This is a genomic window from Paracoccus versutus, from assembly GCF_000763885.1.
GTDB classification, from domain to species: domain Bacteria; phylum Pseudomonadota; class Alphaproteobacteria; order Rhodobacterales; family Rhodobacteraceae; genus Paracoccus; species Paracoccus versutus.
Window position 1 is genome coordinate 1 of the sequence record NZ_JRKO01000024.1, and the last position, 83,724, is coordinate 83,724.

General features: G+C 69.2%; 78 protein-coding genes. 25 read left to right on the forward strand and 53 right to left on the reverse strand.

What is annotated here, in order from left to right; genetic code table 11:
• Positions 1-38 precede the first annotated feature (38 nt).
• On the reverse strand, positions 39-956 hold the full coding sequence (locus tag IT40_RS12170; RefSeq protein WP_036755253.1) for a dihydrodipicolinate synthase family protein: 918 nt from the start codon (positions 954-956) through the stop codon (positions 39-41).
• 328 nt (positions 957-1,284) lie between these two features.
• Positions 1,285-2,640, reverse strand: a complete 1,356-nt coding sequence (locus IT40_RS12175; protein ID WP_036755256.1) for an esterase-like activity of phytase family protein — start codon at positions 2,638-2,640, stop codon at positions 1,285-1,287.
• Between the two features lie 249 nt (positions 2,641-2,889).
• Between IT40_RS12175 and IT40_RS12180 the strand changes: the two genes are divergently transcribed.
• Complete coding sequence (locus IT40_RS12180; RefSeq protein WP_244274013.1) at positions 2,890-11,178, forward strand: GH36-type glycosyl hydrolase domain-containing protein; 8,289 nt, start codon at positions 2,890-2,892, stop codon at positions 11,176-11,178.
• Between the two features lie 66 nt (positions 11,179-11,244).
• Here the strand turns inward: IT40_RS12180 and IT40_RS12185 are convergent, their stop codons facing one another.
• Complete coding sequence (locus IT40_RS12185; RefSeq protein ID WP_036755259.1) at positions 11,245-11,742, reverse strand: Lrp/AsnC family transcriptional regulator; 498 nt, start codon at positions 11,740-11,742, stop codon at positions 11,245-11,247.
• Positions 11,743-11,941: 199 nt separating this feature from the next.
• Between IT40_RS12185 and IT40_RS12190 the strand changes: the two genes are divergently transcribed.
• The 6 genes from IT40_RS12190 to IT40_RS12215 all read left to right on the forward strand — a co-directional run bounded on the left by IT40_RS12190 (position 11,942) and on the right by IT40_RS12215 (position 18,791).
• Positions 11,942-13,195 (forward strand): 3-methyl-2-oxobutanoate dehydrogenase (2-methylpropanoyl-transferring) subunit alpha, encoded by a 1,254-nt coding sequence (locus IT40_RS12190; RefSeq protein WP_036755262.1) that lies wholly within the window; start codon positions 11,942-11,944, stop codon positions 13,193-13,195.
• A 1-nt stretch (position 13,196) separates the two neighbouring features.
• A complete protein-coding gene (locus tag IT40_RS12195) occupies positions 13,197-14,213 on the forward strand; it encodes an alpha-ketoacid dehydrogenase subunit beta (RefSeq protein WP_036755264.1) in 1,017 nt (338 codons plus the stop codon).
• Between the two features lies 1 nt (position 14,214).
• Entirely contained in the window at positions 14,215-15,519 is a 1,305-nt protein-coding gene (locus IT40_RS12200) for a dihydrolipoamide acetyltransferase family protein (RefSeq protein ID WP_036755266.1), read from the forward strand.
• A 3-nt stretch (positions 15,520-15,522) separates the two neighbouring features.
• Positions 15,523-16,911: a dihydrolipoyl dehydrogenase gene (gene lpdA / locus IT40_RS12205; RefSeq protein WP_036755268.1), complete on the forward strand. Its 1,389-nt coding sequence runs from the start codon at positions 15,523-15,525 to the stop codon at positions 16,909-16,911.
• Positions 16,912-16,975: 64 nt separating this feature from the next.
• Entirely contained in the window at positions 16,976-17,662 is a 687-nt protein-coding gene (locus IT40_RS12210; protein ID WP_036755270.1) for an adenosylcobinamide amidohydrolase, read from the forward strand.
• 112 nt (positions 17,663-17,774) lie between these two features.
• Positions 17,775-18,791, forward strand: a complete 1,017-nt coding sequence (locus tag IT40_RS12215) for a nucleotidyltransferase family protein (RefSeq protein ID WP_036755272.1) — start codon at positions 17,775-17,777, stop codon at positions 18,789-18,791.
• Here IT40_RS12215 and IT40_RS12220 read toward each other — a convergent pair.
• Positions 18,788-20,119, reverse strand: a complete 1,332-nt coding sequence (locus IT40_RS12220) for a sigma-54-dependent transcriptional regulator (RefSeq protein WP_036755274.1) — start codon at positions 20,117-20,119, stop codon at positions 18,788-18,790. The two genes, IT40_RS12215 and IT40_RS12220, sit on opposite strands and share 4 nt — an antisense overlap.
• Entirely contained in the window at positions 20,116-21,825 is a 1,710-nt protein-coding gene (locus IT40_RS12225; protein WP_084197084.1) for a sensor histidine kinase, read from the reverse strand. Before IT40_RS12225 ends, IT40_RS12220 begins: the two co-directional genes overlap by 4 nt.
• A 206-nt stretch (positions 21,826-22,031) precedes the next feature.
• On the opposite strand from IT40_RS12225, the gene IT40_RS12230 reads away from it, so the two are divergent.
• Positions 22,032-23,399: a dicarboxylate/amino acid:cation symporter gene (locus tag IT40_RS12230; protein ID WP_036755278.1), complete on the forward strand. Its 1,368-nt coding sequence runs from the start codon at positions 22,032-22,034 to the stop codon at positions 23,397-23,399.
• A 51-nt stretch (positions 23,400-23,450) separates the two neighbouring features.
• On the opposite strand, the gene IT40_RS12235 is transcribed toward IT40_RS12230, so the two are convergent.
• Complete coding sequence (locus tag IT40_RS12235) at positions 23,451-24,461, reverse strand: LacI family DNA-binding transcriptional regulator (protein WP_036755280.1); 1,011 nt, start codon at positions 24,459-24,461, stop codon at positions 23,451-23,453.
• Between the two features lie 96 nt (positions 24,462-24,557).
• Here IT40_RS12235 and IT40_RS12240 point away from each other — a divergent pair, with 96 nt between their 5' ends.
• Genes IT40_RS12240 through IT40_RS12260 form a run of 5 tightly spaced genes read left to right on the forward strand, consistent with a single transcriptional unit; the run spans position 24,558 to position 30,125 of the window.
• Complete coding sequence (locus tag IT40_RS12240) at positions 24,558-25,610, forward strand: sugar phosphate isomerase/epimerase family protein (protein ID WP_036755282.1); 1,053 nt, start codon at positions 24,558-24,560, stop codon at positions 25,608-25,610.
• Positions 25,607-26,701, forward strand: a complete 1,095-nt coding sequence (locus IT40_RS12245; RefSeq protein ID WP_036755285.1) for a Gfo/Idh/MocA family protein — start codon at positions 25,607-25,609, stop codon at positions 26,699-26,701. Before IT40_RS12240 ends, IT40_RS12245 begins: the two co-directional genes overlap by 4 nt.
• Positions 26,698-28,182 (forward strand): sugar ABC transporter ATP-binding protein, encoded by a 1,485-nt coding sequence (locus IT40_RS12250; RefSeq protein WP_036755288.1) that lies wholly within the window; start codon positions 26,698-26,700, stop codon positions 28,180-28,182. The genes IT40_RS12245 and IT40_RS12250 overlap by 4 nt, the downstream gene beginning before the upstream one ends.
• Positions 28,179-29,147 carry an ABC transporter permease gene (locus IT40_RS12255; protein WP_036755291.1) on the forward strand — a complete coding sequence of 323 codons (969 nt, stop codon included), beginning with the start codon at positions 28,179-28,181 and terminating at the stop codon, positions 29,145-29,147. The genes IT40_RS12250 and IT40_RS12255 overlap by 4 nt, the downstream gene beginning before the upstream one ends.
• A gap of 18 nt (positions 29,148-29,165) precedes the next feature.
• Complete coding sequence (locus IT40_RS12260; RefSeq protein ID WP_036755294.1) at positions 29,166-30,125, forward strand: ABC transporter substrate-binding protein; 960 nt, start codon at positions 29,166-29,168, stop codon at positions 30,123-30,125.
• Between the two features lie 54 nt (positions 30,126-30,179).
• Here the strand turns inward: IT40_RS12260 and IT40_RS12265 are convergent, their stop codons facing one another.
• Positions 30,180-31,322 carry an alpha-D-ribose 1-methylphosphonate 5-triphosphate diphosphatase gene (locus tag IT40_RS12265; RefSeq protein ID WP_036755297.1) on the reverse strand — a complete coding sequence of 381 codons (1,143 nt, stop codon included), beginning with the start codon at positions 31,320-31,322 and terminating at the stop codon, positions 30,180-30,182.
• A 95-nt stretch (positions 31,323-31,417) separates the two neighbouring features.
• Here IT40_RS12265 and IT40_RS12270 point away from each other — a divergent pair, with 95 nt between their 5' ends.
• Entirely contained in the window at positions 31,418-32,098 is a 681-nt protein-coding gene (locus IT40_RS12270) for a DUF1045 domain-containing protein (protein ID WP_036755300.1), read from the forward strand.
• Here IT40_RS12270 and phnN read toward each other — a convergent pair.
• Genes phnN through phnG form a run of 7 tightly spaced genes read right to left on the reverse strand, consistent with a single transcriptional unit; the run spans position 32,080 to position 37,042 of the window.
• On the reverse strand, positions 32,080-32,613 hold the full coding sequence (gene phnN, locus IT40_RS12275) for a phosphonate metabolism protein/1,5-bisphosphokinase (PRPP-forming) PhnN (protein WP_036755302.1): 534 nt from the start codon (positions 32,611-32,613) through the stop codon (positions 32,080-32,082). The two genes, IT40_RS12270 and phnN, sit on opposite strands and share 19 nt — an antisense overlap.
• Entirely contained in the window at positions 32,610-33,293 is a 684-nt protein-coding gene (gene phnL / locus IT40_RS12280) for a phosphonate C-P lyase system protein PhnL (protein ID WP_036755305.1), read from the reverse strand. The genes phnN and phnL overlap by 4 nt, the downstream gene beginning before the upstream one ends.
• A gap of 3 nt (positions 33,294-33,296) precedes the next feature.
• Positions 33,297-34,079, reverse strand: coding sequence for a phosphonate C-P lyase system protein PhnK (phnK, locus tag IT40_RS12285; protein ID WP_036755308.1), 783 nt, complete (start codon positions 34,077-34,079; stop codon positions 33,297-33,299).
• On the reverse strand, positions 34,076-34,948 hold the full coding sequence (locus IT40_RS12290; protein WP_036755311.1) for an alpha-D-ribose 1-methylphosphonate 5-phosphate C-P-lyase PhnJ: 873 nt from the start codon (positions 34,946-34,948) through the stop codon (positions 34,076-34,078). Before IT40_RS12290 ends, phnK begins: the two co-directional genes overlap by 4 nt.
• A complete protein-coding gene (locus IT40_RS12295) occupies positions 34,945-36,027 on the reverse strand; it encodes a carbon-phosphorus lyase complex subunit (RefSeq protein WP_036755314.1) in 1,083 nt (360 codons plus the stop codon). The genes IT40_RS12290 and IT40_RS12295 overlap by 4 nt, the downstream gene beginning before the upstream one ends.
• Positions 36,027-36,593, reverse strand: coding sequence for a phosphonate C-P lyase system protein PhnH (gene phnH, locus IT40_RS12300; RefSeq protein WP_036755317.1), 567 nt, complete (start codon positions 36,591-36,593; stop codon positions 36,027-36,029). Before phnH ends, IT40_RS12295 begins: the two co-directional genes overlap by 1 nt.
• Positions 36,590-37,042 (reverse strand): phosphonate C-P lyase system protein PhnG, encoded by a 453-nt coding sequence (phnG, locus tag IT40_RS12305; protein ID WP_036755320.1) that lies wholly within the window; start codon positions 37,040-37,042, stop codon positions 36,590-36,592. Before phnG ends, phnH begins: the two co-directional genes overlap by 4 nt.
• 118 nt (positions 37,043-37,160) lie before the next feature.
• Between phnG and phnF the strand changes: the two genes are divergently transcribed.
• Positions 37,161-37,928 (forward strand): phosphonate metabolism transcriptional regulator PhnF, encoded by a 768-nt coding sequence (gene phnF / locus IT40_RS12310; RefSeq protein WP_052095893.1) that lies wholly within the window; start codon positions 37,161-37,163, stop codon positions 37,926-37,928.
• Positions 37,929-38,044: 116 nt separating this feature from the next.
• Here phnF and IT40_RS12315 read toward each other — a convergent pair whose 3' ends face one another.
• The 10 genes from IT40_RS12315 to IT40_RS12360 all read right to left on the reverse strand — a co-directional run bounded on the left by IT40_RS12315 (position 38,045) and on the right by IT40_RS12360 (position 47,857).
• Entirely contained in the window at positions 38,045-38,902 is an 858-nt protein-coding gene (locus tag IT40_RS12315; protein WP_036755323.1) for a DUF2189 domain-containing protein, read from the reverse strand.
• 377 nt (positions 38,903-39,279) lie between these two features.
• The gene (gene pcaD, locus IT40_RS12320; RefSeq protein WP_036755326.1) at positions 39,280-40,077 is read right to left on the reverse strand and encodes a 3-oxoadipate enol-lactonase; all 798 of its coding nucleotides are present in this window, start codon (positions 40,075-40,077) and stop codon (positions 39,280-39,282) included.
• A gap of 62 nt (positions 40,078-40,139) precedes the next feature.
• Positions 40,140-41,471: an MFS transporter gene (locus tag IT40_RS12325; protein WP_036755329.1), complete on the reverse strand. Its 1,332-nt coding sequence runs from the start codon at positions 41,469-41,471 to the stop codon at positions 40,140-40,142.
• 37 nt (positions 41,472-41,508) lie between these two features.
• Entirely contained in the window at positions 41,509-42,294 is a 786-nt protein-coding gene (gene benD / locus IT40_RS12330; RefSeq protein WP_036755332.1) for a benzoate diol dehydrogenase BenD, read from the reverse strand.
• A complete protein-coding gene (gene benC, locus IT40_RS12335; RefSeq protein ID WP_036755334.1) occupies positions 42,291-43,319 on the reverse strand; it encodes a benzoate 1,2-dioxygenase electron transfer component BenC in 1,029 nt (342 codons plus the stop codon). Before benC ends, benD begins: the two co-directional genes overlap by 4 nt.
• 34 nt (positions 43,320-43,353) lie before the next feature.
• Complete coding sequence (benB, locus tag IT40_RS12340) at positions 43,354-43,863, reverse strand: benzoate 1,2-dioxygenase small subunit (protein WP_036755337.1); 510 nt, start codon at positions 43,861-43,863, stop codon at positions 43,354-43,356.
• Positions 43,860-45,218: an SRPBCC family protein gene (locus IT40_RS12345; protein WP_036755340.1), complete on the reverse strand. Its 1,359-nt coding sequence runs from the start codon at positions 45,216-45,218 to the stop codon at positions 43,860-43,862. The genes benB and IT40_RS12345 overlap by 4 nt, the downstream gene beginning before the upstream one ends.
• A 119-nt stretch (positions 45,219-45,337) precedes the next feature.
• The gene (catA, locus tag IT40_RS12350) at positions 45,338-46,276 is read right to left on the reverse strand and encodes a catechol 1,2-dioxygenase (protein WP_036755343.1); all 939 of its coding nucleotides are present in this window, start codon (positions 46,274-46,276) and stop codon (positions 45,338-45,340) included.
• 73 nt (positions 46,277-46,349) lie between these two features.
• Positions 46,350-46,640 carry a muconolactone Delta-isomerase gene (gene catC, locus IT40_RS12355; protein ID WP_036755346.1) on the reverse strand — a complete coding sequence of 97 codons (291 nt, stop codon included), beginning with the start codon at positions 46,638-46,640 and terminating at the stop codon, positions 46,350-46,352.
• A 2-nt stretch (positions 46,641-46,642) separates the two neighbouring features.
• On the reverse strand, positions 46,643-47,857 hold the full coding sequence (locus tag IT40_RS12360) for a muconate/chloromuconate family cycloisomerase (protein ID WP_279432831.1): 1,215 nt from the start codon (positions 47,855-47,857) through the stop codon (positions 46,643-46,645).
• Between the two features lie 143 nt (positions 47,858-48,000).
• Here IT40_RS12360 and IT40_RS12365 point away from each other — a divergent pair, with 143 nt between their 5' ends.
• A complete protein-coding gene (locus IT40_RS12365) occupies positions 48,001-48,954 on the forward strand; it encodes a LysR family transcriptional regulator (RefSeq protein ID WP_036755349.1) in 954 nt (317 codons plus the stop codon).
• Between the two features lie 125 nt (positions 48,955-49,079).
• On the opposite strand, the gene phnE (IT40_RS12370) is transcribed toward IT40_RS12365, so the two are convergent.
• Genes phnE (IT40_RS12370) through phnC form a run of 4 tightly spaced genes read right to left on the reverse strand, consistent with a single transcriptional unit; the run spans position 49,080 to position 53,076 of the window.
• Positions 49,080-50,402, reverse strand: coding sequence for a phosphonate ABC transporter, permease protein PhnE (gene phnE, locus IT40_RS12370; RefSeq protein WP_036755351.1), 1,323 nt, complete (start codon positions 50,400-50,402; stop codon positions 49,080-49,082).
• Positions 50,403-50,405: 3 nt separating this feature from the next.
• The gene (gene phnE, locus IT40_RS12375) at positions 50,406-51,251 is read right to left on the reverse strand and encodes a phosphonate ABC transporter, permease protein PhnE (RefSeq protein WP_036755353.1); all 846 of its coding nucleotides are present in this window, start codon (positions 51,249-51,251) and stop codon (positions 50,406-50,408) included.
• A 60-nt stretch (positions 51,252-51,311) separates the two neighbouring features.
• On the reverse strand, positions 51,312-52,223 hold the full coding sequence (phnD, locus tag IT40_RS12380; protein ID WP_036755356.1) for a phosphonate ABC transporter substrate-binding protein: 912 nt from the start codon (positions 52,221-52,223) through the stop codon (positions 51,312-51,314).
• Positions 52,224-52,257: 34 nt separating this feature from the next.
• On the reverse strand, positions 52,258-53,076 hold the full coding sequence (gene phnC / locus IT40_RS12385; RefSeq protein ID WP_036755360.1) for a phosphonate ABC transporter ATP-binding protein: 819 nt from the start codon (positions 53,074-53,076) through the stop codon (positions 52,258-52,260).
• Between the two features lie 301 nt (positions 53,077-53,377).
• Here phnC and IT40_RS12390 point away from each other — a divergent pair, with 301 nt between their 5' ends.
• Entirely contained in the window at positions 53,378-53,575 is a 198-nt protein-coding gene (locus IT40_RS12390) for a hypothetical protein (RefSeq protein WP_036755362.1), read from the forward strand.
• A 65-nt stretch (positions 53,576-53,640) separates the two neighbouring features.
• Here IT40_RS12390 and IT40_RS12395 read toward each other — a convergent pair whose 3' ends face one another.
• Together IT40_RS12395 and IT40_RS12400 are read right to left on the reverse strand one after the other, a co-directional pair.
• Positions 53,641-54,183, reverse strand: coding sequence for an NADPH-dependent FMN reductase (locus tag IT40_RS12395; RefSeq protein WP_036755364.1), 543 nt, complete (start codon positions 54,181-54,183; stop codon positions 53,641-53,643).
• A gap of 100 nt (positions 54,184-54,283) precedes the next feature.
• Positions 54,284-54,997 (reverse strand): 5-formyltetrahydrofolate cyclo-ligase, encoded by a 714-nt coding sequence (locus tag IT40_RS12400; protein ID WP_243700222.1) that lies wholly within the window; start codon positions 54,995-54,997, stop codon positions 54,284-54,286.
• 268 nt (positions 54,998-55,265) lie between these two features.
• Here IT40_RS12400 and IT40_RS12405 point away from each other — a divergent pair, with 268 nt between their 5' ends.
• Positions 55,266-56,330, forward strand: a complete 1,065-nt coding sequence (locus IT40_RS12405; RefSeq protein ID WP_036755368.1) for a 3-deoxy-7-phosphoheptulonate synthase — start codon at positions 55,266-55,268, stop codon at positions 56,328-56,330.
• 160 nt (positions 56,331-56,490) lie between these two features.
• On the opposite strand, the gene IT40_RS12410 is transcribed toward IT40_RS12405, so the two are convergent.
• From IT40_RS12410 to paaN, 7 genes are all read right to left on the reverse strand, one after another.
• Positions 56,491-58,431, reverse strand: coding sequence for a 3-hydroxyacyl-CoA dehydrogenase NAD-binding domain-containing protein (locus tag IT40_RS12410; protein ID WP_036755369.1), 1,941 nt, complete (start codon positions 58,429-58,431; stop codon positions 56,491-56,493).
• A gap of 4 nt (positions 58,432-58,435) precedes the next feature.
• Positions 58,436-59,137 (reverse strand): ABC transporter ATP-binding protein, encoded by a 702-nt coding sequence (locus tag IT40_RS12415; RefSeq protein ID WP_036755370.1) that lies wholly within the window; start codon positions 59,135-59,137, stop codon positions 58,436-58,438.
• Positions 59,124-59,903: an ABC transporter ATP-binding protein gene (locus tag IT40_RS12420; protein WP_036755371.1), complete on the reverse strand. Its 780-nt coding sequence runs from the start codon at positions 59,901-59,903 to the stop codon at positions 59,124-59,126. Before IT40_RS12420 ends, IT40_RS12415 begins: the two co-directional genes overlap by 14 nt.
• The gene (locus IT40_RS12425) at positions 59,900-60,859 is read right to left on the reverse strand and encodes a branched-chain amino acid ABC transporter permease (RefSeq protein WP_036755373.1); all 960 of its coding nucleotides are present in this window, start codon (positions 60,857-60,859) and stop codon (positions 59,900-59,902) included. Before IT40_RS12425 ends, IT40_RS12420 begins: the two co-directional genes overlap by 4 nt.
• The gene (locus tag IT40_RS12430) at positions 60,859-61,731 is read right to left on the reverse strand and encodes a branched-chain amino acid ABC transporter permease (protein WP_036755374.1); all 873 of its coding nucleotides are present in this window, start codon (positions 61,729-61,731) and stop codon (positions 60,859-60,861) included. The genes IT40_RS12425 and IT40_RS12430 overlap by 1 nt, the downstream gene beginning before the upstream one ends.
• 68 nt (positions 61,732-61,799) lie before the next feature.
• Complete coding sequence (locus tag IT40_RS12435) at positions 61,800-62,945, reverse strand: ABC transporter substrate-binding protein (RefSeq protein WP_036755375.1); 1,146 nt, start codon at positions 62,943-62,945, stop codon at positions 61,800-61,802.
• 34 nt (positions 62,946-62,979) lie between these two features.
• Positions 62,980-64,629 (reverse strand): phenylacetic acid degradation protein PaaN, encoded by a 1,650-nt coding sequence (gene paaN, locus IT40_RS12440; RefSeq protein WP_116171189.1) that lies wholly within the window; start codon positions 64,627-64,629, stop codon positions 62,980-62,982.
• Between the two features lie 102 nt (positions 64,630-64,731).
• Here paaN and paaG point away from each other — a divergent pair, with 102 nt between their 5' ends.
• The 4 genes from paaG to IT40_RS12460 all read left to right on the forward strand — a co-directional run bounded on the left by paaG (position 64,732) and on the right by IT40_RS12460 (position 68,045).
• Positions 64,732-65,520, forward strand: coding sequence for a 2-(1,2-epoxy-1,2-dihydrophenyl)acetyl-CoA isomerase PaaG (paaG, locus tag IT40_RS12445; protein ID WP_036755379.1), 789 nt, complete (start codon positions 64,732-64,734; stop codon positions 65,518-65,520).
• Positions 65,521-65,549: 29 nt separating this feature from the next.
• Positions 65,550-65,981 carry a hydroxyphenylacetyl-CoA thioesterase PaaI gene (paaI, locus tag IT40_RS12450; protein WP_208021362.1) on the forward strand — a complete coding sequence of 144 codons (432 nt, stop codon included), beginning with the start codon at positions 65,550-65,552 and terminating at the stop codon, positions 65,979-65,981.
• A gap of 28 nt (positions 65,982-66,009) precedes the next feature.
• Positions 66,010-67,320 (forward strand): phenylacetate--CoA ligase PaaK, encoded by a 1,311-nt coding sequence (paaK, locus tag IT40_RS12455; protein ID WP_036755382.1) that lies wholly within the window; start codon positions 66,010-66,012, stop codon positions 67,318-67,320.
• A gap of 125 nt (positions 67,321-67,445) precedes the next feature.
• A complete protein-coding gene (locus IT40_RS12460) occupies positions 67,446-68,045 on the forward strand; it encodes a TetR/AcrR family transcriptional regulator (RefSeq protein ID WP_036755443.1) in 600 nt (199 codons plus the stop codon).
• A gap of 357 nt (positions 68,046-68,402) precedes the next feature.
• On the opposite strand, the gene IT40_RS12465 is transcribed toward IT40_RS12460, so the two are convergent.
• The 6 genes from IT40_RS12465 to IT40_RS12490 form a co-directional block, all read right to left on the reverse strand.
• On the reverse strand, positions 68,403-68,876 hold the full coding sequence (locus IT40_RS12465) for a YbaK/EbsC family protein (protein ID WP_036755384.1): 474 nt from the start codon (positions 68,874-68,876) through the stop codon (positions 68,403-68,405).
• Entirely contained in the window at positions 68,873-69,259 is a 387-nt protein-coding gene (locus IT40_RS12470; RefSeq protein ID WP_036755386.1) for a DUF4186 domain-containing protein, read from the reverse strand. The genes IT40_RS12465 and IT40_RS12470 overlap by 4 nt, the downstream gene beginning before the upstream one ends.
• Before the next feature lie 42 nt (positions 69,260-69,301).
• On the reverse strand, positions 69,302-69,919 hold the full coding sequence (locus IT40_RS12475; RefSeq protein WP_036755388.1) for a class I SAM-dependent methyltransferase: 618 nt from the start codon (positions 69,917-69,919) through the stop codon (positions 69,302-69,304).
• A gap of 8 nt (positions 69,920-69,927) precedes the next feature.
• On the reverse strand, positions 69,928-70,671 hold the full coding sequence (gene pssA, locus IT40_RS12480) for a CDP-diacylglycerol--serine O-phosphatidyltransferase (protein ID WP_036755390.1): 744 nt from the start codon (positions 70,669-70,671) through the stop codon (positions 69,928-69,930).
• Positions 70,671-71,351, reverse strand: a complete 681-nt coding sequence (locus IT40_RS12485; protein ID WP_036755446.1) for a phosphatidylserine decarboxylase — start codon at positions 71,349-71,351, stop codon at positions 70,671-70,673. The genes pssA and IT40_RS12485 overlap by 1 nt, the downstream gene beginning before the upstream one ends.
• Positions 71,352-71,517: 166 nt before the next feature.
• Positions 71,518-72,795, reverse strand: a complete 1,278-nt coding sequence (locus tag IT40_RS12490) for a solute carrier family 23 protein (RefSeq protein WP_036755393.1) — start codon at positions 72,793-72,795, stop codon at positions 71,518-71,520.
• Between the two features lie 402 nt (positions 72,796-73,197).
• Between IT40_RS12490 and IT40_RS12495 the strand changes: the two genes are divergently transcribed.
• Both IT40_RS12495 and IT40_RS12500 read left to right on the forward strand, forming a co-directional pair.
• Positions 73,198-74,508, forward strand: a complete 1,311-nt coding sequence (locus IT40_RS12495; RefSeq protein ID WP_243700224.1) for an NAD(P)/FAD-dependent oxidoreductase — start codon at positions 73,198-73,200, stop codon at positions 74,506-74,508.
• A gap of 16 nt (positions 74,509-74,524) precedes the next feature.
• Complete coding sequence (locus IT40_RS12500; RefSeq protein ID WP_036755399.1) at positions 74,525-74,887, forward strand: DUF5368 domain-containing protein; 363 nt, start codon at positions 74,525-74,527, stop codon at positions 74,885-74,887.
• A 62-nt stretch (positions 74,888-74,949) separates the two neighbouring features.
• On the opposite strand, the gene IT40_RS12505 is transcribed toward IT40_RS12500, so the two are convergent.
• The 8 genes from IT40_RS12505 to IT40_RS12540 all read right to left on the reverse strand — a co-directional run bounded on the left by IT40_RS12505 (position 74,950) and on the right by IT40_RS12540 (position 82,506).
• Entirely contained in the window at positions 74,950-75,549 is a 600-nt protein-coding gene (locus IT40_RS12505) for a LysE family translocator (protein WP_036755403.1), read from the reverse strand.
• Between the two features lie 2 nt (positions 75,550-75,551).
• Positions 75,552-75,953 carry a DUF2000 domain-containing protein gene (locus tag IT40_RS12510; protein ID WP_036755406.1) on the reverse strand — a complete coding sequence of 134 codons (402 nt, stop codon included), beginning with the start codon at positions 75,951-75,953 and terminating at the stop codon, positions 75,552-75,554.
• Between the two features lie 66 nt (positions 75,954-76,019).
• Positions 76,020-76,826 carry an AraC family transcriptional regulator gene (locus IT40_RS30475; protein ID WP_036755408.1) on the reverse strand — a complete coding sequence of 269 codons (807 nt, stop codon included), beginning with the start codon at positions 76,824-76,826 and terminating at the stop codon, positions 76,020-76,022.
• An 87-nt stretch (positions 76,827-76,913) separates the two neighbouring features.
• Complete coding sequence (locus IT40_RS12520; protein ID WP_036755411.1) at positions 76,914-80,105, reverse strand: efflux RND transporter permease subunit; 3,192 nt, start codon at positions 80,103-80,105, stop codon at positions 76,914-76,916.
• Positions 80,102-81,061, reverse strand: coding sequence for an efflux RND transporter periplasmic adaptor subunit (locus tag IT40_RS12525; protein WP_036755413.1), 960 nt, complete (start codon positions 81,059-81,061; stop codon positions 80,102-80,104). The genes IT40_RS12520 and IT40_RS12525 overlap by 4 nt, the downstream gene beginning before the upstream one ends.
• Before the next feature lie 11 nt (positions 81,062-81,072).
• Positions 81,073-81,273 carry a YgaP family membrane protein gene (locus IT40_RS12530; protein WP_036755416.1) on the reverse strand — a complete coding sequence of 67 codons (201 nt, stop codon included), beginning with the start codon at positions 81,271-81,273 and terminating at the stop codon, positions 81,073-81,075.
• Positions 81,274-81,446: 173 nt separating this feature from the next.
• On the reverse strand, positions 81,447-82,049 hold the full coding sequence (locus IT40_RS12535; RefSeq protein ID WP_036755419.1) for a cytochrome b/b6 domain-containing protein: 603 nt from the start codon (positions 82,047-82,049) through the stop codon (positions 81,447-81,449).
• A 1-nt stretch (position 82,050) separates the two neighbouring features.
• Positions 82,051-82,506, reverse strand: a complete 456-nt coding sequence (locus IT40_RS12540) for a c-type cytochrome (protein WP_036755422.1) — start codon at positions 82,504-82,506, stop codon at positions 82,051-82,053.
• A gap of 183 nt (positions 82,507-82,689) precedes the next feature.
• On the opposite strand from IT40_RS12540, the gene IT40_RS12545 reads away from it, so the two are divergent.
• On the forward strand, positions 82,690-83,010 hold the full coding sequence (locus IT40_RS12545) for an ArsR/SmtB family transcription factor (RefSeq protein ID WP_036755424.1): 321 nt from the start codon (positions 82,690-82,692) through the stop codon (positions 83,008-83,010).
• Between the two features lie 167 nt (positions 83,011-83,177).
• Here the strand turns inward: IT40_RS12545 and IT40_RS12550 are convergent, their stop codons facing one another.
• Both IT40_RS12550 and IT40_RS30635 read right to left on the reverse strand, forming a co-directional pair.
• Positions 83,178-83,552, reverse strand: a complete 375-nt coding sequence (locus tag IT40_RS12550; protein ID WP_036755426.1) for a protein tyrosine phosphatase family protein — start codon at positions 83,550-83,552, stop codon at positions 83,178-83,180.
• Complete coding sequence (locus tag IT40_RS30635; RefSeq protein WP_341860333.1) at positions 83,553-83,723, reverse strand: DUF6691 family protein; 171 nt, start codon at positions 83,721-83,723, stop codon at positions 83,553-83,555.
• Between the last annotated feature and the right edge of the window lies 1 nt (position 83,724).

An 83,724-nucleotide genomic window follows, 5' to 3' on the forward strand; every position in this document is an offset into this window, starting at 1 on the left:
TGGCCCTGTAATCCTCGGTGCTCAGCAGATCGGTCATCTCACTTCCCTTCCACGATGGCCTGGACGGCGGTCTTCAGCGTGGCGATGACGCCTTCCAGCTCGGCCTTTTCGCCGTCGTTCAGCCCCTGCAGCGGCGGGCGCATCGGCCCGGCGCGCAGGCCGGTGGTCTCGACCCCGTGCTTGACGCATTGGATGAACTTGCCGCCCTGTTCCAGCACCGCCATCAGCGGCATCATCGCCGTCATGATGCGCCGGCCCTGGGCGAAATCGCCGCGCACGGCGCAGGCTTCGTAAAGCGCCACATGCTCCTCGGGCAGGAAGTTCGAGCCGGCGCAGATCCAGCTGCGCGCCCCCCAGGCGAAGAATTCCAGCGCCTGGTCGTCCATGCCGCAGCTCAGCTGGATCTGCGGATAGTCGCAGGCCAGCGTGTGGATGCGGTTCACGTCGCCCGAGCTTTCCTTGATGCCGATGACGTTCGGCGACTGGCCGACGATATCCAGGAACGCGCGCCCCATGCTGACGCCCATGCGGCCGGGGTAGTTGTAGAGGATCACCGGCAGGCCGGCGGCGCGGTCGATTTCCAGCGCGTTGGCGGCGTTCTCGGCCTCGGTCGGCACCGAATAGGGCGGCGTGCCGAGCAGGATCGCATCCGCCCCCATCTCGCGCGCGCCCTGGGCCAGCGCGATGGAATCGGGGGTGCGCATGGCGCCGGTGCCGACGATGACCGGCAGCCGGCCGTCGGCGCGCTCGGTGATGAAGCGGGCCAGCTCCAGCCGCTCATCGACCGTCTCGGCATAGTTCTCGCCGGTCGAGCCGCCCGAGATCAACCCGTGCACCCCCGCAGCCACCAACCGCTCGACCAGATCGCCCAAAGCGTCGAAATCAATCGAGCCATCCCCCTGGAACGGCGTGATCACAGGCGTGTAAATGCCTTCAAGAACCAGGCGGGGTGTCATGTCGCGGCCTCCTCTGCGCGGGCTTTTGTCCACCTAGTGGTAGGGCAGCCGGCCGTCCCGCCGCAAAGGAGAATGTTCAGGCGTGAGGCATTAGAAAAACTACGTCATCCGCCGCCCCGCCGCGCTATCGGATTCCCGCCATCGACAGATAAAGAGCGCCGCGGCCAAGAGGCCGATAAGATAACAGCCGAATGCATGGCCATGGTCCCTGCCCGCCCGTTCAGGATCGGCGGCCGGCATCCCGGCACGCGATCGCCTGGTCCTGCTGCGCCCGAACGGCTGCAAGGCTTCCCGGCGTGAACCTGTCCAAGCCGCCGGCGCGGCGCGGCTATTTCGCCGCCAGCAGTTCCGGCACCGACAGCAGGATGAATTCGTTATCCGCCGCCGCGCCGATCCGCCGCCCGCCCGAGAAGGGCAGGTTGTTGTCGTTGGCCAGCATGATGTGGTCGTCATCGACCCGCGCCACGTCCTCGACGGTGAAGAAGGGGAAGGTGAAACGCCCCTCCCCGGCCGCAAGGCCCGGCAGCGCCTTGCCGTCCGGGTCGGCGATGTCCAGCAGGTCGACATGGCCGATGCGGCGCAGATAGCCCTCGGCATCCTGGCTGGCGGTATCGACCAGCACCACCCGCTTGACCCGCGCGGGCAGCGGATAGCAGGCCGACAGGTCCGCCGCGCCCTCGGGGCAGGCGCGGGCGGCGTCGCCTTCGCCATTGTCGCGCTCGATCACCAGGGCGCGGGTCTCGTCGATGAAGTTGAAGTCGCCGATCGCCGTCGCGCCCTCGGACAGCCTGAAGCGATGGCTGTCGCCGGTCCAGTCGGCCTTGCCGGTGTCGAAGCTCATCACCCGCAGGAAATCGCCCTCGGGCTGGCCGTCGTCGCCCAGCAGCGGCTTTTCCAGCATCGCCCAAAGCAGGCCGGTGCCCGGTTGCAGCGCCATGCCCTCGTAGCCGCCCGAGCGCTGGACGCGGAAATCCTTGCCGGGCTGGGCGGGCACGGTGACGCCGGGCGTGTCGGGGCCGGCCAGCGCCTTGCCCTCCAGCAGGGTCCGGTGGACGGACAGCACCCGCCCGTCCATGGCCACGCGCAGGATCGAGGGACCGAACTCGTCGCCGATCCAGATCTCGCCGTCCAGATACTGGATGCTTTCGGGGTCGAAATCGGCGCCGGTCAGATAGCGGCCCTCGGTCGTCTCGTTGGCGATGCGGAAGGGCACCTTGCGGTCGGGGTCGCGCAGGAACACGGTCTCCAGCCGCTCGACCGTGCCGGCGGCGAAATCCGGCTGCATGCGGTGAAAGAACAGCATGGCATCGGGGCTGTTGGCCTTGGTGCCGAAGCCGTTGTCGGTCAGGGAAAACCAGCTGCCGTCCGGGGCCCGGTTCATGGCGAAACCCGACATGCCCTGCACCGGCTGGCCCAGGAAGGGCAGCGCGATGCCGGTCTTGTGGCTGCCATAGGTCGGGCCGGTATCGCCCTCGACCGACATCGGCGCGTCGTTGCGCGCCGCGCCGGTAAAGCGGCCCGACAGCCACAGCTCGCGCGGGGCATCCGCCGGCGGCGGGACCATGGTCAGGGCGGGCAGGACCGCATGGCCCGCCAGCCGGGCCGGAAAGACCTCTTCGGCCAGGGCGGCGGGGGCAAGGGGGGCGGCGATGGTGCAGGCAAGCAGGGCAAGGCCAAGGCGCATGGTTCGAAATCCTTTGTCGTCGCGATGTGGTGGCTTTAGGCTGGGCAGGTGACAGCGATGCGGCAGCTCGGTGTCAGATCCGTGATGCCGCCCTGCCCGGATGGCGGGCAATGCCGTGTCGCGGGGCGATGCGTGCAGGTTTTTGGGAACCCTGCCGCCGCCCAGGCCCTTCCTTAGCGGGAAGCGACGGGACGGAGACGGAACATGCAGGCAGACGGGGCCGGTGTCGGAAACCCGGAGGGCGGCGGAATGGGGGCCACCGCGGCCTCGGTCTTCGAGGCGGCCGGGCGCGCGGTCCTGGAGCAGCAGCGGCTGCAAATCCCCGGCTTCGACCCCCGCGCCGCGCGCTTCGAGCTGGGGCAGGCGGCGCGGGACCAGCGCCTGCTGTATCAGGCCGCGCTGAGGGCCGATGCCGAAAGCGAACATATCACCACCGCGACGCGCTGGCTGCTGGACAACTACCACACCATCGCCGAGACCTATCGCCACCTGACCCGCGACCTCAGCCCGGCCTTCCTGCGCTCGCTGCCGCGCGGGCCGTTCCAGCCGGTGGCCGAGCCGATCCCGCGGGTGCTGGCCCTGGCCTGGGACTATGCCGCGATGACCGACGGCGACCTGCGCGAGCGCAGCTTTGCCGATTTCATCGCCGGGGCGCAGCAGGTGGACTGGCTGACCATCGGCGAGCTGTGGTCGCTGCCCTCGATGCTGCGCTATGCGCTTTTGCTGCGCATGCTGCGGCTGAGCGACGAGACCGAGCGCGCGCGCCGCGGCCGGCGCGAGGCCAATGCCGCCATGGACCGGCTGATGGCCATGGACGAGCCGGGCCCGGCGGATTTCGACCAGGCGGTGCCCGGCCCGGCCTTGCAGAACGCGGCCTTCGTGGCGCAGGTGATCTATCGCGTCCATGCCGGCCTGGACCGCACCCATGCCATCACAGAACAGCTTGCCCGCCGGCTTGCCGCGCAGGGCCGCACCGCCGAGCAGGTGATGGCCGGCGAGCAGACCCGCCAGACCGCGAACAACGTCACCGCCGCCCATATCATCCGCGCGCTGAAGCGCCTGGACGAAATCAACTGGCGCGAATGGTTCGAGGCCACCAGCCGCACCGAGGCGATCCTGCGCGAGGATCCCGACCACCAGCGCCTCGCCCCCCAGACCCGCAACGCGATCCGCAACCGCATCGAGATGATCGCCCGCCATTCCGCCCTGGCCGAGCCCGAGGTGGCCGAGCGCGCGCTGGCGGCGGCCGGGCGGCGGGACATCCCGGTCTCGGTCGTGCTGCTGGGCGACGACGCGCCGCGCTTCGAGGCAGATTGCGGCTATCGCCCGGTCTGGCGCGAGCGGCTGGCGCGGCTGGCACGCCGCCACGGCATCCTCAGCCTGATCCTGCCGCTGGCGGCCCTGATGCTGCTGGCCGTGGCGCTGTGCCTGACCTATGTGCCGGCGCAGACCGGCGGCTTCCTGGCCGCCACGCTGATCGTGCTGTCGCTGGCGGCCTTCCTCGATGCGGGGCTGGCGCTCCTGCGCTTCGTCGCCAGCCGGCTGATCGCGCCGGCGCAGCTGCCCGCCTATGGGTTCAAGGACGGGATCCCGCCCGACCATGCCACGCTGGTCGCGATCCCCTGCCTGCTGACCAGTCTCGACACCATCGACGACCTGCTGAGCAATCTCGAGGTGCATTACCTTGCGAATCCCGACCCGGCGCTCAGCTTCGCGCTGCTCACGGATTTCACCGACGCGGCCGAGGAGACGACGCCGCGCGACGCCGAGCTGCTGGCCTATGCCCGCCAGGGCATCGCCGCGCTGGCCGAGAAATATGCCCATACCGGGCGGCGCTTCTACCTGCTGCACCGGCGCCGGCAATGGAACGAGGCCGAGGGCGTCTGGATGGGCTGGGAGCGCAAGCGCGGCAAGCTGGTCGAGCTGAACGCGCTCTTGCGCGGCAGCCCCGACACCAGCTTCGTCGATACCGGCCCGCGCCCGCCCGAGGGCATCCGCTATGTGGTGACGCTGGACGCCGACACGCGGATGCCGCGCGACACGGTGCGGATGCTGGTCGGCATGATGGCGCATCCGGTCAACCGCCCGGTCTACGACCCGGCGCGGCAGCGCATCGTGCGCGGCCACGGGCTGATCCAGCCGCGCGTCACCTCGCTCTTGAAGCACGGCAGCCAGACCTCGCCCTTCCAGCGCATCCTGTCGCAGGACAAGGGGCTCGACCCCTATGTCTTCACCGTCTCGGACCTTTACCAGGATCTGTTCGGCCAGGGCACCTATACCGGCAAGGGCATCTACGACGTCGATGCCTTCGCCACCGCCGCCCAGGACGGCATCCGCGAGAACTCGGTCCTCAGCCACGACCTGATCGAGGGCGCCTGGCTGCGCGCGGCCCTGGCGACCGACGTGAACTTCATCGAGGAATATCCCAAGCGCTTCGACGTGGACCTGGCGCGCCAGCACCGCTGGGCGCGCGGGGACTGGCAGTTGCTGCCCTATCTGCTGGACCTGCGCAACGGGCTGGATGCGCTGGCGCGGTTCCGCATCGTGGACAACCTGCGCCGCAGCCTCTTGCCGGTCTCGCTGATGCTGGCGGGGCTGGTGGCGGTGATCGGCCTGCCCCATGCCGATGCGCTGTTCTGGCTGGGCCTGCTGGGCGTCTCGGTCGGGCTGTCGCAGCTGCTGGGCTGGCTGATGGGGCTGATGCCGCGCCAGTCCGGCGTGGCGCGGCTGCGGCACATGCTGGTCATCGGCAACGAGCTGATGGACCAGATCACCGCCTTCATGATGCGGCTGACGCTTTTGCCGCAGATGGCCTTCAGCATGGTCGATGCGATAGTGCGCAGCCTGTGCCGGGTCTATGTATCGCGGCGGCACCTGCTGGAATGGACCACCGCCGACGCCGTGGCCCGCCGCGCGCACGAGACGCTGCCCGGCCATTTCCTGCTGATGCGCGGCGGGCTGGCGCTGGCACTTGGCTTCGTCGCGCTGGCGGCGCTGCTGCGCCCCGAGAACCTGGCGCCGGCGCTGGTGCTGGGCGTGCTGTGGCTGGGCGCGCCGCTGATCGCCTGGGTCAGCGCCCGCCCGATCGAGCATGAGGGCGCCCGCCCCCTGACCGCCGAGGAGCGGCTGGAATGGCGGGCCGAGGCGCGGCTGGTCTGGCGCTTTTTCGAAACCTTCGTCGATGCCCGCACCAACCACCTGCCGCCCGACAATTACCAGGACCAGCCGCAGCCCAAGCTGGCCGAGCGCACCTCGCCCACCAATATCGGGCTTTACCTGCTTTCGACCGTTACCGCGCACGAGTTCCGCTGGATCACCCTGGGCGAGGCGCTGGACCGGATCGAGGCCACGCTGACCACCATCGAGCGGCTGGAGCGGCATCGCGGCCATCTCTACAACTGGTATGCGACCGACAGCCTGCAACCCCTGGGCACGCGCTATGTCTCGGCGGTGGACAGCGGCAACCTGGCCGGGCATCTGATCACCCTGTCCTCGACGCTCAAGGAATGGGCGCGCAACCCGGCGCTCTACCTGTTGCCGGAACTGTCGGGGGCGGTGGACATCCTGTCGCTGATGCGCCGCCTGCATGCGGCCATCCCGCGCGAGCGGCGCAGCCTCAACCCGCTGCGCGACCGCATCGAGGAACGCATCACCGCCCTGTGGCACAGCATGGCCAGCGCCCAGGCGCCGCACCTGGCGCCCCTGCATGTGCAAAGCCACGCCCGCGCCGCCGCCAACCTGCAGGTGCTGATCCAGGGCCTCGTCACCGAGATCCCCACCGCCGCCGCGCGCGAGCTGGACTGGTGGACGAGCCGGCTGGTCTCGACCTGCGACAAGATGGAGGGGCTGGGCCGCATCGACCCCGAGGAGGTCGCCGTCGCGGCCCGGCGCATGGCGGCTCTGGCCGAACGCGCCCGCGCCTTCGCCTTCGAGATGGATTTCGCCTTCCTGCTGGACCCCGAGCGCCAGCTGCTCGCCATCGGCTACAATTGCGTCGAGGGCGCGCCGGACCAGTCCTTCTACGACCTGCTGGCCTCCGAGGCGCGGCTCGCCTCGCTTTTCGCCATCGCCAAGGGCGACCTGCCGACCGAGCACTGGAACCGGCTCGGCCGGCCGATGACAGTGATGCCCTATGGCTCGACGCTGGTCAGCTGGTCGGGCTCGATGTTCGAATACCTGATGGCGCCCCTGGTGATGGACGAGCCACCCGGCTCGATCCTGCACAGTTCCTGCGACGTGGCGGTCGAGGCGCAGATCCGCGACGGCTGGCGCGCAGGCCGGCCCTGGGGCGTGTCGGAAAGCGCCTATAACGCCCGCGACGCGCAGATGAACTATCAGTATTACGCCTTCGGGGTGTCGGAGCTGGCGCTGCGGCGCTGGCTGCGCGACGACCAGGTGGTCGCGCCCTATGCCAGCTTCATCGCCGCCGGCTTCCGCCCGCGCAGCGCGCTGAAGAACCTGCGCCGGCTGGCGGACCTGGGCGCGCGCGGCGAATACGGCTTTTTCGACGCGGTGGACTTCACCCCCTCGCGGCTGCCGCAGGGGCACCGATGCGCCGTGGTGCGCAGCGTGATGGCGCATCACCAGGGCATGAGCCTGATCGCCATCGCCAATTGCTTGATGGACGGGCTGCACCGCAACCGCTTCAATGCCGACCCGGTGATCGAAAGCGTCTCGACGCTCTTGCAGCAAAAGACCCCGCGCGAGGTCTCGCCGCTGTTGCGCGAGACGGTGCGCCGCCGCCTGCCCGGCCCGTCCGAACTGGGCCAGACCGAGATCGTCGAGGTGGCCGATGCCGCCGCCGCGCCCCATACCGTCGCGGTCATGTCGAACGGGCGGCTGTCGATGCTGCTCGATGCCAGCGGCGCGGGACGGCTGCGCATGGACGGCACCGCCATCACCCGCTGGCGGCCCGACCCGGCGGCCGATGTCTGGGGCGAGTTCCTGTTCATCCGCGACCTCGCCTCGGGGCGCTGGTGGTCGGCCACCGCCGCGCCCGGCTTCGACCCCGAGATCGGCTATGCGACGCGGCTGTTCGACTACAAGGCGAATTTCGCCGCCCTGGGCGAGGGCATCCATTGCGAGACCGAGGTGATCCTGTCCGACGACCTGGACGCGCGCGGCGCGCGGGTCAAGCTGCGCAACCTGTCGGACCGGCCGCGCCAGCTGGCGCTGACCAGCTATGGCGAGATCGTGCTGGACCAGAACGACGCCGACCGCGCCCATAGCGCCTTCTCGCGCATGTTCGTCGCGACCGAGGCCCAGCCGGATCGCGGCCGCATCTTCGCCCGCCGCAACAAGCGCAACCCGCACGACCCCGACCGCCACCTGATGCACCTGAGCGCCGGGGCCGGCGTGCCCGACGGCGCGGCCACCGACCGGCGGCTGTTCATCGGCCGCGGCCGTTCGATCCGCGCGCCGCAGGCGCTGGACGATCCCGGCCTGCTGGCCGATGTCGTGCCGGGCGAAAGCTATACGCTGGACCCGATCTTCTCGCTCAGCCGGCGGCTGACCCTGGATCCGGGGAAAGAGGCGGTCGTGACCTTCTGGACCGTCGCCGCCGCCAGCCGCGAGGCCCTGGAAGAGGCGCATCTGCACTTGGCCGACGAGGCCGCCTATGACAACGAACACCAGATGGCCTGGACCCGCAGCCAGGTGCAGCTGCACCATGCCAGCATCACCCCCGAGGAAGCGGCGCTGTTCCGCCGCTATGCCGCGCTGCTAGTCTATCCCAACCAGATGCTGGCCTCGCAGGTGCGCCATGTCATGGGGCAGCAATCGGCGCTGTGGCCGATGTCGGTCTCGGGCGACAATCCGATCATGGTGCTGCGCATCAACGACCCCGACCTGATGCCGGTGGCGCGCCAGGCGATCCGCATGCAGGAATACCTGCGGATGCGCGGCCTCGAATGCGACCTGGTGATCCTGAACGAACAGCGCGTAAGCTATGCCGCCCACCTGCACGAGGCACTGAACAACCTGTGCCACAGCATGCAGCTGCTGCATTCGCGCCCCTCGGTCTTTGCCGTCGATGCCAACGGGCTTTCGGCCGAGACGCGCGACACGCTGCTGGCCGTGGCGCGCGTGGTGATCCACGCCCAGAACGGCAGCCTGGCCGGGCAGATCCAGCGGCTGGAGGCGGCCGAGCTGCGCCGCGGCATCGCCCGCGCGCCGTCCCGGCCCTTGCAGCGCCCCGCGCTGCGCAGCGACTTCCCGCCCGAGGATCTGCATTTCTGGAACGGCACCGGCGGCTTCGACGCGCAGGGCAATTACGTCATCCGCCTGCGCCATGGCGAGGCGACGCCGAACCCCTGGATCAACGTCGTCGCCCGCAGCGATTTCGGCTTTCACATCTCGGCCGAGGGCGCGGGCTTTACCTGGTCGGCCAATTCGCGCGACCACCAGCTGACGCCCTGGTCGAACGATGCGGTCAGCAACCCGCCGGGCGAGGGCATCCTGATCCGCGACCTGGGCACCGGCGCGATCCACACCCCCTATGCGGCGCTGTCGAGCCAGCGCGAGGCGCTTTACCAATGCCGCCACGGCGCCGGCTTCTCCGAGTTCACCGCCTGGTCGGGCGAGCTGGAGATCACCGCGCTGCACAGCCTGACCCCGGACGCGCCGCTGCGGGTGATCGGGCTGCGGCTGACCAACCACGGCACGCGGCGGCTGACGCTGGACGTGGCGCAGTTCCTGGAGCCGGTGATGGGCGGCGCCCGCGCCAAGACCGCGCCCTATCTGCAGATGCGCTACCTGCCCGAGGCGCGGGCGGTGGAATGCGAGAACCCCTATTCCATCGACTATGCCGGCCAGCGCATGATCCTGTCGGTGGACCGCGAGGTGACGGGGCTTTGCCTGTCGCGGCTGATCTGGCAGGGCCGCAACCGCGACGCCTGCCTGCCGGCCTGGTTCGACGCCACGCTGAGCCGCCGCTTCGTGCATCGCCATGACGGCGACCCGGTGATGATGCTGGAAACCCGCATCGAGATCGAGCCGGGCGAAAGCCAGAACGTGACCTTCCGCCTGGCCGCCGCGCCCGGCGCCGCAGCGCCGCCGCTGCTGGAGCGCACCGAGACCGCCCGGCAGGCCGCCACCGCCCAGACCGAGCATTGGCAGCATATCTTCGGCCGCTTGCAGGTGCAGACCCCCGACCCGGCCTTCGACCTGATGGTGAACCGCTGGCTGCCCTATCAGGCCATCGCCTGCCGGATCCGGGCGCGCTCGGCCTTCTACCAGGCCTCGGGGGCCTATGGCTTCCGCGACCAGTTGCAGGACACCTCGGCCATGCTGGTCTATGACCCGGCGCTGGCCCGCGCCCAGTTGCTGGAAGCCGGCTCGCGCCAGTTCCCGGAAGGCGACGTGCAGCATTGGTGGCTGCCCGGCACCGGCGCGGGCGTGCGCACCCTGATCGCCGACGACGTGGTCTGGCTGGGCCATGCGCTGGCGCGCTATGTCGAGGTGACGGGCGACCGCAGCATCCTGGACGAGCCCCGGCCCTTCATCCTGGGCCGCGTGCTGGAGCCGGGCGAGCACGACGCCTTCTACCGGCCCGAGACCAGCGACCGCATGGCGCCGCTCTACGACCATGCCGCGCTGGCGCTGGAAATGGCCATCGCCCGCACCGGGGCCGAGGGCCTGCCGCTGTTCCTGGGCGGCGACTGGAACGACGGCATGAACCGCGTCGGCGCCGCCGGGCGCGGCCAGTCGGTCTGGATGGGCTGGTTCCTGGCCCAGACCATCGCCATGATGGCCCCCCTGGCCGAGGCGCGGGGCGAGGACGAGCGGGCAAAGCGCTGGCGCGCCCATGCCGCCAAGCTGTCGCGCGCGCTGGACCGGCACGGCTGGGACGGCGGCTGGTATCTGCGCGGTATCTATGACGACGGCACGCCGCTGGGCTCGGCCCAGTCCGAGGAATGCCGCATCGACTCCATCGCGCAAAGCTGGTCGGTCATCTCGGGCGCAGGCCGCAAGGACCGCCGCGACCCGGCGCTGGACGCGGCGCTGGAGCATCTGCTGGACGAGGACGGCATGCTGCTGCGGCTGTTCACCCCGCCCTTTGCCGATGCGCCGCAGGATCCCGGCTATATCAAGGGCTATCCGCCCGGCGTGCGCGAGAACGGCGGGCAATATACCCATGCCGCGATCTGGATGGTGCAGGCGCTGTGCATGGCGGGCCGCGCCGACGACGCCTGGCAGGTGTTCCGGCTGCTCAACCCGATCAGCCATGCCAGCGACGCCGCCACGCTTCAGGTCTATCGCGGCGAGCCCTATGTCGTCGCCGCCGACGTCTATGGCGCCGAGGAAAAGATCGGCCGCGCCGGTTGGACCTGGTATACCGGCTCGGCCGGCTGGCTGCACCGCGTCGCGGTCGAGCATATCCTGGGCCTGCGCATCAAGGACGGCGAAAGGCTGGAGGTGGCCCCCGCCCTGCCCTCGCATTGGCCGGGCTTCCGCGCCAGCGTGATGATCGGCGACCGCCGCCACGAGGTCGAAGTGACGCGCGACCAGACCGGCACGCCCCGCATCCGCATCGGCTGAGAGAGGGAGGGGGACGGCATGGCCATGGCGCGTCGAGGCGGTGATCCAGCAACCGGGACGGCCGCGTCAGTCCGCCTCGGCCAGCAGCGGCAGGATGCTGCCGCGTTCCTTCAGGCAGCGCAGGGTGAAGATCGAGCGGGCGTTGCGGATCCCCGGCACCCGGTAAAGCTTGCGACGCAGGAATTCCTCGTATCCGCGGGTGCCGCTGACCGCGACCTTCAGCAGGTAGTCGTATTCGCCGGTGGTCAGCCAGACCTCCTGCACCTCGGGGATGGCGGCCATGGCGCGGCCGAACTCCTCCAGCACCTTGTCGTCGTGCCGTTCCAGCGTGATCTCGATGATGACGGTTTCGGCGGCGCCCAGGCGGGACTGGTCCAGGAGGGCGCTGTAGCCCTTGATGACGCCCTCGGCCTCCAGCCGGCGGGTGCGCTGCCAGCAGGGGCTGGGCGACAGGCCGACCTTTTCGGCAAGCTGGCTGTTGGACAGCCGCCCGTCGCGACTCAGCGCCCGCAAGATCCTGAGGTCGATCGCGTCAAGCTGGCGCGTTGCAGAAGATCCGCTCATGTCTTACCGTTATTATCAGAAGAATCTTTTGCATTTTGGCTGATAGCTGAAAACAAAGAAAGAAGATTTTGCGGCGATCTGTGGCATCATCCCCTTGGGAGGAATGGGGTGGAACGCCAGCGCCGCATCGCCCGGATGCCCGTCATCCGCGGCGGCAGGGCCGGAACCCGGCCCGTTCCCCAAGGCAAAGGAGGTGCCGATGCAAAGGCCAGACCCGAATGACTATCCGCCGCTTGGCCTTGTGGTGCCCGAGCCAGAGGTGCGGCCCGGCGGCCAGCCGGATTTCTCGCATGTCGCGATCCCGCGCGCGGGCACGGTGCGCCGCCCGCCGGTCGACGTCGACCCCGAGGAGATCCGCGACCTGGCATTCACCATCATCCGCGTCCTGAACCGCGAGGGCCAGGCCGTCGGGCCTTGGGCCGAGGCGCTGGAGATCACCCCCGACGACCTGCTGATCGGACTGCGCCACATGATGACGCTGCGCATCTATGACGCGCGGATGCTGAACGCGCAGCGCCAGCAAAAGACCAGCTTCTACATGCAGCACCTGGGCGAAGAGGCGATTTCCTGTGGCTTCCAGCGCGCGCTTGCGCCGGGCGACATGAACTTTCCGACCTATCGCCAGGCCGGACTGCTGATCGCCGCCGGCTATCCGCTCAGCGCGATGATGAACCAGATCTTCTCGAACGCCGAGGATCCGATGCGCGGCCGGCAATTGCCGGTCTGCTATTCCTCGCGCGAGCATGGCTTCTTCACCATCTCGGGCAACCTGGCCACGCAGTTCATCCAGGCGGTGGGCTGGGCCATGGCCTCGGCCATCTCGGGCGACCGCAAGATCTCGGCGGCCTGGATCGGCGACGGCTCGACGGCGGAAAGCGATTTCCACGCCGCGCTGGTCTTTGCCTCGACCTACAAGGCGCCGGTGATCCTGAACATCGTGAACAACCAATGGGCGATCTCGACATTCCAGGGGATTGCACGCGGAGGTTCAGGCACTTTCGCAGCGCGCGGGCATGGCTTCGGCATCCCCTCGCTGCGGGTGGACGGCAACGACTACCTTGCGGTGCTGGCGGTGGCGAAATGGGCGGCGGAACGCGCCCGGCGCAACCTGGGCCCGACGCTGATCGAATACGTCACCTATCGCGCCGGCGGGCATTCGACCTCGGACGATCCCTCGGCCTATCGCCCGGCCGAGGAAAGCACGGCCTGGCCGCTGGGCGACCCGGTCCTGCGGTTGAAAAACCACCTGATCGCGCTTGGCCATTGGAGCGACGAGCGCCACGCCCAGGCCGAGGCCGAGATCCTGGCCGAGATCACCGAACAGCAGAAGCGCGCCGAGGCCATCGGCACGCTGCATCACGGCCAGCACCCCAGCCCCGCCGACATGTTCGAGGATGTCTATGCCGAGATGCCGCCGCATCTTCTGAAGCAACGTCACGAGGCGGGGTTCTGACATGGCACGCATGACGATGATCGAGGCGATCCGCGACGCGCTGGACGTGGCGATGGGCGCCGACCCTTCCGTCGTGGTCTTCGGCGAGGACGTGGGCTATTTCGGCGGCGTCTTCCGCTGCACCGCCGGCTTGCAGGCGAAATACGGCAAGACCCGCTGCTTCGACACGCCGATCAACGAATCCGGCATCGTCGGCGCCGGGATCGGCATGGCGGCCTACGGGCTGAAGCCGGTGGTCGAGATCCAGTTCGCCGACTACATGTATCCCGCCTATGACCAGATCGTGTCCGAGGCGGCGCGGCTGCGCTATCGCTCGGCCGGGCAGTTCACCTGCCCGATGGTGGTGCGCATGCCCACCGGCGGCGGCATCTTCGGCGGCCAGACCCACAGCCAGTCGCCCGAGGCGCTGTTTACCCATGTCACCGGGCTGAAGACCGTGGTGCCTTCGAACCCGCGGGACGCCAAGGGGCTGCTGCTGGCCGCTATCGAAGACCCCGACCCGGTGATCTTCATGGAGCCGAAGCGGCTTTACAACGGCCCCTTCGACGGCCATCACGACCGTCCGGTCACGGCCTGGAAAAGCCACGAGCTGGGCGAGGTGCCCGAGGGGCATTACACCGTCCCCCTGGGCAAGGCGGTGCTGCGCCGCCAGGGCCGGGCGGCCACCGTGCTGACCTATGGCACCATGGTCCATGTCGCGCTGGCCGCGGTCGAGGAATCCGGCGTCGATGCCGAGGTGATCGACCTGCGCACCCTGCTGCCGCTGGACATGGAAACCATCGTGGCCTCGGTCAACAAGACCGGCCGCTGCCTGGTGCTGCACGAGGCGACGCTGACCTCGGGCTATGGCGCGGAACTGGCGGCGCTGGTGCAGGCCGAGTGCTTCTGGCACCTGGAGGCGCCGATCCGGCGGGTGGCGGGCTGGGACACGCCCTATCCGCATACGCATGAATGGAGCTATTTCCCCGGCCCCGCACGGGTGGCCGAGGCATTGCGTCAACTGGTCGAGGTGGCCTGAGATGGGTATTCACGCAATCCGTATGCCGGACATCGGCGAAGGCATCGCCGAGGCCGAGATCTCCGAATGGCTGGTCAAGCCCGGCGATGTCCTGCGCGAGGACGACCCGATGGTCGCGGTCATGACCGACAAGGCGACGGTGGAAATCCCCTCGCCCGTCACCGGCACGGTGGTCTGGCAGGCGGGCCAGCCCGGCGACGTGATCGCCGTCGGCGCCGAGCTGATCCGGCTGGAGGTGGACGGCCCCGGCAATGTCGCGGCCGAGGCGGGCGCCGCAGCGCCGGCTGCGGGATCGTCGCGGCAGGCCGAGACCGCGCCCCCCGATCCCGAACCCGCAGAGCCCAAGGCCGAGGCGCCGCCCAAGCCCGAACCCGAGCCCGAGGCGGAGCCGCCGACCCCGAAACCGGCGGCGAAAACCCTCGCGGCCGCGCCCTTGCGCCCCGAGGGCGAAAGGCCCATCGCCTCGCCCGCCGTGCGGGCACGGGCGCGCGAGGCGGGCGTTGACCTGCGGCTGGTGCGCGGCTCGGGTCCGGCCGGCCGGATCGGGCACGAGGACCTGGACGCCTTCATCGCCTCGGGCGGCATCCCGGCGCCCTCGGGCCCGCAACCCGACAGCGCGGTCGAGGAGATCCGCGTCATCGGGCTGCGCCGCAAGATCGCCGAGCGGATGGAGGCCGCGAACAGCATCCCCCAGATCACCATCGTCGAAGAGGTGGACGCCACCGCGCTGGAGGATCTGCGCGGCCGGATGAATGCGCAAGGCAAGGGGACGCGGCTGACGCTGCTGCCCTTCATCGCCCGCGCCATCGTGCGCGCCGTGCATGAACAGCCGCTGCTGAACGCGCATTACGACGCCCAGGCCGGGCTGATCCGCCGCTTCGGCGGGGTGCATCTGGGCATCGCGGCGCAGACGCCCCACGGCCTGATGGTGCCGGTGGTCCGCCATGCCGAGGCGCTGGACCTGCGCGCGACCGCCGCCGAGATCGCGCGGCTGGGCACGGCCGCCAAGGAGGGCACGGCAAAGCGCGACGAGCTTGCCGGCTCGACCATCACCATCACCTCGCTGGGGCCCCTGGGCGCCATCGCCTCGACCCCGATCCTGAACGTGCCCGAGGTCGCCATCGTCGGCGTCAACCGCCTGGCGGTGCGGCCGTTCTGGAACGGCGCCGCCTTCGAGCCGCGCAAGATGATGAACCTGTCGTGCAGCTTCGACCACCGGGTGATCGACGGCTGGGATGCCGCCGTCTTCGTGGCGCGGCTGAAAGAGCTGCTGGAAACCCCGGCGCTGATCTTCGTGGAGGGCTGAGCGATGCGCGAGATCCAATGCAGGCTGCTGGTGATCGGCGCCGGCCCCGGCGGCTATGTCTGCGCCATCCGCGCCGGGCAGCTGGGCGTCGACACGGTGGTGGTCGATGCCGAGCCGCCGGGGGGAACCTGCCTGAACGTGGGCTGCATCCCCTCGAAGGCGCTGATCCACGCGGCCGAGGAATTTCATCGGCTTGAACAGCTTTCCTCGACCCCTTCGATGGGGATCTCGGCCGGTCCGGCGCGGCTGGACCTGGGCGCGACGATGGCCTGGAAGAACGGCATCGTCGAGCGGCTGACCGGCGGCGTCGCCACGCTGCTGCGCAAGGCCAGGGTGCGGCTGGTGACGGGCCGGGCCAATATTCGCGACGGCAAGACCGTGCTGGTCGAGACGCCCGAGGGCCCGGTGCAGATCCGCACCGAGGTTCTGGTGATCGCCACCGGCTCGGAACCGATCGAGCTGCCCGCCCTGCCCTTTGGCGGCAAGGTCATCTCCTCGACCGACGCGCTGGCGCTGACCGAGGTGCCGGGGCGGCTGGCCGTGGTCGGCGGCGGCTATATCGGGCTGGAGCTGGGCATCGCCTATGCCAAGCTGGGCGCCGAGGTGACTGTGGTCGAGGCCGCGCCGCGCATCCTGCCGCAATACGATGCCGAACTGACCCGCCCGGTGGCGCAGCGCCTGACCCAGCTGGGCATCCGGCTGCTGACCGGGGCGCGGGCCGGCGGGCTGTCGGATAGCGGCGCGCTGCGCGTCGCCGGGGTGGACGGGGCCGAGGACATCCAGGCCGACAAGGTGCTGGTGACGGTGGGCCGCCGCCCGCGCGCGACCGCGGCAGGGGTGGCGGGGCTGCGGCTGGAGATGGCCGGCCCCTTCATCCGCATCGACGAGCGCTGCCGCACCTCGATGACCGGCGTGCTGGCCATCGGCGACGTGACCGGCGAGCCGATGCTGGCCCATCGCGCCATGGCCCAGGGCGAGATGGTGGCCGAGCTGGTCGCCGGCCAGCGCCGCGCCTGGGACAAGCGGGCGATCCCGGCGGTCTGCTTTACCGACCCCGAGATCGTCAGCGTCGGCATCTCCCCCGAGGAGGCCGCGGCCGAGGGGCGCGAGGTCGTGACCGGCCTGTTCCCCTTTGCCGCCAACGGCCGGGCGATGACGGCGGGCGACGAGGCGGGCTTCGTCCGCGTCACCGCCCGCCCCGACACGCATGAGGTGCTGGGCATCCAGGCGGTCGGCGCCGGCGTGGCCGAGATGGCCGGCGGCTTTGCCCTGGCGCTGGAGATGGGCGCGCGGCTGGAGGACATTGCCGGCACCATCCACGCCCACCCGACCCGCGGCGAGGCGCTGCACGAAGCCTGCCTGCGCGCGCTTGGCCACGCGCTGCATATCTGAAAGGGGCATTGATCGCCGCCCCGCGATGACGCAAACCCGGCCCGCGCGGGGCAAGGGGCGGGGGATGGCTGTGGCAGGGACGGATTTGCGGGTCAGACTGGCCCCGCCCTGGCTGGTGGCGGATCTGGGACGGGTGCGGCGCGTGCTGTCCTTTGCCCCGCATCGCCCCGGCTTTCGCAGCGCGCGGCATATCCTGATCCGCCAGGTCCGCGATGCCGACCTGACCCCGGACCTAGACGCTGTGAACTGGCTGGGGGCCGAGATGGCGCGGATCGGCCATGCCGGCGACGTGGGCATGATGACCTCGCGCGGGTTGCACCATCACCGGCTGGCCCAGGCCGGGCCGGTGGCCTGCCTGGCCACCGTCGGCCTGGGCAATGCCGAGCGGGTCGGCCGGCGCCGCATGGTTCCGTCCAGCAGCTATGGCACGATCAACATCGCCCTGCTGGTCGAGGACGGGCTGACCGATGCCGCCATGATCGAGGCGCTGAGCATCGTGGCCCAGGCCCGCACCGCCGCCGTCATCGCTGCCGGGATCGAGCTGCCGACCGGGCGCGCCACCGGCACCGGCACCGATTGCATCGCCCTGGCCTGCGATGCGGGCGGCACCGCCTTTGCCGGGCTGCACACCGCCCTGGGCGAGGCGATCGGCGCCGCAGTCCATGACGCGGTGCTGGCAGGCGCCCTGGCCTGGGTTGCCGAGCATGGCAGAGAGCCGGCCCGCGCAGCGCCGAGTTGCACGGGAGCATGAGTATTTGAAGAACGAAGAAGATGGGGCGACCTTACCCCACGAATTTTTTCTTGTGGGGTAGGTGCGGGGCGACTATCCTTGCCCCACAAGGAAGAAACTGTGGGGTAGTCTCGTGGCGCAGCATCTTTCGCCGGTGGCGGTGGCGGCCTGGACCGATCTGCTGCGGCATCTGAAGGATGCGGCGGTCAGCGAGCTGCGCGGCGTGCCGCGGCTGAAGAAGGTCGGGCAAAGGGCCTATTGGTATGACCATTTCCGCATCGGCGACCGCACCCTGGACCGCTATATCGGCGAGGATGGCGAGGAGCTGCGCGCGCGCCTGGACCGGCTGGAGGCCCTGCGCGAGGCCGAGAAGCAGAGCCAGCGCGAACGCTCGCGGCTGATGCGCATCCTGCGGGCCGAGGGTTGCCTGATGACCGACCGCGGCTCGGGGCAGGTGATCTCGGCCATGGCGCGGGCCGGGGTGTTCCGCCTGGGCGGCACGCTGGTCGGCACCCAGGCCTTCCGCTGCTACGAGGGCGAGCTGGGCGTGCGCATCGGCTTCGACCAGGCGGCGATGACCGACGACATCGACATCGCCAGTTTCGAGCGGCTGTCCTTGGTGCTGGGCGACCAGGTGATCGAGCCGCTGGCCGAGGTGTTTCGCGAGTTGCGCTTTGCCCCCCTGCCCTCGGTCGAGGGGCAGCGGGTCTGGCGCTGGCGCCAGGGCGAGCAGCAGACGCTGGTCGAGTTCCTGACCCCCTGTTTCGACGGCACCGAGGGGTTGCGCGACCTGCCGGCGCTTGGCGTCTCGGCGCAGAGCCTGCATTACCTGAACTTCCTGATCGCCCAGCCGATCCGGGTGCCGCTGCTTTACCGCGCCGGCTTCCTGATCCAGGTGCCGCGCCCCGAACGCTATGCCATCCACAAGCTGATCGTCGCCGACCGGCGGCGCGACGGGCCCGATACGCTGAAGGCGCGCAAGGACCGGGCGCAGGCCGAGTTCCTGATCGAGGTGCTGGCCGAAGAGCGCCCCGACGAGCTGCGCGACGCCTATGAGACGGCGATGGCGCAGGGCCCGTCCTGGCGCGGGCGGCTGGCCGCGACGCTGGCGCGGATGCCGGATCTGCGCAAGCGGCTGGCGGCGCTTTAGCCGGGGCGGAAATCGGCGGGCTTGATGCCGTGGCGCGCCAGCTTGTCGTAGAAGGTCTTGCGCGGCAGGCGCAGCCGCGCCATCGCCTGGGTGGCGTTGCCCTGCGCCAGCCGCAGCGCCTCACGGATCAGTTCGGCCTCGTATTCGGCGACCAGCTCCGACAGGCCCGGCGCCTCGCCGCCTTCGGCCGGCGGATCGAAGGGGGTCAGCCCCAGCGCATGGCTTTCGGCGAATTGCCGCAATTCGCGCAGGTTGCCGGGCCAGCCATGGCCGGCCAGCCGGGCCTTGACCGCGCCGGTGACCGGCGCCACCGGCAGGTCCAGCCGCGCCGCCGCCGCGAGCAGGAAATGCCGGAACAATTCGGGGATGTCCTCGCGCCGCTCGGCCAGCGGCGGCAGGGTCAGGACTGCGCCCGACAGCCGATAGTAAAGGTCGCTGCGAAAGCGTCCCTCGCGCATCAGCCGTTCCAGGTCGGCGCGGCTGGAGGCGATGACGCGCAGGTCCAGCGGGCGCGGCGCGGCGCTGCCGGGGGGCTGGATCTCGCGCGCCTCGATCAGCGCCAGCAGGCGGGCCTGCAGCGTGGGCGCGAGCGCGTCGATCTCGTCGAGGTAGAGCGTGCCGCGATGGGCAGCCTCGAGCCGGCCCGGCGCGCGCGGGCCGCGGCCCTGCGGCTCGGCGCCCAGCATCTCGACCTCGAAGCGCGGCTCGTCCAGCGCGGCGCAGGCGACAGGAACGAAGGCGCGGGCGCGGCGCGGGCTCTGGCGGTGGATGGCGCGGGCCACGGTCTCCTTGCCCGAGCCGCCGGGGCCCAGGACCAGCACGTCGCCCCCCGCCTCGGCCAGCCGCGCCACGGTCTCGCGCAGGTGCTGCATGACCGGGCTTTGCCCGATCAGCCGGGTCTCGCGCGCGGCGCTGTCCTGCTGCCGGCGGCGCAGGGCGCGGTTTTCCAGCACCAGGGCCCGGCTGGAGGCCGCCCGCGCCAGCGCCGCCGCCAGCGTGCCGCCTCCGACCGGCTTGGTCAGGAAATCGTAGACCCCCTGCTTCAGCGCCGCGACCGCCATCGGCACGTCGCCATGCCCGGTCAGCAGGATCACCGGCAGGTCGGGATCGAGCGCATGGATGCGCTGGAACAGCTGGAACCCGTCCATGCCGGGCATGCGCACGTCCGACAGCACCACGCCGGGCCAGTCGGGGCCAAGGCCGGCCAGCGCCTCGGCCGCATCGGTGAAGGCTTCGGCGCGAAAACCCGCCAGGTGCAGCGCCTGCAGCTGCGCCTCGAGCAGGTCGGGGTCGTCATCGACAAGGCGGACAAGGGGCGCGTCGGTCATGCGGCCTTCGGCAGGTCGAGGTGAAAGATGGCGCCCTGCCCTTCACGCTGCGGCCCGGCCGTGAGGCTGCCGCCGAAATCCCGCGCGATCTCTTGCGAGATCACCAGGCCCAGGCCCAGCCCCTCGGGCTTGCTGGTGGCGAAGGGGGTGAAAAGCTGGGCGGCGATCTGCGGCGACAGCCCCGGCCCGTTGTCCGAGATGCTGAGCCGCAGCACCGGCCCGTCGTCCTGCAGCACGATGCGGATTTCCGGGTCGGGCCGGCCCTCCAGCGCCTCTTGCGCGTTCTGGATCAGGTTGACCAGCACCTGTTCCAGCCGCACGGTCTCGGCCATGACCCGCAGGCCGGGCGGGATCTGGGGCAGGACCAGGCGGATGTCCTGCGCCCGCCGCCGGCTGGCGGTCAGCAGCAGCGCCGCATCCAGCGCATCCTTGAGCGCAACCGGACCCAGCTCGCCCGTGGCCTTGCGGGCAAAGCCGCGCAGCTCGGTGGTGATCTGGGCGATGCGGTCGGTCATGCGCGAGATCTGCGACAGGTTGCGATCCAGGTCGGCGGCCAGGTCGGGGGCCAGGTCGGGCGCGTCCCGCGGCAGCATCTGCCGGCCGTTCTCGGCCAAAAGGCGGATGGTGGCCAGCGGCGTGTTCACCTCATGCGCGACGCCGGCGGTGATCTGGCCCAGCGTCGCCAGCTTGTTGGCCTGCACCATCTCGCCCTGCAACTGCGCCAGCCGCTGTTCGGCCGCGCGGCGTTCGCGCATCTCGGCGGTCAGGTCGCGGGTGCGCTCCTCGACCGCGCGTTCCAGGTCGGCGCGATAGCGGCGCTCGGCCTCGGCGCGGCGGGCGGCGCGGGTGCGGGCGCGCGCGGCGGAAACCCCGCCGGCCAGCAGCAGCGTGAACAGGAAGCCGACGGTGCCCGCCGCCAGCAGCGCCGCCCGCACCGCCTCGGCCGAGGGCGCACGGACCCACAGCACCCAGCCCGCGCCCGGCACCGCGCGCCGGGCCGAGACCTGCCCGGCCGGGATCGGCGGCAGCGGCGCAAAGCGCAACTGCGGCGCGCTGGACAGGATCACCTGCCCGGCCGCGTCCGTGACCAGCGTGGTCTCGGCCGCCTGCGCCCAGCCCTGCTCCATCGCGTCGAATTCCACCTTCACCACGATGACGCCCAGGGGCTCGCCCATCTGCGGCACGTCGTGGGACAGGTAGAGCCCCGGCCGCCGGCTGACGGTGCCAAGCGCGAATTGCGTCGCCTCGCCGCGAAGCAGCGCCTCGCTGAAATAGCTGCGAAAGCTGTAGTCCGAGCCCACGAAGCTGTCGGGATCGTGCCAGTTCGAGGCGGCGATGGCGACGCCGTCGCGATCGAGCAGATAGATCACCGCGCTGCTGGTCTGCTCCTGCAACCGTTCCAGCTTTTGCGACACGCGCGAGACATTGGCCGGCGACGGCTCGGCCAGCGCCTGCAGCACGGCGGCATCGTCGGACAGGACCGTGGCCACGGCGCGCTGCTTGGCCAGCACGCTTTCCAGCGTCTGCACCCGGCTTTGCGCGCTGATCTCCAGCCGCTCGGTCAGGGCGCGGGCGGCATTGCCATGGGCCAGCCGAAAGGCCAGCGCCAAGGCCGCCAGCATGGCCAGCGCCACGGTCGCCGCGACCAGCAGCCGCCACAGCATCGGGCCGGGCCTTGCGCCTTGCGAATCGGTTGTGGCGGCCATGCTTCCCCTGGCGGACGGATGTTGTGCGGGTTTCCACACTAGCAGATCCGCCCTGTGTGGAAAACCACACGGATTTGCCCGGCCGCTGGCGACAAAAAGCCATGATTACAACGCATTGCTGTCATGCGCCCGGTTTTTTGGCGCCAGGGCCCGCGAATTTATCATGGCGGTCACATCACCGTCATACGCAGGTTGGAGGAGGCCCCATGCACATCGACACCACGGCCGCGCCGGTCGCTCACGCACCGCGGCCCTTTTACAGACATCTCTATTTCCAGGTTCTGTGCGCCATCGCCGCCGGCGCGCTGATCGGGCATTTCTATCCCGAAACGGGCGAAGCGCTGAAGCCCCTGGGCGACGCCTTCATCAAGCTGGTCAAGATGATCATCGCCCCGGTCATCTTCCTGACCATCGTCACCGGCCTTGCCGGCATGGGCACGCTGAAGGGCGTGGGCTCGGTCGTCGGCAAGGCCTTCGGCTATTTCCTGACCTTCTCGACCCTGGCGCTGATCGTCGGGCTGATCACCGCCAATGTCATCCGCCCCGGCGCCGGCATGAACATCGACCCGGCGACGCTGGATGCCAGCAAGGTCGCGGACTATGCCGCCAAGGCGCATGACTCCTCGCTGACCGGCTTTGTCATGGACATCATCCCGTCCACGATGACCTCGGCCTTCGTCGAGGGCAACATCCTGCAGGTCCTGTTCATCGCCATCCTGTTCGGCATCGGCCTGATCCTGATCGGCGACAAGGGCAAGCCGGTCGTGGCGCTGTTCGAGGCGATCAGCCACGCCGTCTTCCGCATGGTGGACATCCTGATGAAGGCCGCGCCCATTGGTGCCTTCGGCGCCTTCGCCTTTACCATCGGCAAATACGGCATCGCCTCGGTGGTGAACCTGGCGACGCTGGTCGGCACCTTCTACCTGACCTCGGCGCTGTTCGTCGTCGTGATCCTGGGCACGGTCTGCATGCTCAACGGCTTTTCCATCTTCCGGCTGATCTCCTATCTCAAGGCCGAGATCCTGCTGGTGCTGGGCACCTCCTCCTCGGAATCGGCGCTGCCCTCGCTGATGGAGAAGATGGAGAGGGCCGGCTGCAAGCGCTCCGTCGTCGGGCTGGTCGTGCCCACCGGCTACAGCTTCAACCTGGACGGGACGAACATCTACATGACGCTGGCGGCGCTGTTCATCGCCCAGGCGACGAATACCGACCTGACGCTGCAACAGCAGATCCTGCTGCTGCTGGTCGCCATGCTGTCGTCGAAGGGCGCGGCGGGCGTCACCGGGGCCGGCTTCATCACCCTGGCCGCGACGCTGTCGGTGGTGCCGACCGTGCCGGTCGCCGGCATGGCGCTGATCCTGGGCGTGGACCGCTTCATGTCGGAATGCCGCTCGATCACCAATTTCATCGGCAATGCGGTGGCCACCGTGGTCGTCAGCCGCTGGGAAGGCGCGCTGGACCGCGAACAGTTCGACCGCGTGCTGGCCGGCGAGGCGGGGGGCCAGGTCGCCCCGATCCACGACCTGCACGGCGCCCCCGCCGGGCTGCGCCTGAACGAGGCCAGCGCCGACTGACCCGCCGCGACTGCAACAAGGGGCGCCCCGCCGCGGGCGCCCTTTTTCCGTTCAGGGCGGCGGCGCCGTCGTCTCGCGCAGCATCAGCCGCGGCGCCAGCAGGGTCACGGGGGGGATCTCGCGCCCGGCGATGCGGTCCAGGATGATCCGCGCCGCCTTGCGGCCGATCTCGCGCTTGGGCTGGCGGATGGTGGTCAGCGCCGGCGACAGGTGCGAGACCAGCTCGATGTCGTCGAAGCCGACGATGGACAGGTCGCGCGGCACATGATGCCCGGCGCGCTGAAGCCCGGACATGAAGGTGCAGGCCATCTCGTCGGAAAAGGCAAAGATCCCGGTCGGCCGGTCGGCCGGTGCCAGCGCCTGCCAGGCCAGCGCCGCCTGCTGCCCGGATTGCATGGTGAAGTCGCCGGGAAACTCGGTGATCCGCGCCCCGCCCGCGGCCTCATGCGCGCCTTGCCGGCGCGCCTTGTGCAGCACGTTGCCGGGCGGGCCGCCGATCACGCCGATATGGTCGTGGCCAAGCGCGCGCAGATGCGCCACGGCCAGCCGCCCGCCCTCGCGATTGTCCAGCATCACGCGGGGCAGGTCAGCGCCCTCGATCCATTCGCAGGCGGTGACGACCGGCGGCAGGTCCGCCCGCCCCGCCAGGTCGCCAAAGGGCGCCAGCCCGTCCAGCAGGATGATCCCGTCCGCGCGCGAGGGGTCCAGGAAACGGTCCAGCCGGGTATGGCGGCCGCTGTCCTCCAGCGTGTCGGCGACCAGCAGGTCATAGCCGGCGGCGGCCAGTTCGCGCCCCATCCCGTCCAGGATCTTGGCAAAGAAGGGATTGCCCAGGTTCGGCACCAGCGCCACCACGCAGCCGGTCCGCTGCTTGCGCAGATTCCGCGCGGCGTGGTTCATGCGATAGCCGGTCTCGGCCACGGCCTGCATCACCGCCTCGCGCGTGGCCTTGGCCACCACCGCCGGATTGGACAGCACCCGGCTGACGGTCGAGGCCGACACGCCCGCGCGCCTTGCGACATCCGACAATCTGGCCCGTCCGGGCGGGATCTGGCTTTCCATCGCCAAAGGTTACGCGCCCGGCGCGATGCGGTGCAAGAAAATGTTTGCAATCGATTGCAGAGCGGTGCAGCCTGACCCTTGGGGAGAGAGGGGATCATGCGGACCATCAAGGGACCGGCGCTGTTTCTGGCGCAGTTCATCGGCGATACGGCGCCTTTCGACAGCTGGGACGGCATCACCCGCTGGGCGGCCGATTGCGGCTATCTGGGCGTGCAGGTGCCGACCAGCGACCCGCGCATGCTGGACCTGGCGCGGGCCGGGGAGTCGCAGGACTACCGCGACGAATTCCTGGGCATCGCCCGGCAGAACGGCGTCGAAGTGACCGAGCTTTCGACGCATCTGCAAGGCCAGCTCGTCGCCGTGCATCCGGCCTATGACGCCGGTTTCGACGCCTTCGCGCCGCCGGCCCTGCGCGGCAATCCCCCCGCGCGGCAGGAATGGGCGGTCGATCAGGTCGCCCGCGCCATCCGGGTCAGCCGGCTGCTGGGCCTGGACCGGATGGCGACGTTCTCGGGCGCCCTGGCCTGGCCCTACCTCTACCCCTGGCCGCAGCGCGCGCCGGGGCTTGTCGAGGCGGCGTTCGACACGCTGGCCGCGCGCTGGCGCCCGCTGCTGGACCTGGCCGAGGATCACGGCATCGACCTTTGCTATGAGATCCATCCGGGCGAGGATCTGCATGACGGCGCGACCTTCGAGATGTTCCTGGACCGGATCGGCGGCCACGCGCGGGCGAACATGCTTTACGATCCCTCGCATTATGTCCTGCAACAGCTTGATTACCTTCAGAACATCGACCTCTATCACGACCGCATCCGCATGTTCCACGTCAAGGATGCCGAGTTCCGCCCGACCGGCCGGCAGGGCGTCTATGGCGGCTATCAGCCCTGGGCGGATCGCGCCGGCCGCTTCCGCAGCCCCGGCGACGGGCAGGTCGATTTCCGCAGCGTGTTTTCCAAGCTGACGCAATACGGTTTCGACGGCTGGGCGGTGGTCGAATGGGAATGCGCGCTGAAACACCCCGAGGACGGAGCACGGGAAGGCGCGCGTTTCGTGCGCGACCATGTCATCCGCGTGACACCCCATGCCTTCGACGATTTCGCCGCCAGCCGCGTGGACCGCGCGGCCATCGACAGGGCGCTGGGGCTATGAGGCCGGTTCGCCTGGGCATGGTCGGCGGCGGCAGCGGCGCCTTTATCGGCGCCATCCACCGCATCGCCGCGCGCATGGACGGGCGCTTCGCGCTGGTCGCGGGCGCGCTGTCCTCGGACCCTGCCCGCGCGGCGGCCAGCGCGGCCGAGCTGGGCATCCGCAGCTATGGCGATTTCGCCGAGATGGCGCGGGCCGAGGCGGCGCGCGAGGACGGGATCGAGGCGGTCAGCATCGTCACCCCGAACCACCTGCATGCCGCCCCCGCCGCAGCCTTCCTGCGCGCCGGCATCCATGTGATCTGCGACAAGCCGCTGGCGGCCACGCCCGAACAGGCGCACGAGATCGCCGAGGCCGCGCAGGCCAGCGGTGCGCGGTTTTTCCTGACCCACAACTACTGCGCCATGCCCATGGTGCGCGAGGCCCGCGCGCTGGTGGCCGAGGGCGCGTTGGGCGACATCCGGGTGGTGCAGGCCGAATATCTGCAAGGCTGGCTGGCCGACCCGGCCAAGGGCAAGCAGGCCGAATGGCGCACCGATCCCGCCCGCGCCGGGGCCGGCGCCATCGGCGACATCGGCACCCATGCCTGGCAGCTTGCGCAATTCGTCACCGGCCAGACGCCCGCGTCCCTGTCGGCGGAACTCTCCAGCATGGTGCCGGGCCGCGCGGTCGACGACGATGCCCGCATCGCGCTGCGCTACGGCTCGGGCACGCGGGGCGGCATCTGGGTCAGCCAGGTCGCCGTCGGCCAGGAAAACGGGCTGTCGCTGCGGGTCTTTGGCACCAAGGCGGCGCTGGAATGGCGCCTGCCCGACCCCGAGCGGCTGATCCTGTCGCCCAAGGACGGCCCGGCCCGCGTCCTGACGCGGGCGCAGGACCGCAGCGCCTCATATCGCACCCCGCCCGGCCACCCCGAGGGCTACCTGGAAGGTTTCGCCAATCTATACCGTGATATAGCGTCGATCATTCAAGGAGATTCCAGCTTTGCAGACCGCGTGCCGGGGCTGGATGCCGGGCTGTCGGGCATGGGTTTCATCGCCGCCGCACAGGCGTCCTCGGCACGGGGCGGCGCATGGGTCGAGGTCGGACCATGACCGTTCTGGCGCTCGACAACGTCTCGAAACGCTTCGGCCCGATCAAGGTCCTGCACGGCGTCGACCTGGCGCTGGAGCCGGGCGAGGTCCATGCCCTGATCGGCGAGAACGGCGCCGGCAAATCCACCATCATGAAGATCCTGGGCGGTTTCCTGGACCCGACCTCGGGCCAGGTGCTGCTGGACGGCCAGCCCGTCCGCTTCGCCAGCGGCCCCGAGGCCGAGGCGCAGGGCATCGTCGTCATCCACCAGGAGTTCAACCTTGCCCCCGACCTGACCGTGGCGGCGAACGTGTTCCTGGGGCGCGAACCCGGCGGCTGGCGGCTGGACCATGCCGCCATGCGGGACGCCACCGCCGCGCTGCTCAAGCGGCTGGACACCCGCATCGACCCCGATGCGCGCATCCGCGACCTGTCCGTGCCCGACCGCCAGATGGTCGAGATCGCCAAGGCCCTGTCGCGCAAGGCCCGCGTGCTGATCATGGACGAACCCAGCGCCGTGCTGACCCATCGCGAGGTCGGCTCGCTTTACCAGCAGATCGACCGGCTTCGGGCCGAGGGGGTGGCGATCCTTTACTGCTCGCACCGGCTGGAGGAGGTGGCGCATCTGGCCGACCGCATCACCGTGCTGCGCGACGGCCGCGTGGTGCGCCAGGCGCTGCGCGGGGAGCTGACCGAGGACGGCATGGCCACCGCCATGGTCGGGCGCGAGTTGCAGGATTTCTACCCGCCCAAGGGCCAGCCGGGCGACGCGCCCGCGCTGGAGGTGCGGGGCCTTTCGGTGCCCGGTCGGGTCCGCGACGTCAGCTTTACCCTGCGTCGCGGCGAGGTGCTGGGCATCGCCGGCCTCGTCGGCTCGGGGCGCACCGAACTGGCCGAGGGGCTGGTCGGCCTGCGCCCCTCGCAGGGCGAGATCCGGGTCGAGGGCCGGCCGGTCGCCATCCGCAGCCTGCGCGACGCCTTTGCCGCCGGCCTCGCCTATCTGACCGAGGACCGCAAGGAAGCCGGCCTGCTGCTCGACAAGGGGCTGCGCGAGAACCTGACGCTGGCCACGCTGGAGCGCTTCGGCACCTGGCGGCTGGACACCAGGGCCGAGGACGCCGCGCTGGACAGCGCCACGCGCGAATTCGACATCCGCGCCCCGCGCCGCGACATGCCGGCCGGCAAACTTTCCGGCGGAAACCAGCAGAAACTGTTGCTGGCCAAGGTTATGCTTCCAGATCCTCGAATCATTCTTATCGACGAGCCGACGCGCGGCATCGACGTGGGCACCAAGCGCCAGATCTATGCCTTCATCCGCAAGCTCGCCGCCGAGGGCCGCAGCCTGATCGTCATCAGCAGCGAGATGACCGAGGTGATCGGCCTTGCCGACCGCGTGCTGGTCATGCGCGAGGGGCGGCTGGCCGGCGAACTCGACGGCGAGGACATGACCGAAGACCGCATCGTCCGCCTGGCCATGGGCGTGACCGGAGAAGCCGCATGAAACTCGACCTGCATACCCTTGGCCCGCTTGTCGCCCTGGTCGCCCTGGTGATCCTGGGCGCGGTCCTGAACAGCGCCTTCCTGGCGCCGGCGAACATCACCAACGTGCTGGCGCGCTCGGCCTTCATCGGGCTGATCGCGGTCGGCATGACCTTCGTCATCACCGCGGGCGGGCTGGACCTGTCGGTGGGGTCCATGGCCGCCTTTCTGGCCGGGATCGCCATCATCGCCATGAACGCCGCCCTGCCCGGCCTGGGCAGCAACTGGGGCACGATCCTGCTGGGCATGGGCGTCGCGGTCCTGGGCGGCATCGCCGCGGGCTACCTGAACGGCGCGCTTGTCACCAAGGCGCGGATCGAGCCCTTCATCGTCACGCTGGGCACCATGGGCATCTTCCGCTCGCTGGTGACATGGCTGGCCGACGGCGGCACGCTGAGCCTCGACTACGGGCTGCGCACGCTCTACCGGCCGGTCTATTACGGCGGCATCGGCTGGATCACCTGGCCGATCATCGTCTTTGCCATCGTCGCGGTCCTGGGCGAATGGACCATGCGCCATTCCCGCTTTGGCCGGCATGTCGAGGCCATCGGCTCGAACGACCGCGTCGCGCGCTATTCGGCCATCGACGTGAACCGGATGCGGCTTCTGACCTATGTGCTGCTGGGCGTGCTGGTCGGGCTGGCGGTGGTGCTTTACGTGCCGCGCCTCGGCTCGGCCTCGGGCTCGACCGGGGTTCTGTGGGAGCTTGAGGCCATCGCCGCGGTCATCATCGGCGGCACGGCGCTGAAAGGCGGGCGCGGCCGGGTCTGGGGCACGGTGGTCGGCGTGCTGATCCTGTCGCTGATCGACAACATCCTGAATCTGGCCGACCTGGTCAGCCCCTATCTGAACGGGGCGATCCAGGGGGTCATCATCGTTCTTGCTGTCGTCTTGCAGCGGGAGAAACGCACCGTCGAGGAGCGGTGACTGGGGAGGAAGCAACAGATGAAACGCAGAAGCCTGATGAAAGCCGCCGCGCTGATGGCCGCGATGGGGATCGCCGCCCCCGCCGTCGCGCAGGAGGCCGAGAAGAAGATCATCGGCGTGTCGATCCCGTCGGCCACGCATGGGTTCATGGGCGGGCTGAACTGGCACGCGCAGGACACGATCAAGCGGCTGGGCGCGACCTATCCCAACCTTGAATTCGTGCTGTCCACCGCCGGCGATCCGGCCAAGCAGGTCAACGACATCGAGGACATGATGGCCACGCGCAACATCGACGCGCTGGTGGTGCTGCCCTTCGAATCCGAGCCGCTGACCGCCCCGGTCAAGGCGGTCAAGGATGCGGGCAAGTTCGTGACCGTGGTGGACCGCGGGCTGAGCCAGGAAGGGATCGAGGATCTATACGTGGCCGGCGACAACACCGCCTTCGGCCGCGTGGCGGGGGAATATTTCAAGGGAAACCTTGAGCCCGGCGCCAAGATCGTGGTGCTGCGCGGCATCCCGACCACGCTGGACAACGAGCGCGTCGATGCCTTCCGCGCCGCGCTGGAGGGCTCCGAGGTCGAGATCCTGGACATGCAGCACGGCAACTGGAACCGCGACGACGCCTTTGCGGTGATGCAGGACTACCTGGCGAAATACCCGCAGATCGACGCGGTCTGGGCCGCCGACGACGACATGGCCATCGGCGTGCTCGAGGCGATCTCGGCCGCGAACCGCCAGGACGAGATGTGGGTGATCGGCGGCGCCGGCATGAAGGAGATCGTCAAGCGCATCATGGATGGCGACAAGCAGCTGCCGGTGAACGTGACCTATCCGCCGGCGCTGATTTCCTCGGCCATCGAGATGACGGCGCTGAACTTCGTGTCGAACGCGCCGATGACCGGGCGCTTCATCATCGGCAGCCAGTTGATCACGCCCGAGAACGCCGAGCAGTTCTATTATCCCGACAGCCCGTTCTGAACGGGCCGCCCGCGCAGCCCCCTTGCCTCGGCGGGGCTGCGTCCGGCGATGCGATCAGGCCACGCGGACCCCCTGCACCCAGGCGCCGCGCAGCGCGGCGCCGCGGCCGATGCGGGCGACGCGGATCACGTCGGCCCGCGTGCCGGGGGCCAGCCGGCCGCGGTCGGCCAGCCCGGTCGCCTGGGCCGGGCCCTGGGTCACGGTGGCGATGCCGCGCGCCATGTCCCCCCACAGATCGCCCAGCAGCAGCGCCGCCGACAGCAGCGACGAAGGCACGTAGTCCGAGGACAGGATGTCCAGAAGCCCCGCCTCGGCCAGGTCCGCCGCCGCGACATTGCCCGAATGGCTGCCGCCGCGGATCAGGTTCGGCGCCCCCATCATCACCCGGATGCCGTGGTCGCGGCAGGCGCGCGCGGCCTCGGCCGTGGTCGGGAACTCGGCGAAATGCGCGCCATGCCCGGCCGAGACCGCGACCTGCGCCGCCGTGGTGTCGTCATGGCTGGCCAGCACCGCGCCATAGCGCCGCGCCTCGGCCACCGCCGTTTCCTCGTGCAGCGCGCCCAGCCGTTCGCGCAGGGCGCGCTGGCTGGCGACATGGTCGGCAAAGCCCTCGTCCGACAGGCCATGCTTGCCGCAGACGTAATCCTTGAGCTTGGAGATGTCGCGGAACTGCCGCTCTCCGGGCGTGTGGTCCATCAGGCTGACGATGCCGATGCGGTCCTGGGGACCGAACTTGGCCATCTCGGCCACCAGGGTTTCGGAACAGACCTCGGCCCGCAGGTGCAGGTAATGGCTGATCTTCAGCGCGCCCATGGACCGCAGCTCCAGGATCTCGTCGGCTAGGGCGCGGGCATATTCGCCGTAATTCGCCTTGCCGTCCGACACGACCGACCCCACGCGCAACGCGTCGAAAACCGTGGTGATGCCTACGCTGGCCAGTTCGCCGTCATGGGCCAGGATCGCCGCCTGATGCGGCCAGTGCACGCGGGGGCGGGGCTGGATGTGGCGCTCCAGATTGTCGGTATGCAGCTCGATCAGCCCCGGCATCACCAGATCGCCGCCGCAATCCACCGCGCCTTGGGGCACGGTCGCGCCATGGTCGATGGCGCTGATGCGGCCATCGGCCATGCGCAGCGCCCCGCGGATCACCTCGCGGGGCAGGACAAGCGTGGCGTTTGCAAGGATCGTCTCGGTCATCTTCTGTCGTCCTGTCTTGCGTCCGGGTCCATGGACGGGCTGAATGCCAGCGCCGTGTCACAAGCCTGTGACACGCCAGCGATAAGAGCCTGCGCATGGACATGATGAAGCGTTACGCCGTCTATTACGCCCCGCCCGAGGGCGCATTCGCCAGCCGCGCCAGCGCCTGGCTGGGCTGGGATGCCGCCGCGGGCCAGCCGCTGGACCCGCCCGACCTGGGCCTGCCGGCCGCCGAGATCACCCGCGACCCGCGCAAATACGGCTTTCATGGCACGCTGAAGCCGCCCTTCCGGCTGGCCGAGGGCCGGGATGCCGACGAATTGCACCGCGCCGTGGCGGGGCTGGCCCGGCGGCTTTCGCCCGTCACCCTGCCTGGCCTGCGGCTCGCCAGCCTGGGAGGTTTCCTGGCGCTGGTGCCGGAGGGCGACGCGGCACGGCTGCAAGCCCTGGCCGCGACGGTGGTGGCGGCGCTCGACGGCCTGCGCGCGCCCCTGACCGAGGCCGAGATCGCCCGCCGCCGCCCCGATCGCCTGACCCCACGCCAGCGCGAATTGCTGCGGCTTTGGGGCTATCCCTATGTCATGGAGGAATTCCGTTTCCACCTGACCCTGACCGACCGGCTGGAGGAACCGCTGGCCACCCAGGCGGCGCAGATCCTGGATGCGCATTTCGCCCCGGTCCTGCCCCGGCCCTTTCGCATCGCCGACCTGTGCCTGTTCGGCGAGGCCGAGGACGGGCGCTTTCGCCTGCTGCATCGCTATACCCTTTCCGGCTGAAGCGCGGCCAGAAAGCGCGCGAGCCCCTGTTCGGGCGTGCCGTCGTTCACCACCACCCGCGGCACGATGCCGGGCGGCAGCGGAAAGCCCGCCCGCGCCAGCCGCGCCGCCTGGTCCGCGCCGCTTTCGCGCCCGCGCCCGGCCAGCCGCTGCGCCAGCACCTCGGGCGGTGCCGTCACCAGCAGCACCGTCAGGCCGGGGAACCGCTCCTGCGCCTCGGCCAGCACGGCGCGGCTGGCGTTGATGAGCAGCGTGCCCTGTCCGGCCAAGGCTTCGGCCGGGATGCCGTAGCCCAGCCCATGCGCGCGCCAATGCAGGGCGAATGCGCCGGCCTGCCGGCGGGCGGCGAACTCGGCCTCGCTGACGCCCTCGAAATCCTCGCCGCCGGCCTCGGCCGGGCGGGTTACGACGCGGCGGGCGGCGCGGATGTCGGGCCGCGCGGCGCAGGCCAGCGCCATCAGCGTGTCCTTGCCCGCGCCCGAGGGGCCGACCACGGCGACCAGCCGCCGGCTCATGCCGCCAGCCCCGGCGTGAAGCCGGTCACGTCGACCAGCCGGTCGCAGACCCGGTCCCGCGCGCTCTCGTCGTGGAAGATGCCCAGGATCGCCGCGCCGCGGGCCTTGGCCTCTTCGATCAGGCACAGCACCACCTCGCGGTTCTGCGCATCCAGGCTGGCGGTCGGCTCGTCCAGCAGCAGGGCCGGATAGTCATGGGCAAAGCCGCGGGCGATGTTCACGCGCTGCTGCTCGCCGCCCGAGAAGGTGGTGGGCGACAGCCGCCACAGCCGCTCGGGGATGTTCAGCCGCGCCAGCAGATCGGCGGCGCGCGCCCGCGCCGCCTGGGGGGCGATGCCCAGCCGCAACAGCGGCTCGGCCACAACCTCCAGCGTGGGCACGCGCGGCACGACGCGCAGGAACTGGCTGACATGGCCCAGGACCGCGCGGCGCAGCGCCAGGATCTGGCGCGGCTCGGCCGTGACCACGTCGACCCCGCCGATGCGGATCGACCCGCCCCCGGCCAGGTAGTTGCCATAGACCATGCGCATCAGCGTCGATTTCCCGGCGCCCGAGCGGCCGACCAGCCCGACGCATTCGCCAGGGGCCACGCGCAGATGCGCCCCGGCCATCACCGGGATCGCCACCCCGCCCTGGTTGTGCAGGGTAAAGCTTTTCGTAAGGTTCTGGATCTCGATCATCGGCTACACCTGAAGGACAGAGGACACGAGCAGCTGGGTATAGGCGTGCTGGGGATCGTCCAGCACCTGGTCGGTCAGGCCGGTTTCCACCACCCTGCCCGACTTCATCACCATCAGCCGGTCGGCGAGCAGCCGCACCACCGCCAGGTCATGGGTGACGATCACCACCGACAGGCCAAGGTCGCGCACCAGCCCGCGCAGCAGGTCCAGCAGCCGCGCCTGCACGCTGACGTCAAGCCCGCCGGTGGGTTCGTCCATGAACACCAGCCGCGGTCCCGTCACCAGGTTGCGCGCGATCTGCAAGCGCTGCTGCATGCCCCCGGAAAAGGCCGAGGGGCGGTCGTCGATGCGGTCCGCCGCGATCTCGACCCGGCCCAGCCAGTCGGTGGCGCTGTCGCGGATGGCGGCATAGTTGCGCGCGCCCACGGCCATCAGCCGCTCGCCGACATTGCCGCCGGCCGACACGCCCATGCGCAGCCCGTCGCGCGGGTTCTGGTGGACATACGCCCAGTCGCCGCGCAACAGCCGGCGCCGCTCGGCCTCGGAGAATGCCAGCACATCGGCACCGTCGAACAGGATCCGCCCCTGGTCCGGGCGCTGGTGCCCGGCCAGGCAGGACAGCAGCGTCGATTTCCCCGAGCCGCTTTCGCCGACGATGCCCAGCACTTCGCCGGGGTAAAGGTCGAAGCCGACATCGGCGCAGCCGATCCGCGGGCCGTAGCGTTTCGTCAAGCCCTGCACCGACAGCAGCGGTGCGGCGGTGATGGCGTTCTGCATCAGGGTCATGGCGCGTCTCCTTGCGGCGACAGGCGGCCGCAATGCCCCTGCGCCTGGCGCGCGGCGCAGAAATCGGTGTCGGAACAGACGAACATGCGCGTGCCGCGGTCGTCGGTGATGACCTCGTCCAGATAGCTGCTGCCCGAGCCGCACAGGTCGCATGCGTGATCGGCCTTGGAGGCCGTGAAGGGGTGGTCCTCGAAATCCAGGCTGACCACGTCGGAATAGGGCGGCAGGGCATAGATCCGCGCCTCGCGCCCGGCGCCGAACAGCTGGATCGCCGGATTGCCGGCCAGCTTCGGGTTGTCGAACTTCGGGATCGGCGAAGGGTCCATGACATAGCGCCCCTCGACCCTGACCGGATAGGCATAGGCGGTCGCGATCTCGCCATGCCGGGCGATGTCCTCGTAAAGCTTGACGTGCATCAGCCCGTATTCCTCAAGCTCGTGCATCTTGCGCGTCTCGGTCTCGCGCGGTTCCAAGAAGCGCAGGGGTTCGGGGATCGGCACCTGGTAGACCAGGATCTGCCCCTCGGCCAGCGGCTGCTCGGGGATGCGGTGGCGGGTCTGGATCACCGTGGCGTCAGTGGTGCGCTCGGTGGTTGCGACCCCCGCCGTGCGCTGGAAGAAGCGGCGGATCGACACCGCGTTGGTGGTGTCGTCGGCGCCCTGGTCGATGACCTTCAGCCGGTCGTCCGGGGTCAGGCAGGCCGCCGTCACCTGCACGCCGCCGGTGCCCCAGCCATAGGGCATCGGCATCTCGCGGCTGGCGAAGGGCACCTGGTAGCCGGGGATCGCCAGCGCCTTCAACAGCGCGCGGCGGATCATCCGCTTGGTCTGTTCGTCCAGATAGGCGAAATTATAGGCTTGGTCGGTCATTCCGCCGCCTCCTGCATCTGCATCGCCTCGCGCCGCATGCGCCGGACCAGTTCCAGCTCGGCCTGGAAATCGACGTAATGCGGCAGCTTGATATGTTCGAGGAAACCCGTCGACTGGATGTTGTCGCAATGGCTTAGCACGAATTCCTCATCCTGCGCCGGGGCGCCGGTGAAATCCTCGCCCAGTTCCTGCCAGCGCAGGGCGCGGTCCACCAGCGACATGGAAATCGCCTTGCGCTCGGACTGGCCCATGACCAGGCCATAGCCGCGGGTGAATTGCGGCGGCTCGGTGCGGGAGCCCTTGAACTGGTTCACCGTGTCGCATTCGGTCAGCTCGACCTCGCCGATCTCGACGGCAAAGCCCAGCTCGGGCAGGTCGACCTGAACCGCGACGCGGCCGATGCGCAATTCGCCGACGAAGGCATGGGTGCGGCCGTAGCCGCGCTGCGTGGAATAGGCCAGCGACAGGGTGAACCCCTCGTCCGCCCGCGCCAGCGCCTGCAGGCGCAGCGCGCGCGAAGCCGGCAGTTCCAGCGGCTGGCGCGTCAGGTCGGGGGCGGGCGTGTCGTCCGCCGGCTGCCCCTCGATCAGCCCGTCGCGGTCCAGCAGGCCGGTGACATGCGGCACCGGCTCGTCCCGCGCAGGCGCCTGGGGCGCGGGCGGCGCCTCGCCCTCGGCGGCCAGCGCGAAATCCAGCAGGCGGTGGGTATAGTCGAAGGTGGGCCCCAGCACCTGCCCACCCGGCAGATCCTTGAAGGTGGCCGAGACGCGGCGATCGACCGCCATCGCCGCCGTGTCGACCGGGCGCGAGGTGCCGAAACGCGGCAAGGTGGTGCGATAGGCGCGGATCAGGAACACCGCCTCGATCAGGTCGCCGCGCGCCTGCTTGATCGCGAGCGCGGCCAGGTCGGGATCGTAGAGCGAGCCCTCGGCCATGACCCGGTTCACCGCCAGCGCCATCTGCTCGCGGATCTGGGCCACGGTCAGCTCGGGGATGGCGGGGTCGCCGCGGCGTTCCTCGGCCAGCCAGGCATGGGCGGCGTCGATGGCGCGCTCGCCCCCTTTGACGGCGACATACATCAGGCGTCCTCCACGATGGTGCTGCGCGGCAGGGCGGCAAGGCGCGCGCCGCAGGTCAGGATGCAATCGAAGCCCAGCGGGAACAGCGCCCGGTTGGCGCGGAAGGCGGCGGTCTCGGGCAGGGACAGCCGCGCCTCGGTTTCGATGCCGGGGCCGGTCAGGCGGGCGCCCTCGGGCTCCAGCCGGTCCACCTCGACGATCAGCGTTGCCGAGCGGTCGGGATAGGACGGCTCGCCGATGCGGAAGCGGCCGAGGGGGTGCAGAGCGTCCCAGGTGCCAATCGCGAATTGCGCCTGTTCGGCCGCGACCAGCGGCGCGCCGGTGTGAAAGCCGATCCAGCCCCGCAGCGCCTCGCAATCCGCCGCACCCGCCAGATGCAGCGGCGTGGTGGCATCGGTCAGGGTCAAGAGCGCCACCCCGGCCGCGACCGAGAGGGGCGCGGGCGGCCGGGCGCCCTCGACGGCAAGGATGCGGCCGGGCCGCGCCATGGCCTCCAGGAGAGCGCGGAAGGCATGGGCGGATTGGGTCGAAGGGTCGGCGAAACCGCCGGTCAGGATGGCGTTCATGCGTCCTCTCCGCGCAGCATGGTGAAGAATTCGACGCGGGTGGCGGCGGCCCTGGCGGCGCGGCTGGCGCGGGCCCCGGCGGCCTCGGCCCGCAGGGGGGCCAGCACCTGCGCCTCGATCCGCGGCGCGGCCGCGGTCTGCATCAGCGCATCGGCCAGGGCGGCGCGAGCGGCATGGGCCTTGTCGCGGCCCTGCACGCAGGCATGGCCCACCGCGCCCTCGGCCAGCCGGACCGAGCAGCGGGTCACGGTCATCTCGCCCAGGTTGAAGGGCGCGCCGGTGCCGCCGATGCGGCCTTGCACCATGACGGTGCCGATTTCGGGCGCGCGCAGCATCTCATGCGCAGGCAGGTCGGGCAGCAGCGCCGCCAGCCGCCCTGGCGGCGCCTTGGCCAGGGCCGAGATCCAGTCGCGGCGCAGGGCGGTTTCGGATGGGGATGGTTGGGACATTCCGGGCCTCGACAAGCTTGCGGGTTTGTCTAGATTACTATACAACTAGACAAGTGATAGCCCGCCCGCCGATTCTGCTCAAGGGGCGGCATCGTGAATTTTTGGTGACGGAGGCGACATGGCCCGCAGTCCGATCTGGAAATCCATCGCCGACACGCTGGCGGCCGAGATCGCCGAGGGGCATTACCGCCCCGGCGACAAGCTGCCCTCCGAGGCGGTGCTGGCCGCACGGTTCGGCGTCAACCGCCATACCGTGCGCCATGCGCTGGCGGCACTGGCCGAGGCGGGGACGCTACGCTCGCGCCGTGGCGCCGGGGTCTTCGTCGCGGCGCGACCCACGGATTACCCGCTGGGCCTGCGGGTGCGGTTTCACCAGAACATCACCGCCTCGGGACGCACGCCCTCGCGCCGGCTGACGCTGGCCGAGACGCGCGCCGCCAATGCCGAAGAGGCCGAGGCGCTGCACCTTGCCCCCGGCAGCCCGGTGCATGTGGTCGAGGGCGTGTCGCTGGTCGATGGCCAGCCGGTGGCGGCGTTCCGCTCGGTCTTCGATGCCGGGCGTTTCCCGGAACTGCTGCGGCATGTGGCGGCGATCCCTTCGGTCACGGCGGCGCTGGCGGAATGCGGGCTCAAGGACTACACCCGCGCCTCGACCCGGCTGACGGCAGAGCTTGCGCCCGCGGTGATGGCGCTGGCGCTGGAGGTGCCCGAGGGCGCCCCGATGCTGCGCTCGGTCGCGGTGAACGTGGATGCGGGCGGCGTGCCGGTCGAATACGGCACCACCTGGTTCGCCGGCGACCGGGTGACGCTGACCCTGCGCCCCGAGGACGGCGGCCAGGGCGTCGGCACCTTGCCGTCCACCGGAAAGGCCGCGCGCAACTCATAACCGCCCGCCAGCCCATGCGATGGGCAGGCCGCCGCGAACGCAGTCCCCGGCGGCGGAGATTTGCAGCGGCTGCGCCAGCCCTGCGCTTGCTCTGCAACGAGCTCGGTCGATTGCCCCTAGCCCACGGCCCGGCGGTAAAGGTGCCATGTCGCGTGGCCGAGGATGGGCAGCACGATGATCAGCCCGGCAAAAAGCGGGATCATCCCCAGCACCAGCGCGCCGGCGACGATCAGCCCCCAAAGCGCCGTCGCGCCAGGGTTGCGGCGCGCGACGGCGAGCGAGGTCGCCAGCGCCACCGGCACCCCCACCGGGCGGTCGATCAGCATCGGGAACGACACCAGGCTGACGCACAGCACCACGGCGGCAAAGACGAAGCCGACGCCGATCCCGGCAAGGATCATCGTCCAGCCCGCGCCGGTGGTGAAGCTGTCGCGCAGCAGGACGAGCAGGCTGTCATAAGGCCCCGGCCCCAGGGTGACGACCCAGATCGCATGCGCGGCAAGCAGCCAGAAGGCAAAGATCGCCGCGAGCAGCAAGCCCAGCATCAGCACCGGCCCAAGCACCCGGCCGGTCAGCGTCGCCAGCACCGCGCCCCAATTCGTATCCTCGCCCCGCTCGCGCCGCCGGCTCATCTCGTAAAGGCCGATCGCCGCGACAGGTCCGATCAAGGGAAAGCCCGCGGCCAGCGGGAACAGCAGATGCACCTGCCCCGCGTTGAACGCCCAGGCGGCAAGGACGAAGCCGATCACCGGATAGAGCGCCACCGCGGTGATCACGTCGGTGCGCAGCGCGGCAAAGTCCTCGACGCCCTTGCGAAGCGCCGCGCGGATGTCGCCCCAGCCGATCTGGTTGACCGTGGGCACGGCTCTTTCGTGGCTGCCGATCCCGTCCACCGCCGCCCCGGCGCTGCGGCCTATGCCGGCCAGCCTCTGCGCGCTCCAGCTCAGCGGGTTTCCAATCGTCTCTCGGTGCATGGCTGCATCCTCCCTTCCTGGAGGGCCCGCGATAGGGCGAGGCGTCAGCCGGGGAATCCGGCCCCCCGCCCGCGAACATGCCGGGCCGAACCGTCCTCGACGGGTAGTCTAGCAGATACAGCGCAAGGTTGCACTCGGGGAATCGCGTGCCTTGTCCCTTGCCGCCGCCCCGTCGCCGAGGGAGAGGCCGCCGCGCTCAGGGCATGGTGTCCATGGCGACCTGCCGCCGCACCGGGCGAAAGGCGGCCTGACGGCGGGCGCAGGATCGGATGGCGGTCGCTCGCCCAGGCACGCCAGCGCGTGGGTCGACGGCGTCATCCATGAGAAACCGGCTGACGCGAGGCCGAATTCGGGATGACGTTGCCGCCCCCGCTCCTTCAGGCACCGCATGGGGCTGCGGTCAGAAAGTCCTTCAAGGCGATGTCGAAGCGCGGCGCCGATTCCCGGTTCACGATATGCCGCCCCGGCAGGGACAGGTGACGCCCGCAGCGCACCGCTTTGGCGATCATGGCCAATTCGGCGGGCGGGCAGACCGGATCGTCGTCGCCGGAAATCGCCAGCAGCGGATTGGCGATCTGGGGAAGGCGGTCGCGAAGATCCGCGCTGGCAAGCGCGGCGCAGCATCCCACATAGCCATCGACCGAGGTGGCGGCGAAACCGTCCAGGACCGCCTTGACCGTGGCAGGATGGGTCGCGCGAAAACCGGGCGTGAACCAGCGTTCCGCAGTCGCGGGAACAAGACCGCCAAGGCCGTTTGCCCGGACCTCGTCGATGCGGGCATGCCAGCTTTCGGCGGTGCCGATCCGGGCGGCCGTCGCGCAAAGAACCATGCGCCCAAGCCGCGCGCCGGCGTGGATGCCCAGCCATTGCCCGGTCAGCCCGCCGATGGACAGGCCGCAGAAATGGCTGCGCCTGATGGACAGCGCGTCCCACAGCGCGATCACGTCGCCGCCCAGATCGGCCAGACCGTAAGGCGGCACCGGCGCGCCGGACCTGCCATGGCCGCGGCGATCATAGCGCAGGATGCGGAAATCCTGGGAAAGGCTGGCGACCTGGGCGTCCCACATGTGCAGGTCGGTGCCCAGGGAATTGCAGAAGGTCAGCCATGGCTTCTTCCCTGCCGCGCCGTCGATGCGATAGTGAAGCCGGTGGGTGGGCAGGTCCAGATAGGGCATGGTCGGCCTTTCATGCGGATTTGGACGCGCGGCCGAAACCGCGCGCCTGTTTTCGGTGATGCTCAGGCGGCGGCAAGCCGCGTCGCGTCGCGGGCACGCCCGTTGGCAAGCGCAAAGACCAGCATCGCCAGGGCCGAGAGCGCCGCCGGGATCGCGAAGAGCATGAAGTTCTGCCCCAGCGGCAGTTCCCGTGCCAGCAGCACCCCGCCCAGCGTCGGCCCGACGATGGCGCCGATCCGGCCCACGCCCGAGGCCCAGCCAAGGCCGGTCGAACGGACCGACAGGTTGTAAAGCTGCGCCACGCTGGCATAAAGCAGGATCTGGGTGCCGATGGTCGTCGCCCCGGCGACAAAGACCAGCAGGAACAAGAGCCCCGGCGCCGGGTTGAAGCCGATCAGCGCAATCGAGACCGCCGCCGCGGCAAAGAAGCCCACCACGACCTTGGGCAGGCCGAAACGGTCGCCCAGGCGTCCGCCCATGATCGCCCCCGCCATGCCGCCGAAGTTCAGCGAGAACAGCGACAGCAGGCTGGCCCGTTCGGCATAGCCGGCCTCTTGCAGCACCTTGGGCAGCCAGGACGACAGCAGATAGACCAGCAACAGGCAGCAGAAGAAGGACAGCCACAGCATCAGCGTGCGCAGCGTCCGGCCGTGCCGGAACAGCTCCGCCACCGATGCCGATGCGCCCTTGGCCTCGGCAAAGACCAGCCGGTCCTCGGGGGCCAGCGGCGTGGCCGGGTCGATGCGGGCAAAGATGCGCCGCGCCTCGTCCTGCTTGCCCTGGCGGATCAGGAAGCCCAGCGATTCCGGCAGTTTCCACAGGACCAGCGGCAACATCAGCAGCGGCACGGCGGCGATGAAGAACATCGGCCTCCAGCCGAAGCTGGGGATCAGGCCGATGCCCAGGCCCGCCGCGACCATGCCGCCGACCGAATAGCCCGAAAACATCAGCGCGACCATGGTGCCGCGCAACCGCCTGGGCGCATATTCGTTCATCAGCGCCACCGCGTTCGGCATCAGCCCGCCGCAGCCCAGGCCCGCGATGAAGCGGAAGACCTTGAACTGCTCGGGCGAGTTGGCAAAGCCCGTCAGCACGGTGGCCGAGGTGAACAGCACGAAGCTGATCGCCACGCCCTTCTTGCGGCCGATCCGGTCGGCCAGCGGGCCAAGGATCAGGGCGCCGAACATCATCCCGAACAGCGCCCAGGCCTGCAGCGCGCCCGCCTGCGGCTTGGTCAGCCCCCATTCCACGATCAGCGTGGGCAGCACTGTGCCCGCCACGAACACGTCGTATCCATCGACCACCAGCAGCGCGCCGCAAAGCGCGACCACCCTCCATTGAAAGCTGCCGAACGGGCCTTGGTCGATGGCCTCGTTCACGTCTATGCTGCGCATTCCTTGTCTCCTCCCTGTCTCGTCGTTGAAATCGCGGTCAGCCGCTGTCGCCCCCCGCGACGGGCAGGACCGAGCCGGTGATGTAGGACGCCTCGTCCGAGGCCAGGAACAGGATCGGCGCGACCTGTTCGTCGATGCTGCCGTAGCGGCGCATGAAGGCGGATTGCCTGACCTGGTCCACGACCTCGGCCATCCAGCGCCGTTCGTCGGCGCTGTCGCCATCGGCATTGCGCGGGACGCGGCGCGGCGGCGCCTCGGTCCCGCCGGGGGCGGTGGCGACCACGCGGATGTTCTGGCCGGCCATCTCCATCGCCAGGGATTGCGTGATCGCGTTGACGCCGCCCTTGGCCGCCGAATAGGGCACGCGATGGATGCCGCGCGTCGCGTTCGACGAGACGTTGACGATGGTGCCGCCGCCGCGCGCCAGCAGATGCGGCAGGACCGCATGGCAGCAATACAGCGTCGGCATCAGCGACCGGCGGATCTCGGCGTCGATCTGGGCCGGTTCGAATTCGGCAAAGGGCCGCATCCGTATCGCGCCGCCGACATTGTTGATCAGGATGTCGATGCCGCCGAAGGTGCGGGCCGCATGGCGCATCGCCGCATCGGCGCCGTCCCAGGTTTCCAGGTCGGCGGTGAAGGCCGCGGCACCGCCGCCCGCTTCCGCCGCCACCTCGGCCACGAAATCGGCACGGTCCACGAACAGCACCCGCCCCCCTTCGGCCGCCGCGCGCAGGGCGACGGCGCGGCCGATGCCCTGCGCGGCCCCGGTCACGACCAGCACCTTGCCCGCAAAGCGACCGGCAAAGACGGCCCCGGTCATGCGATGGCCTTCAGCGGCGCGTTGGGGGTGAACTTCTCGTAATGGAAGCTGGCGGGCTGCACGCCCTGCCCGTCCAGGTAATGCCGCACGGCATCGACCATGGGCGGGGGTCCGCAAAGATAGACATCGACCCCGCCGGCGGCCAGCATGTCCTCGGGCATGTGCTGCGTCACCCAGCCCTTGCGGGGGTGGCCGGATGCGGGATCCGCCACCACGGTCGCAAAGGTGAAGTTCGGCAGGCGGCCGGCATAGGCGGCCAGCTCATCGACCAGCACCAGATCCTGATCGCGCGTCACGCCATAGACCAGGTGGATCTGGCGCCGCGACCCGGCCCGCGCCAGAACCTCCAGCATCGACAGGAAGGGCGCCAGGCCGGTGCCGCCCGCCAGGAACAGCAGCGGGCCTTTGCCGTCGCGCAGGTAGAAGCTGCCCATCGGCCCGGTCAGGTCCAGCCGGTCGCCCGGCTTCGCGCGCGCCAGCCAGTTGCCCATCAGCCCGCCGGGGATCTTCTTGATCAGGAAGCCCAGGCTGCGCTCGCCCGGAGCGGAGCTGAAGGAATAGGACCGATGATCGCCGCTGCCCGGCACGGCGATGTTGACATATTGCCCCGGCAGGAAGGCGGGAGCCTGCGCCTCGTCGTCCACCGCCAGCTCCAGCACCACGGCGGCGTCCTGATGCGGCTCGATCCGGGTCACGGTGGCGGCGAAAACCTGCTGGCCGGTCTTGCAGGCCAGCGAGGTCGTCGGCACCGACAGCACGCAATCCGAGGACGGCACCATCTGGCAGGTCAGGACCAGCCCCTCGGCGGCCTCGTCCTCGGTCAGGGCGTCGTCGATATAGTCGTCGCCCATGTCATAGGCGCCGCTTTCGGCGCGGCACTTGCAGGTGCCGCAAACACCGTCCGAACAGTCCATCGGCAGGTTGATCTTGTTGCGGAACGCGGCGTCGAGAACCTTCTCGCCCGGCTTGCAATCGACGAAGCGGGTGATCCCGTCCTCGAAATTCAATGCGATGCGATAGCACATGGTCGCCTCCTCCTTGCGGTTGTGCTGGGACGGGTCAGACGTGGTAGACGTCGATGACCTGGCGGATGTAGTCGTTCTTCAGGACGATCTTCTTGGCGGCGATGACCAGCCCGCCGTCGTCCTTGCGCAGGGTCACGAAGATGGTGCCGAAGAACTGGTCGGTGACCTTGTAGCGGTGGTTCAGCGTGTGGAAGTTGTAGCGCACGTCCACCTCGGAGCCGCGGTCCTCGACCACCTCGACGTTCTGGACGGCGTGGCTGGTGCGCGGCTCGGGGGTGGATGCGCCCGAACGCTCGGTCTTGATGCGAAAGACGCGATCCTCCAGCCCCTCGCGGTTCGGGTAGTAGATCAGCGAGATCTGGGATTGCGGATCCTCGGTGATCTGGTCGTTGTCGTCCCAGGCGGGCATCCAGTAGGGCGCATCGGGGGCATAGCAGGTCAGCCATTCGTCCCATTGCCGGTCGTCGAGCAGGCGCGCCTCGCGATAGAGGAAGGCGCAGATGGCATTGTAGTCCAGGCGGGTTGCGGTGTGATCCAGGCTCATGCCGCCTCTCCCTGCTTCTCGGCCGCGAGCGCGCTGCGCATGACCTCGGCCCAGTATTCGTGCTGGCAGACGAAAAGCCCCTCGTCCTCGCTGCGTTCGCCCGACAGCAGCGGCTTCAGCCCCATGCGCCGGGCATTCTCGTCCGGCCCGTCGATCCACAGCGGCGCGCCGCGCGACATGTCGTTCCACAGCGCCAGCGTGCCGGCGTAAGCGGTCTGGCAGGCGCGGAATTCCTCGAGGTCGTCCGAGGTGCCCATGCCCGAGACGTTGAAGAAATCCTCGTATTGGCGGATGCGGTGGGCGCGGTCCTCGGCGGACTCGCCCTTGGGGGCGAAGCAGAAGATGGTGACTTCGGTCTTGTCCACGCCCAGCGGGCGCACGACGCGGATCTGGGTGCTGAACTGGTCCATCAGGAACACGTTCGGATAGAGGCACAGGTTCCGGGTCTGGTTGACGATGAAGCCGGCCTTCTCCTCGCCCAGGCGGGCGGCGATTTCCTCGCGGCGGTTCCAGACCGGGCGGACCTCGGGGTTCCTGGTGTTGGTCCACAGCAGGATATGGCCGTTCTCGAAGCCATAGACGCCGGCGACCGACTTCGACCAGCTGTTGGCATCGACCGCCTTGGTGCCGGTCTCGCTGCGCCGGTCCATGGTGGTGGCATAGTTCCAATGCACCGAGCTGACATGGTAGCCGTCGCAGCCGTTCTCCATCTGCAGCTTCCAGTTGCCGTCGTAGATATAGGAGGAATTGCCGCGCAGCACCTCCAGCCCCTCGGGGGCCTGGTCGACGATCTGGTCGATGATGACCTTGGTCTCACCCAGGAAATCCTCGAGCGAGGCCACATCGGGATTGAGGCTGCCGAACAGGAAGCCGCGATAGCTTTCGAAGCGCGCCACGCGGGTCAGGTCGTGCGAGCCGTCCTTGCCGAACTGCTCGGGATATTGCGTGGTCTTGGCGTCCTTGACCTTCAGAAGCTTGCCGGTGTTCGAAAAGGTCCAGCCGTGGAACGGACAGGTGAAGCTGCCCTTGTTGCCCTGCTTGCGGCGGCACAGCATCGCGCCCTTGTGGGCGCAGGCGTTGATGACGGCATTCAGCGCGCCGGTCTTGTCGCGGGTGATGACGACCGGCTGGCGACCGATCCAGGTGGTGTAATAGTCGTTGATTTCGGGGATCTGGCTTTCATGCGCCAGATAGACCCAGTTGCCTTCGAAGATGTGCTTCATTTCCAGCGCGAACAGATCTTCGTTGGTGAAGATGTCGCGGCGGCAGCGGTAGAGGCCGGCTTCCTTGTCGTCCTGCACGGCAACGGCCAGCAGATGTTCCAGATCGCGTGCCTTTTCGATGATCGCGGACATGAGTTCTCTCCCCAGGGGGAGGCACGTTTCGCGCGCCAGCCCCTGCCGATGTCGGTGATGAAAGGTGGGTTCGGGCCGGGCGGCCGCCCCCCTTCCGAGGGGCCGCCCGAAGACGCGGGTCAGGCGACGGCGCGGCGGCGCTGTTCGTTGACCTGGTTGTCCACGCCGTCGATCAGCGCGGTCAGGTGGATGTCGAACTGGATCTCGGCGAAGGGGCCGTTGAGGTTGTTGGCGTGGATGCTGGCCTCGTCCGTGCGCTCGACGACCTTCGGCACCAGCCCCTCGCGGGTCGCATAGGCGAAGTCGTCGTCGATCAGCGGATCGCCCTCGATGTTGATCTGCGTGGTCAGCTTGCGGTGGCTGTCGGCGCTGATGAAGAAATGGATATGCGCCGGGCGCTGGCCGTGGCGGCCCAGGGCGGACAGCAGCTTTTCCGTCGGGCTGCCGGGCGGCACGCCGTAGCCGCTGGGCAGGATGCTCTGGAACTTGTAGCGGCCGTCCTGGTCGGCGATGATGGTGCGGCGCATGTTGAACGGCGCCTGCTTTCCGGTCGGGTCGAAATGCGAATAGAAGCCGCGGGTGTCGCAATGCCACACCTCGACCTTGGCGCCGGGCAGCGGCTTGCCGTCCGCGCCATGCACGGTGCCATGCATGATCAGCGTGTGCCCGTCGGCATCCGTGCCGTCGTCGAGCCGCGCAAAGCCCACCGATTCCGGGGCGCCGGCGACGTAAAGCGGGCCCTCGATGGTGCGCGGCGTCGGATTGTCGATCCCCAGCGCGGCGTCGATGGCGTCGAGCCGTTCGTCCAGGAAATGGTCGATGCCGAGTCCGGGCGAGATCAGCCCCGCCTGCCCGGCCGCGCCCAGATCGTTCAGCCAGGCCACGCCCGTCCAGTATTCGTCGGGGGTGATGTCCAGGTCGTCGATGGCCTTGAACAGGTCGGACATCAGCCGGTGGATGATCTGCTTCATGCGCGGGTTGCCGCTGTCGCTGTTCTGCCCGCTGAGTTCGCGCAGGAACGCCTGCACGTCGGGCCGGTCGAAAATCTTGACAGTCATGGTCTCTCCTCCTGGATTCTCGTGGAAACTGGGACGGGTCGGCTCCTCCGCCGGCCCTTTGGGAATGATGGCTCTAGCGGTCGTCCTCGCGGATCGAGGACGGGTGGCGCAGCAGGGGCGTCACCTCGATCCTCATGAAGGGAAACAGCGGCAGGCCCGACAGGATCTCGTGCAGCTCGGCATTGTCCCGGACGTCGAGGATGCTGAAATTCGCGTATTCGCCCGCGATGCGCCAGATGTGCCGCCACTTGCCGCTGGCCTGCAGCGCCTGCGAATAGGCCTTTTCCCGCGCGATGATCTCGGCCGCCTCGTCGGCGGGCAGGTCGCGGGGGATGTTCACATCCATCCGAACATGGAACAGCATCGTCATCCTCCTTGGCCGGCGGGGCGGGTCTTGCGGCGCAGGCCGTCGCGGGCAAAGAACGCCACGCGGTCGTCATCCAGCTGGATGCCGAGCCCCGGCCCGGACGGAACCGTCAGCGCGAAGTCGCTGTAATCCAGCGGCTCGCACAGGATCTCCTCGGTCAGAAGCAGCGGCCCGAACAGTTCCGTGCCCCATTGCAGGTTCGCGAAGGTCGAGAAGGCATGGGCCGAGGCGATGCTGCCCACCGCGCCTTCCAGCATGGTGCCGCCGTAAAGGCCGATCCCGGCGGCATCGGCGATGGCCGCCACCCGCAGCGCATTGAAGCAGCCGCCGCATTGCTCGATCTTGACGGCAAAGACATCGGCGCCATGCACCCTGGCGAGCTCGAAGGCCGATTCCGGGCCGGAAAGCGATTCATCGGCCATCAGCGCCGTGGGAAAGCGGCGCACCAGCCGCACCAGCCCCGCGGCCGCGGCCACAGGCTGCTCGACCAGCTCGCAGCCGGCATCGGCCAGGGCCGCCATGCCATGGGCCGCCTCGGTCTCGCTCCAGGCCATGTTCACGTCGACCCGCACCGCGGCGCGGTCGCCAAGCGCGCGCTTGATCGCCGCGACATGGGCGATGTCGTCGCGGATGTCGCGGGCGCCGATCTTCAGCTTGAAGATGCGGTGGCGGCGCAGGTCCAGCATGCGCTCGGCCTCGGCGATGTCGGTCGCGGTATCGCCCGAGGCCAGCGTCCAGGCCACCGCCAGCCGGTCGCGGCGCCGGCCGCCCAAAAGCTCGCTGACCGGCAGGCCCAGCCGCTTGCCATGCGCATCCAGAAGCGCGGTCTCGACGGCGCTCTTGGCAAAGCGGTTTTCCTTGACCGCCTTGCCGATGCGCGCCATCAGCGCCTGGATGCGGGTCGCGTCCTGGCCCAGCATCACCGCCGCGAAATAGGTGTCGATCGCCAGCTTCATGCTTTCGGGGCTTTCGCCGCCATAGGCCAGCCCGCCGATCGTCGTGCCTTCGCCGATGCCGACCACGCCGTCGCTGCAATGCAGCTTGACCAGCATCAGGGTCTGGCCGTTCATCGTGGCGACCGACAGCTTGTGCGGCCGGATGGTGGGCAGGTCGACCAGGATGGTCTCGACCCGGTCGATGACCGGGCTGACGGCGTTGGTCGGGGCAAGGGGTGCGAATGTCTGGTTCATGCCGGCAAGATTGCGGCCGGCCATGCCTTTCGTCCAACACCGTTTGGGTTTGATACTATGCTCTGAAGGTATTATACTGCGAATTATCCCGCATTTCAGCGGGTTGATCCGCCGCCAAATACCCAGGACGCGCGCAAGATTCGTCTGGCAGACAGGAGGGGCTTTCCATGGATTTGCGGCAGTTGCGCTATTTCGCCGCCGTCGCGCGAGAGCGCAACTTTACCCGCGCAGCCGAAAGCCTGCACATCGCCCAGCCGCCGTTGAGCCGGCAGATCCAGCTGCTCGAGGAAGAGCTGGGCGTCGTCCTGATCATCCGCAAGAGCCGGCCGATCAAGCTGACCGATGCCGGGCGCCTGTTCTATGAACAGGCCCTGCAGGTGCTGGGGCGGGTCGACCAGATGAAGGATGCGACGCGGCGGGTGGGCATGAACCGCAACCGGGTGCTGTCCATCGGCTTCGTGGCCTCGACGCTTTATGGCGGCCTTCCGTCGCTGATCAGGAAGCTGCGCCAGAACGCCCCCGAGCTGGATATCCAGCTGCTCGAAATGCTGTCGATCCAGCAGATACCGGCGCTGAAGGAAGGCCGCATCGACATCGGCTTCGGCCGCCTGAAGCACAGCGACCCGAATGTCGTCAGCACGCTCATGCGCGAGGAACGCCTTGTCGTCGCGCTGCCCGAGGGCACGCCCCTGGCCCAGGACGACGCGCCGCTGCCGCTTGCCGCCGTCGCCGGCCAGAAGCTGATCGTCTATCCCAAGGAGCCGCGCCCCAGCTATGCCGACCAGGTCCTGAGCCTGCTTCAGGACGAGGACATCCGTCCCTCCGAGGTGCTGGAGGTCCGGGAGATCCAGACCGCCCTTGGCCTGGTCGCCGCGGATTCGGGCGTCTGCATCATACCGTCGTCGGCCCGGCAGATGCGGTCCGACGTGCAGTATCGCCTTATCGACAGCCCGCGGGCGGTGTCCCCGGTGATCCTTTACCACCGCGCGGGCGATGCGTCGCGCCATCTCGACCTGGTCAAGCGGCTGATTGGCGACATGTATGCCGAAAAACCGGCCTGGCTTGAAGCCAACAACCTTCGCCCGCCACCTTCGGAAGGCCGCAGGCCCAACCGCGCGTAAGGCCATGCGCCGGGTTCGCCCTGGGGTGCCTGCCCTCATGCGGGGGCGCAAGCAGGGTTGGGACATGATCGACCGGGGGGGTGCGGTTTCTGCCGCCTTCCCGCCTTGCGCGTTGATCGACGGCGCTAGCCCTTGATGAGCCTGCGGCGCAGCCAGCCCGAGAAGCTGTCCATCGCCATCACCATCAGCACGATCAGCACCATGTAATAGGCCACGTCCTCCCAGTCCTTCTGGGTCTGGATCGCCTGCGTCAGCAACAGGCCGATGCCGCCGCCGACGATGGCGCCGATCACCGTGGCGCCGCGCGTGTTCGATTCCAGGAAATACAGCACCTGCGACAGCAGCACCGGCGTCACCTGCGGGATCACCCCGAACCGCGCCCGCTGCACGGCGCCCGCGCCGGTCGAGCGGATGCCCTCGACCTGCTTTTCGTCGATGTTTTCCAGCGCTTCCGAGAACATCTTGCCAAAGCTGCCGGTATCGGTCAGCAGGATGGCCAGCGCCCCGGTCATCGGGCCGGGGCCGAAGGCGCGGGCCAGCACGATGGTCCAGATCAGCCCGTCCACGCCGCGGATGAAGTCGAAGACCCGGCGCAGGCCAAAGCGCAGCGCGCCAAAGGGCATCATGTTGCGCGCCGCCATGAAGCCCAGCGGCAGCGCGGCCAGCGCCGCGCCGAAGGTGCCCAGGAAGGCCATCAGCACCGTCTCGAACATGGCCCAGATCACGTCGCCGTGCCGCCACATGGCGTTCGTCCAGAAGTCCCGCGCCATGGCGGCGACATTGGGCAGGCCGGAATCGAGGCGCGGCCCCCAAAGCGCGCTGGCGGCGATTTCGGGCCAGCTCATGTAGTGGAACGGGCTGTCGAGGGTAAAGAAGAACAGCGCCCAGCCCGGCTGGTAGCGAAAGGTCTCGACCTTGGAGCGGGTATAGGCGAAGCGCCCGGCCGGGGTGGTGACGCTGACCCGGCTGTCCGAGGCGTTGATCCAGTCGGGCAGCGGCTGGGGCGCGGTCAGGTGCAGCCCGCCGTCCTGGGGGCGGATGTCGATCAGCCCATAGCCCGGCACCTCGTAGCGCGCGCCCTGCGCGTCATAGGTGACGACATGGCCCTGGCCCAGGTCGATGCGGGTGGCGTCGCCCTGGGTGGCGATCCAGCCCGGCAGGCGGTCCGGCGGATAGGTGCCCTTGGCCTCGCCGTCGATGGCGACGCGCAAGGCGCCCGAACGGTTGTCCCGCGTCACATGGGTCTTGTGCTGCCAGAAATCCGACAGCAGCACCGCGGCATTGTCCATCCGCGCCCGCCCGGCCAGCCCGGCAAGGTCGAAGGCCATGGCGGCATAGGCCAGGTAGGCCAGGATCGCCAGCGGCACCGCAAAGGCCGCCAGCCGGCGGCGGGCGAAACGGGTCAGCACGGTATCGGCCAGGGCGGGGGAAAGCGTGGCAGCGGTCATGGTTCAGCCCCTTACCAGCCGGCTGCGCGCATGGTCCGACAGCCGGTCGATGGCGACGATGGCGACGAAGAGCAGCGCAAAGATCGCCACCACCTCGTCATAGCGGCCCATGCCCCATTGCATCGCCAGCTTCAGGTCGTAGCCGATGCCGCCCGCACCGACGAAACCCAGGATGGCGCTGGCGCGCAGGTTGATCTCGAACCGCATCAGCGCATAGGACAGCCAGTTCGGCGCCACCTGCGGCAGGACGCCCAGCCCGACCTGCTGGCTCCAGCCGGCGCCGACCGAGGCAAGCCCCTCGACCGGCTTCAGGTCGGCATTCTCGGCCACTTCGGAAAACAGCTTGCCGAGCGCGCCGGCGGTATGCAGCGAGATGGCGATGACCGCCGGCACCGGCCCGCCGCCGAGGATATAGATCAGCACCAGCGCGACCACGATCTCGGGCACGGCGCGCAGCGCGTCCATCAGCCGGCGAAACAGCCCCGTCAGCCGCGGCCAGCGCGCCAGCCCGCGCGTGGACAGAAGCGCCAGCCCCATCGCCATCAGCCCGCCCATGAGCGTCGAGACGGCGGCGATGTTCAGCGTCTCGACCAGCGAGGGCAGATGCTCGGCCAGAAGGCCGGGCAGGTTCGCGCGCTTCTGCCATGCCTCGGCCAGCACCTCCGAGGGGAAGGCCAGCAGCATCGGCAGCCCGTCGACGAAGCCGCCGGCATTGCGGCTTTCGGCCAGCCGGAACCCGGCCGCCATCATGGCGACGAAGATCACCAGCAAGAGCCCGCCATAAAGGCGGCGGCGGCGCGTCAGTTCCAGATAGGCGTCGCGGATGTCGTCCGGGGCAAGGGCGGCCATGAAGATCCTGCGGATGAAATGCGGATGCCGCGCCCCCTGGGGGACGCGGCCGGGGGCGCTTTACTGCGCCGTTTCCTGCAACTTGCGCGCGGCGACCACGCCCAGATAGGCGTCATGCGTCACCGGCACGAAATCCATGGCCTCGCCATGGGCGACGCCATAGGCGCAGTCCTTGTCGGTCTCGTGCAGGTCGGCGGTCAGTTGCGTGACCTTGTCCTTGACCTCTTGCGGCAGGGCCTTGCGCAGCACCATCGGCCCTTCCGGGATCAGCTTGGACTTCCAGATCTCGACCAGGTCGTTCATCTCGACCAGCCCGGCATCGGCGGCCTTGCGGAAGGCGCCCGAGTTATAGCCGTCCTCCCAGTCGCCCAGACCGTCGGCCCAGCTGACGCCGGCGTCGAAATCGCCGTTGGCGACGCCGATGATCGCCTGCTCGTGCCCGCCCGCGAAACGGACCTGGCCGAAGAAATCCTCCAGCTTGCCATGGGTCTCGGCCAGCTCGGCCCCCGGCACCAGGTAGCCCGAGGTCGAGTTCGGCTCGGCAAAGGCGAAGGACTTGCCCCTGGCGTCCTCGATCGAGGCGATGCCGCTGTCCTTGCGGGCGAAGCCGATGGCGTAATAGCCGGTCGAGCCGTCCATGTTCTGCTTGGTCAGCACCGGCTCGACCGCCTCGGGATCGGTCAGGTGGATCTTGGCATAGCCCGAGGCGCCCAGCCAGGCCATGTCCAGCGTCCCGCCCAGCAGGCCCTGGATGACGCCGTCGTAATCGGCGGGGGTAAAGACCTTGACCGGCACGCCCAGCTGGGCCTCGATGGCGGCGCGGTAGCATTCGTTCGAGGTCATGCGGTCCTGCGCGTTCTCGCCGCCCATGATCCCGAGGTTGAAGCCGGTGATCGGCTGGGCCGAGGCGGCCGAGATCAGGCCGGAGGTCAGGGCGGTGGCGGCGGCAAGCGCCAGGGCAAGCGGTTTCATGGTCTCTCCATGGGTTGCGGTCTTGCGGGAAGCGTCAGGCCATCAACCGCGCGGCATAGGCCGCATCGGCGATGGCATCGGCGGGAATGGCGGTCGAGGTCGCGGCCTCGTTGAAGCTGTGGTCGGCGCCATAGATGTCGCGGGCGACGCCGGTCGAAAGCTGCGCCGGCGTGCCGTCGAAGACGATGCGCCCGTCGCGCATGCCGATCACCCGGTCGCAATAGCGCCGCGCGGTGTCCAGCGTGTGCAGGTTGGCGATGACCATGCGCCCGTCCTCGACATTGATGCGCTTGAGCGTGTCCATGACGATCTGCGCGTTCATCGGGTCGAGGCTGGCGATGGGCTCGTCCGCCAGGATGATCCTGGGGTCTTGCATCAGCGCGCGGGCGATGGCCACGCGCTGCTGCTGGCCGCCCGACAGCGCCTCGGCCCGCTTGGGCGCCTGTTCGGCGATGCCCAGCCGGTCCAGGATCTCCAGCGCGCGCAGGATGTCGGCGCGCGGCCACAGGTTGAACAGCGTGGCCAGCGCCGGGCGGCGGTTCAGCAACCCGTGCAGCACGTTCGAGACCACGTCCATGCGCGGCACCAGGTTGAACTGCTGGAAGATCATCGCGCATTGGCTTTGCCAGGCGCGGCGGTCGCGGCCGCGCAGCGCCAGGATGTCGCGCCCGTCCACGCAGATCCGCCCGGCCGAGGCATCGGTCAGCCGGTTCATCATCCGCAGGAAGGTCGATTTCCCCGCCCCCGAGCGGCCGATGATGCCGACGAAGGCCGGGCCGTCCACGGCAAAGCTGATGTCGTCCACCGCGGCACGCCCGGAAAAGACGCGGGTGACGTTCTGAACTGCAAGCAAGGCGGCCCTCCATGAGCGGTTGGGGCGCTGATAGCCGGGATCGGTGACGGAATTGGCGCAGTCCGGTGAAGCTTTCTTGACGCCCGCGGCGCCCTTTCCCGAGCGTTTTTCACAGGACGCAAAATCCAAATCCGAGCGTTCGGATCAGGATCAGAACGCCAAGTAATTCTGTCAACTATATGTTTTTACAAGATTATTTCTTGACCTTCGGCGAATCGGCCTCTATATCCTTGCCAAGGTCGCCAGCCAGCCGAAAGCCAGCCAGCAACCAAGACATGCCCGCCAGACAGGAGCAACAGCCATGACCAAAACCGCCTGCAACGCCTGCGCGTTCTACGAGGATCACGTCGCCAACTCCGCCAGCACGCTGTCCGATTCCGGCCTGTGCCGCGCCAACCCGCCCGTCAACCAAAGGGACGCGGACACCAGGGGTTATTGGCCGGTCGTCAAGTCGAACGACTGGTGCGGCCAGTTCGCCACAACCTTCGCGGCCGAATAACCTTTCGCCGCACCGACGTAGGAAAGGCAGCCTCCGGGCTGCCTTTGGCGTTTATCCGGCCTGCATCAGAGGGTTGCGGCAAAACCCTCGAGGAACTTGCGCAGCTGCGCGCGCGTCTTGTCGTCGGTCAGGTTGCCCTGGTCGTCGAACAGCGATTCCACGCGTGACACCATCAGCCGCCCCTCGGTCCACAGCGCGGCCTTGAGAGTGCGCAGCACCGGCAGCCAATGGCTTTGCGCCAGGATGGTGCCGAAACCGCCGGGCGAGGCGCCGATCACCGCCACCGGCTTGCCCACGAACATCGCCAGCCCGTCGCCGCGCGACATCCAGTCGATGGCGTTCTTGAACACGCCCGGCACGCCGTTGTTGTATTCCGGCGTCACCATCAGCAACCCGTCCGCCGCCGCAAGCTGCGCTTGCAGGGTGCGCACCGGCTGGGGCAAGCCCGACTCGGCCTCCAGATCGCCGTCGTAGAGCGGCACCTCGCGGATCGAGCCGATCTGGATGCGCATCCCCTCGGGGGCCAGGTCGGCCGCGGCGCGCAGCAGCCCGGCGTTGAACGAGGGGCGCCGCAGGCTGCCACTGAGGCCCAGGATCGTCTTGGTCATCGCTGTTTCCTTTCCTGCCTGCCGAGGGTTGCGCGGAACGGCGCCGGCTGTCGCCCAACGCCGCGGGCGCGGAAATCGACGCGATGCCCGGCAAGATTTTTCACGCCATGCCGGGACGGGGCGGATATTGCAGGCCGCGTTCGGTGACGATGGCGGCCAGCCGGATGTCGTGGGGTTGCGGATAGATCGTCGCCAGCCGGGCCGCCTGCAAGCCGACCCCGATCGCCAGCGGCTGCCGCGCGGCCAGCGTGCGGTCGAAATAGCCGCCGCCATAGCCCAGCCGATAGCCCGCGCCATCCCAGCCGACCAGCGGGGCCAGCACCACCTCGGGCGCCACCGTCTCGGCGCTGGCCGGCACCGGGATGTTCCAATGCCCCCGCCGCATCGCCGCGCCGGGATGCCAGGGGCGAAAGACCAGCGGGCTCGCCGGGCGCACGACCTCCGGCAGGGCCGGGATGGCGCCCCGTTCGTGCAGGCGGGCCAGCCAGGGGCGCAGGTCGGGTTCCGACCGGATCGGCCAATAGCCGGCGATCACCCGGCCGCGGGGATCGGGCAGATGCGCGGCCAGCACCTCGTCCAGGGCCCTGGCGATGGCCGCGGCGGCGGTCTGGCGCGCGGCGATGCTCAGGCCCGCGCGGTGGGCCAGCAATTCCTCGCGCCGCGCCTTGCGCCAGCGCGCCACGTCGCGCGCCTGCTTTGCATCGACGGCCAGGGGGTCGAAGTAATCCGGCGCGATCCGCGCGGCCTGGCAGGGGGGCGAGCCGCCCTGCTCATCCCCATCGGCCCCGCCCGGTCCCGCGGTGGAAGGCTGCATCCTGATCATGCGCGGCAGGGTAGCACGGGGCCGAGCGCCGCCAAAGCCCGTGCGCAAGAATCGGCGTGACAGCGCGCCGCGCAGCGGTTATGGATGGCCCATGTCGCATCGAATGCCCTGCACCATTTCGTTTTATTGGTTCCGCTGTCCCCAGCGGAGCCGGGTGTAGCGCGAACGCGATACTGACCCCCAAGCCGCTGGCCCAAGACCGGCGGCTTTTTCAGTTCCATGCGCTTCCGGTCCGGCCTCTTGCAGAAAGTAGAGAGCCATGCCCATCCAGACCGAGAACCTGCATATCGCCACCCTGCGACCCCTGCCCGCCCCGGCCGCCCTGGCCGAATCGCTGCCGCGGGACGAGGCGGTGTCGCGCACCGTCGCCGACAGCCGCGCCGCCATCCGCGCCATCCTGGCCGGGGGCGACGACCGGCTGCTGGTCGTTGCCGGCCCCTGCTCGATCCATGACGTTCCGGCGGCGCTGGATTACGCCGCGCGCCTGGCCGAACTGCGCCGCGCGCTGTCCGACCGGCTGGAAATCGTCATGCGGGTCTATTTCGAAAAGCCGCGCACGACCGTCGGCTGGAAGGGGCTGATCAACGACCCGCATCTGGACGGCTCGGACCGGATCGAGGACGGGCTGCCCCTGGCCCGCCGCCTGCTGCTGGAGATCAACCGCATGGGCCTGCCGGCGGCGACCGAGTTCCTGGACCCGATCCTGCCGCAGTATTTCGCCGACCTGATCGCCTGGGGCGCCATCGGCGCGCGCACCACGGAAAGCCAGATCCACCGCCAGCTGGCCTCGGGCCTGTCCTGCCCGGTCGGGTTCAAGAACGGCACCGATGGCGGGGTGCAGGTGGCGCTGGACGCGATCCGCTCGGCCGCGCGGCCGCACAGCTTCCCGGCGATCACCGCCCAGGGGGCGGCGGCCATCGCCACCACCACCGGCAACGATGCCTGCCATGTCGTGCTGCGCGGCGGCCATGACGGGCCGAACTACGACGCCGGGCATGTCGCGGCGGTGGCGGCGGCTGCGGCCAAGGCCGGCGTCGAGCCCGGCATCGTCATCGACGCGAGCCACGCCAACAGCGGCAAGGATCCGGCGCGCCAGCCGGCGGTGATCGCCGATGTCACGGCGCAGATCCGCGCGGGCGAGGCGCGCATCCGCGGCGTCATGCTGGAAAGCAACCTGGTGGCGGGGCGGCAGGATCTGCAGCCCGGCCAGGTGCCGGTCTATGGCCAGAGCATCACCGACGGCTGCCTGGGCTGGGAAGAAAGCCGCGCGCTGCTGCTGGATCTGGCCGGGGCCGCCGCCACGCGCCTGCGCCGCGCCGCCTGACGCCCGACGCCTGACGCCCGACGCCCGACGCCCGACGCCCGACGAGGACATCGCGTGGCGGCGGCGAAATCGCAAGGTTCTGCGTCGCACCGATCCGGGCATGGCAGGGGCCGCATGGTTTCAAGCGACCCTGCCCTGTCCAGCCCCGGCCCCCGCCGCTTCAGCCGCGGATGCCGGTCGCGAACATCGGCCCGCCGCGCCAGCGCGGAAAGCCGTAGCCGTGGATCTCGACCAGGTCGATGTCGGCGGGAGTTTGCGTGACGCCCTCGTCCAGGATCGCCTGCCCCTCGGCCGCCATCTCGGCGACCAGATGCGCGGCGATCGCCTCGCGGTCCATCGCCGCGCCGGGGGTGATTGCGCCCGCCAGCAGCGCAGCCACCAGGGCCGAGGGCTGCGGGCGCCGCTCGCCCGGGGCATAGTCATACCAGCCGCCGCCGGTCTTTTGCCCCTTGCGGCCGGCGCGGACCAGGATGTCGCCCAGCGTCTCGGGCACCGCCTGCCCCGCCGCCCGCGCGCCCTCGCGTTGCAGGAAGGCGATGTCGAGCCCGCCCAGATCCTGCGCCTCGAACGGGCCCATGGCAAAGCCATGGCCGCGCATGGCGGCGTCGATCTCGGCAATCGCCACGCCCTGGCGGACCAGCGCCTCGGCCGCGGCGCGATAGCGCTTCAGGATGCGGTTGCCGATGAAGCCCTCGCAGATGCCGGCGCGGACCGGGATCTTCTTCAGCAGCCGTGCCAGGGCAAAGCCGGTCGCCAGCGTGCGCTCCGAAGTCTCGGGCACGGGCACGATCTCCAGGAGCTTCATCACATTGGCCGGGCTGAAGAAATGCAGGCCGATGAAACGCTCGGGGCCGGGCAGCCCCCCGGCGATGGCGCGCGGGTCGAGATAGGAGGTATTGGTCGCCAGCACCGCATCCGGCCGGCAGACCTGGGCGAGCCGGTCGAAGACGGCGCGCTTGACCCCGATCTCTTCGAACACCGCCTCGATGACCAGGTCGACATCGGCCAGTTGGGCGTAGTCAGTGGTCCCGGTGACGCCGGCCAGCCGGTCGGCGGCCTGCGCCTGGGTCAGCTTGCCGCGCCGGACAGCGCCGTCGAAGATGCCGCGCAGGTTGGCCGTGCCGCGCGCCACCGCCTCGTCGTCGCGTTCGACCAGCACCACCGGCAGGCCGGCGTCGCGCAGGGCGGCGGCGATGCCCGCGCCCATGGTGCCGCCGCCGACCACCGCCGCGCGGCGCAGGGGCAAGGGCTCGACATGGCGCAGGGCGGCCGGGCGCGGCGCGGCGCGCTCGGCGAAGAAGACGTGGCGCAGCGCCGCCGCCTGTTCCGAGCTACGCAGCTCCAGGAAGGTCTCGCGCTCGAAGGCCATGGCCTCGGCAAAGCTTGCCTCGGCCGCCTTGCGCAGGCAGGCCAGCGCCCGCAGCGGCGCGGCGGCGCCCTTGGCGGCCTTGGCGACGGCCTTTTCCTGCTCGGCCCAGAAGGCCGGGTCGGGCGCGGCGACGGGGCGGGCCGAGGTCGGCTGGGGCAAGGGCCGGGTCAGCGCGTGGCGGGCAAAGGCCACGGCGCCTTCCAGCAGATCGCCCTGGATCACCGCATCGACCAGCCCGGCCTCGGCGGCTTGCGCCGCCCGGAGGGGCCGGCCCGAAGTCACCAGTTCGACCGCGGCCGGAACGCCCACCAGGCGCGGCGTGCGCACCGTGCCCGAGGCGCCGGGAACGATGCCCAGGCTCACCTCGGGCAGGCCCAGCGAGGCACCCTGCGCGGCCACCCGGAAGCGGCAGCCCATCGCCACCTCGAGCCCGCCGCCAAGCGCCGAGCCGTGGATCGCCGCGACCCAGGGCTTCGCGGCCGCCTCGATCCGGTCCACCAGGTCGGGCAGGTGCGGCGGAACCGGCGGCTTGCCGAATTCGGTCACGTCCGCGCCGGCGATGAAGGTGCGGCCGGCGCAGACCAGCACCACCGCCGCGACCGAGCCGTCGGCGTCCAGCGTCTCCACCGCGTCCCACAGCCCCTGCCGCAGCGCCGCGGACAGCGCGTTGACGGGCGGGTTGTCCACGGTGACGGTGGCGATTTCCCCTTGGCGGGCGATGGTTACGGTCATTTCCTCATATCCCCAGATAGGCTTCGCGGATGCGCGGATCGGCGATCAGCTCCTCGGCCGGACCCTGCATGGTGATCTGGCCGGTTTCCATGACATAGCCGCGATCGGCGATCTTCAGCGCGCCGAAGGCGTTCTGTTCCACCAGCAGCACGGTCACGCCGAGCGCCTTGAGCCCGCTGACCACGTCGAAGATCTGCTGGACGATGATCGGCGCCAGGCCCATCGAGGGCTCGTCCAGAAGCAGGCAGGACGGCCGGCCCATCAGCGCCCGCGCCATGGCCAGCATCTGCTGCTGGCCGCCTGACAGGCCCCCGGCGGCAAGGTTGCGCTTCTGCTTCAGGATCGGGAACATCTGGAAGGCGTCTTCCATGTCCTTTTCCACCCGCTCGTCGCTGTAGAGGAAGGCGCCGAGGCGCAGGTTCTCCTCGACCGTCAGGTTGGTGAAGATCTGCCGCCCCTCGGGCGATTGCGCCAGCCCGCGGGCCAGCCGCCGATAGGCCGGCACCGAGGCCAGCGGCTCGCCGCGGAAGGTGATGGTGCCGGCCGAGACCGGCTGCACCCCCGACAGGCAGCGCAGCAGCGTGGTCTTGCCCGCGCCATTGGCGCCGACCACGGTGACGATCTCGCCGGAATCGACATGCAGGTCGATGCCGTGCAAGACCTCGATGCGCCCGTAGCGCGAGCGCAAGCCCTCAACCGTCAGCATCGGCACCCTCCTCGGTTCCCAGATAGGCGGCGATCACCGCCGGGTTGCGGCTGACCTCGGCCGGCGCGCCCTCGGCGATCTTTTCGCCATGGTCCAGCACGACGATATGGCTGGAAATGCGCATGACCATCTTCATGTCATGCTCGACCAGCAGGATGGCGGTGCCGGAGGCGGCGACCTCGGCGATCAGGTGGTCGATCTCCTCGGTCTCGACGGCGTTGCAGCCCGCCGCCGGCTCGTCGAGCAGCAGCACCTTGGGCCGCATCGCCAGCGCCCGCGCGATCTCGAGCCGCTTGAGCGAGCCATAGGACAGGTTCCCCGCCTCGCGGTCCGCCGCGCGCTCCAGCCCGACGCGGGCCAGCAGTTCGCGCGCGCCCGCCTCGGCCGCGCGGGCCCGGCGGCGCGAGGATGGCAGGTGCAGGAGATCCGCCAGCACCGGCCCCCTTTCCTGCAGGTGAAAGCCCGAGATGGCGTTTTCCAGCACCGTCATGTTCTGGAAGATCTGCAGGTTCTGGAAGGTGCGCGACATGCCGCGGCTTGCCAGGCGGAACGGCGCCATGCCGGTCACGTCCTCGCCCTCCAGCACGACCCGGCCCGATCCGGGCTGGTAGACGCCCGAGATCATGTTGAACAGCGTGGTCTTGCCAGCGCCGTTCGGGCCGATGACCGAGACGATCTCGCCCGGCTCGACCTTGAAGCTGACATCATGCACGGCCTTGATGCCGCCGAAGCTGATGCCCAGACCCTCGACCGAAAGCAGCGTCATTCACCCCTCCCCCGCAGCTTGCGCAGGACCGAGGGCAAGAGCCCCTCCCGCAGGAAGATCATCACCAGCATCATCACCAGGCCCAGGACGAGCTGTTCGTATTCGGCAAAGACGGTCAGCACCTGCGGCAGCAGCGTCAGGATGCCGGCGCCGAAGATCGCGCCCAGCACCGAGCCGGCGCCACCCAGGACGGCCATCGTCACCATCTCGATCGAATGCATGAAGCCGGCGACGTCGGGGGTGATGAACTTGTTCTGCAGCGCCACCAGCGAGCCCGCGACCGAGGCATAGACGGCCGAGATGACGAAGGCCTGCAGCTTGACCCGCGCCACGTCGATGCCCACGGTGCCCGCGGCGATTTCCGAGCCGTGCAGCGCCCGCAGCGCCCGGCCGCTGGGGCTTTGATAGAGGTTCAGCGCGATCCAGGCGCCGATCAGCAGCACGATGCCGCAGAAGAAATACCAGAACTGGCCGTTGGTCAGGTCCAGCCCCCAGTCTTTCAAGAGCCCGCGCAAGCCCAGTTCGGGCACGGCGATGCCGTCCGGTCCGCCGGTCAGCTGGCGTTCGTTGTTCAGCACCATGGCGACCAGGATGCCGAAGCCTAGCGTGGCGACGGCCAGGTAATAGCCCTTGAGCCGCAGGATCGGCCGCCCGACCAGATAGGCCAGCACGCCCGAGATCACCGCGCCCAGCACCACCGCCAGCGACGGATGCAGGCCCAGATGCGTGGGCGCCAAGGCGCAGGCATAGCCGCCGATGCCGGCGAAACCGGCATGGCCCAGGCTGATCTGCCCGGCATAGCCGGTCAGGATCACGATCCCGGTCACGGCCAGCCCGTTGACGAAGATCAGCGCGCCGACGCGGTAGTAGTAGCCCGAGGGAAAGAAGAACGGCGTCACCGCGATCAGCGCGGCCAGCACCAGCAGCGTGGCGGATTTGGCGGACAGTCTCGGCATCACACCCGCTCCGTCGATTTGCGGCCGAACAGGCCCTGCGGCATGAAGAACAGCACCAGCAGGATCACGACGAAGGCCGCGGCCTCCTTGTAGGTCGAGGACAGGTAGCCCGCGGTCAGCGCCTCGATCAGCCCGATCAGGAAACCGCCGGCCAGCGCGCCCTTGGGATTGCCCATGCCGCCCAGCATGGCGCCGGCAAAGCCTTTCAGCGCGAAGCCGATGCCGACGCTATAGGCGGTCAGCGTGATCGGCGTCGCCAAGACCCCGGCCAAGGCGCCGATCCCGGCCGACAGCGCAAAGGACAGCGTCATGACGAAATTGGTGTTGATGCCGACCAGCTGCGCCGCCAGCCGGTTGTTCGAGGTGGCCAGCACCGCCCGGCCCAGGAGCGTGCGGGTGAAGAACAGCCACAGCCCGGCAAAGACCACCAGCGCGCCACCGATCACCCACAGGCTTTGCGGCTGGATCGTCGCGCCGCCGATGCGCAAGGGCGTGTCCCCGGAAAAGGCCGGGAAGCTGTGGATCTGCTTGTCGAACACCAGCTGCGCCGCGCCCTGCAGAAAGACCGAGGCACCGATGGTGATGATGATGAGCGAGACGACGGGTGCGCCGCGCGCCGGCTCGATCGCCAGCTTGTTGATCGCGACCCCCAGGGCTGCGGTCGCCAGGATGGCGACCAGCGCCGCCAGCGGCAGCGGCAGCCCGGCGGCATGGGCGAACCATGTGACCATGCCGCCCAGCATGACGAACTCGCCCTGGGCGAAGTTCACCACGTCCGAGGCGTTGTAGATGATGGTGAAACCCAGGGCGACCAGCGCATAGACCGCGCCCACCGTCAGCCCTGAAAACAGGAATTGCAGAAGTTCAGACATGCCGAGGCTCTCTGGCTGGGCTCTCCCGAGCGGGCGGAAGCGGTCCCCAGGGCGGGGACCGCGCGGGGTCATTCGACGATGGACCAGCTGCCGTCCTTGACCTCCAGCATGCGGAAGGCCGACAGGTCCAGCCCCAGATGGTCCTCGGGCGACATGGTGTAGATGCCGGTCGTGCCCGCCAGCCCCGAGGTCTGCTCCAGCGCGTCGCGGATCGCGGCAGGTTCCGCGGAACCGGCGCGCGTCACCGCATCGACCAGCAGGGCGAAGCCGTCATGGGCATAGCCGCCGAAGGTGCCGACCGGCTCGTTGAACTTGCCCTCGAAGGCGGCCTTGTAGGCCGTCACCACCGGCTTTTGCGGATCGTCCTCGGCCAAGAGGTCCGCGACCAGCAGCGCGGTGCCGGGCAGGCGCACGCCCTCGGCCGCTTCCTTGCCGGCAAGCTCGATGAACCCGTCCGAGGCGACGCCATGCGACTGGTAGAGCGGCAGCTCGATGCCCAGCTGGCGATAGTTGCGCGTCACGATGGACGGGCCCTGGCCGAAGCCGGGGTTCAGCACCGCCTGCACGCCATCGGTGTTGCGGATCTTGGTCAGCTGCGCCGTCATGTCGGCGTCCTTGGGGTCATAGGTCTCGTCCGCGGCGATCTCGATGCCGTATTCGCCGACCACGTCCTTGCATTGCGCCTGCATCGAGGCGCCGAAGCCGTCGGTGCCCGAGATCATGCCGATCTTCTGGATGCCGCTTTTCTGCATGTCCTCGAAGATCTTCTGGCAGGCCATGCGGTCGGTATGCGGGGTCTTGAAGGTAAAGGGCTTGACCGGCTGGATGATGTCGATGGCGCCGGCCAGCGAGATGAAGGGGATCTCGGCGTCCTCGGCCACGGCCAGGATCGACATCGAGGTGCCGGTGGTGGTGCCGCCGACGATGGCCTGCACCTCGTCGTCCTCGATCAGCCGGGTGGCGAAGGTGCGCGCCTTGTTGGCGTCGCCGCCGTCGTCGTAAAGCACCAGCGCGATCTCTTCGCCGTTGATGCCGCCCTTGGCGTTCAGCTCCTCGACCAGCATTTGCAGGGTCTTGGCCTCGGGGTCGCCGAGGAAGGCGGCGGGGCCGGTCGCGGAAACCGAGGCGCCGATCCTGATCTCGGCGCTGGCGGCAGAGGCCAGGCCAAGCGCGATCAGCGCGGCCGGAACGGTCGTCGTCAGGGTCTTTTTCATGATGTGTCTCCTCCCAGAGAACCAGTTTACAGGGTCAGGCCGCCGCAGGCCGGCGCCACATGGCGCGCCGGAACCGGCTGGCGACGAAGGCGGTGTCGGTCAGGCAGGCATTGCCGGCCGGGTTGGCGCCGGTGACGTGGAAATCGCTGAAGGCAGCCGATTGGTTGACATAGATGTTGCCGGTCAGGTTCACCGACAGATTGACGCCGGCCGCGGCAAAGGTCTGCGCGGCACGGGCGATGCGCGCCTCGTCCCGGTCGTAGAGCGCGGCGGTGATCGCGCCCTTGCGCCGCGCCAGCTCGGCGGCCCGCGCAATGGCGGCATCGGCATCCTTGACCGCGACGACGAAGGCGACGGGGCCGAAGCATTCCCGCTCGCAGGCCGGATCGCCGTCCCGCAGCGCCAAGAGCAGCGGGGTCGCGGTCCGCCCCTGCCCCACGGGCGCCGAATCGCGCAGCACCCGGCCCAGGCCGCGCGCCTGCTGCACCCGCTCCAGCGTCGCCTGGTTGGCGATGGCGCCGCAGATGCCCGCCGCGCGGGCCGGGTCGGCCAGCAGCGCGTCGATGGCGCCGGCCAGCGCCAGCCCGACCTCGTCGAAGCTCTTGCGGCCCTGGTCGGTGTCGATGCCGCCCTCGGGCACATAGATGTTCTGCGGCGCGGTGCACATCTGCCCGGAATAAAGCGCCAGCGAAAAGGCCAGGTTGTCGCATATGCCGGCGAAGTCGTCGGTCGCGGCGATGGTGACGGTGTTCACCCCCGCCTCTTCGGTGAACAGCTGCGCCTGGGTCGCGTGGCTGCGCAGCCAGTCGCCGAAAGCGGCCGAGCCGGTATAGTCGATCAGCCGCACCGCCGGATCGGTGGCGAGTTCCTGGGTGATCTCGGCCCCGCGCTCGTCCACGGCCAGCAGCACCGAATCGGCGGGCAGGCCCGCCTCGGCCAGCACCTCGCGCAAGACCCGCACGGTCAGCGCCAGCGGCAGGATGGCGGCGGGATGCGGCTTGACGATCACCGGGTTGCCGGTGGCCAGGCTGGCGAAGATCCCGGAATAGCTGTTCCAGGTCGGGAAGGTGTTGCAGCCGATGGCCAGCGACAGGCCCGCGGGCACGATCGACCAGTGCTTTTCCAGCAGGATCGGCGCCGCCTTGCCCTGCGGCTTTTCCCAGCGCGCCTGCGGGGCAAAGCGCGTCATCTCGTCCCAGGCCATCGCCACGGCCTCGAGCCCGCGGTCCTGGGCATGCGGCCCGCCCGCCTGGAAGGCCATGGCAAAGGCCTGGCCGGTGGTGTGCATGGTGGCCTGGCCGATAAGGAAGCTCATGTGGTTGAGCCGCACCAGCGCCTCGAGGCAGGCGCCCACCCGCGCCTCGGGGCTGGCCGCCGCCAGCGCCGGCTGCGCCGCCTGCGCCGCGGCGATCAGCGTCGCGGCATCGGCGGCCGGATAGGTGATCCCCAGCGCGCCGCCAAAGGGCGAGACCTCGGCACCCAGCCGGCGCTGATTCGGATGCCCAGGCAGTTCGAAGGCGGCATGGCGCAGCGCCGCGAAGCCGGTTTCGCCGTCCTGGCGCGCCGATTCCCCATAGATCTTGCCGCTTGGAATCTCGGGGAACGGGCTCCAGAATGCGCGCTGGCGGACAGCGTCCAGCGCGGCGTCCAGCATCGGCCGATGGCGGTCGAAAAATTCTGTCACGGCGTTCCCCCTCATTTGCCAGATTATCATTGACCGGCCGGTCGGTTTATGCAACAAAAATTTTCAGGGAGCCCCAGAAGCCGGGGCATGGGAGTTTTACCGATGACGGAAACCGTCCTGACGGCCTTGGCCGATGGCGTGCTGACGCTGACGCTCAATCGCCCCGACAAGCTGAATTCCTTCAACAAGGACATGCACCTGGCGCTGCATGCCGGCCTGCAAAGGGCGCATGACGATGCCGCGGTGCGCGCGGTGCTGCTGACCGGCGCCGGCCGCGGCTTCTGCGCCGGCCAGGACCTGGGCGACCGCGACCCGCGCAACGGCGGCGAGGCGCCCGACCTGGGCCATACGCTGGAAGCCTATTACAACCCCTCGGTGCGGCTGATCCGTTCGCTGGCCAAGCCGGTGGTCTGCGCGGTGAACGGCGTCGCCGCCGGCGCCGGTGCGAACATCGCCATCGCCTGCGACATCGTGCTGGCGGCGAAATCGGCGAAATTCGTCCAGGCCTTCGCCAAGATCGGGCTGGTGCCGGATGCCGGCGGCTCCTGGTCGCTGACCCGCATCCTGGGCGAGCCGCGCGCCAAGGCGCTGACCCTGACGGCCGAGCCGCTGGGCGCGGAAAAGGCGGCCGAATGGGGCCTGATCTGGAAGGCCGTCGAGGACGCGGCGCTGATGGACGAGGCCACGGCGCTGGCGAAATCGCTGGCGGCCGGCCCGACGCTGGGGCTGGGCCTGACCAAGCAGATGATCCAGGCCTCGGCCGGCAACAGCCTGGAAGAACAGCTCGACCTGGAGCGCGACTGCCAGCGGCGGGCCGGCCACAGCGCCGATTATGCCGAAGGCGTCGCCGCCTTCCTGGAAAAGCGCAAGCCGGAGTTCAGGGGACAATGAACGACATGACCGGGAAACCCGCCGCGCAGATGACCCCGCAGGAGCTGGCCGAAGCCTCGGCCAGGGCGATGTGGAACGACGATTCCGCCAGCCAGCGGCTGGGCATGAGCCTGGACCATATCGCACCGGGCGAGGCCACGCTGTCCATGACCATCACCGAGGCCATGTCGAACGGCCACGGCAATTGCCACGGCGGCTATATCTTTACCCTGGCCGACAGCGCCTTTGCCTTTGCCTGCAACAGCTACAACCAGCTGGTCGTCGCGCAGCATTGCTCGATCACCTACCTGCTGCCGGGCCGCATCGGCGACCGCATGACGGCGACGGCGCGCGAGGTGTCGCGCCGCGGCCGCTCGGGCATCTACGACATCCGCATCACCAACCAGGACGGTGCGCATGTGGCCGAGTTCCGCGGCCATTCCCGCACCGTCAAAGGCACCCATCTGCCGGTCGAAGCCTGACCGCAACCCATCGCAAGGGGAGGAATCCATGCACCCATTGGCGCCCGAAAGGAAAGAGCTGGACCCGATCGAGATCGCCTCGCGCGACGAGATCGAGGCCCTCCAATTCCACCGCATGAAGCGGTCGCTGAAGCACGCCTTCGAAAATTCGCCCTTCTATCGCAACCGCTTCATCGAACATGACGCCCACCCCGAGGATCTGAAGTCCCTCAGGGACATCGCGAAATTCCCCTTCACCACCAAGCAGGACCTGCGCGACACCTATCCCTTCGGCATGTTCGCCGTGCCGCAGTCCAGGCTGGTGCGCATCCACGGCTCGTCCGGCACCACCGGCAAGCCGACCGTCGTGGGCTATACCCAGGCCGACATCGACCATTGGGCGAACCTGATCGCGCGCTCGATCCGCGCCGCGGGCGGGCGTCCGGGCGACATCCTGCACAACGCCTATGGCTACGGGCTGTTCACCGGCGGTCTCGGCGCGCATTACGGCGCCGAGCGGCTGGGCTGCACCGTGGTCCCGATCTCGGGCGGCATGACCGAGCGGCAGGTGACGCTGATCGACGACTTCAAGCCGCGCATCATCATGGTGACGCCCAGCTACATGCTGTCGATCCTGGACGAGTTCCGCCGCCAGGGCCTGGACCCGCGCGAGTCCTCGTTGCAGATCGGCATCTTCGGCGCCGAGCCCTGGACCAACGCCATGCGGCAGGAGATCGAGGAAGCCTTCGACATGCACGCCGTCGACATCTACGGCCTCAGCGAGGTCATGGGCCCCGGCGTCGCCATGGAATGCGTCGAGACCAAGGACGGGCTGCACATCTGGGAGGACCATTTCTATCCCGAGATCATCGACCCGGCGACGGGCGAGGTGCTGCCCGACGGCGAGATCGGCGAGTTGGTCTTTACCACGCTGACCAAGGAAGGGCTGCCGATGGTGCGCTACCGCACCCGCGACCTGACCCGCCTGCTGCCCGGCACCGCCCGCTCGATGCGCCGGATCGAGAAGATCACCGGCCGCAGCGACGACATGATCATCCTGCGTGGCGTCAACGTCTTCCCGACCCAGATCGAAGAGCAGATCCTGAAATGCAAGGGCCTGGCGCCGCATTTCCAGATCGAGCTGACCCGCTCGGGCCGGATGGACAGCATGGTCGTGCATGTCGAATGCACCGCCGAGATGGCCGAGGATTCCGCCCGCGCCCATTCCGCCAAGGAACTGGCGCATCACATAAAAAGCGTGGTCGGCGTCTCGACCCGGATCGAGGTCAAGGACCCCAACGCCATTGCCCGTTCCGAAGGCAAGGCCAAGCGGGTGCTTGACAATCGGCCCAAGACATGATGCCGCAACGCGGCAACCAATATGACGCGCGGTCGCAAACCCGCTAAGTCGTTGGGGGGCCATGCGCCCCCTTGTTTTTCTCGCCTCCCGACCGCGGGCGAACAAATGATCTGATGAGGAATGGCATGGCTCGGACACGGGCAGCGGATTTCGAGGAAAAGCAACGCGGCCTTCTGGACAAGGCGGCCGAGGTCTTTGCCGATCTGGGCATGGAAAAGGCATCCATGGCGCAGATCGCCACCCACAGCCAGGTCTCCAAGGCGCTGCTTTACCACTACTATCCCAGCAAGGACGCGCTGATCTTCGCCATCATCATCACCCATCTGGAAGAGCTGGAAGCCGCCATCGAAGAGGCGGACGACCCGACCCTGCCGCCGCAGCAGCGCCTGCGCCGGCTGGTCGGCACGGTGCTGGAGCGCTATCGCGGCGCGGACAACCAGCACAAGGTGCAGCTGAACGCCACCCCGGCCCTGGGAGACGAGCAGAAGGCCGAGATCCTGGGCGTCGAGCGCCGCATCGTCAAGCGCTTCGCCGCCGTCCTGCGCGAGATCAACCCCGACCTGGACGATCCGCAGCGCCCCCTGCTGACCCCCGTGACCATGTCGCTGTTCGGGATGATGAACTGGGTCTACATGTGGTTCCGCGACGGCGGCCGCATCACGCGCGAGGATTACGCCGACGTGGCGACCACCCTGATCCTGGAAGGGATCAAGGCAGTCCGCTGAAGCCCCCGCGCGGTGTCCCAGGGCGGATCGACATTCAGGATTTCCTTGGGTGGAATGGAGCGGTTCACTGGACATCCCGAGATGACACGAGGTTCAGGATGGCCACGAAGCGCTCGGCGTTGAGCCACGCCCAACGGGAGAGGATCGCGTCGCATCTGCCCGGAAAGGCAGGCGATCCGGGCCGGACCGGAAACGATAGCCGTCTGTTTGCGAACGACAGAAACCGCATCGAACGCGGCTTCGACAGACCCAGACACTTCCGCCCTACCCGCTACGACCGCAGGACCATCCCCTTCAATGGCTGCGACCTTCTCGCAGCCACCAGCAACTGGTTAAGGGGAATGGCGATTGCGGGGGCTAGGCCGACAGCGGTGCCGCCCTGGCCGACAGCGCGGCCAGCGCATCGCGCGGCGACAGCAGCAGCAACAGCCCGCGCCTGCCGCCGTTGATCGCCACCTCGTCAAAGCCAATGGCCTCGGCCTCGAAGGCCACCGGCACCGGACGGCGCTGGCCGAAGGGGCTGATGCCGCCGGTATGATAGCCGGTCAGCCGCTCGGCCTTGGCGGGCGGCATCATCGTTGCCGACTTGCCGCCGAATGCCGCCGCCACCCGCTTCATCGACAGGCTGCGATCGCCGGGCAGGACCGCGCAGGCGGGGCGGCCGTCCACCTCGACCATCAGCGTCTTGAGCAGGCGGGCGGGCGGCAGGCCGATGGCCTCGGCCGCTTGCAGCGCCACGCGCTCGGACCCCGGATCATAGCGGTATTCGACCGGGCGAAAGGCCACCTGCGCCCGAAGCAGGAATTGCGTGGCCGGGGTGGCGCCGCTCATTCCGCGGGCCTTTCCGGCGGCGGCGGGCGAAAGCCCATCTCGCGGTCGATCCAGGCCATCAGCAGGTCGACGATCTGCGCCTGCTGCGCGGCATCCAGCGCCCGGCCGCGCGGGATGCCGTGCCATTTCTGCAGGCAGGAGCGGCAGCAGCAGGCGGTGGCGTGCTGGGCGATGAAGACCGGATGGCCGCGCATCGGGGTCTGGCGGCCGTCGTTCGGCGGCTCGGCCGGCGCCAGCCGCGCGGCGATGAAGTCGCGCGCATGGGCGGCGACGGTCTCGCGCCCCCTGGCGTCGGCATAGCTCCGCTCCTTCCGGCCAAGGCGAAAGCGGCTGCGAAAGGCGGACCGGGCCAGCCGGCCCAGGATCTGGTCCTGATCGGTCATGCCCAGGACATAGCCGTCCCGGCGCGCCGCGGAAAGCCCCGCCTAGCCCGCCTTGGCCAGAACCAGAAAGGTCATCATGCCCAGGGGCGGCAGGGTACGGCGTTCCTCGAGGACCAGCGATTCCTGGCCCAGCACCCGCTCGATGCGGAAATCGGAATGCCAGCCGATGGTGTTGGCCAGGGGGGCGAAGATCCGCTCGACCGCCGCCATGGCGCCGCGGTCGCGCGCGAAATGGTTGGTGATGACCACCTTGCCGCCCGGCTTGCAGACCCGCGCGATCTCGGCCATCACCCGCTCGGGCTCGGGCACCACCGACAGGACGTGCATCGCCGTCACCGTGTCGAAATGGTTGTCGGGGAAATCCAGCCCCCGCGCATCCATCTGCCGCAGCGCCTGCACCTGCTTCAGCCCCAGCCGCTGCACCTTGGCGACGGCCTTGTCCAGCATCTCGCGGCTGAAGTCGATGCCCGTGACCTGCATGTGCGGGCCGTAATGCTCCAGCGACAGGCCGGTGCCGACCCCCACCTCCAGCACCGAGCCGCCGCGGCGGTTGATGTAGTCCACCGCCCGGCGCCGGCCCATGTTGGTCGCCGCCCCGAAGGTCCGGTCGTAGACCGGCGCCCAGCGTGAATACGAGGCTTGGATGGATTTAATGTCCATGGCCGTTCCTATCGGTTTGAGGGTCGTTCCCGGTCGATCCAGGCCCAGATGACCATGACGACATAACCCAGGCACAACGCGATCAGCGTCACCCAGGCGAAGGTCAGCAATGCCGCCCCGACAAAGGCCACGCCGACCAGGAAGAACTTGACGTTCTCGCGCGAGATCCGGGTGGTCTTGAAGGACCAGGTCGGGATGCGGCTGATCAGCAGCAGCCCCACCAGGACCATGTGCAGGCAGATCAGTATCGCCGGCAGCATCGGCCGGTCGGCGAAGGCGAAGGACAGATACATCGGCAGCATCACCAGCAGCGCCCCGGCGGGCGAGGGGATGCCCTCGAAATAGGCGCTGTCGCGCTGCGTATCCTCGGACTTGGCCGAGACGTTGAAGCGTGCCAGCCGGATCACGCAGCAGACGGCGAAAAGCAGCACGCAGATCCAGCCCAGGCCGCGAGAGTCCCGCAGCGCCCAGAAATACAGGATCAGCGGCGGGGCGACGCCGAAATTCAGGAAATCGGCCAGCGAATCCAGCTCGGCCCCCATCTTGCTGGAGGAGCCCAGCAGCCGCGCGATCCGCCCGTCGATGCCGTCCAGGATGCCCGCGGCGATGATCAGCAGCGCCGCCGGCATGTAGTCGCCCTGCACGCCGAAGCGGATGGCGGTCAGCCCGGCGCAAACCGCGACGATGGTCAGCACGTTGGGCAAGAGCTGGACCAGCGAAAATTCGGTCTGCGGGCCGGTGGGTTGGTCCATCACGCCTCCGCCTGCCCGGCCGGCGCCAGTTCGGCGATGACCGATTCGCCCGCGACCATGGTCTGGCCGATCTCGACCAGCGGCACCACGCCCGGCGGCAGATAGACATCCAGCCGCGAGCCGAATCGGATCAGCCCGAAGCGTTCGCCCCGGCCCAGCCGGTCGCCGGGCTTGACGAAGCAGACGATGCGGCGCGCGACCAGCCCGGCGATCTGCACCACCGCCAGGTCGCTCCCGTCCGCCATGCGGATGCGCAGCCCGTTTCTTTCGTTGTCGACGCTGGCCTTGTCCAGCGAGGCGTTGAAGAACTTGCCCGGCCGATAGGCGACCGCCACCACCTCGCCCGCCACGGGGCTGCGGTTCACATGGCAGTTGAAGACGCTCATGAACACGCTGACGCGGGTCAGCGGGGTGTCGGCCATGCCCAGCTCGGCCGGCGGCACCGCCGGCTCGATCAGCGAGACGACGCCGTCCGCCGGGCTGACGACCAGTCCGGGCCGCGCCGGCGTCACCCGTTCGGGATCGCGGAAGAAGTAATAGCACCAGACGGTCAGCCCGACCCCGATCCAGCCCAGCGGCTCCCATATCAGGAACAGCAGCAGGGTGGCGGCGGCAAAGGCCGCCACGAAGCGGATGCCCTCGCGGTGCATGGGCTTGATGAAGGTGTCGCGCATGCGCATCTGGCATTCCCCATGGGCTGATCGGCGCCGCCAGTCATAATGCGATTGAAACCGCACGCAATAGCGCAGCCTGCCATACATGTTGTCCCTGGCGCGCGGTCCTTGCCGCAGGGGCATCCGGCCGCCCCAGGGCGCAGGCCCCGGTCGCGGGGCCCGCCTCAGGATGTCACGCCCGCCGGCCGATGCCCAGCAGCTGGTAGAGCGCCAGCGCCGCAAAGGTCGAGGTGCCGATGCCGCCCAGCGAGAAATTGCCGATGTTCACGGTGAAATCCCCCGCCCCCATGATCAGCGCCACACCCACGGTGAACAGGTTGCGCGGGTCCGAGAAATCGACCTTGTTGTCCACCCAGATCCGCGCCATGGCCGAGGCGATCAGGCCAAAGACCGACACCGCCAGCCCCGCCAGCACCGGCGCCGGGATGGTTTGCAGCACGGCGCCGAACTTGGGCGAGAGCCCCAGGAAGATCGCGATCGCCGCCGCCATGGGAAAGATCAGCGTGGAATAGACGCGGGTCATGGCCATGACGCCGATGTTCTCGGCATAGGTGGTGACGCCGGTGCCGCCGCCCGCGCCGGCCAGCATGGTGGCCAGCCCGTCGCCCAAGAAGCCCCGGCCGATATAGCGGTCCATGCTCTGCCCGGTGATCGCGCCCAGGGCCTTGATATGGCCCAGGTTCTCGGCCACCAGCACGATGGCGACCGGGGCGATCAGGCTGATCGCCGACCATTCGAAGCGCGGCGCGGTAAAGTTCGGCACCCCGAACCAGGGCGCGGCGGCGACGGCGGCGAAGTCGATGCCCGGCACCAGCCCCAGCCCGTTGCCAAGGACCAGCACCAGCCCATAGCCGAAGAGCAGCGCGACCAGCACCGCGATCCGCCGCGTGGCCTGCCGGCCATAGACCGAGACCATGGCCATGCACAGCACGGTCGCCAGCGCGATGCTCAGATGCGCGTGGCTGCCGGCCAGCTGCTTGACCGCCACCGGCGCCAGGTTCAGCCCGATGGACATGCCGATGGCGCCCGTCACCGCCGGCGGCATCAGCTTTTCCACCCAGCCCGCGCCGATGGCCATCACCACCAGCCCGATCAGCACATAGACGAGGCCGGCGGCGATGATGCCGCCAAGCGCCACGGCGATATTGGGGTTCGGCCCGCCGCCGGCAAAGCCGGTCGCGGCCATGATGACGGCGATGAAGGCAAAGGACGAGCCCAGATAGCTGGGCACCCGCCCGCCGGTGACGGCAAAGAACAGCAGCGTGCCGATGCCGGAAAAGAACACCGCGACATTGGGATCGAAGCCCATGATCAGCGGCGCCAGGATGGTCGAGCCGGACATCGCCAGCAAATGTTGCAGGCTCATCGGCACCGCCTGGGTCAGCGGCAGCTTTTCATCGGGAAGCACCGTGGCGCCCGCGGCGGGGCGCCAGTCAGGAAAATAGCCCATCACGTCTCTCGGATTCTGTTCGATGGACCGGCTTGTGGGCGGGTTTGCGCAAAAAGGCCAGTGGCAACCGCGCAATGGCGCAAATGCCCTGCCTTGCCGGGCGCTGCGACCAAGTGCCGCGCAAGTAAAATGCGAGCCATCTGGCATATTGATACATTCATAGGATCGAATATGAATACATCCAACATCTGGCTCGGGTAACTGGGAACGCCGCCCCGACCGTCTTGTGCTTACCTGTAGGACGCCTGCGTGCTGCGGCTGGCTTGACGGTCGTTGCAGGCTCGGGCGGGTGTCAGCGCATGTGGCCGCAGAACCGGAAACCACGCTCCGGGGCCGGCCGCAAAAGGTCACGGAGGAGGCCGAATGACAGGACGAGACGATTTCCGACCCTCTCGCAGGGGAGTGTTGAGCTTTGCCCTTGCCGGCGCGGTGACGGCGGGACTGGGGGTTCGCGCCGCCCAGGCCAGCAGGATCGCGACGAAAGCCAGGATCATCATCATCGGCGCCGGCGCCGGCGGCACCGCCTTGGCCAACCGCCTGGTGCAGCGGCTGGACGGGGCGCAGATCACCCTGATCGACCCCAGGGCGCAGCATCTTTACCAGCCCGGCCTGTCGCTGGTCGCCGCGGGGCTGAAGCCGGCCAATTACGTGGTGTCCAAGACGACCGACTGGCTGCCCTCGGGCGTGACGCTGATCGCCGAGGCGGCGGCTGCCATCGACCCCCTGGCCAAGACCGTCTCGACCGAAAAGGGGCAAAAGCTCGACTACGACTTCCTGGTGGTGGCGCCGGGCCTGGTGCTGGATCACGGCGCGATCCAGGGCTTTTCGCTGGACATGGTGGGCAAGGACGGGATCGGCGCGCTTTATGCCGGGCCGGAATATGCGGCCAGGACCTGGCAGGCGGCGTCGAAATTCACCGAGGAAGGCGGCATCGGCCTGTTCGCCCGCCCCGAGACCGAGATGAAATGCGCCGGCGCACCGCTGAAGCATACCTTCCTGCTGGACGACATCGCCAGCCGCGGCGGTGCCAAGGGCAAGTACGAGATGCATTACACCTGCCCGCAGACGGCGCTGTTCTCGGTGCCGATCGTCGCGGAAAAGGTGCGCATGCTGTTCGCCGAGCGTGGCGTCGCCACCTATTACGGCCATACGCTGAAATCCATCGACCCCGGCCGCAAGACGGCGCGGTTCGAAACCGCCGCCCCCGACCCGGCGACGGGCGAGATGGTCAAGTCCACCACCGAGATGCCCTATGACTACCTGCACGTCATCCCGCCGCAGCGCGCGCCCGAGGTGATCCGGCAGTCGGGGCTTTCCTGGGCCGACAAATGGACCGACCAGGGCTGGGTCGAATGCGACATGAAGACCCTGCGCCATCTGCGCTACCCGGAGATCTTCGCGCTTGGCGACGTGGCGGGCGTGCCCAAGGGCAAGACCGCGGCTTCGGTGAAATGGCAGGTTCCGGTGATCGAGGACCATCTGGTCGCCGCCCTGCAGGGGCGCGAGGGGACCGAGATCTATGACGGCTACACCTCCTGCCCGCTCATCACCCGCGTCGGCCGGGCGATGCTGGTCGAGTTCGACTATCACAACAACCTGGTGCCCTCGTTCCCCGGCGTGATCGCCCCGCTGGAAGAGCTGTGGATCAGCTGGTTGATGAAAGAGGTGGCGCTGAAGGCCACCTATAACGCCATGCTGCGCGGCCGGGCCTGACGAAAGGGGAAGCAACATGAAAGAACTGACATTCGGCACCCTGATCGCGGTCTTCGAGGAAATCTTCGGCCGCGGCCTGTTCTGGACCATGGTCGCGCTCGCCCTGCTGGTCACGGCGGCCTATCTTTACGTGCTGATCCGTGACCGGGCGATGTCGATGCGCAAATTCCTCTGGGCGCAGCTGTCCATGCCCTTCGGTGCGATTCTGGCGGTGATCTTCGTCCAGCAGATGACGCATTCCGGCCTGCGCGACATCGGCGGGCCGATCGACGTGATCGTGCTTCTGGGCGTGGCGGTGCTGGGCGCGGTCGGCAGCGCCATCCTGGTCTATACCGTCCAGTCGCTGCTGCGGCCTCCGCGGTCCGGGCAGAATCCCTGATCCGGGGCGCAAGTGCAGGGTGGTCGGGCTCCGGGACCGCCCTGCGCTTGCGCGCAGGCTCGTCAGAAGGCCTGCACCAGCATCCAGCCGACCGATAGCGCCAGGATCAGGGCCATGCCGCGGTTGAACGCCCGCAGCCGGCCCTGTCCGAACCGTGCCCCGCCCCAGGCCCATGCGGCCAGCGAGGCCCAGCAGATCGCGCCGAAAAGCGCGGCGAAGACCACCAGCCCCGCCGCCGGCTCGGCCAGCGGCATCACGAAGGTCGAAAGCGAGGACAGCGCCGCCAGCCAGGCCTTGGGGTTCAGGCCCTGCACCAGCGCGCCGGACCAGAAGCCGGGCGCGGCTTGCCCCGCCGGATCGCGCCATGCGACCCGGCCGTCGTCGCGCAGCAGGCGCCATGCCAGCCACAGCAGATAGGCCGCACCGGCCAGCGTCAGGGGCCGGGACAGCGCCAGGATCCAGGTCGTTCCCGCCAGCAGGCCGGCACCAAAGCCCAGCAGCAGCACCAGGAAGCCGGCGGTCGCCCCGCTGACGAAGGCCAGCGCCCGGCGCGGACCAAACCGCGCGCCGGTCATGGCGCCGATGATATTGACCGGCCCCGGCGTAGCCGAGGCTGCCAGGGCGAAACTGGCCATCGCCAGGAGGGCCTGCGGGTCGGCCATGGTCAACGCAGCAGCGGCAGGCGGCCGCAGATCCGGTCCACCGCCTTGCGCGGCCCCGCCAGCAGGATCGCCTGCGGCGCATGATCGGCCAGCGGCGCGGCGGCGATGCGGGCGGCGTAATCGGGATAGTCCCGCGCCTCGAAGGCGGCGCGCATATAGGCCAGCCGCAGCTGCAGGGCCTCGGCCTGGGCGAAAAGGCCGGGCAGATCCTGCGGCGGCGCGCATAGCACCGGCAGGGGAACGGTTGTGATGCCGGGCAAGACGATGCCGTCGCCGGTAGGGGTCGCGCCGCCCAGCAGGTCGGGACGAAGCCGGCCCAGGCTCATGCCCAGGACGGCGGCGAAATTGGCCTTGAGCCCCAGGGGCAGGTCTGCGGCCAGGATGATGACGGGTTTCAATGGCATGGGCGAATCCTTTCCCGGACCCCGTGCCATGGATCGAGCGGGCAAGGATTGGACGAAATCGACCTACTAATGCCTCAGTAGCGCGCCGGGGGTGACGCCCAGGTGGCGGCGGAATTGGCGGATCAGATGCGCCTGGTCGCAAAACCCCGCCGCGACCGCAGCCTCAGCGGCGGGCACGCCCTCCAGCAGCAGCCTGCGGGCATGGCCGATGCGGGCCTGCAATACATGGGCATGCGGCGTCAGCCCGGTGGCCCGCCGCATGCTGCGGATCAGGTAAGAGGGGTTCAGCCCCACCTCGGCGGCCAGGTCGGCAAGGGCCAGCGCCTCGCCCGCCTCGACCCCGGCGGCGATCCGTGCCCGGACTGCCCGGACCGCCGCCGGCTCGTCCCCTGCCGGGCGCAATTCGGCGCGGCCATATTGGCCGAAGGCCAGCGCCAGGGCCCCATGCGCGGCCTCTTCCGCCGCAAGGCGCCAGTCGGGGCTGGGCGGGGCATTCAGGCAATGGGCCAGATGCGCCAGGGCCCGGCCCAGGCGCAATCCGCGGTCGCGCGGCGCGATGGCGGCAAAGCCGCGCAGGACACGCAGCCCCAGCACGGCGCGGACCGCCGCCTCGGACGCGTAAAGCATGGTATAGCGCACCCGGTCGGCGGCGGCGTGCCCAGTATGCGGTTCTTCGGGGTTCATCAGCGACAGGGTGCCGGCCGGCAAGACCATGGTTTCGCCGCGGCAGACATAGCCGCCCGCCCCTTCGGCGATGGCGCCGATGGCAAAGCCCTCATGTGCATGGCGGCCAAAGGTCTGGTGGCTGAAGGCGGCCTCGAACAGTTCGATGCCGTGATGCCAGCCGAGGTGGTGATAACGGTTTGCTTGCATGGCATCGGTCGTGGCAGGAAAGGCGGCCGGGCTTTTCCTTGGGAATAGGGCAACCATCCCGCCAAGACCAGCCATCGGCCCGGCGGCTCAGGTGCGGAACACCCGATAGACCGCCGGGATGACCAGCACCGTCAGCAGCGTCGAGGAGATCAGCCCGAAGAAGAGCGAGATCGCCAGCCCCTGGAAGATCGGATCGGTCAGGATCACCGCCGCCCCGATCATTGCCGCCAGAGCGGTCAGCAGGATCGGCCGGAAACGCACGGCCCCGGCGTCGATCAGCACCTCGGTCAGCGGCCGGCCGGTGGTGTCGTGGCGGATGAAATCCACCAGCAGGATCGAGTTCCTGACGATGATCCCGGCCAAGGCGATGAAGCCGATCATCGACGGCGCCGAAAAAGGCGCGCCGAACAACCAATGTCCGCCCAGGATGCCGATGAAGGTCAGCGGCACCGGGGTCAGGATCACCAGCGGCAGCCGGAACGAGCCGAACTGCGCCACGACCAGGATATAGATGCCCAGAAGCGCCACCGCAAAGGCCCCGCCCATGTCGCGGAAGGTGACCCAGGTCACCTCCCATTCGCCGTCCCACAGCAGCGTGCTGGCACTATCGTCCTCGGGCTGGCCGCGCAGCCGGATCTCGGGCTTGGGCAGGCCGGTCCAGTCCTGCGCCTCCAGCGCATCCTTGACCGCCATCATGCCGTAGAGCGGCGCCTCGAAATCGCCGGCGAGTTCCGCCGTCACCATCTCGGCCGGGCGGCCGTTGTGGCGGAACAGGATATGCGAGGCGCGCTCTTCCTCGATCCGCACCACGTCGCCCAGCTCGACCACGCCGCGATTGCCGGGCAGAAGGTCGGCCGGGATCGGCGTGGTCAGGAAATCCTCGCCCGGCACGCGCTGTTCGCGGGGCCGCTCGACGCGGATCGGGATGGGCGCGCGCCCCTCGCCCCGGTGGGAATAGCCGACCGTGGTCGAGCCGTTCAGGATGGCGATGCTGTCGAAGACATCCGATTCCGCCACGCCGTAGAAATCCAGGTCGTCGGGCGAGATCAGCGCCCGCAGCCGCGGCGCGGCATCACCCCAGGAATTGTCCACATCGACGATGAAGGGGACCGAGCGGAAGGCCGCCTCGACCTTTTCGCCCACCGCGCGGCGGGTCTGCGGGTCGGGGCCATAGATCTCGGCCAGAAGCGTCGCCATCACCGGCGGGCCGGGCGGAGGTTCCACCACCTTCAGCACCGTGCCCTCGGGCAGCGGCAGGGCCAGGATGCGCGCGCGCAGGTCCAGCGCGATCTGGTGGCTCGAGCGGTCGCGGTCATGCTTGGGCGCTAGGTTGACCGCCACCTCGCCCTGCTGCGGCTGGGTGCGATAGAAGGAATGCCGCACCAGGCCGTTGAAATTGAACGGCGCCGCGGCGGCGGCATGGGTCTGGACCGAGACCACCTCGGGCAGGTCCATCGCCACCCTGGCTACCGCCTGGGCCACGGCATCCGTCGCCTCGACCGCCGCGCCTTCGGGCAGGTCGATGGTCACGGACAGTTCCGACTTGTTGTCGAAGGGCAGAAGCTTCACCGTCACGTCGCGGGTATAGAACAGCGCGAGCGAGCCGAAGGTCAGCACGATCACCCCGCCCAGGAACAGCCAGGCGCGCCCCTTGCTGGCCAGAACCGGCCGGGCGACGGCGGCATAGGCGCGGCCCAGCCGGCCGCCCTGCCCCTCGGCGCCGTGGTGCAGCGGCGCGCGGCCCGCGACCTTCAGCATCAGCCAGGGCGTCACCGTCACCGCGACGAAGAAGGAAAAGATCATCGCGACCGAGGCGTTCGAGGGGATCGGGCTCATGTAAGGCCCCATCATCCCCGAGACGAACAGCATCGGCAGCAGCGCCACCACCACGGTCAGGGTGGCGACGATGGTGGGGTTGCCGACCTCGATCACCGCGCTGATGGCGGTTTCGCGACGGTCGGTGCCGCCCATGCCCCAATGCCGGGCGATGTTCTCGATCACCACGATGGCGTCGTCCACCAGGATGCCGATCGAGAAGATCAGCGCGAACAGGCTGACCCGGTTCAGCGTATAGCCCATGATCCAGGATGCGAACAGCGTCAGCAGGATCGTCACCGGGATCACCACCGCCACCACCAGCGCCTCGCGCCGGCCGATGGCGAGCCAGACCAGCGCGATGATCGACAGCGTGGCCAGGCCCAGGTGATACAGCAACTCGTTGGCCTTTTCGTTGGCCGTCTCGCCATAGTCGCGGGTGATCTCGACCTGCATGTCGTCGGGGATCAGCGTGCCTTGCAGTGCCTCGGCGCGGTGCAGGATCGCCTCGGCCACGGTGACGGCATTGGCGCCGGCGCGCTTGGCCAGCGCCAGCGTCACCGCCGGGCGCCGGGCGGAATCGCGGGTGACGGTGGCGACCAGCGCCTCGGCCGTATCGGAGACGAAACCCACGTCGGCCACGTCGCGGACATAGACCGGGCGGCCGTCGCGCGCGGTCAGCACCAGGTTGCCGATCTCGTCGGGGCTGCGCAGGGTCTCGCCCGCGACCAGCATCACCTGCTGGCCGTCGTCGCGCAGCATCCCCGCCGGCAGGGCGCGGTTGGCGCCCTGGACCTTGCCGGCCAGCTGTTGCAGCGTGATGCCGTAAAGCGCCAACCGGGCGGGGTCGGCGGCGATGCGGATCGCTTCCTCCGTCTCGCCGATCAGATAGGTCAGGCCGACATCGTCGATCTTGGCCAGTTCGGTGCGCAATTCGCGGGCGATGCGGGTCAGTTCGGCCGCCGTCACCCGGTCCGCCGCATCGGGTCGGGCCGAAAGCGTCAGCGCCACGATGGCCACGTCGTCGATGCCGCGCCCGAGCACCTGCGGCTCGGGGATGCCGACCGGGATGCGGTCCATGTTGGCGCGCAGCTTGTCATGCACCCGCAGCACCGCCGCATCGGAGGGGGTGCCGACCAGGAAGCGCGCCGTGACCAGCACGCCGTCGTCCTGGGTCTGGGAATAGATATGCTCGACCCCGTCGATCCCCTTGACGATGGTCTCCAGCGGCTCTGTCACCAGCTTGACCGCATCCTCGGCCCGCAGGCCGGGGGCCTGGACGCGGATGTCCACCATGGGGACCGAAATCTGCGGCTCTTCCTCGCGCGGCAGGCTGATCAGCGCGATGAGCCCGAAGGCCAGCGCCGCGATCAGGAACAGCGGCGTCAGCGGCGAGGTGATGAAGCCGCGCGTCAGCCAGCCGGCCAGGCCGGGGCTGCGGGGGGTATCGCCGGGGGTGTTCATGGGACGATCACCGTTTCCCCCGGCGCAAGGCCGGTCAGGATCTCGACCATCTCAATGTCGTCCTGGGCCAGGCTTTCGCCGGTCAGCACCGCCCGCCGCTCTTCGCCCGCGGCGCCGGCGACGCTGACGAAATCCACCCCGGCGCGGGTCGTCACCGCCACGGCGGGCACCAGAAGCGCCCGGCGCTCGCCCACGGGCAGGTCCACCGCCACGCGCGCGCCGACAAAGGCGTCGGGCAGCCGGTCGACCTCGACATCGGCCTGCACCCGGCCGCCCTGGATCAGCGGATAGACCTTGGCCAGCCGGCCCGCAGCAGCCTGGCCGCCGGCCCTGATCTGGATTTCGGCCCCTTCGGCCAGGTCGGCGGCATGGCGTTCGGGCACCGACAGGCGCAGGAAGAAGCCGCCGCCGCCCACGCTCGCCACCACCTCGCCCGGCATCACCACCGAGCCGCGCACGGCCGGTACGCTCAGCACCAGGCCCGAGACCGGGGCCAGGACCGCACCTTCGGCTTGCTGCTGCTCGATGACGGCGCGCTCGGCCTCGGCCGCGGCGATCTGGCCGCGGATGACATCGACCGCGGTCTGCAACTGCTCGACCCGCTGCTGCGAGGCGGCGCCGCGCTGCACCAGCGACTGGCCGCGCGCATAGTCGGATTCCGCCTCGGCCAGTTGCGCCCGCAGCGCCTCGATCCGCGAGGCGAAAGCCGCGATCTGGAAGGCGATCTTGTCGTCGCGGACGGTGGCGAGCGTCGCCCCCGCCTCGACGCGATCCCCCTCGCTGACCAGCAGTTCCACGACCGTGCCGCCGATGCGCGCCCGCGCCGGGATGGTGTCACGGGCCTCGACCGTGCCGTAGACGGCCTTCATCTCGGGCACCGCGCTCCAGTCCAGGATCAACGGCTCGGCCAGCGCCGGCCCGGTGGCGACAAGCGCGACAAGCAGCAGCAATCGCATGGATCGAACTTTCAGAAGGCGCAGCCGGGTTTTATGCCAAGCTTGCGGAAGATCATGGCCGCCGGGCAGAAGCCTGTAAAGGCGGATTGCAGCAGGTTGGCGCCGACAAAGACCGTCAGCCAGACGAACAAGGGCGAAACCCAGACGGTCAGCGCGACGGAAAGCAGGACCATGAACCCTGCAAAGGCAAGAATGGTGCGATCAAGTGTCATCGGGGAACTCCAGAACAGCCGATTGCCGACAGTATATACATATATACGTATAATCGGTTTCAAGGAGAATGTCTTCAACGACGCCCCGGAATCGAACCTGCAGCCTGCGACATTTCGCCTTGGTCGCAGCCCTCGGCCGGAACCACGGCTGCGGTTCCGGCCAGGATGCGCCGTCACCGGCGGATGCGCTTCCACCCGGTGATCATCGGGCGAATCAGGTTCTCGCGCTTCCACAGGCGATAGAACAGCACCGCCGCGACATGCAGCAGCACCATGGGCAGGACCAGCTTGCCCAGCAGGTCGTGCAGGGCCAGCCCCAGGCGCGAGATCCGGGCGCTGACCGCCCCGGCCAGCGGCCCGGTATTGACGTAATCCTGCGGATCGGCGACCAGGCCGGCCGCGACCTGCACCGACAGCACGGCCAGAAGCAGGATCACGAACAGCCCGCCCAGGGGATTGTGCCCCGGCCAGAAGCTGGGTTGCCGCGCCGGAAACTGCCGCAGATAGGCCAGAACCGCCCTGGGACCATGAAGGCAGCTGCGGAACCGCGCCGGGCGCGGCCCGACGAAGCCCCAGAGCAGCCGAAAGGCCAGAAGCCCGATCACCGCATAGCCGAACAGGAAATGCAGGGTCATGACATCGGGGCCGAACTTGCCCAATCCCCAGGCCCCGGCGACGCAGATCGCCAGCGCCCAGTGAAAGATCCGCAAGGGCAGATCCCACAGCCGGACCACCTGGGTAGGCTCGGCAGAGGTGGTGGCTGCGCCGTCGCGCATCCTAGAAATCCTTGGCGCGATAGCTGTCGTGGCAGGCCTTGCAGGTCGCCCCGACCTGGCCGACGGCGGGGGCAAGCGCCTCCTGCCCCTCGCCGGCGACGCCGTGCAGCGTGGCGACCGCCTCGCGGAAGGCCATGCCCTTGGCGCGGTAATCCTCGGTCTGTTCCCAGATCGCCGGCAGGGCGCGGGTCTTGCCGGCCAGGTCGGCATTCGAGGTTCCCGGCATCAGCAGGTCGTCATGCAGGTATTCCGACAGCAGCTTGAGATCCCCGGCCAGCGCCCGCGCCCGTTCGGCGTCATAGGGCGCCTTGCCCTGCGCCATGGCGGCCAGCCCGCCCATCTCCAGGTTGACCAGGCTGAAATAGCCGATGCGCGCGGCGGCAATATCGCCGGGCTCGGAAGCCTGGGCCGTGATGGGAAGGGCCAGGACGGCGGCGGCCAGAAAGATCTTGTGCATGGAAATCACCTTGTTGCTTGCTGTTGATGGCTTGCTGATGCGCGTTATGTAAAAGGCCGTAACATTCGAAACTTCGAAGATTAATGCGGCAAACTGTCGCGATCTGACCCCTCGCCTGGGCCGGGCACCGGCAGCCTGCGGGCGCATCTTGACCGTATATTCGCATTAATGTAGCTATGGAGCATGAGTGCCGACGTCAGCATAGACCCCGAAACCATGCGCGCAGCCGCCGACGAGGCCAGCGAGCTTCTGAAATCGCTTGGCAACCGCCATCGGCTGCTGATCCTGTGCCAGCTGGTGCAGGGCGAAAAATCCGTGGGCCAGCTGGCGGAATTCCTGGGCATCCGCGATTCGACCGTGTCGCAGCACCTGGCGCTCTTGCGCCGCGACAAGATCATCCTTGGCCGGCGCGACGGGCAGACGATCTGGTATCGGATCGAAAGCCAGCCGGCCCGCAAGGTGATGGAAGTGCTCTACAACACGTTCTGCGGCCCGAAGGGCTGATCCGGCGAGGCGCAAGCCCGGCCCGCAATGCCATGCGGCAGGCCGGGCGACGCTGGGCTCCGGCGCCTTGCTGCGGCAGGCCGCGGCCCTTGGCGCAAGCGAACCTCCTGTCCAGGCCCCGCCTTTTCAGGCCCAGCCTTTCGCAGGTGCCGGGTTACGCAAAGGCATCACGCCCTGCTCGCCACCGCCTGTTGCCGGCACAGGGCATAGAACGCCCGGACCCGCATGCCCGAGCGGCACCAGCCCAGCACCGGCCCCTTCGCCTCGGCCAGGATGCGGCGGAAAGCCGCAATCTGGCCGGCCGAGGGCTGGCCGGACACCGGAATGTGGCGGGCGGTCAGGCCCAGGCGCGCGGCAGCGGCGGCGATGGTGGCGAAATCGGGCTGGCCGCGTTCCTCGCCGTCGCGGCGAACGCAGACCAGCACCCGGAACCCGGCCGCGGCGACCGCCGGCAGGTCTTCGAGGCGAAGCTGGCCGGTGGCCGAGAACCGGTCGTCAATCTTGCGAATCCGCGGCTTGCCGCGCCGTCGAAAGGGCCACATTCATGCCCCCTGCCGATCGGCGGCAGACCGGGCCGCGGCCCATCGCTGCCCGATTTTGACCATTGCGATTCCGGCGGCCATTGTTGCGGTGAAGAGGACGGGTTCGGGGCGGATGAGGCCGATGGCGGGGATGGCGCCGCCGGGGCAGAAGCCCGACAGCCCCCAGCCCAGG

Excerpts from the sequence above, each read along its gene's own strand:
- IT40_RS12170 (WP_036755253.1), bottom strand. The coding sequence starts at position 956 with ATGACACCCCGCCTGGTTCTTGAAGGCATTTACACGCCTGTGATCACG.
- IT40_RS12175 (WP_036755256.1), bottom strand. The coding sequence starts at position 2,640 with ATGCGCCTTGGCCTTGCCCTGCTTGCCTGCACCATCGCCGCCCCCCTT.
- IT40_RS12180 (WP_244274013.1), top strand. The coding sequence starts at position 2,890 with ATGGGGGCCACCGCGGCCTCGGTCTTCGAGGCGGCCGGGCGCGCGGTC.
- IT40_RS12185 (WP_036755259.1), bottom strand. The coding sequence starts at position 11,742 with ATGAGCGGATCTTCTGCAACGCGCCAGCTTGACGCGATCGACCTCAGG.
- IT40_RS12190 (WP_036755262.1), top strand. The coding sequence starts at position 11,942 with ATGCAAAGGCCAGACCCGAATGACTATCCGCCGCTTGGCCTTGTGGTG.
- IT40_RS12195 (WP_036755264.1), top strand. The coding sequence starts at position 13,197 with ATGGCACGCATGACGATGATCGAGGCGATCCGCGACGCGCTGGACGTG.
- IT40_RS12200 (WP_036755266.1), top strand. The coding sequence starts at position 14,215 with ATGGGTATTCACGCAATCCGTATGCCGGACATCGGCGAAGGCATCGCC.
- lpdA (WP_036755268.1), top strand. The coding sequence starts at position 15,523 with ATGCGCGAGATCCAATGCAGGCTGCTGGTGATCGGCGCCGGCCCCGGC.
- IT40_RS12210 (WP_036755270.1), top strand. The coding sequence starts at position 16,976 with ATGGCTGTGGCAGGGACGGATTTGCGGGTCAGACTGGCCCCGCCCTGG.
- IT40_RS12220 (WP_036755274.1), bottom strand. The coding sequence starts at position 20,119 with ATGACCGACGCGCCCCTTGTCCGCCTTGTCGATGACGACCCCGACCTG.
- IT40_RS12225 (WP_084197084.1), bottom strand. The coding sequence starts at position 21,825 with ATGGCCGCCACAACCGATTCGCAAGGCGCAAGGCCCGGCCCGATGCTG.
- IT40_RS12230 (WP_036755278.1), top strand. The coding sequence starts at position 22,032 with ATGCACATCGACACCACGGCCGCGCCGGTCGCTCACGCACCGCGGCCC.
- IT40_RS12235 (WP_036755280.1), bottom strand. The coding sequence starts at position 24,461 with ATGGAAAGCCAGATCCCGCCCGGACGGGCCAGATTGTCGGATGTCGCA.
- IT40_RS12240 (WP_036755282.1), top strand. The coding sequence starts at position 24,558 with ATGCGGACCATCAAGGGACCGGCGCTGTTTCTGGCGCAGTTCATCGGC.
- IT40_RS12245 (WP_036755285.1), top strand. The coding sequence starts at position 25,607 with ATGAGGCCGGTTCGCCTGGGCATGGTCGGCGGCGGCAGCGGCGCCTTT.
- IT40_RS12250 (WP_036755288.1), top strand. The coding sequence starts at position 26,698 with ATGACCGTTCTGGCGCTCGACAACGTCTCGAAACGCTTCGGCCCGATC.
- IT40_RS12255 (WP_036755291.1), top strand. The coding sequence starts at position 28,179 with ATGAAACTCGACCTGCATACCCTTGGCCCGCTTGTCGCCCTGGTCGCC.
- IT40_RS12260 (WP_036755294.1), top strand. The coding sequence starts at position 29,166 with ATGAAACGCAGAAGCCTGATGAAAGCCGCCGCGCTGATGGCCGCGATG.
- IT40_RS12265 (WP_036755297.1), bottom strand. The coding sequence starts at position 31,322 with ATGACCGAGACGATCCTTGCAAACGCCACGCTTGTCCTGCCCCGCGAG.
- IT40_RS12270 (WP_036755300.1), top strand. The coding sequence starts at position 31,418 with ATGGACATGATGAAGCGTTACGCCGTCTATTACGCCCCGCCCGAGGGC.
- phnN (WP_036755302.1), bottom strand. The coding sequence starts at position 32,613 with ATGAGCCGGCGGCTGGTCGCCGTGGTCGGCCCCTCGGGCGCGGGCAAG.
- phnL (WP_036755305.1), bottom strand. The coding sequence starts at position 33,293 with ATGATCGAGATCCAGAACCTTACGAAAAGCTTTACCCTGCACAACCAG.
- phnK (WP_036755308.1), bottom strand. The coding sequence starts at position 34,079 with ATGACCCTGATGCAGAACGCCATCACCGCCGCACCGCTGCTGTCGGTG.
- IT40_RS12290 (WP_036755311.1), bottom strand. The coding sequence starts at position 34,948 with ATGACCGACCAAGCCTATAATTTCGCCTATCTGGACGAACAGACCAAG.
- IT40_RS12295 (WP_036755314.1), bottom strand. The coding sequence starts at position 36,027 with ATGTATGTCGCCGTCAAAGGGGGCGAGCGCGCCATCGACGCCGCCCAT.
- phnH (WP_036755317.1), bottom strand. The coding sequence starts at position 36,593 with ATGAACGCCATCCTGACCGGCGGTTTCGCCGACCCTTCGACCCAATCC.
- phnG (WP_036755320.1), bottom strand. The coding sequence starts at position 37,042 with ATGTCCCAACCATCCCCATCCGAAACCGCCCTGCGCCGCGACTGGATC.
- phnF (WP_052095893.1), top strand. The coding sequence starts at position 37,161 with ATGGCCCGCAGTCCGATCTGGAAATCCATCGCCGACACGCTGGCGGCC.
- IT40_RS12315 (WP_036755323.1), bottom strand. The coding sequence starts at position 38,902 with ATGCACCGAGAGACGATTGGAAACCCGCTGAGCTGGAGCGCGCAGAGG.
- pcaD (WP_036755326.1), bottom strand. The coding sequence starts at position 40,077 with ATGCCCTATCTGGACCTGCCCACCCACCGGCTTCACTATCGCATCGAC.
- IT40_RS12325 (WP_036755329.1), bottom strand. The coding sequence starts at position 41,471 with ATGCGCAGCATAGACGTGAACGAGGCCATCGACCAAGGCCCGTTCGGC.
- benD (WP_036755332.1), bottom strand. The coding sequence starts at position 42,294 with ATGACCGGGGCCGTCTTTGCCGGTCGCTTTGCGGGCAAGGTGCTGGTC.
- benC (WP_036755334.1), bottom strand. The coding sequence starts at position 43,319 with ATGTGCTATCGCATCGCATTGAATTTCGAGGACGGGATCACCCGCTTC.
- benB (WP_036755337.1), bottom strand. The coding sequence starts at position 43,863 with ATGAGCCTGGATCACACCGCAACCCGCCTGGACTACAATGCCATCTGC.
- IT40_RS12345 (WP_036755340.1), bottom strand. The coding sequence starts at position 45,218 with ATGTCCGCGATCATCGAAAAGGCACGCGATCTGGAACATCTGCTGGCC.
- catA (WP_036755343.1), bottom strand. The coding sequence starts at position 46,276 with ATGACTGTCAAGATTTTCGACCGGCCCGACGTGCAGGCGTTCCTGCGC.
- catC (WP_036755346.1), bottom strand. The coding sequence starts at position 46,640 with ATGCTGTTCCATGTTCGGATGGATGTGAACATCCCCCGCGACCTGCCC.
- IT40_RS12360 (WP_279432831.1), bottom strand. The coding sequence starts at position 47,857 with ATGGCCGGCCGCAATCTTGCCGGCATGAACCAGACATTCGCACCCCTT.
- IT40_RS12365 (WP_036755349.1), top strand. The coding sequence starts at position 48,001 with ATGGATTTGCGGCAGTTGCGCTATTTCGCCGCCGTCGCGCGAGAGCGC.
- phnE (WP_036755351.1), bottom strand. The coding sequence starts at position 50,402 with ATGACCGCTGCCACGCTTTCCCCCGCCCTGGCCGATACCGTGCTGACC.
- phnE (WP_036755353.1), bottom strand. The coding sequence starts at position 51,251 with ATGGCCGCCCTTGCCCCGGACGACATCCGCGACGCCTATCTGGAACTG.
- phnD (WP_036755356.1), bottom strand. The coding sequence starts at position 52,223 with ATGAAACCGCTTGCCCTGGCGCTTGCCGCCGCCACCGCCCTGACCTCC.
- IT40_RS12390 (WP_036755362.1), top strand. The coding sequence starts at position 53,378 with ATGACCAAAACCGCCTGCAACGCCTGCGCGTTCTACGAGGATCACGTC.
- IT40_RS12395 (WP_036755364.1), bottom strand. The coding sequence starts at position 54,183 with ATGACCAAGACGATCCTGGGCCTCAGTGGCAGCCTGCGGCGCCCCTCG.
- IT40_RS12400 (WP_243700222.1), bottom strand. The coding sequence starts at position 54,997 with ATGCAGCCTTCCACCGCGGGACCGGGCGGGGCCGATGGGGATGAGCAG.
- IT40_RS12405 (WP_036755368.1), top strand. The coding sequence starts at position 55,266 with ATGCCCATCCAGACCGAGAACCTGCATATCGCCACCCTGCGACCCCTG.
- IT40_RS12410 (WP_036755369.1), bottom strand. The coding sequence starts at position 58,431 with ATGACCGTAACCATCGCCCGCCAAGGGGAAATCGCCACCGTCACCGTG.
- IT40_RS12415 (WP_036755370.1), bottom strand. The coding sequence starts at position 59,137 with ATGCTGACGGTTGAGGGCTTGCGCTCGCGCTACGGGCGCATCGAGGTC.
- IT40_RS12420 (WP_036755371.1), bottom strand. The coding sequence starts at position 59,903 with ATGACGCTGCTTTCGGTCGAGGGTCTGGGCATCAGCTTCGGCGGCATC.
- IT40_RS12425 (WP_036755373.1), bottom strand. The coding sequence starts at position 60,859 with ATGCCGAGACTGTCCGCCAAATCCGCCACGCTGCTGGTGCTGGCCGCG.
- IT40_RS12430 (WP_036755374.1), bottom strand. The coding sequence starts at position 61,731 with ATGTCTGAACTTCTGCAATTCCTGTTTTCAGGGCTGACGGTGGGCGCG.
- IT40_RS12435 (WP_036755375.1), bottom strand. The coding sequence starts at position 62,945 with ATGAAAAAGACCCTGACGACGACCGTTCCGGCCGCGCTGATCGCGCTT.
- paaG (WP_036755379.1), top strand. The coding sequence starts at position 64,732 with ATGACGGAAACCGTCCTGACGGCCTTGGCCGATGGCGTGCTGACGCTG.
- paaI (WP_208021362.1), top strand. The coding sequence starts at position 65,550 with ATGACCCCGCAGGAGCTGGCCGAAGCCTCGGCCAGGGCGATGTGGAAC.
- paaK (WP_036755382.1), top strand. The coding sequence starts at position 66,010 with ATGCACCCATTGGCGCCCGAAAGGAAAGAGCTGGACCCGATCGAGATC.
- IT40_RS12460 (WP_036755443.1), top strand. The coding sequence starts at position 67,446 with ATGGCTCGGACACGGGCAGCGGATTTCGAGGAAAAGCAACGCGGCCTT.
- IT40_RS12465 (WP_036755384.1), bottom strand. The coding sequence starts at position 68,876 with ATGAGCGGCGCCACCCCGGCCACGCAATTCCTGCTTCGGGCGCAGGTG.
- IT40_RS12470 (WP_036755386.1), bottom strand. The coding sequence starts at position 69,259 with ATGACCGATCAGGACCAGATCCTGGGCCGGCTGGCCCGGTCCGCCTTT.
- IT40_RS12475 (WP_036755388.1), bottom strand. The coding sequence starts at position 69,919 with ATGGACATTAAATCCATCCAAGCCTCGTATTCACGCTGGGCGCCGGTC.
- pssA (WP_036755390.1), bottom strand. The coding sequence starts at position 70,671 with ATGGACCAACCCACCGGCCCGCAGACCGAATTTTCGCTGGTCCAGCTC.
- IT40_RS12485 (WP_036755446.1), bottom strand. The coding sequence starts at position 71,351 with ATGCGCATGCGCGACACCTTCATCAAGCCCATGCACCGCGAGGGCATC.
- IT40_RS12490 (WP_036755393.1), bottom strand. The coding sequence starts at position 72,795 with ATGGGCTATTTTCCTGACTGGCGCCCCGCCGCGGGCGCCACGGTGCTT.
- IT40_RS12500 (WP_036755399.1), top strand. The coding sequence starts at position 74,525 with ATGAAAGAACTGACATTCGGCACCCTGATCGCGGTCTTCGAGGAAATC.
- IT40_RS12505 (WP_036755403.1), bottom strand. The coding sequence starts at position 75,549 with ATGGCCGACCCGCAGGCCCTCCTGGCGATGGCCAGTTTCGCCCTGGCA.
- IT40_RS12510 (WP_036755406.1), bottom strand. The coding sequence starts at position 75,953 with ATGCCATTGAAACCCGTCATCATCCTGGCCGCAGACCTGCCCCTGGGG.
- IT40_RS30475 (WP_036755408.1), bottom strand. The coding sequence starts at position 76,826 with ATGCAAGCAAACCGTTATCACCACCTCGGCTGGCATCACGGCATCGAA.
- IT40_RS12520 (WP_036755411.1), bottom strand. The coding sequence starts at position 80,105 with ATGAACACCCCCGGCGATACCCCCCGCAGCCCCGGCCTGGCCGGCTGG.
- IT40_RS12525 (WP_036755413.1), bottom strand. The coding sequence starts at position 81,061 with ATGCGATTGCTGCTGCTTGTCGCGCTTGTCGCCACCGGGCCGGCGCTG.
- IT40_RS12530 (WP_036755416.1), bottom strand. The coding sequence starts at position 81,273 with ATGACACTTGATCGCACCATTCTTGCCTTTGCAGGGTTCATGGTCCTG.
- IT40_RS12535 (WP_036755419.1), bottom strand. The coding sequence starts at position 82,049 with ATGCGCGACGGCGCAGCCACCACCTCTGCCGAGCCTACCCAGGTGGTC.
- IT40_RS12540 (WP_036755422.1), bottom strand. The coding sequence starts at position 82,506 with ATGCACAAGATCTTTCTGGCCGCCGCCGTCCTGGCCCTTCCCATCACG.
- IT40_RS12545 (WP_036755424.1), top strand. The coding sequence starts at position 82,690 with ATGAGTGCCGACGTCAGCATAGACCCCGAAACCATGCGCGCAGCCGCC.
- IT40_RS12550 (WP_036755426.1), bottom strand. The coding sequence starts at position 83,552 with ATGTGGCCCTTTCGACGGCGCGGCAAGCCGCGGATTCGCAAGATTGAC.